This window comes from Prosthecobacter sp. (genome assembly GCF_014879935.1).
Lineage (GTDB): Bacteria > Verrucomicrobiota > Verrucomicrobiia > Verrucomicrobiales > Verrucomicrobiaceae > Prosthecobacter.
This window is the reverse complement of the sequence record NZ_JACSRD010000171.1, coordinates 1-112,912: the sequence shown is the minus strand read 5'-3', so window position 1 is coordinate 112,912 and position 112,912 is coordinate 1. Positions and strand designations below refer to the sequence as shown.

85 protein-coding genes and 1 pseudogene are annotated in these 112,912 nt (G+C 61.7%); 41 read left to right on the top strand and 45 right to left on the bottom strand.

Annotated features, from left to right (window positions below):
- The 6 genes from IAE77_RS18185 to IAE77_RS18160 all read right to left on the bottom strand — a co-directional run.
- Positions 1-926 (bottom strand): neutral/alkaline non-lysosomal ceramidase N-terminal domain-containing protein (locus tag IAE77_RS18185; protein ID WP_294229496.1); only part of this gene is annotated, 926 nt, incomplete at its 3' end.
- A gap of 75 nt (positions 927-1,001) precedes the next feature.
- Positions 1,002-1,802, bottom strand: a complete 801-nt coding sequence (gene tpiA, locus IAE77_RS18180) for a triose-phosphate isomerase (protein ID WP_294229494.1) — start codon at positions 1,800-1,802, stop codon at positions 1,002-1,004.
- Between the two features lie 39 nt (positions 1,803-1,841).
- Positions 1,842-3,056 (bottom strand): phosphoglycerate kinase, encoded by a 1,215-nt coding sequence (locus IAE77_RS18175; protein ID WP_294229492.1) that lies wholly within the window; start codon positions 3,054-3,056, stop codon positions 1,842-1,844.
- A gap of 116 nt (positions 3,057-3,172) precedes the next feature.
- Entirely contained in the window at positions 3,173-4,096 is a 924-nt protein-coding gene (locus tag IAE77_RS18170) for an anti-sigma factor (protein WP_294229489.1), read from the bottom strand.
- Positions 4,096-4,638 carry a sigma-70 family RNA polymerase sigma factor gene (locus tag IAE77_RS18165; RefSeq protein ID WP_294229487.1) on the bottom strand — a complete coding sequence of 181 codons (543 nt, stop codon included), beginning with the start codon at positions 4,636-4,638 and terminating at the stop codon, positions 4,096-4,098. The genes IAE77_RS18170 and IAE77_RS18165 overlap by 1 nt, the downstream gene beginning before the upstream one ends.
- 127 nt (positions 4,639-4,765) lie before the next feature.
- A complete protein-coding gene (locus tag IAE77_RS18160; RefSeq protein ID WP_294229482.1) occupies positions 4,766-5,647 on the bottom strand; it encodes a DMT family transporter in 882 nt (293 codons plus the stop codon).
- A gap of 254 nt (positions 5,648-5,901) precedes the next feature.
- Here IAE77_RS18160 and bamA point away from each other — a divergent pair, with 254 nt between their 5' ends.
- The 4 genes from bamA (at position 5,902) to trpB (ending at position 11,369) form a co-directional block, all read left to right on the top strand.
- On the top strand, positions 5,902-8,247 hold the full coding sequence (bamA, locus tag IAE77_RS18155) for an outer membrane protein assembly factor BamA (protein WP_294229480.1): 2,346 nt from the start codon (positions 5,902-5,904) through the stop codon (positions 8,245-8,247).
- A 60-nt stretch (positions 8,248-8,307) separates the two neighbouring features.
- Entirely contained in the window at positions 8,308-8,931 is a 624-nt protein-coding gene (locus IAE77_RS18150; protein WP_294229478.1) for an OmpH family outer membrane protein, read from the top strand.
- Between the two features lie 76 nt (positions 8,932-9,007).
- Entirely contained in the window at positions 9,008-10,069 is a 1,062-nt protein-coding gene (lpxD, locus tag IAE77_RS18145) for a UDP-3-O-(3-hydroxymyristoyl)glucosamine N-acyltransferase (RefSeq protein WP_294229475.1), read from the top strand.
- A gap of 73 nt (positions 10,070-10,142) precedes the next feature.
- Positions 10,143-11,369 (top strand): tryptophan synthase subunit beta, encoded by a 1,227-nt coding sequence (trpB, locus tag IAE77_RS18140; RefSeq protein WP_294229472.1) that lies wholly within the window; start codon positions 10,143-10,145, stop codon positions 11,367-11,369.
- Positions 11,370-11,892: 523 nt separating this feature from the next.
- Here trpB and IAE77_RS18135 read toward each other — a convergent pair.
- Positions 11,893-15,066 (bottom strand): hypothetical protein, encoded by a 3,174-nt coding sequence (locus IAE77_RS18135; protein ID WP_294229469.1) that lies wholly within the window; start codon positions 15,064-15,066, stop codon positions 11,893-11,895.
- Positions 15,067-15,377: 311 nt separating this feature from the next.
- Here IAE77_RS18135 and IAE77_RS18130 point away from each other — a divergent pair, with 311 nt between their 5' ends.
- The gene (locus IAE77_RS18130) at positions 15,378-15,968 is read left to right on the top strand and encodes a methyltransferase domain-containing protein (RefSeq protein WP_294229466.1); all 591 of its coding nucleotides are present in this window, start codon (positions 15,378-15,380) and stop codon (positions 15,966-15,968) included.
- A 69-nt stretch (positions 15,969-16,037) separates the two neighbouring features.
- Positions 16,038-18,173, top strand: a complete 2,136-nt coding sequence (locus IAE77_RS18125; protein WP_294229463.1) for a tetratricopeptide repeat protein — start codon at positions 16,038-16,040, stop codon at positions 18,171-18,173.
- Positions 18,174-18,227: 54 nt separating this feature from the next.
- Here the strand turns inward: IAE77_RS18125 and IAE77_RS18120 are convergent, their stop codons facing one another.
- From IAE77_RS18120 to recF, 6 genes are all read right to left on the bottom strand, one after another.
- Positions 18,228-19,814, bottom strand: coding sequence for an Rne/Rng family ribonuclease (locus IAE77_RS18120; protein WP_294229458.1), 1,587 nt, complete (start codon positions 19,812-19,814; stop codon positions 18,228-18,230).
- 32 nt (positions 19,815-19,846) lie between these two features.
- Positions 19,847-22,126 (bottom strand): penicillin-binding protein 2, encoded by a 2,280-nt coding sequence (gene mrdA / locus IAE77_RS18115; RefSeq protein WP_294229455.1) that lies wholly within the window; start codon positions 22,124-22,126, stop codon positions 19,847-19,849.
- Positions 22,116-22,730, bottom strand: coding sequence for a hypothetical protein (locus tag IAE77_RS18110; protein ID WP_294229453.1), 615 nt, complete (start codon positions 22,728-22,730; stop codon positions 22,116-22,118). Before IAE77_RS18110 ends, mrdA begins: the two co-directional genes overlap by 11 nt.
- Positions 22,731-22,736: 6 nt before the next feature.
- Positions 22,737-23,585 (bottom strand): rod shape-determining protein MreC, encoded by an 849-nt coding sequence (gene mreC / locus IAE77_RS18105; RefSeq protein WP_294229451.1) that lies wholly within the window; start codon positions 23,583-23,585, stop codon positions 22,737-22,739.
- A gap of 68 nt (positions 23,586-23,653) precedes the next feature.
- Positions 23,654-24,685, bottom strand: a complete 1,032-nt coding sequence (locus tag IAE77_RS18100) for a rod shape-determining protein (protein ID WP_294229448.1) — start codon at positions 24,683-24,685, stop codon at positions 23,654-23,656.
- A 194-nt stretch (positions 24,686-24,879) separates the two neighbouring features.
- On the bottom strand, positions 24,880-25,956 hold the full coding sequence (recF, locus tag IAE77_RS18095; RefSeq protein ID WP_294229445.1) for a DNA replication and repair protein RecF: 1,077 nt from the start codon (positions 25,954-25,956) through the stop codon (positions 24,880-24,882).
- Positions 25,957-26,082: 126 nt separating this feature from the next.
- Here recF and hisS point away from each other — a divergent pair, with 126 nt between their 5' ends.
- From hisS to IAE77_RS18080, 3 genes are all read left to right on the top strand, one after another.
- Complete coding sequence (gene hisS / locus IAE77_RS18090) at positions 26,083-27,372, top strand: histidine--tRNA ligase (protein ID WP_294229443.1); 1,290 nt, start codon at positions 26,083-26,085, stop codon at positions 27,370-27,372.
- A 175-nt stretch (positions 27,373-27,547) separates the two neighbouring features.
- Positions 27,548-28,129, top strand: coding sequence for a GNAT family N-acetyltransferase (locus tag IAE77_RS18085; protein WP_294229441.1), 582 nt, complete (start codon positions 27,548-27,550; stop codon positions 28,127-28,129).
- Positions 28,130-28,167: 38 nt separating this feature from the next.
- On the top strand, positions 28,168-33,903 hold the full coding sequence (locus IAE77_RS18080) for a PVC-type heme-binding CxxCH protein (protein ID WP_294229439.1): 5,736 nt from the start codon (positions 28,168-28,170) through the stop codon (positions 33,901-33,903).
- Between the two features lie 25 nt (positions 33,904-33,928).
- Here the strand turns inward: IAE77_RS18080 and IAE77_RS18075 are convergent, their stop codons facing one another.
- Together IAE77_RS18075 and IAE77_RS18070 are read right to left on the bottom strand one after the other, a co-directional pair.
- The gene (locus IAE77_RS18075; RefSeq protein ID WP_294229437.1) at positions 33,929-34,213 is read right to left on the bottom strand and encodes a hypothetical protein; all 285 of its coding nucleotides are present in this window, start codon (positions 34,211-34,213) and stop codon (positions 33,929-33,931) included.
- 294 nt (positions 34,214-34,507) lie between these two features.
- Positions 34,508-35,350, bottom strand: coding sequence for a TIM barrel protein (locus IAE77_RS18070; RefSeq protein WP_294229435.1), 843 nt, complete (start codon positions 35,348-35,350; stop codon positions 34,508-34,510).
- Between the two features lie 100 nt (positions 35,351-35,450).
- Here IAE77_RS18070 and IAE77_RS18065 point away from each other — a divergent pair, with 100 nt between their 5' ends.
- Together IAE77_RS18065 and IAE77_RS18060 are read left to right on the top strand one after the other, a co-directional pair.
- A complete protein-coding gene (locus tag IAE77_RS18065) occupies positions 35,451-36,431 on the top strand; it encodes a PmoA family protein (protein WP_294229433.1) in 981 nt (326 codons plus the stop codon).
- A 2-nt stretch (positions 36,432-36,433) separates the two neighbouring features.
- Positions 36,434-36,880 carry a SufE family protein gene (locus IAE77_RS18060; RefSeq protein ID WP_294229431.1) on the top strand — a complete coding sequence of 149 codons (447 nt, stop codon included), beginning with the start codon at positions 36,434-36,436 and terminating at the stop codon, positions 36,878-36,880.
- Position 36,881: 1 nt separating this feature from the next.
- Here the strand turns inward: IAE77_RS18060 and IAE77_RS18055 are convergent, their stop codons facing one another.
- From IAE77_RS18055 to IAE77_RS18040, 4 genes are all read right to left on the bottom strand, one after another.
- Entirely contained in the window at positions 36,882-37,142 is a 261-nt protein-coding gene (locus IAE77_RS18055) for a hypothetical protein (RefSeq protein WP_294229429.1), read from the bottom strand.
- Positions 37,143-37,205: 63 nt separating this feature from the next.
- Entirely contained in the window at positions 37,206-37,889 is a 684-nt protein-coding gene (locus tag IAE77_RS18050; protein WP_294229427.1) for a rhamnogalacturonan acetylesterase, read from the bottom strand.
- A 7-nt stretch (positions 37,890-37,896) separates the two neighbouring features.
- Positions 37,897-38,496 (bottom strand): tRNA (guanosine(46)-N7)-methyltransferase TrmB, encoded by a 600-nt coding sequence (gene trmB / locus IAE77_RS18045; RefSeq protein WP_294229425.1) that lies wholly within the window; start codon positions 38,494-38,496, stop codon positions 37,897-37,899.
- A gap of 122 nt (positions 38,497-38,618) precedes the next feature.
- Positions 38,619-39,857, bottom strand: coding sequence for an IS110 family transposase (locus IAE77_RS18040; protein ID WP_294229421.1), 1,239 nt, complete (start codon positions 39,855-39,857; stop codon positions 38,619-38,621).
- 347 nt (positions 39,858-40,204) lie between these two features.
- On the opposite strand from IAE77_RS18040, the gene hemW reads away from it, so the two are divergent.
- A complete protein-coding gene (gene hemW, locus IAE77_RS18035; RefSeq protein WP_294229418.1) occupies positions 40,205-41,293 on the top strand; it encodes a radical SAM family heme chaperone HemW in 1,089 nt (362 codons plus the stop codon).
- Here hemW and IAE77_RS18030 read toward each other — a convergent pair whose 3' ends face one another.
- On the bottom strand, positions 41,294-41,812 hold the full coding sequence (locus IAE77_RS18030) for a DUF5362 family protein (RefSeq protein WP_294229415.1): 519 nt from the start codon (positions 41,810-41,812) through the stop codon (positions 41,294-41,296).
- A gap of 139 nt (positions 41,813-41,951) precedes the next feature.
- Between IAE77_RS18030 and IAE77_RS18025 the strand changes: the two genes are divergently transcribed.
- The 13 genes from IAE77_RS18025 to IAE77_RS17965 all read left to right on the top strand — a co-directional run bounded on the left by IAE77_RS18025 (position 41,952) and on the right by IAE77_RS17965 (position 56,219).
- Positions 41,952-42,695 (top strand): RDD family protein, encoded by a 744-nt coding sequence (locus tag IAE77_RS18025; protein ID WP_294229412.1) that lies wholly within the window; start codon positions 41,952-41,954, stop codon positions 42,693-42,695.
- The gene (locus IAE77_RS18020) at positions 42,692-43,663 is read left to right on the top strand and encodes a stage II sporulation protein M (RefSeq protein WP_294229409.1); all 972 of its coding nucleotides are present in this window, start codon (positions 42,692-42,694) and stop codon (positions 43,661-43,663) included. Before IAE77_RS18025 ends, IAE77_RS18020 begins: the two co-directional genes overlap by 4 nt.
- Before the next feature lie 4 nt (positions 43,664-43,667).
- The gene (locus tag IAE77_RS18015) at positions 43,668-45,089 is read left to right on the top strand and encodes a hypothetical protein (RefSeq protein WP_294229407.1); all 1,422 of its coding nucleotides are present in this window, start codon (positions 43,668-43,670) and stop codon (positions 45,087-45,089) included.
- Positions 45,086-46,453: a DUF4350 domain-containing protein gene (locus IAE77_RS18010; protein ID WP_294229402.1), complete on the top strand. Its 1,368-nt coding sequence runs from the start codon at positions 45,086-45,088 to the stop codon at positions 46,451-46,453. Before IAE77_RS18015 ends, IAE77_RS18010 begins: the two co-directional genes overlap by 4 nt.
- Before the next feature lie 17 nt (positions 46,454-46,470).
- Positions 46,471-47,490 carry a MoxR family ATPase gene (locus tag IAE77_RS18005; RefSeq protein WP_294229397.1) on the top strand — a complete coding sequence of 340 codons (1,020 nt, stop codon included), beginning with the start codon at positions 46,471-46,473 and terminating at the stop codon, positions 47,488-47,490.
- A 167-nt stretch (positions 47,491-47,657) separates the two neighbouring features.
- Positions 47,658-48,962: a DUF58 domain-containing protein gene (locus IAE77_RS18000; protein WP_294229393.1), complete on the top strand. Its 1,305-nt coding sequence runs from the start codon at positions 47,658-47,660 to the stop codon at positions 48,960-48,962.
- Positions 48,963-49,100: 138 nt separating this feature from the next.
- Positions 49,101-50,228, top strand: a complete 1,128-nt coding sequence (locus tag IAE77_RS17995; RefSeq protein WP_294229391.1) for a DegT/DnrJ/EryC1/StrS family aminotransferase — start codon at positions 49,101-49,103, stop codon at positions 50,226-50,228.
- Complete coding sequence (locus tag IAE77_RS17990; RefSeq protein WP_294229388.1) at positions 50,215-50,991, top strand: class I SAM-dependent methyltransferase; 777 nt, start codon at positions 50,215-50,217, stop codon at positions 50,989-50,991. The genes IAE77_RS17995 and IAE77_RS17990 overlap by 14 nt, the downstream gene beginning before the upstream one ends.
- Positions 50,978-51,928, top strand: coding sequence for a glycosyltransferase (locus IAE77_RS17985; RefSeq protein WP_294229386.1), 951 nt, complete (start codon positions 50,978-50,980; stop codon positions 51,926-51,928). Before IAE77_RS17990 ends, IAE77_RS17985 begins: the two co-directional genes overlap by 14 nt.
- The gene (locus IAE77_RS17980; RefSeq protein ID WP_294229383.1) at positions 51,925-52,377 is read left to right on the top strand and encodes an FdtA/QdtA family cupin domain-containing protein; all 453 of its coding nucleotides are present in this window, start codon (positions 51,925-51,927) and stop codon (positions 52,375-52,377) included. The genes IAE77_RS17985 and IAE77_RS17980 overlap by 4 nt, the downstream gene beginning before the upstream one ends.
- On the top strand, positions 52,374-53,453 hold the full coding sequence (locus IAE77_RS17975) for a sensor histidine kinase (RefSeq protein ID WP_294229381.1): 1,080 nt from the start codon (positions 52,374-52,376) through the stop codon (positions 53,451-53,453). The genes IAE77_RS17980 and IAE77_RS17975 overlap by 4 nt, the downstream gene beginning before the upstream one ends.
- Positions 53,454-53,472: 19 nt before the next feature.
- Positions 53,473-54,150 (top strand): response regulator transcription factor, encoded by a 678-nt coding sequence (locus tag IAE77_RS17970; protein WP_294229378.1) that lies wholly within the window; start codon positions 53,473-53,475, stop codon positions 54,148-54,150.
- A 104-nt stretch (positions 54,151-54,254) separates the two neighbouring features.
- On the top strand, positions 54,255-56,219 hold the full coding sequence (locus IAE77_RS17965) for a tetratricopeptide repeat protein (RefSeq protein ID WP_294229375.1): 1,965 nt from the start codon (positions 54,255-54,257) through the stop codon (positions 56,217-56,219).
- A 96-nt stretch (positions 56,220-56,315) separates the two neighbouring features.
- On the opposite strand, the gene IAE77_RS17960 is transcribed toward IAE77_RS17965, so the two are convergent.
- The 6 genes from IAE77_RS17960 to IAE77_RS17935 all read right to left on the bottom strand — a co-directional run bounded on the left by IAE77_RS17960 (position 56,316) and on the right by IAE77_RS17935 (position 68,852).
- Positions 56,316-59,921 carry a c-type cytochrome domain-containing protein gene (locus IAE77_RS17960; protein ID WP_294229373.1) on the bottom strand — a complete coding sequence of 1,202 codons (3,606 nt, stop codon included), beginning with the start codon at positions 59,919-59,921 and terminating at the stop codon, positions 56,316-56,318.
- 133 nt (positions 59,922-60,054) lie between these two features.
- Complete coding sequence (locus tag IAE77_RS17955; protein WP_294229368.1) at positions 60,055-61,080, bottom strand: SUMF1/EgtB/PvdO family nonheme iron enzyme; 1,026 nt, start codon at positions 61,078-61,080, stop codon at positions 60,055-60,057.
- 48 nt (positions 61,081-61,128) lie between these two features.
- Complete coding sequence (locus tag IAE77_RS17950; protein WP_294229366.1) at positions 61,129-62,307, bottom strand: hypothetical protein; 1,179 nt, start codon at positions 62,305-62,307, stop codon at positions 61,129-61,131.
- A gap of 42 nt (positions 62,308-62,349) precedes the next feature.
- A complete protein-coding gene (locus IAE77_RS17945) occupies positions 62,350-66,723 on the bottom strand; it encodes a bifunctional serine/threonine-protein kinase/formylglycine-generating enzyme family protein (RefSeq protein ID WP_294229363.1) in 4,374 nt (1,457 codons plus the stop codon).
- A 150-nt stretch (positions 66,724-66,873) separates the two neighbouring features.
- Positions 66,874-67,608 carry a sigma-70 family RNA polymerase sigma factor gene (locus IAE77_RS17940; RefSeq protein ID WP_294229360.1) on the bottom strand — a complete coding sequence of 245 codons (735 nt, stop codon included), beginning with the start codon at positions 67,606-67,608 and terminating at the stop codon, positions 66,874-66,876.
- Positions 67,609-67,679: 71 nt separating this feature from the next.
- A complete protein-coding gene (locus IAE77_RS17935) occupies positions 67,680-68,852 on the bottom strand; it encodes a PQQ-dependent sugar dehydrogenase (protein ID WP_294229359.1) in 1,173 nt (390 codons plus the stop codon).
- 115 nt (positions 68,853-68,967) lie between these two features.
- Between IAE77_RS17935 and IAE77_RS17930 the strand changes: the two genes are divergently transcribed.
- From IAE77_RS17930 to proS, 3 genes are read left to right on the top strand one after another with little or no spacing between them, the layout of a single operon-like run.
- Positions 68,968-69,171 carry a hypothetical protein gene (locus IAE77_RS17930; protein WP_294229356.1) on the top strand — a complete coding sequence of 68 codons (204 nt, stop codon included), beginning with the start codon at positions 68,968-68,970 and terminating at the stop codon, positions 69,169-69,171.
- A complete protein-coding gene (locus tag IAE77_RS17925) occupies positions 69,168-69,425 on the top strand; it encodes a hypothetical protein (protein WP_294229354.1) in 258 nt (85 codons plus the stop codon). The genes IAE77_RS17930 and IAE77_RS17925 overlap by 4 nt, the downstream gene beginning before the upstream one ends.
- A 39-nt stretch (positions 69,426-69,464) precedes the next feature.
- A complete protein-coding gene (gene proS / locus IAE77_RS17920; RefSeq protein ID WP_294229351.1) occupies positions 69,465-70,979 on the top strand; it encodes a proline--tRNA ligase in 1,515 nt (504 codons plus the stop codon).
- A gap of 157 nt (positions 70,980-71,136) precedes the next feature.
- Here proS and IAE77_RS17915 read toward each other — a convergent pair whose 3' ends face one another.
- The 7 genes from IAE77_RS17915 to IAE77_RS17885 form a co-directional block, all read right to left on the bottom strand.
- Positions 71,137-72,024 (bottom strand): PQQ-binding-like beta-propeller repeat protein, encoded by an 888-nt coding sequence (locus IAE77_RS17915; RefSeq protein ID WP_294229349.1) that lies wholly within the window; start codon positions 72,022-72,024, stop codon positions 71,137-71,139.
- A gap of 69 nt (positions 72,025-72,093) precedes the next feature.
- Positions 72,094-72,711: a redox-sensing transcriptional repressor Rex gene (locus IAE77_RS17910; RefSeq protein WP_294229346.1), complete on the bottom strand. Its 618-nt coding sequence runs from the start codon at positions 72,709-72,711 to the stop codon at positions 72,094-72,096.
- A gap of 57 nt (positions 72,712-72,768) precedes the next feature.
- On the bottom strand, positions 72,769-73,560 hold the full coding sequence (locus IAE77_RS17905) for a hypothetical protein (RefSeq protein ID WP_294229342.1): 792 nt from the start codon (positions 73,558-73,560) through the stop codon (positions 72,769-72,771).
- Positions 73,557-74,480 (bottom strand): ABC transporter permease subunit, encoded by a 924-nt coding sequence (locus IAE77_RS17900; RefSeq protein WP_294229339.1) that lies wholly within the window; start codon positions 74,478-74,480, stop codon positions 73,557-73,559. The genes IAE77_RS17905 and IAE77_RS17900 overlap by 4 nt, the downstream gene beginning before the upstream one ends.
- Positions 74,477-75,340: an ABC transporter ATP-binding protein gene (locus IAE77_RS17895; protein ID WP_294229337.1), complete on the bottom strand. Its 864-nt coding sequence runs from the start codon at positions 75,338-75,340 to the stop codon at positions 74,477-74,479. Before IAE77_RS17895 ends, IAE77_RS17900 begins: the two co-directional genes overlap by 4 nt.
- A 4-nt stretch (positions 75,341-75,344) precedes the next feature.
- Positions 75,345-75,623 (bottom strand): acylphosphatase, encoded by a 279-nt coding sequence (locus IAE77_RS17890; RefSeq protein WP_294229335.1) that lies wholly within the window; start codon positions 75,621-75,623, stop codon positions 75,345-75,347.
- Positions 75,623-77,071, bottom strand: coding sequence for a hypothetical protein (locus IAE77_RS17885; RefSeq protein ID WP_294229332.1), 1,449 nt, complete (start codon positions 77,069-77,071; stop codon positions 75,623-75,625). Before IAE77_RS17885 ends, IAE77_RS17890 begins: the two co-directional genes overlap by 1 nt.
- A 77-nt stretch (positions 77,072-77,148) precedes the next feature.
- Here IAE77_RS17885 and folP point away from each other — a divergent pair, with 77 nt between their 5' ends.
- The gene (folP, locus tag IAE77_RS17880) at positions 77,149-77,988 is read left to right on the top strand and encodes a dihydropteroate synthase (RefSeq protein ID WP_294229327.1); all 840 of its coding nucleotides are present in this window, start codon (positions 77,149-77,151) and stop codon (positions 77,986-77,988) included.
- 19 nt (positions 77,989-78,007) lie between these two features.
- Here folP and IAE77_RS17875 read toward each other — a convergent pair whose 3' ends face one another.
- The 4 genes from IAE77_RS17875 to IAE77_RS17860 all read right to left on the bottom strand — a co-directional run bounded on the left by IAE77_RS17875 (position 78,008) and on the right by IAE77_RS17860 (position 81,026).
- Entirely contained in the window at positions 78,008-78,304 is a 297-nt protein-coding gene (locus tag IAE77_RS17875) for a DUF4276 family protein (protein WP_294229499.1), read from the bottom strand.
- 16 nt (positions 78,305-78,320) lie between these two features.
- Complete coding sequence (locus IAE77_RS17870; RefSeq protein ID WP_294229325.1) at positions 78,321-78,728, bottom strand: DUF4276 family protein; 408 nt, start codon at positions 78,726-78,728, stop codon at positions 78,321-78,323.
- Positions 78,725-79,825 carry an AAA family ATPase gene (locus tag IAE77_RS17865; protein WP_294229322.1) on the bottom strand — a complete coding sequence of 367 codons (1,101 nt, stop codon included), beginning with the start codon at positions 79,823-79,825 and terminating at the stop codon, positions 78,725-78,727. Before IAE77_RS17865 ends, IAE77_RS17870 begins: the two co-directional genes overlap by 4 nt.
- A 64-nt stretch (positions 79,826-79,889) precedes the next feature.
- A complete protein-coding gene (locus IAE77_RS17860) occupies positions 79,890-81,026 on the bottom strand; it encodes a hypothetical protein (protein ID WP_294229320.1) in 1,137 nt (378 codons plus the stop codon).
- A 142-nt stretch (positions 81,027-81,168) separates the two neighbouring features.
- Between IAE77_RS17860 and IAE77_RS17855 the strand changes: the two genes are divergently transcribed.
- Both IAE77_RS17855 and IAE77_RS17850 read left to right on the top strand, forming a co-directional pair.
- On the top strand, positions 81,169-82,548 hold the full coding sequence (locus tag IAE77_RS17855) for a DUF1501 domain-containing protein (RefSeq protein ID WP_294229318.1): 1,380 nt from the start codon (positions 81,169-81,171) through the stop codon (positions 82,546-82,548).
- 55 nt (positions 82,549-82,603) lie between these two features.
- Complete coding sequence (locus tag IAE77_RS17850) at positions 82,604-84,043, top strand: amidohydrolase family protein (RefSeq protein WP_294229316.1); 1,440 nt, start codon at positions 82,604-82,606, stop codon at positions 84,041-84,043.
- Here IAE77_RS17850 and IAE77_RS17845 read toward each other — a convergent pair whose 3' ends face one another.
- Both IAE77_RS17845 and IAE77_RS17840 read right to left on the bottom strand, forming a co-directional pair.
- A complete protein-coding gene (locus IAE77_RS17845) occupies positions 84,044-84,505 on the bottom strand; it encodes a c-type cytochrome domain-containing protein (protein ID WP_294229312.1) in 462 nt (153 codons plus the stop codon). It abuts the gene before it with no gap.
- Between the two features lie 48 nt (positions 84,506-84,553).
- Positions 84,554-92,725, bottom strand: a complete 8,172-nt coding sequence (locus IAE77_RS17840; RefSeq protein ID WP_294229308.1) for an MG2 domain-containing protein — start codon at positions 92,723-92,725, stop codon at positions 84,554-84,556.
- 110 nt (positions 92,726-92,835) lie between these two features.
- On the opposite strand from IAE77_RS17840, the gene IAE77_RS17835 reads away from it, so the two are divergent.
- From IAE77_RS17835 to IAE77_RS17815, 5 genes are all read left to right on the top strand, one after another.
- Entirely contained in the window at positions 92,836-94,089 is a 1,254-nt protein-coding gene (locus tag IAE77_RS17835; protein ID WP_294229305.1) for a polysaccharide pyruvyl transferase family protein, read from the top strand.
- 96 nt (positions 94,090-94,185) lie between these two features.
- Positions 94,186-94,692, top strand: coding sequence for a sigma-70 family RNA polymerase sigma factor (locus IAE77_RS17830; RefSeq protein WP_294229302.1), 507 nt, complete (start codon positions 94,186-94,188; stop codon positions 94,690-94,692).
- Positions 94,693-94,704: 12 nt separating this feature from the next.
- On the top strand, positions 94,705-95,187 hold the full coding sequence (locus IAE77_RS17825) for a hypothetical protein (RefSeq protein ID WP_294229299.1): 483 nt from the start codon (positions 94,705-94,707) through the stop codon (positions 95,185-95,187).
- Entirely contained in the window at positions 95,184-96,587 is a 1,404-nt protein-coding gene (locus IAE77_RS17820; RefSeq protein ID WP_294229297.1) for a hypothetical protein, read from the top strand. The genes IAE77_RS17825 and IAE77_RS17820 overlap by 4 nt, the downstream gene beginning before the upstream one ends.
- Positions 96,584-99,025, top strand: coding sequence for a PSD1 and planctomycete cytochrome C domain-containing protein (locus IAE77_RS17815; protein WP_294229294.1), 2,442 nt, complete (start codon positions 96,584-96,586; stop codon positions 99,023-99,025). The genes IAE77_RS17820 and IAE77_RS17815 overlap by 4 nt, the downstream gene beginning before the upstream one ends.
- Positions 99,026-99,039: 14 nt before the next feature.
- On the opposite strand, the gene IAE77_RS17810 is transcribed toward IAE77_RS17815, so the two are convergent.
- A complete protein-coding gene (locus IAE77_RS17810) occupies positions 99,040-99,459 on the bottom strand; it encodes a type II toxin-antitoxin system VapC family toxin (protein ID WP_294229291.1) in 420 nt (139 codons plus the stop codon).
- A 7-nt stretch (positions 99,460-99,466) separates the two neighbouring features.
- Positions 99,467-99,670 (bottom strand): hypothetical protein, encoded by a 204-nt coding sequence (locus tag IAE77_RS17805; protein WP_294229288.1) that lies wholly within the window; start codon positions 99,668-99,670, stop codon positions 99,467-99,469.
- A 58-nt stretch (positions 99,671-99,728) separates the two neighbouring features.
- On the opposite strand from IAE77_RS17805, the gene IAE77_RS17800 reads away from it, so the two are divergent.
- From IAE77_RS17800 to IAE77_RS17785, 4 genes are all read left to right on the top strand, one after another.
- A complete protein-coding gene (locus tag IAE77_RS17800; RefSeq protein ID WP_294229284.1) occupies positions 99,729-101,108 on the top strand; it encodes a hypothetical protein in 1,380 nt (459 codons plus the stop codon).
- Positions 101,105-102,499 (top strand): DUF1501 domain-containing protein, encoded by a 1,395-nt coding sequence (locus tag IAE77_RS17795; protein WP_294229281.1) that lies wholly within the window; start codon positions 101,105-101,107, stop codon positions 102,497-102,499. The genes IAE77_RS17800 and IAE77_RS17795 overlap by 4 nt, the downstream gene beginning before the upstream one ends.
- A gap of 100 nt (positions 102,500-102,599) precedes the next feature.
- On the top strand, positions 102,600-105,341 hold the full coding sequence (locus IAE77_RS17790) for a hypothetical protein (protein ID WP_294229278.1): 2,742 nt from the start codon (positions 102,600-102,602) through the stop codon (positions 105,339-105,341).
- A complete protein-coding gene (locus IAE77_RS17785; protein WP_294229275.1) occupies positions 105,338-108,085 on the top strand; it encodes a carboxypeptidase regulatory-like domain-containing protein in 2,748 nt (915 codons plus the stop codon). The genes IAE77_RS17790 and IAE77_RS17785 overlap by 4 nt, the downstream gene beginning before the upstream one ends.
- Here IAE77_RS17785 and IAE77_RS17780 read toward each other — a convergent pair whose 3' ends face one another.
- From IAE77_RS17780 to IAE77_RS17765, 4 genes are all read right to left on the bottom strand, one after another.
- Positions 108,086-109,621: a M64 family metallopeptidase gene (locus tag IAE77_RS17780; RefSeq protein ID WP_294229271.1), complete on the bottom strand. Its 1,536-nt coding sequence runs from the start codon at positions 109,619-109,621 to the stop codon at positions 108,086-108,088. It lies immediately after the preceding gene.
- Entirely contained in the window at positions 109,618-110,259 is a 642-nt protein-coding gene (locus IAE77_RS17775) for a hypothetical protein (RefSeq protein WP_294229270.1), read from the bottom strand. Before IAE77_RS17775 ends, IAE77_RS17780 begins: the two co-directional genes overlap by 4 nt.
- 61 nt (positions 110,260-110,320) lie before the next feature.
- On the bottom strand, positions 110,321-111,205 hold the full coding sequence (locus IAE77_RS17770; protein WP_294229266.1) for an NAD(P)-dependent oxidoreductase: 885 nt from the start codon (positions 111,203-111,205) through the stop codon (positions 110,321-110,323).
- A gap of 21 nt (positions 111,206-111,226) precedes the next feature.
- On the bottom strand, positions 111,227-112,051 hold the full coding sequence (locus IAE77_RS17765; protein ID WP_294229264.1) for an MBL fold metallo-hydrolase: 825 nt from the start codon (positions 112,049-112,051) through the stop codon (positions 111,227-111,229).
- A gap of 98 nt (positions 112,052-112,149) precedes the next feature.
- Here IAE77_RS17765 and IAE77_RS17760 point away from each other — a divergent pair.
- Positions 112,150-112,912 (top strand): annotated as a pseudogene (locus IAE77_RS17760) (cyanophycin synthetase); the annotation flags it as partial.

Here is a 112,912-nt window from a genome sequence, read left to right as displayed (position 1 = left end):
TCGTCCTCGATGGTCGCGCAGTGGAGCGGGCCGGAGAGCGGCTTCATGGGTTGATTGATCAGGCGCACGACCTCCTTGGCCAGGCTGACGGCGTGATTGATGGCGAAGCGATTCTCACGACGTGGATAGGGGTTCTGATCGGCACCGCAGCCGATGGCGACGAGGCAGACGGACCCGGGGAAGCGCATCTCCATCTCCTTGTGGGCGAGTCCCGCCCAGTCGCCGTGGATCTCGTTGATGCCGAGCGTGGTGCAGTGGCAGGCATAGCTGACATGGGTGGCGATGAGTTTTTTGCCATCAGCGCTTCGGACCCGCAGGACAGGCAAGGCACGGTCGGTCGGTCCTTTGAAGTTTTGGGCGTTTTGCAGCCCTGTCTCCGTCTTCAGACGACGATTGAAGGCGAAATAGACTTTCCCGCTGCTCCAATCGAGCTTCGCAGGCTCCAGTTTCGCCAGCGCACTGCTGACGGACTTCACGATCCAGGCGGTGAGATCCTCCGTGTAGCGCTCGACCCGTTGCATTTGGTCCGCAGGCAGATCGGTGCCGAACAAGAACGGCAGCACGCCTTTCACCATCGGCGCACAGTGCGTGTGGGAGGAATGGAGGGCAAATCGCTCACCCGCGACCGGTTTCCCGGCGGCGGAGAGGCGTTTGAGCACCTCCGCGCGCACGGTGGCGGGCACGCCGCAATTGTCCACGGTGACGATGCAGGCGGGTGCTTCATCGGCCCATTGCATGACGAGGGCGTTCGCATGGATGCGCTGGGCGATTTTTTCAAACTCGGTCGTGCGGCTGCCATAGCCGCTGAGGCGCACGGGGTAGTCGGGCGTGATGTCCATGTCAGCCGCGCCGGCCCGCCAGCCGGGTTCGGCGGCGGTGAGCGTGACTGCCATGCACCAGAGAAACGGGAGGAGATTCCTGAGCATGAATCGGATCATGCTCAGAATTGAATGCGTTTGTGAAGCAATATTTAGCTCACAAGCGCACTTTGACCGTGGGCATTACGCGTTTGCGTTCGTCCAGTCGATGGCGGCGCGGCAGATTTCCCAGAAGGAACCGTGCTCGAGCGACGCACCGCCGACGAGGGCGCCGTCCACATCCGGCTGGGCGATGAGTTCGGCCATGTTGTTCGGTTTCACGCTGCCGCCGTATTGGATGCGGATTTTCACGGCCACATCGGCTCCAAACATGTCGCCTAGCACCTTGCGGCAGAAGGCGTGTGCGTCCTGCGCCTGCTGGGAGGTGGCGGTGCGGCCGGTGCCGATGGCCCAGACGGGTTCGTAGGCGATCACGACATCGGTGATGCGGCGTGGGCCGACTTCAGCGAGGGATTCGCGGAGCTGGCTTTCGAGCACCTGCTCGATCTTGCCGCTGTCGCGTTCTTCGAGCGTCTCGCCGATGCAGAGGATCGGGTGAAGGCGGGCTTCGAGGGCGGCGAGGACCTTGGCGTTCACGATGGCGTTCGTTTCGCCGTAAAGGCTGCGGCGCTCGCTGTGGCCGAGGATGACATGCTTGCAGCCGCATTCTTTGACCATGCGGGCGCTGATCTCGCCGGTGAAGGCACCGGCAGGCTGGGCGCTCATGTTTTGCGCGGCCAATTCGACGCTCTGCTCGCGGGCGTTTTGCAGCGCGTTCATGGAGCGCTCGAGGCTGACGAACGGCGGCGCGACAACGATCTGGATCGGGCACTTGTCCGGCACGAGGCGGGCGAAGGAGCGGAGAAAGTCATCCGACTCCTGCGGAGTCATGTGCATTTTCCAATTGGCGGCGATGATGGGCTTGCGGAAGTGAGCGATGGGCATGGCGGGGGAAATGACGAATTAAGAATGACGAAGGACGAATTATTTGTCTTTGAGGCAGGCAACGCCGGGGAGGATTTTGCCTTCGAGGAGTTCGAGGGATGCGCCACCGCCGGTGGAGATGAAGGTCATCTTGTCGCCGAGCTTGGCCTTCTTGACGGCCTTCACGCTGTCGCCGCCGCCGATGATGTTTTTCGCGGTGGAATTAGCCGCCATGGCCTCGGCGATGTCGAAGGTGCCTTTGGATGCCTCTTTGATCTCGAAAACGCCCATCGGGCCGTTCCAGATGACGGTCTTCGCCTTGGAAATTTCTTCCGCGAAGAGCTTCACGGACTCAGGGCCGATATCGACGCCTTCCCAGCCATCTGGAATGCTTTCGCCAGCTGCGGTGAACTTGATGTTGCCGAACTTCTTCGCGTCGAAATCGAAGGCGTCGGTGATCATCGCATCCACAGGGATGAGGATCTTAACGCCGCGCTCCTTGGCCTTGTCGAGAGCGGCCTGGGCGATGGGTTCCCACTCAGGTTTGTAGAGGCTTTTGCCGATGCTGATGCCCTGCACGAGCTTGCGGAAGGTGTAGGCCATGCCGCCGCCGATGATGATGGTGTTCGCCTTTTCGAGCAGGCGATTGATGACGCCGATTTTGTCGCTGACCTTCGCGCCGCCGAGGATCACGACGAACGGACGATCCGGATTTTCGAGCTCGTCATTCAGCCAGGTGAGCTCTTTTTCCATCAGCAGGCCCGAAACGGCCGGCAGATAGTCCGCGATGCCCGCCGTGGAGCTGTGCGCACGATGCGCGGAACCAAACGCGTCATTCACGAAGACCTCCGCGAGGTCCGCCATGCCCTTCGCGAGCGTGGCGTCATTCTTTTCCTCACCGGCGTGGAAACGGGTGTTTTCGAGCAAAAGCACGTCGCCATTGCCGAGCGCGAGCGCCTTGGCCTTCGCCTCGTCGCCGACGCAATCGCTCGCAAAAGCCACCGGCTTGCCGATCAGGGCGCTGAGCGCCGGAGCGACCGGGGCGAGGCTCTGCTTTGGATCACGCTGACCCTTCGGACGACCGAGATGGCTCGCCAGAATGATGCGGGCACCCGTTTCGATGAGGGCCTTGATCGTCGGCAGCGTCTCCTGGATGCGCGTGGCGTCCGTGATGACCATCTGGCCGTCTTTTTCCTCCAGCGGCACATTGAAATCGACGCGCACAAAGACGCGTTTTCCGGCGAGGTCGAGGTCACGAATGGTCTGCTTAGGCATGGGCTTTTTGGGGGTGAGGGGCGCTATCCATCGCGGATTTCGCGGGATTGGCAAGGGCGCAATCTTCGTGCCTGCGCGGCCCGAGAGTGCGTCTCAAAACGGTTGCTGCGGCAGGGTCAAGGCTCCTTCAAGACGACTTCGCCTTCCTTCTTCGGCACTCCGCCTTTTTTCTCCACGCTAACTATGAATTTCACCGCGTCGCCCACATCCTCGGTCGATTTGAAGGTGGTCTTGGCCGTGCCTTTGTCATCCACTGCCAAAACGCCGCCACTCACCGGGTCCGGCTTCTGCGGATCGATGATCCAGAGCTGATAATCCCTTCCAGATTCCACACGAGGCATCTTGTCCAGCATCAGCGCCCCCTGGTCCTTCGAGGCGTCCCAGACGATCGTCATCACACTGCGGCGGTATTCCCAGATCTCGCTCTGCAAGGTGGCCACATGCAGCTTCATGGCGGCGTCACGCTCCTTCTGGGCCTGCGCCTCCTGGACGAGCTGGGCGACCTTGGCGTTCGCGTCGGCCTCGCGTTTGCGCAGGGCTTCGATTTCGGTGTTCAGCGCTGTTTTTTGGGACTCGAAATCTCCCCGCAATTTCTTCAGCTCCTCCTCCAGGTTTCGGGCCGGCGGCTTCTCTTTCTCTTCTTTTTCGGCCGTCGGCTGTGTCACGGGCGCAATGGCTTCCCGCAGCGAATTGAACTGCTGGTTGAGGCTGGCCCGCTCACGCCACAGCCAGATGGACGCCAGCGCCAGAGCCACGGCGGCAGCCCAGCCCACGCCGGCGATCAAGGCGAGAGGCGAGATGGAGCGCAGCTTTGAGCCGCCGCGCGAGCGGATCTTCGCACGGATACGACGTTTCATGTCCGCAGGCGGCTCCACAGGCACGACCAGACGGCCCAGCTCAGCCGCCACGAGCTCCAACTCGGCGTTCAGATCACGCAATTCACGATCCACGAGGCTGGAGCCGTCCAGCACGCGTTTTTCATCGCTTTCCAGCATGCCCAGCGCATTCAGCGCGGCCAGTTCTTCGCTTCTCGGGTCCATCACAGGCCTCCTTTCTTCAAAGAATCACGCAGATGCATCATGCCACGGCGGACGCCCGCCTTCGTGGCTTCCGGCGTCTGCCCGAGCGCCTCCGACATCACATGATGGGTGAGGCCTTTCAAAAACGCGCACTCGATCAGGCGTCGATCCTCCTTGGGCACGGTGGCCAGCGCGGCGCTCACCGTCTCGCTGTCGGGCGATGCTGCGTCGGCGGGAAAAGTCACCTGTTCCAGGGATTGCGCGTCCACCCGGCGGTTTCTGCGTCCCAGCGCCCGCATGCGTTCGATGGCCTTCTGCCGGAAGACGGTCACCGCCCACACGAAGGCCTTGCAGCGCGACTCGTCGTAGCTGGAGGCCTGCTCCCACACGTGAACGAAGCCCTCTGTCAGCACCTCCTCCGCCACACGGTCATCGTTCAACATCTGGCGCATCATGCCGAAAAGGCGTGGTGCCAGCGCCTCATACAGGTGGTCAAAGGCACGCGAGTCCTTGCGTGCCACACGCTGGAGCAATTCTTCTTCGCTGAGTTCTGTCTGGGCCATGGGCGTTTTGGGCGTCGTGCTCACGCACGAATGGGAGGCTGATTCCATGCCAGAGCTTCGGCGATACACAAGTTTTTGCATCGCCCGCCCGCGCTTCCTCCGTCGGAAAAATCACTTTCCTGCGGCGTCATTTTTCCACCCAGCGCCGGAGCCACGGCAGGCCGAGCACCACGGCGATGATGATGCCCGCGCCGAGGTAGAAGCCGCCGCTCATGAATTCCGCCCGGCCAAACACGAGGGCGGCCAGCAGGATGCCGTAAACCGGCTCCATGTTATAAACGACGTTCACCGTGAAGACGCTGACACGGCGCAGCACGTCCATGAAGCCCGCGTAGGCCGCGACGGTGCAGACGAGCGCCAGCACCCCGAGCCAGAGTGCCGACCAGGCGTCCGGCAGGGCGGGAAGGGGGGCTTTTTCAAGGAATGGCCGTGCGATGAGTGCCGCAAGGCAGGCACCCGTCATTTGGTGAAAGCCGATGACCGACCAGTGGGTGTCTCCGGCGACCTGTTGTTTGCTGAAAACCGCAAAAAACGCCGCCAGCACGGCCGCGCCGATCGCCACGGAAAACCCCAGCCAGTAGCGGAATTCAAACTCATAGATCAGCCACACAGCGCCAACCATGACGACGCCGACCACCAGTTCCGAAACACGCCAGCGACGTGACCCATCGATGACCGGCTCGATCAGCGAGCACCACAGCATGGCCGTGGGCATGGCGGCGAGGCAGACGGACGCTGTGGCAAGCCTGGCCGACCAGAAGAACAGAACCCAATGCAGGCCAAGCACGACACCGACGCCCAGCATCCCAAGCATGCGCCTGCGGGATATGAGCGGCCTTTCGCCCATCAGTCGTGCCAGAGCGCCGAAGCCCAGCGCGGCGAGCAGCGTGCGGCCGATCACGACATCGACAGGAGCCAGCACGATCAGCTTTCCCAAGATCGCCGTCAGCCCCCATGCCAGCACCACGAGATGGAGCTGGATGTAGTCTCGGGTTTCAGAGCGGGGCACGGGTGATGACGCGGGTTTTGGCTTTCGTGGCGCAGGACTTGCTGTGCCAGCCTTGGTGAGCCTATCCTTGTTTGCCAAGAAAAAAGCACCGATCAGTCCCCACGGCCGGTTTGAGGTGGTTCTGCACTCCGAAATCGGCTCCGCGCCGGCTGAGAACTTACACCTTGACGACGGGCGCTCAGGCAGCAGTAATGCGGCCTCCTGTGCCCTAGGACTGGCGCAGTCAATGCTCTGACGCCTCCCCACTCATGCCCATGAATTCCCGATTCCTCCCACAGTCTTGCCTGGCCGTACTTGCCACGACAGCCCTCACCTTGCTGTCAGCCGTTCCGCTGCAAGTCCAGGCCCAGACGACCGGTCTGCCGGTGGTGCCCGCCACCAAAAAGATCGTGAAGGAAGTCGATGTCGTTCTTAAAGGGGCGGTGAAGCTGGACGAAAACCGCATCCGCAGCCAGATGTCCACCCGTGTGGGGCAGCCATTCACGGACGAGGCGGTGGAACGCGACATCCGCGCTCTCTACAGCACAGGCGTGGTGGAAAACCTCGACATTCGCGCGGTGGATGTGGCAGGCGGCGTGAAAGTGATCGTCGAAATCATCGGTCGCGGCGGCATTGGAGACATTTCCTTCATCGGGAACACCGCCCTGAACGCCAATGACCTGCGCAAGAAGATCGAGGTGAATGTCGGCGACCCGGTGGACGACACCAAGCTCGCCGCGGCGCAGCAGAAAATCGTCGAGGCTTACGAAAAGAAGGGCTACTCCGACGTGCTCGTCAGCTACGACATCACGCAATCCTCCCGCGAAGGCTTCTCCAGCGTGGTTTTCAAGATCGACGAAGGTGCCCGCGGCATCATCCACGACATCCGGTTTGAAGGGAACACCGCCATCAGCGCCCGCAATCTGCGCGGCAAGCTCAAATCCAAGGAACACCACGTCTGGAATCTCTGGGGCAAAAAAGGCAAGGTGAGCAACCAGGACCTCCAGGACGACATCAAGACCATCGAGCGTGCGTTCCAGGACGAAGGCTACGTGTATGCGAAGGTGACGGAAGTGCGCCGCGAGCCTGTCTCGGCGAAGGCGATGGACATCGTTTTCGTGATCCATGAAGGAGCGAAGTATGACGTCTCCGGTGTGACGCTTTCCGGCAACACGCTCTTCACGCAGGAGGAACTCATGAAAGGCATCCGCCAGGAGGCCGGATTCCCCTACAAGGGCAGCTTTGTCGAAGCGGACGAGAAAATGATCCAGGATTACTATGGCTCCCGTGGCTATGCCGACGCTCGTGTCGAAACCAGCATCCTGGAGTCGGCTCCCGGACAGGTGAACGTGCTGTACAACGTCACCGAAGGCAGCAAGTCCTACATCGCGAAGGTCAACATCTCCGGCAACACGGTGACCGAGGACGAGGTCATCCGCCGTGAGCTGCCGTTCGCCCCCGGCGAGGAACTGAACACCGTCAAGATCGCCGCCGGCAAGGCGCGTCTGGAAAACCTGAACTACTTCAGCGCGGTGGATGTGCGCAACACGCCCTCCGTGACCGAGGGCTACAAGGACGTGGACGTCAATGTGGCCGAGCAGTCCACCGGAACGGTGAACTTCGGCGCGGGCTTCAGCTCCATCGACAGCCTCACCGGCTTCATCCAGGTCACTCAGACGAACTTTGACATCCGTGACTGGAAGGACTTCCGCGGCGCCGGCCAGCGCTTCAACGCCAACCTGCGTGCCGGTTCCCTCCGCCGCGATTTGACCGTGAGCTGGACCGAACCTTGGTTCATGGGACGTGAACTGGCTCTGACGGTGGAGCTTTTCTATCACAACCTGTTCTACCTCTCCAACCGCTACGACCAGACCAACGCTGGCGCGTCAGTCGGTCTCCGCCGCCGCCTCGGGGAGCACTCCTACATCGAGGGAACCTACACGCTGCAGCAGGTGGAGATCAGCGACATCGACCCGACCGCCTCTCCGATCATCGCCCAGGAGGCTGGGAATTACCTTCAGAGCAAGATCGATTTGAACTGGGTGCACGACACCCGCGACAGCGTCTTCATCACCCGCAGCGGCCACAAGCTCGAAAGCGGAGCGCTGCTTTCCGGTCTCGGCGGCGATGTCGAGGTGTGGGGCGTCAGCTTTGGCGGCCAGCAGTATTTCAATCTGTGGGGGGACACCATCCTCAGCTTCGAAGGCATGTTCCGCACGGTGGACAACTGGGGCGGCGGCCGCGTGCCGATCTTCGAGCGCCTTTTCCTCGGCGGTGCGAACAACCTGCGTGGTTTCAACTACCGTCAGGCAGGCCCGAAAGACACCACTGGCGAGCCTGTCGGCGGCCTGACGTCGATCTATGCCACCAGCGAGTTCTCCATCCCGGTGCACATCACCTCCAATTCCGACCGCTCCCCCCGCGTGGTGTTCTTTGGCGACATCGGCTCGGTGGGTGCCAGTTCCTTTGACGTCGGCGGCGACGTGTTCTCCGATGTCGGCATCGGCCTGCGTCTATTCCTGCCGATCGGCCCGATTCGCGTGGACTACGCCGTGCCGGTGGATGGCGACCAATACTCCGGTTCCGGCCGATTCCAGTTCAACATGGGCTACAAGTTCTAAGCCTTTGTCACGGACATTTCGATTGTCCGGTCCTTCAACTCAATCCAGATTCCCATTCCTATGATTCGTAGCGCGCTTATCGCCCTTTTTGCCTCCTCCGCCCTCCTCCAGGCTGCCGATCTCAAGATCGGCGTCGTTGACATGTCCAAAGTGTTCCAGGAGTTCCACAAGACCAAGACCGCCGCCGACAAGTACAAGGGCAACTATGAGAAGGCCGCCCAGGAAATGCAGGAGCGCCAGACCGTTTACAAGAACCTGGCCGCCGAGGCGCAGAAGCTGCAGAAGACTGCCCAGGATCCCATCATCACGCCCGAACAGCGGAACAAGTACGCGGCCGAGCTCGGCGAGAAGGTGAAAGAAATCCGCTCCATGGAGATGGAGATGCAGGAGTTCGCGGAACGTCGTCAGACCCAGCTCAAGCAGGAGGACATGCAGATCCGCAAAGGCCTTTACGAGGAGATCCTCGTCGTCGTGCGTGACAAATCCAAGGCCGAGGCCTTCGACATCGTTTTCGACAAGACCGGTGTGAGTCTTTCCACCGTCCCGATCATCCTCCATGTCAAGGAAGGGGCCGCCACTGACATGACGGACCAGCTCATCGTTGAGCTCAACAAGAACGCCCCGCCTCCTGGAGCCGAGCCGAAGAAGGAAGAGGCCCCCAAGGCCGAGGAACCGAAGAAGTAACGGCGACAAATCCACGACAGGCACGCCGTGCGTGATTGCGGCGTGCCTTTTTGTTTTTCAACGTTTATCTCCCGTCATGAGCCACTCGATCAACCTGAAACAACTGGCCGAACTCGTCGGTGGCGAGCTCGCCGTTGGTGCGGCTGAGAAGGTCGTCACCGGGTTGAATTCGATCATGGATGCCAAGCCGGGCGAGGTGACCTTTCTGGGAAATGTCCGTTACGTCCCCGCGCTCAAGACGACACGGGCGTCTGCCGCCTTGGTGCCGGAAGATCTTGAAGTTTTGGATGCGCCTGCGGAACTGGCGCTCATTCGCGTCAAGAATCCCACGCTGGCATTTTCCAGCGTCATTCGCTTTTTTGGACCGCCGTCGTCCGAATTCGTGCCGGGCGTGCATTCGACTGCGATTGTCGCCAGGAACGTCGTGTTTGACTCGCAACAGGTCAGCATCGGGCCGCATGCGGTCATCGAAAGCGATGTGACCATCGGTGCGGGCACCACCATTCATGCAGGCGCCTACATTGGACGCGGGGTGAAGCTCGGCACTGACTGCGTGATTCACGCCAACGCGGTGGTCAAAGATCGCTGCGTGCTCGGTAATCGCGTCATTCTGCACAGCGGATCGGTGGTCGGAACCGACGGCTTCGGCTACGAACTCGTCAAAGGCCGCCACCAGAAGATCGACCAGGTCGGCATCGTGCAAATTGATGACGATGTCGAGATCGGTTCCTGCACCACGATCGACCGCGCACGGTTTGGCCGCACGTGGATCGGTGAAGGCACGAAAATCGACAACCTCGTGCAGATCGCTCACAATTGCGTGGTCGGAAAGCACTGCATCATCGTTTCACAAACCGGTGTGTCGGGCAGCACGCGGCTGGGCAATTATGTCACGCTGGCGGGACAGGTCGGAGTGGTGGGGCATCTGGAGGTTGCTGACCAGGTCATCGTCCTGGCCAAGTCCGGAGTGACGAAGAACCTCACGGAGGCCGGTGCCTACACGGGTTTTCCGGCGCGACCGATCGCCGAAGGCCGCAAGATGATGGCCCTGCCCGCCAAGATCCCCGATCTGATCGAAAGAGTGCGCGAACTGGAGAAAAAACTCGCCGCCCTGGAAGGCCGGATCACCAGCGAGTGATCCGAAGGCGCTCTGCGGCGCGATCGCAGCGTGACGTTGCCAAAAACGGCAACTGTTCTACCTTCGCCGCCCCATGAATGCCGCTTCGATCCTTCCGCTTCCTGTGATGCCCGACACCCACGGCCATTTCGGCCCCTATGGTGGCATGTTTGTCCCTGAGACGCTCATGGCGGCCCTCACAGAGCTTTCAGACCACTACGAAAAGGCGAAGGCTGATCCCGCTTTCCAAAAAGAGCTCGATCTCCTGCTCGGTGAATACGTCGGCCGCCCCACGCCGCTCTACTTCGCCGAGCGCTGGACCGAAAAGCTCGGCGGGGCCAAGATTTACCTTAAACGCGAGGATTTGCTCCACACAGGTGCCCACAAGATCAACAACGCCCTCGGTCAGATCCTGCTGGCGCAACGTCTTGGCAAGAAACGCATCATCGCCGAGACCGGTGCCGGTCAGCACGGCGTGGCCACGGCCACCGTGTGCGCCCGCTTTGGCTTCGATTGCACGATTTACATGGGCAAGGTGGACATGGAGCGGCAGGCGCTGAATGTCGCCCGCATGCGCTTCCTCGGCGCGAAAGTGGTCGCCGTCACTGCAGGCCAAGCCACGCTGAAAGAGGCCGTGAACGAGGCCATGCGTGACTGGGTCACGAACGTGCGCACCACGCACTACATCCTCGGCTCCGCCCTCGGCTCGCACCCGTTTCCGATGATGGTTCGCGATTTTCATCGCGTCATTGGCGTCGAGGCCCGTCGTCAGATCCTGGAGCGTGAAAGCCGCCTGCCCGACCTCCTCGTCGCCTGCGTCGGCGGCGGCAGCAACAGCATCGGTCTCTTCCATCCCTTCCTGAATGACAAGGATGTGCGCATGACCGGCGTCGAAGCTGGTGGCGAAGGCATCATGCCAGAAAAACACGCCGCACGCTTCCAAGGCGGCCGTCTTGGCGTGCTGCAAGGCACCAAAACATGGCTCCTCGCCAATCCCGATGGTCAAATCGAGCTCACGCACAGCGTCAGTGCCGGTCTCGACTATGCCGCCATCGGCCCCGAGCACGCCTGGCTGCACGATCAGGGCCGCGTCACCTACAACTACGCCACCGACGCCGAGGCGCTCGCTGCCTTCCAGGAACTCAGCGCCGTCGAAGGCATCATTCCCGCCCTCGAAAGCTCCCACGCCATCGCCGAGGTCAAAAAAGTGGCCCCCACGATGCGGAAAGATCAAATCATCCTCGTGAACCTCAGTGGCCGCGGCGACAAAGACGTCGCCCAGGCCGCGCGCATGATCTTCGGCGAGGAATTGAAGTTCTGATCACCTGCCGGCACGTTTGTCGCGGTAGCGTTGTGGAGTGCGGTGGCAAGCCTCGGCGCGACAACGCTGTCGCATGCCGGACGGAGTTGTTTGGCCTTTGAGCCTGCTTCCCGCGCTCGACAGCGGTGTCGCCGATGCAAGGCTGGCCTTGCATCTCTGCCACCGCACTCCACGACGCTGCCGCGCCTTCGAACGCTCCAGGGATTCCGGGCACGCTTGTGAGTCGAACGGACGGCGGTAATCATCAGCCATGACTCAAGATCAAACGGTTCGCGTGTTGATTGCACTCTGTTGCCTGGCCGTCACCGTCGTTGCCGAGTCGAAACGCGTCCACGTCTTCGTCGCCCTTGCGGACAACGAGCATCAAGGCATCGCCAAAGTGCCGCCGAAGATCGGGAAAAGAATGCTCAAAGGCCAAAGTACACTGTCCGGCATGGCGACAGCGGTGTCGCGCCGAGGCTTGCCACACGCACTCCACGACGCTGCCGCGCGACAAGATTGCTTAACGGCAAAGCTCTCAACTTCACATTCCGCCTACGGGTCGGCGGAGACGGACAAAGAACTGCCCGGTGGGGGCCGCCGGGAGGTCGGCGTAGTAGTATTCGGCGTCTTCGGTGCGTCCGCTGGTGATCTCCATCCAGCCGTTGGGAGCCAGCGTGGTGTTGAATTCGGGAATGAAACCGGGTCCCAGGCGTTTGGGCCAGCGGATCTTGGGATTGACTGCCGCGGGTGGATCGAACGTCACCAAATTGGGCTCGACACCCATCACAAAATCCAGGGCGTTCAGCGGGGTGGAGACCAGTGGCAGGATGCCGGTGGTGAAATCGGGCACATAATGCACACCGAATGTCGGTCTCGGCACGACGAAGCCCTGTGGCTCGTCCAATCCAACGATGTGGGCGCGTGCCACGCCGCCGGTTTCCGCTGGATTCAGCAGAAAGCCCGGCGTGTCAGGCGGCAGCGTGAAGAGGTAGCGCCCGTCCGCATCGGTCGTGGTCGTCTGCCCGGTGGCTGAGGACATGCCTAGGTAGGTGGTCAGGCCCGGAAACGGCACGTCCGTGCCCGGCGTGTAAACCGCGTCGCCATCCCGGTCCACATAGGCGCGCCCGCTGAGTTCCAGCGGCCCCACCACGACATCCAGGTCCACATCCGCCCCGGGCAGGGGCACAAAGCCGAAGCCTGCGCCCGGGACTCCGCCCCCGCCAGCTCCCGGACTTGCCTGTCCTGGACCGCTGCCCGCGGCCACAAACACGCCCCAGTTCCCGGCCCCATCCGCCTGGAGATGGAATACACGACCCGCTCCATCCACGACCTTCACAGGCCACTGCGGCAGGAGGCGTTCGCCGCCATCGACCATGCCATTTGAATTCGCATCGTAGAACACCTGCCCGCTGACGAGCACGGTGGGCGTCGCATCCCCGGTCACGGCGACGGTGGCGCTGCTTTCATCAATGCCCGGCCCTGTGGAAAGCACACGGATGGTGTAATTCGCCGCGCCATTCGATGGAACCACCCCGACGACTGAAATCGGATACTGCGAGCCAGCCGCTCCCACGGGCATCACAAAGTCCCACAGGGTTCCGTTTTGTAGGTTCACGGGGGCGGCCGCGGCACCGGGCACATGAATCGACAAAATCTTGCCCACCGTCGATTCGACCCGCACCGTGGCCGTTCCGGAACCTCCGTTGCTCGTCAGCTGCCCATTCAACTGGACCGCTGATCCCGCTGCCACGGGGCCGCCCTGCGGTGTCCACTCGCAGTCAAAGGGCGGGCTGTCGAGCAGGGTCAAAAAGGTGTCATCCACGTTGTTGTGTCTGTTTGCGTCGGACCAATGGATCCCCGCGCGCAGGGTGATTTTGTGCCCGAAAAAGGCGGTCGGACCCCGGTGGAGCGGGACATTGACCACGAGGGGCGAGTTGGGGGCGAGGGATGCAACCGTGAAGGAGGTTGAAAAGGCGGTTCTTGCCCCCGTCACGGGGTTTTCGAGTTCCGCAAAATCCAGGAAGTCTTCATCATAATAGACGGTCACAGGAACATTGAAGGCCGTGACGTCGGATTCGTTGGTGATCGTCACGGTGGCCGCAGGGATCGCCTCGCCCGCGTGGACGATCAGCGAGACGCCGTCCACTCCGCCGAGGCTGATTTGCACGTTCAAATCTGGCAGGATGCCAGTGACAGCGAAGTCTTCGTCGAAGTCCGAAGCGGGTACGGTAAAGGGAATCGAAACGAGAGTGCCAGGTATGGTCAGGGTCGCGGGGCCTGGCGGCAGGTAGGCGCGGACAAAACCTGCGAGGTCACTCGTCAAGATCAGCGTTTGGTCAGCGGTGGTGATGTGGACCGTGCAACCCAGGCACGCCGGTTCTTCCAGGTCTCGCGTGCCGTTTTCGTCCAGGTCCTCGAAGATCAATCCGCCCAGCTCATAGGCTTCGCCACCCGTTCCAAAATCAAGTTCGTGTGTGGTCGTGAATGCATTCGGAGTATTGGGTGCTCTGGTGGCCGTGAGGTCTCCGCCTGCACCGCTGAAACCGTGGAAGTAAAGTTTGAAGTTCAGAAGGCTTCCAGCCGGTGCCGGGGGAATGAACGCGGCCCAAACACCACCCGCATTACCATGGATCAGCCGGAGACCAGGCGGCGGAACCCCTTGAAGTTCGATGTGGTCGATGAACACACCCTCCGGCGGCGTGAACTGAAACACCGTGCTCTCGTCTCCACCCGTGCTGGCAAGATCGATGTTCAAAGTATGCTGCACTCCCGGAGGTATGAGCGTGGGAATCTCAGGAGGGCGGGTGACGATCGCGTTCCAGTAGGTGCCTTCCCCATCGGTGGCGACTTCGATTTCATTGATTGGCACCGTGGCGGAGTTGTTGAGCTCGTTGCTGTCCGCGAAAGACGAAGAGGCCTGCATCTGGTAGGGCGGAGAACTTCCTTCCGGACGGACAAACCTCAATGAATAGGCGAAGTCGTGCGACTCACCGGCTTTCAAAAACGGTATTGTGCCGGTGAAATTCGTCGTGGGCGAGCCTGAATAGTCAAGGGTTCCCGGGAAGCTCACGGAGTAGGGGACGTTTTCTGCAAAACCGCTCCCTACGTTGGTGATACGCACCGTCGGGGAGACGGTTCCCTGTGCATAACCGGTGGTGATGGAATTGCCTCCGCCTTCCGGGATGATCTGCACCTGGATTTCCGCCGGGGGAGCCTCCATGATTTCAAGGATCGGTCCGGAGCCAAGCGGTGCCCGTTGGGTGCCCGTGGTGAATGCCCCCCCGCCGAAGATCGCGCCGAAGGTCTGGCTTTGCAGGAGTTGGAACCTGGCCGATCCTGACAGGGTGAACGAGTGATTCTCCCCGCCGGTCACGCTGGTGTTGAGCCCCATCGTGAACCGGTCGCCGCTTGCGTTGTCGAAGGTGAGGCTGGTGAGGTTCCGTGATTCATTCCGATTGTTATTTTTCACAGTGATCCCCCCCGATACCGGGAAGGTCTGGCTGGCCGCGCTCTTCCAAAAATCGCCGTAGCCGTTCCAGCCGGTGGACTGGGTCACATTGGAGTCGTCCGTCACTGTCACCATGCCGCTCGCCTCGACGAGGACCGTCTTCGTGTTTGCGCGGCCGCTGAGCTTGAACTTGAGCTGAGCCTCAGCTTCAACAGGAATGACGGCGAGCAGGCATGGAATCACCGAAAGAACGCGTCGGAGTCTCATGAACGTGGATTTTACCGGACGATTCCCGTAGGCATAATTGTTTCCAACCACCCGCTCCGCTCTGGGCCGCGTTGGGTGTTTGTTTGCTGGGAGAAGGCAACTCGAGCGCGAGTCTCAGACATGGACAAGAAAGGTTGTCACGACTGGATTGACTCATATTTCCGCCACAGAAATAAATGTAAAACGACTAAGATTGTGGTCGCAGAGGGCAAGTCCGGACAGCTTGAAGTGAGGCGAGTTCTCGTGCCCACAACGGAGCAATCTTGGTGGCGAGGTTGTCATCCGGGCTCATTGGCGTTAAACAAAAGCCCATGCAGCCACCCAATCCCATCGCCGAGGACATGGTGAAGCTGAAAACGCTTCTTCATGATTCGTTGTCTCCGCATCTGTCGGCGGAGCAGAAAGACATGCGCATCCTGAATCTGGCCTGCGGGCGCTGTGATGAGGCGGAGACGTTGATCCAGGTCGGTTCGGATCTCACGAAGGGTGGTTCGGTCGAAATGGTCGGCGCGGACATCCGCATTCGCGAGATCCGCCAGGCACGTGAAACGCATTCCCATCTCCCGGCGGAGTTTTTGATCGAGGACGCCACGAAGATGGATCAGCACACGCAGCTCGGCGACGACTTCAACATGGTCTTCCTCCGCCATCAGAATTTCTGGCATGGGCAGGAGCTGTGGAAGAAGATTTTCGACCAGGGCATCGCCAAACTGCGGCCGGATGGCATGCTGGTGATCACGAGCTATTTCGACGTCGAGCACAAGCTCGCGCTGCGTGCGTTGGAGGCGCTTGGCATGGAAGTGGTGAGCAACAAGCGCAACAAGGCCAGCCGTTCACTCAAAGACGCTCCAGGCAAGTCCGTGGACCGCTGGGTGGCCGTCCTTCGTCGGCGAGTGGTTTGAGGGCCTGCCAAGAGCATTGCCAAGGAAGGCCGGAGGCGGTAATATCACGGCCCCTTCATCCAAAACTCCATGAATCGCTTCTTTCAAGCCCTCACGCTGGCCGTGGTCCTCTGCCTTCCGGCTGTGACGACGCGTGCCCAGTCCATCGACGCCAGCAGCGAGGTGGCGGACCAGTATTTCCGCGGGTTTGTGCTGAACAACGAGGCTGCGAAGCTGGAGGCGGGGGGCGATCTGTCGCTGGCGCAGACGAAATTCAAGCAGGCGGGCGAGATCATGGACAGCATCGCGCGCAATTACCCGTCCTGGCAGCCGGAGATGCGTGCCTCCCGGCAGCAGAAGATTCAAGATTCACTCGTGCGCATCCAGTCCCGGCTCGCCCAGCAGGCCACGGCGGCGCAGCAGGCGGCCGTGCCAGTCATGCCAGCGCCGCAGGTTGTGGCTCCCGCGCCTGCCGCCCCGGCGGCCGCCCAAACTCCCGCCCCTGCGGTGGTTCCCACGGCTCCAGGGAGCCTGCCGAGCCTCAGCGACATGCTGGAGCAGTGGGAGTCGATGTACAAGAAGCGGGTGCAGGAACTGGAGACGCAGAACAGCCAGTACCAGCTCGATCTCGGCAAGTGGCAGCAGTGGTATCAGTGGGCCTCGGGGGAGATCACCACCGCCCGTTCGCAGAATGAAATGCTGGTGAAAAAGAGCGCCGCCCTGGAGCAGAGCGCGGCGCAGGCTGCGAGGGATGTGGAAGCGGGCCGCGCCGCCCAGGGCCAGCTCGACAAGATCATGGAGGAAAAGATGGCGGTGGACCTGGAGGTGCGCAAAACGGCCCAAAGGCTGACGGCTGCCGAAGCGGCGGCCAAGGACGCCGCGGAGAAGCTGGCCGCGGCATCGACCAAGATGACGGCGATCGAGCAGGAACGTGACAAGATCCTGAAGGAACGTGACGATGCGATCAAACAACGCGATGCGGCGGTCAAAGACAAGGATATGGCCGTGAAGGAACGCGACGCGGCGAGTGCGAAGAGTCTCGGACTGCAGGCCGACCTGGATGAGGCGAGGAAAAAGACCGGCGGCGCAGAGATGAAGCGGCTGATCGCGGAGAACGAGCGGTTGAAGAAGGAACTGACCGAGGCGGAGAAGCAGGTGGCCGTCTTGAAGGCGGACGCTTCCCGCAAGGACCTGGAGATCGCGGAGTTGCGTGGCCAGTTGACCGGCCTGCAGGGACAGCTCGCCGAGATGCGGAAGGAAAGCGGCGCCTACCAGACCCAGGTGGCGGAGCTGACGAAGCAATTGAAGGAACTGCAGGGCGGGATGGATGCGAAGATCGCAGCCACGCCTGAACTGACGCAGGAGAACGAGATGCTGCGGGCCATCATCATGCGCCAGCTCCGCGCCCAGCACCGCCAGCAGGCGGCGAAGGACCTGGTGATCGCCGAGCTGCAGAAGATGGAGAACGCCTCCAGCGAGCTGGTGAAGCAGGTGGAGGAGATGCGGAGCGCGCGCATGATCCTGACGCCGGATGAGGAGAAACTCTTCTCCGATCCGGTCGTTCGCGAACTCCTCGGGCCGAAGGGCGTGCAGGCGACCCTGATCGCCAACGCCTCGGCGGACAGCGACAAAAAGGCGGCGATGCCCGCTCCCACGGATGTCGAGAAGATCATCACCCAGGCCAATGAGGCCTACATGAACAAGAGCTTCGAGGATTCGGCGCGGCTCTATCAAGATGCCCTGCGTGCGGAGCCGAAGAATGTCACGGCATTGATCGGCCTCGGCATCACCCGCCAGCGGGAGAACAAGCTCGCGGATGCGGAGGTGGCGCTGCAGAAGGCGCTGGCCTACGATCCGGCCAATGAACCGGCGGCTTTCGCCCTGGGGGTGACTTATTTCAAACAGGAGCGCTGGAAGGATGCGATGACCTACTTTGAAAAAAGCCTGGCCAAACGGCCTGACAATGCGAGCGGCCGTCACTATCTGGGCATCATCGCCACCAAGATGAGCCTGATGGAACGTGCGGAGCGTGAGTTCAAGACCGCCCTGGCCATCGATCCGGCCTACGGAGAGGCGCACTTCAATCTGGCCGTGCTTTACGTCACCTGGGACCCGCCCCAGTGGGAGAAAGCCCGCGCTGAATACAGCGAGGCGCTGAAGAAAGGTGTGAAGCCGGACTCCAACCTCGAAAAACTGCTCGAAGGCGGGAAGATCTCCCAGCGCTGAGCCTCTGCAGCGGCGAACAGATGTCCGCCGCTGCAGATCAGGCCAGCTTCGCGGTCAGAAGCGGATTTCTTCGCCAGTGGCGGCGTTTGCGAGCGTGATCTGCTCGCGGTGGAAGTTCGGATCGCTGCGGAAAGTGAGGCGGGCATGGTATTTGCGCTCGAGATCGACGAGCAGCTCGCCGTCTTCCGTCTTGAGGCGGTTCATGACGTCTGGATGAACGATGACGAGCAACTGACGCTGGTCGTCCTTCGCCCGGCCCAGGACGCTGACGAGGCGGCGCTGGAGCTCCACGCTCATGGTGAGCGGGGTCTTCACCTGGCCGTGGCCTTTGCAATACGGGCAGGGCTCGTAAAGCGTGGTGCCCAGGCTTTCGTTCAGGCGCTGACGGGTCATCTCCATGAGACCGAACTGGGAGATGGGCAGCACCTGGGTCTTGGCCTTGTCGCGCTTGAGATGCTCGTTCATGGCCTTGGACACCGCCTGCTGGTCCTTGCGGTGCTTCATGTCGATGAAGTCCACGACGATCAGACCGCCCATGTTGCGCAGACGGAGCTGGCGTGCGACTTCGGCGGCGGCTTCGAGGTTTGTTTCGAGCAGAAGTTTATCGACGTCCTTGTGCCCCTTGTTGCGGCCGGTGTTGACGTCGATGGAGACGAGGGCCTCCGTCTGGTCGATCACAATGTAACCGCCGCAGGGCAGCCAGACCTGACGGTAGAATGCATTGTCGATCTGCTTCTGGATGCCGTAGTGCTCGAAGATGGCGCTCTGGCCCTGGTAGTGGTTGATGCGGCGCTTCGCACGGCCGGAGATGTGCGCGGCCATGCGCTGCATGCGTTCCACCGTGGCGGCGTCGTCACAGGCCACTTCGTCGATGTCTTCGGTGAGGAAGTCGCGAACGGTGCGCTCGACCAGATCCGGCTCCTGGAAGCAGCAGACGGGGGCGTTTTGACCGTCGCGCTTGGCCACGATCTGGTCCCACTCGTCGAGCAGGATGTTCAGGTCACGCACGATGTGGCGTGCGCGTTTGCCGGAAGCCTCGGTGCGCAAAATGATGCCCATGCCCTCAGGAAGGGTGATCTTTTCGATGATGCGGCGGAGACGTGCGCGCTCCTTGGGGTCCTCGATCTTGCGTGAGATGCCGCAGGTGTCGTTCAGCGGCATCAAAACGAGCAGACGCCCGGCCAGCGAGATGTTCGTGGTGACACGGGGGCCCTTGTTGCCCACCGGTCCTTTGGTGACCTGCACCATGATCTCCGAGCCGACAGGATAAAGGCTGGGGATGTCCTTCGCCTCGATGCGCTTCTTCTTTTTGGTGCCGCCGCGGTTGATCTCCTCCATGCCGGCGTCGAGGGCCGCGGGGATGGCGTCCCAGAAATGCAGAAACGCGTTCTTGTCGAAGCCGATGTCGATGAACATGGCCTTGAGGCCCTGCTCGATGTTGCGGATGCGGCCCTTGAAGACGCTGCCGATGAGGCTGTTGGTGCCGACGCGCTCGATGTTGTATTCCTCGACGACGCCTTTGTCGAGCAAGGCCACGCGGTTCTCCAGTTTCTCGCAGTTGATGACGAGGCGCACGCCGCTTTTGATGTCGCGTTTGCCGGTGAGCAGTTCTTTGATTCTTTGAACGAAGGTCAATGCCATGGTGGTTGGTCTCCCTGAAATGTTGCGGCGCCTCAGCGGTTGAAGAGCCTGCGGAACAGCCCGCCTTTGGAGGGCTCGGATGAGTTGTTATCCTGGGAGCTTCCCCGGTTGAAGATACCGACCCTGCGCACTGGCACGGCTTGTGGCACGTTCTGTCCGGAGCTGCTTCCCGCCGATCCCGCTGAATCGGCCCTGCGGCGGATGTTCGGCGTCGCGTTCACACGCGGCGCCGTGTCATCCACCGGTTCTGCGACGGGCGCACCCACGCCCGTGTCGCCGTCCTCATCCGCTCCGAGTGCCTCAGGCACACCGGCGTCAGCATATTGGACCATTGGAATGTGATCGAAGTGCCCTTCAGCCGGCGGCAGCGCCTCAATCGCCACCTGATAGCCGTTTTCGAGGGCCAGACACTGTTCAAGCACCCTGCGTGCGACCGGAGCGGCGCAGCCACCGCCGGACTTGCCATTCTGTACCAGCACGCAGACGGCAAGTTTCGGATTCTGATAAGGCGCGAAACTGATGAACCACGTGTGGTTGTCATCGACCTTGTTGCCTCGCGCGTCGCGCCGCCAGTTCTGCGCGGTGCCGGTCTTTCCAGCCACTTCGACGCCCGTGATCTTGGCTCCCTTGCCGGTGCCGCCCGGGTCGTTGACGACCTTCCACATGCCTTTGCGGATGATCTCGATCTCATCCGGCTTCACGCTCGCGGAAAGATCGCCACGCAGGCTTGGCGGATTGTCCAGAACGACCTGATCACGATCCATGACGCGCTTGAGCAGATGCGGGTTCCACGATTTGCCGCCGTTGGCGACCGTGGCCGTGACCGAGGCCATCTGCAGCGGCGAGGCGAGCACCATGCCCTGGCCGATCGAGGTGTTTGCGGTGTAGCCATCGCTCCATCGTTCATTGGGACGATGCGCACGCAGCCACTCCGGGTTCGGCAGGATGCCGCTGTCCTCATCCTCAAGCTCGATGCCGGTCTTTTCACCCACTCCAAGGATTTTGCCCACCTTGGTGATGTTGTTGATGCCGGCCGCGTTCCCATAACGGTAGAAGAAGCAGTTGCAGGACTGCTTGATGGCATCACTCAGGTTGAGGGAGCCATGGGCGCCGCCGCTCTGGCGCTGGATCCAGCATTGCATCGCGGTGTTGCCATAGGTGACGCTCCCGCCGCAGTTGAAGTGGCTTTTCTGGATGCCGGCGAGGCATCCGGCGAATGAAATCGGAATCTTGAAGGTGGAACCGGGTGCGTGGCCTTTCACGGCGCGGTTGAGCAGCGGCACGGTTTTGTTGTTCAGCAGCGCATCCCAGTCCGCCTGCTGGATGCTGGGAATGAACTGGTTGGGATCGTATGAAGGCACGGAGACCAGGGCCAGCACCTCGCCCGTGGCCGGATCGATCACCACGACGGCACCCCGTCCGACCTTCGCATCACGCAAAGCCTTGTCGGCGATCAATTGCATCCGTGCGTCGAGCGTGAGGTAAACATCGTTGCCTTTCCGTGGCTCCTGATATTCATCGTAAACCTCACCCACTGGCCTGCCACGCTGGTCACGCTGCATGACTCGCACACCAGGTTTGCCGCGCAGGTAGTTGTCGAAGCTCTTCTCCACTCCCGCTCCGCCGAAGTCATCGGGCACATAGTAATCCCAGCCCTTGCGATCCTCGGCGGACACGCGCTGGTCGTCCGGCAGCCGCACGTAGCCCATGATGTGACATGCGACGGACTTCAGCGGGTAAACACGCGAGGCACGCTCGGCTACGGTGACGCCCGGGAGGCCGAGATTGTGCTCGGCGATGCGGCTGAACTCGGTGAACGTGAGATCATCGCGATACACCCACGGCACGGCACCGCCGAAGCTGCGATAATGCACCCGCAGGGAATCGACGGGGTACCCCTTGTGCACCCCCATCTCACGCATGCGGGAGCTGATCGTCTCCTCGAACATCTTGTAGATGTCGAGTTCCGGCTTCTGCCGCCGGATGCCTCTTTCGACGATCTCGAAGGTGATTTCGGGAAGGGGGGTCTTGGTGATCTTGGCGGTTCGTTTGTACTCGGCGACGACCTCGGCAAGGTTCACACGCACTTCAAAGCTGGCCTTGTTCGTGGCGAGCACGACTCCATTGCGGTCCTTGATCTCGCCGCGCGGGCCAGGAATGCGGGCGCGCTCTTTCTTGGCGCCAGGGATCATCTTCGCGAACTCCTCATGGCGGTCGATCTGCAGCGACCAGAGCCTGAACACGAGCAGCCCGAATCCGCACAGCATGGCGAATGTGAACAGATAAAGACGGAAATGGTATTTAACGACCATCGAAACGATACCTCAGACCTTCGTATTTGATTTCGTAGCTCGACAGGCGGGCCAGGGAATAGAGCAGAAGAAAGATGAGCGGTGCGGCCAGCATCGCAAGCAATGTGTCAGTGATCATTTTCGACCACACACCGGCTGGGAACTGCAGGGAGCCACGCAGGAACGTGATGATCAGATACTGCGACAGCAGCCACAGGAAGGTGGCCACGCCGACCATCAGCACAGGAAGCTCCAGGCGGCCACGTTTGAACAGAGGGCGGATGCCCTGCATCAGCACCCCGAGCATGCCGAACAGCAGGATCGATAGCCCGAAGGGCAGTGGATGGCTGCCGGCCCCCAGTTCGAGGTCCGCACCCGTGCCAAACAGATCTCCGACCTCGCTGGCACCTTCGATCGCTCCGGGCAGGTAGCGGGCGTCCCAGAAGAAGCCGGTGATGAAGGCCAGCACCAGCATCATCGCGAAAGGCGATGCCACCGAGGCGCTGAAGAAGAACACCACCGGCAGGAACAGTGTGGCGAACTGCGCGATCTCAAGGCCTGGAATGAACTCCTGCACCGTGAAGGTGAGCAGCAGCAGCAGGATGGTGATGGGATGAAACAGCATGGCGGCTCAGGGCTTGTCTTTCGGCGCCTGCCCGGGTTCGGGCGCGGCCTCCACCGCCTGCATTTCGATCACAAACACATGATCCAGTGTCGAGAAATCCACGGCCGGTTCGATGATCGCTTCGCCGGAGATCTCGCGGTTTTCAAAACGCTTCACCCGCCCCAGCAGCAAGTCTCCGGGAAACACGCCGCCTTCGCCGGATGAATACACGCCCGCGCCAGCATTGATGTTCGCGTTGCGGCTCAGGAAACGCAGATGCAGCTCCGGCCGCACCTCCAGGGCCGCACGTTCACCGGCGAGAATGCCTTGTTCCAGCGTTCCCTCCACCTTGGCGGACACCCGGCACATTTCGTCGGTCAGCAGGATCACCTTCGTCATGTGTGGTGCCAGCGTGGAAGTCTTGCCCACGAGGCCGACCGATGTGATCACCGGACTGTCGGTGCCGATGCCGTCGAGCGAGCCCTTGTCGATGATCAGGCTGTTCCACCAGGTGCTTGAACTGCGGCGGATCACCTTGGCCGCGGTCATTTTGAATGGAGCCGCCTGTTTGAACTCGATGAGCTGACGTAGCTTCGCATTCTCCTCGATTGTCTGGTTGTACTTCTGCTGGATGATCCGCAGTCGCTCCAGTTGCACCCGCTGCTCCTCGTTTTCACGCTTGAGCTCGTTCACGTTGAGCTGCGGCGCCACGGCAGACTCAGCCGCCTGCTCCATCGCGGCGCTGGAATGGATGAATGGCGACAGCAGGCTCATGACACGGGCCTGGATCTGCCGTGTCGTGGACGTGTCCAGCGTGAACACGGCGACAAGCCCTGCCACGAAGACGAGAAGCGCGAGGATGTTGAGCTTTTTCATGTCTGGCCTTTTCACAAGGCCGCGCGCGACGCTCTCTGGCGGCTGCCATCAAGCGGAAGCGGTTGGCATCAAACTTCAGTCGTGCTCACCTTGCGTAGGAACTCCAGTTCGCTCAGCACACGTCCGGTGCCTTCGCCCACGGCGCTCAGAGGATCTTCCGCCACATGAACAGGGAGCGCAGTTTCTTCCTGCAGCAGCTTGTCGAGTCCCCGCAGCAAGGCACCACCACCGGCCAGCATGATCCCGCGATCCACGAGGTCGGCGGAAAGTTCTGGGGGGCAGCGTTCCAAGGTGGTGCGCACCGCGTCAATGATCGCGTTCAATGGCTCCAGCATCGCCTCGCGCACTTCCTGGCTCGTGATCGTGATCGTCTTCGGCAGGCCGGCCACCATGTCACGTCCTTTGACTTCCATGGTGGTTTCCTTGCCCAGCGGGAAGGCGCTGCCGATGCGCAGCTTGATCTCTTCCGCCGTGCGCTCGCCAATCATGAGATTGTAAGCGCGCTTCATGTAATTGATGATCGATTCGTCGAGCTCATCACCTGCGACACGCACGCTGCGGCTATAGACGATGCCGGAAAGCGAGATGATGGCCACCTCCGTCGTTCCGCCTCCGATATCGACGATCATGTTGCCTGCGGCCTCCTGCACCGGCAGGCCCACTCCGATCGCCGCCGCCATTGGTTCTTCGATCAGGTAAACTTCACGCGCACCAGCCTGCTCCGCGCTTTCCTTCACCGCACGTTTTTCCACCTCGGTGATGCCGGAGGGCACCGCGATCACGACCCGCGGACCACGCATCCGTTTGCCTCCGCCCTGAACCTTCTTGATGAAGTGGCGCAGCATCGCTTCAGTCACCCGGAAGTCCGCGATCACCCCGTCCTTCAGCGGACGGATCGCCGTGATTCCACCCGGAGTTCGTCCGAGCATGCGTTTTGCATCATCGCCCACCGCCACCACCTCATTCGAGCCGGTTTTCACCGCCACTACTGAGGGTTCGCGAAGAACGATGCCATGGTCTTTAACATAAACGAGAGTGTTTGCCGTGCCGAGATCGATGCCGATGTCGTTGGCGACGAATCCAAAAAGTTTGCCAAGCATTGAGAATAAAAGGGATAGACGTTAAAAAAACTCGAAGTCAGAACTCAAATGCGCCGTGGAGAATTCTAGCTTTCTTGAGAATCACGAAAAGCAACGCGGCGGGCGACATTCTAACCCATATAAAGCTAAAACCGCCTGAAAATGCGTCAAGGGAAGTTTCTAAGGAGGTCAGGAATCGGCCATTTCGGCTCAATTCAGCCCAATCGGCGGGTTTCACCCCCGAACCCGGCCGCATCCACCTGATGCACGATCCCGCTGAGCGCATCCTTCTCCGCCCAGTCGAGATTCGTCGTGGTGATGATCTTTTGCGTGCCGTTCGGCAGCAAACTCAGCAGCGCACGGCGTCGGAAGGCATCCAGCTCGCCGAAGACGTCGTCGATGAGCATCAGCGGAGCCTCGCCGCGGGCTTTTTCGAGCACATGGGCCTGCGCGAGCTTCATCGACAGCGCAAACGACCGCTGCTGGCCTTCACTCGCGAAACTCGTCGCATCGCGCTCATTCAAAAACATCGCGATGTCGTCGCGGTGCGGCCCGAAGGCCGTGGAGCGCGTTTTGGACTCTTCCTCGCGCATGCCTGCCAGCGCCTCAAACAGGCTCCCGGCCTCCCAGGTGCTCGTGAAGGCGATTCGCGTGTTTTCCGCGCCTTCGCTCAAATGCGCATGCGCGGCGGAAACCTGCGGATTCAGCGCTTCGCAGAGTTCTGCACGTCTTTGCCACAAAACCGCCGCGAAGCCGTCCATCACCCGCGCAAAGGCATCCGCTTGTTTCCATGCGATCACGGCATCGCGCTTCAAAACGTAGTTCCGACCTCGCAAAGCCCGCTCGTAGCCGCGCAGCGCGTGCAGGTAGTCCGGAAACATCTGACTCGCCGCGAAATCCAAAAAGCGCCGCCGATGCTCCGCGCCTCCGCGCAGCAAATTCATGTCCCGATGATCCATCCACACCACCAAACCGGCCGCCGCGAGGTAATCCGCCGATTTGCCGCACGTCACGCCATCCAGCGCGAGACGTCGCGACGTGGCGTTTTGCGCATAGCGCAGCCGTTTGCAGCCCCACACCGCCTCCACGAGGCAGGTCGAGGCCTCAAAGCGCACCAACTCGCTCCGGTTTGTCGTCCGCGGCGACTGCAGCCGCATCAGCACACACGCCGCCTCGATGAGCGAGGTCTTCCCCTGCGCATTCCGCCCCACCAGCAGCGTCACATCCGGATGCAGCTCCACCTTCGCCTCGGCGAAGCAGCGGAAATCACGCACAAACAGGTCGGACAGCATGGAGCAAAGAGCTAAGGGCAGAGAGCGGAGAGCCGCAACCCTGCGCAGGCATTTTCTGGACTCTTTGCCCTCCGCCCTTCGCTCTTCGCTTGATTTGGAGGCCTGCGCACGGATGAATCGCGCCCCATGTCCACCTTCCGCACCGTCAAAGGCTTCCGCGACTTCTTCCCTGAGGAATGCGCGACGCGCAATTACATCGCCGACACCTGGCGCACCGTCGCGCGTCGTTATGGCTTCGTCGAGTATGAGGCCCCCATCGTGGAGAGCACCGACCTGTTTCGCAAGAAAAGCGGCAACGAGATCACCGCGCAGCTCTTCTGCTTCCGCGACAAGGCCGACCGCGAGATCACGCTGCGCCCGGAGGTGACGCCATCGCTCGCCCGCATGGCCACCGCACGTCAGCGCGACTTCAAGAAGCCCATCAAGTGGTTCCAAATCGGCCCCTGCTTCCGCTACGAGGAGCCGCAGGAGGGCCGCGGGCGCGAGTTCATCCAGTTCAATGCCGATATCCTCGGCGACAGCGGCCCCGCCACCGCTGCGGAGCTCATCTCGCTGGCCATCGACACCATGCGCGAGTTTGGCGTGAGCGCCGACGACTTCATCATCCGCCTCAGCAACCGCGAGATCTGGAACGGCTTCCTCGCCGAGAAAAACATCGCCGCCGAGCACGCGACCGCCTTCCTCAGCATCATCGACAAGATCGAGCGTGCGAAGCCGGACGAGACCGAGAAAAAACTCGGCGAGATCGGCCTCACCACCGCCGAGGTGCGCGCCTTCATGGCCTCCACGGATGAAAATCACCCCGCCTTCGCCGAATTGAAGGCCAACCTCACCGCCCGCGGCCTCTGGCAGCACATCAAGATCGACGCCACCATCGTGCGCGGCCTCGCCTACTACACCGGCGTCGTCTTTGAGGTCTTCGATTTGAAGCACGGCCTCCGCGCCCTCGCCGGCGGCGGCACTTACGACAAACTGTGCGCCCTCATCAGCGATGGAAACGTGGACATGCCCGCCGCAGGCTTCGCCATGGGCGATGTCGTGCTCGGCATCCTGCTCAAGCGCACGCCCGGTGCGCAAATGAAGCTCACCAGCGCCCTCCTCGCCGCCAGCAGCATCGACGCCTTCGTCGTCATCGCCGATGAAGCCCAGCGCCCGCACGCCCTCGCCGCCATCCAGCAGCTCCGCGCCGCCGGTGTGCGCATCGACTACCCCTTCGGCTCGCAAAAAGTCGGCAAGCAATTCCAAGCCGCCGAAGACCGCAAAGCCCGCTTCGCCCTCGTCTTCGGTGCTGAGTATCCCGAAGTCATCGTGAAGAATCTCGTCGCGAGATCGCAGAGTTCCGTGCCTGCTGCGAACCTCGTCGAAGAAGTGCTCAAAATGCTCGCCGAACCTGCGATTGGGCCGTTGATCGCCTGATTTGGCCGAAAATCGCTCTCGACGATTTTCTTCCTATAACCGGTTTTTTGGGCCTCATAGGAAGAAAATCGTTTCGAGCATCAAGAGCCAAAATTGGCGTTCAAAGCGGCTATCCTGCGCATGGCTTCTTCTGGCACATCCGATGCTGGAGGGCGGGTGAACCCCGTTCACCTCCATGATTGACTTTGCTCTCGAAAAATACCCGGTTCGTTATCCGCTGGAAACCAGCGTGCAGTGCATGATCCGGCCGTTGGAACCTTCGGATGACGCAAGCTTCATGAAGTTCCTGCATGAGGTGCCGGAGTTTGAGCGGCTGTTCATCAAGCAGCGGCTCGACAACCCGGCGCTGGTCAAAGAGTGGTGTGCGGATGTCGATTACGATGCGCGGCTGCCGCTGCTGGCGTTTGCGGACGGTCAGGTGATCGGACTCGCCACGCTGGAGCAGCGTCACGGCGGCTGGAAGCGCCACATCGGCATGACGCATCTGCTCACACATCCGGGTTATCGCGGCGTGGGGCTCGCGGGCATGCTCATTCGCGAGATCATCGACGTGGCGCGGCATTGCGGCCTCTCGCATCTTCAGGCGGAGTTCAATGCGGAGCGTGAGCTCGCCATCCGTGCCTTTCGCGAATCCGGATTCGATGAACTGATGCGCCTGCCCGGCTATGTCATGGACATGCAGGCCAGGACGCACGCGTATGTACTCATGGGCATGAAATTGACCACCGACATCGAAAACACCGGCGCGGGAGATTGAGCAATCTTCGCGCAGCAGAGCGTATGGTCTCGCACGCCATGAAGCTCGTTCTCACCTGCCTCGCTTTTCTCACCACCCTCGCCTCCGCGGCCACCTTTCGTGCCGGAGTGGCCACGGTGGACATTTCGCCCACGGAGTTCCCGCGGATCATCGCGGGCGGATTTCTCGAAGGACGGGGCGAAAAGCTCGCGGACAAGCTCTTCGTGCGCAGTTTTGTGCTCGATGACGGGAAGTTGAAGATCGCCTTCGCCATCGTGGACACGTGCATGATGGAGCAGCCGCTCATTGATGAGGCCAAAGGCATCGCGGCGAAGCAGTGCGGCATCCCGGTGGACCGCATGATGGTCAGCGCCACGCACACGCACTCCGCCCCGGCCGCGATGGGCTGCCTCGGCACGCGGAAGGACACCGTGTATGCGAAATTCCTCACGCCAAAGATCGCCGAGGCCATCGTGGCGGCGGACAAGGCACTGCAACCGGCGCGCATCGGCTGGGGCTCGTTCGATGACTGGGAGCACACGCACAACCGCCGCTGGATTCGCCTGCCGGGCAAGGAGGTCGTCGATCCCTTCGGCCAGCCCACGGGCCGCGCAAACATGCACCCCGGCTACCTCAGCAAGGACGTCGTCGGCCCCAGCGGCCCGGTGGACCCGCAGCTCAGCGTCATCGCGCTGCAAACACCCGATGGCAAACCGCTCGGCGTGCTCGCGAACTACTCGCAGCACTACTTTGGCACCTCGCCAGTCTCCGCCGACTACTTCGGCCTCTTCTGCAAACACCTCGCCGCGAAAATGGGCCAGCAAGGCGATGGCAACGGTCCCTTCGTCTGCGCCATGAGCCAGGGCACCAGCGGCGACCAGATGTGGATGGACTACGGCGCGGAGAAAAAGACGATCACCATCGACACCTACGCCTCCGAGGTCGCCGACAGCGCCATCAAAGCCCTGCAAACCGTGACGTATGCCGACCACGCCCCGCTCGGTATGGTCGAGAAGACGCTCGAGCTCAACTACCGCGTCCCCGACGAAAAACGCCTCGCCTGGGCCCGCCCCATCGCCGCGAAGATCGAGAACGACCTGCCGAAGACCAAAGAGGAAGTCTATGCGAGAGAGGCGCTGATTCTGCATGAGCGGCAAAAGACCAGCGTGAAACTGCAAGCGATACGGATTGGCGATCTGAGCATCGCGACGCTGCCGAACGAGGTTTATGCGATCACGGGGTTGAAGTTACGCGAGTGGTCTCCTTTCAAGACGCACTTCAACATTGAGCTGGCGAACGGCGCAGAAGGCTACATTCCGCCGATGGAGCAACATGAGTTGGGTGGCTACACGACCTGGCCGGCCAGAACAGCGGGTTTGCATGAGTTTGCTGAGTCGCGAATGGTCACACAACTCTTAAATATCATCGGTGAATTGGCTGGGAAAAGAGATCTCTACCGAGTTGCGAAGAATGGATTGTTCTTTGACCTCGTTCGTGAATCGAATCCAATCGTTTACTTCCGCTGCGAGGACGTTGGCAAGTCATTGAAAAATGAAGTGCGACCCTATTACAAAGGGCTCTCGGTCGGATATGAGAAGCTAGCATTGTATCTTCCGGGACCAGGTAGCGGTCTGGGATATGGGAATGAATCTGCACTCTCCGACTCCCCGTTTTGCATTCCCGGACAAATCAATCGCTGTTTGCAGATTGTCGAAGGAGCGATTGAGCATAACTGGCGGGATATATACTTCGAGACGATCAAAGCCTATACTGGCGAGTCTGTGGCTCCTCGACATGCCTCCATCGCCCTCTGGTTCTGGCTCGGCCACGAAAGCGGCGCGAGTGATCGCACAGGCGAGTTGATCAATGCGCTGGGTGTCAGCTTGAAGGCGCATCAGTTCCCGGATCACACGGTGCAACTGGAGCTGGCGAGCGGCGACAGCAATGTAGTCCAGAGCTTTAGCTCGACGGACGCAACGAACACGGCAAACGCAAACGCTACCAGCCAAGGCAACGGTCACGGGCTGAAGCCCATGACTACTTTCTTCGCCGATGACTGGCATTTCGCCGTGCTCATCCGCGATGGCGAAAACGTGCGTGTGCATCTCGATGGCTCCGAGAAGCCCGTTTTGACCGGAAAGGCCGGGAAAGCGGCGGATGAGGTGCTTTTCGGCCAAGAACTCGAAGGCCGGCTCGATGAGATCACGATCTGGGATCACGTGATCGAGCCTTCACTCATCGCGAAGCTTTGGAACATCTCGAAAGTGGGCGAGGAGAATGCGAAGCGGGCCGTTTCGCGGGCGGAGCGGAAGAAGCGTGGTGCAGCCGTCTCGGCTGCTCAGAAGGACGCAGTCCAGAGGACTGCACCACATTCCGAAAACTGGTCCGCGTCGATGCGCTTCAGGAACACGAAGGCCAACAACGTCAGCGCCGTGACCGCCTACCTCATCTCACGCGGGCCGAAGGGCGATCATCAAGCGCCGGGCGATCACCTTGGCATCGGCGGGAGCTACAAGGACTCGTCGCCGGGCCGGTTGTTCGTCTTCAATGGCAATGCGGCCTCGCAAATCGTGCGCGGCACGACGGTCATCGAACCGGGCACATGGAATGACGTGAAGCTGGAGCGACTCGGCTCGCGTGTGAAGGTCACGCTCAATGGCAAGGTGGAGATCGACGCCGAACTGCCCGTCACCGCGCCCGGCGCGAAGGAATTGTTCTTTGGCAAACGCTGCGATGACTTCGCGCCGCTGGAAGGCACGTTTGAAAAGGTGGAGGTCGCCGGTTTGCCCGCTGTAGGCCGGGTCTCTGACCCGGCTCAGGCTGTTCGAGCGCAAAATGCCGGGTCACAGACCCGGCCTACAGATACCCAACCCCTCTCCCCCGAAGAATCCGCGAAGAAGTGGCATGTGCGCGAGGGTTACCGCATCGAACTCGTCGCGGCGGAGCCGGTGGTGCTCGATCCGGTCGCGTTTGATTGGGATGAGCAGGGCCGCCTTTGGGTCATCGAGATGGCGGACTACCCGCTCGGTATGGACGGCAATGGCAAGGCCGGCGGACGCGTCGTGCGGCTGGAGGACAGCGACCACGACGGCCGCTACGACAAGCGCCACGTCATCGTCAGTGATTTGAGCTATCCCACCGGCATCTTGACCTGGCGTGAAGGCGTCATCGTCACCGCCGCGCCGGACATCTTTTTCATTTCGCCCGATGGCACAAAGAAAGTGCTCTACACCGGCTTCAGCACCGGCAATCAGCAGCTCCGCGTGAACGGCCTGCGCTGGGGCATGGATGGCTGGGTGTATTGCGCCGCCGGTGCGCATCACGGCGGCTACAACAAAGGCACGCAAATCGAGTGCAAGCTCACCGGCGAGAAGATCGACCTCGGCAGCCGCGACTTCCGCTTCAAGCCGGACACCGGCGAGTTTGATCCGCAGACCGGCCCTTCGCAGTTCGGTCGCGCCCGCGATGACTGGGGCCACTGGTTCGGCGTGCAGAACAGTTTCCCGCTCTGGCACTACGTCCTGCAGGATCACTACCTGCGCCGCAATCCACACGTCATCCCGCCGGACCCGATTCATCAGCTCTTCCCGCGAAATCCGCCCGTGTATCCCGCCAGCAGCATGGAGAAGCGCTTCCACAGCTTCGACCAGGCCGGACGCTTCACCAGCGCCTGCGGCATCGAGGTGTATCGCGATGTGAAGCTCTTCAACGACGGCAAAACGCACGCCTTCACCTGCGAGCCGTTTCATAACGTCGTGCAGCACATCGTTTTGGAAGATGACGGCGTGACGTTCAAAGCGACGGTGGATGTAGGCGCGCTTGCCAAAGCGCGGGAAGGCGACTCCGCCAACACGTCAAACTCCCGCAGTCTGGCGACTGCGCCTACCGACTTCCTCGCCAGCGAAGACCGCTGGTGCCGTCCCGTCATGGTCCGCACCGGCCCCGATGGCGCGCTGTGGGTCGCCGACATGTATCGCTACATGATCGAGCATCCGCAGTGGCTGCCGCAAAGCGGCAAAGAGGAGCTTCTGCCGCATTACCGCGAAGGGGATGATAAGGGGAGGATTTGGCGGGTGGTGAAAAGTAGCCATCTCGCTCCGCGAGATGAGCAAACGGCGTCCAAAAGCGGCAAAGCGTCCGGCAAAGGAAGCGTCCCGTTCATCTCGACGGAGCGAGATTACTACTTTGCTTCGCCGAATGGGTGGCTGAGGGACAAAGCGCAGATGATGGCAGTTTATGGAGGTGAGTTGCCTGATGATTTATCAATCTATCCTCCGAGTGGTATCATACAGGCCCAACTGGCGTGGACATATTTTCTTACTCAAGGCCAGGCACCTCATCGAGACAATTGTCTTTCTCTGCTTCGATATACTCAGCCAACGGATACACTTACTGCACGCGTCCACGAACAAGCACTTCAAATGGCTGAGAAGATCGAATGGAAGGGCGACGATTCGTCGCCACTCCAAAAGGCGCTGGCGAAGCTGGTGAACGACAAGGATGCCAAAGTGCGGCTCCAACTGGCCTGCACGCTCGGCGAGCTGAAGTTCGAATGGGCGGGAGATTTGCTCGCGGAGGTGCTGAACAGCGCGGAGGCGGGTTCACCGCTGCAAGGCGCGGCGTTGAGCTCGGTGCTGCCGCATTTGGAGCGAGTTTGTGCTCGTGCGGATGCCAAATCATTCGCGATGCTCCTGCGCTGCGCTTTGGCGACGAAGAACGAAAAAGCCATCGCGGTGCTCGTGACGCGGATGGATGCACAAAAGGGCTTGGAGGAGCTTCTGGCCGTTTTGGATGAGAAGAACCTCTCGCTGGCGGCTTTCGCGAAACAGGTCACGGATGCCAAGGCGCGTAAAGCAGTCGAAAAAATGGCGGCGAGGCTGCAACAGGCCGCCGACTCGATCCAAACGGCTCCGACGATGGAATCGCTGGCCTTGCTGGCCTCGGATCGCGAGCATCGGGATCGCGTGAAAGCGCTGCTGCCGGAGCTTTGGGCGAAGAGCGTCGATGTAGGCGCACTTGCCAAAGTGCGGCCGGACGGCTCCACGAACGCGCCGGACTCCCGCAGTCTGGCGACTGCGCCTACGGAGGTGCTGCGGCTCGTCTCGAAGCTGCAACCGCAGGGTGGCGAGCAGTTTTTGCTCGAAGGCTGGGACCAGCGCACACCGGCGCTGCGCGTGCAGATCCTCGAAACGCTGCTCTCGAATGACGCGTGGACACTCGCATTGCTGAAACGGCCCGAGGCGAAATCCGCCGACGCGGCGACGCGGGCGCGATTGATGAAGCATCCGAAGAAAAACATCGCCAGCCTCGCGGAGAAGGTCTTCGCGGACTCCACGAGCGCCACGCGGGCCGCGGTGGTGGAGAAGTTCAAACCGGCGCTGAAGCTCCAGGGCGACGCGGCACGCGGGAAGAACGTTTTCGCGAGCGTGTGCATCAGTTGCCACAAACTCGACGGCGTGGGCATCGAACTCGGCCCGGACCTGCGCAGCGTGGCGCAGCACGACGCCGAAAAGCTCCTCAACTCCATTCTCGACCCCAGCGCCATCATCGAGCCCGGCTTCATGGCCTACCACTGCACCCTGAAGAGCGGCGAGCAGCTCTACGGCGTCATCGCCACCGAAACGAGCGCGAGCCTGACGCTGAAAATGGCCGGAAACATCACCAAATCCGTCCTACGCAGCGATGTGGCCTCCTTGAAGAGCGCCGGCATCTCGTTGATGCCCGAAGGCCTCGAAGCCGCGATGACACCGCAGTCGCTGGCCGATTTGATCGCGTATTTGAAGCAGCCGCGATGATTTTTGCAGCAGTGCCACCCAGTGCTCAAGGCTGCTTTGGCTGGGAGATGCCGTAGTAGAGACGGTTGTCTCGACTGAAGGTGAAGTGGGCCAGAAACAGCCCGATGACGATGGTGGCGAGCCACTGGCCGTTGCGAGCGGCCTCCTGCGGCGTTTCGGTGAACGAGCCGAGCCGGACACTGAAGGAATCCGTGGTCCATGCGAGACCGATCCAGCCTGCGAGGGAGAGCAGGGTGAGCCAATAGACCCATGCCTGACGTTTTCCTGCGCGAATCGCCTGCCAGGCGAAGAACGAGAGGAGGAACCACACGAGTTTCGCCCACTCGCGAGGTGCATTTTGAATGGGGAACAGCGGAAGGGGCTGACCAGTCGCGATCGACCAGATCAATGCCAGGGCATGAGCAACAATCGAGAGTGCCAGGATCACAGCGACGACTCCACCGAGGCAACCGGGAAGAAAAAGGCACCCAGCGGCCCGGCGACTGGCGGCAGGCAGTGATCCTTGGTTTGTTTCAGCAACCGGCATGAGGCTTTTCGTGAGGTCGTGTGATGAGACCACAAAAAAGCGGGGCTTGGCAAGCCCCGCTCCTTGGATGCGTCGTGATTACTTCGCCGGCTTCCAGTTCTTCACGAACTCGAGGCACTGGGTGATCTCAGGCACGCTGGTCTCCCAGTTGTGCTCGTATTCGCAGTGCAGCGGGCCGGGGTAGCCCTGGGCGGCGTATTCGGCGAGGATGCCGGCGATGTTGCTCTTGCCCTGGCCGAAGGGAAGGTCGTGGGCTTTGACATTGCCGAACTCGGTGAGGTCCTTCATGTGGCTGTCAAAGATGCGGCCTTTGAGAATCTTGATGCACTCGACGGGATCGAGGCCACTGCGGACCCAGTGACCGACATCGGCGCAGGCACCCATGCGGGGATCGCGATCTTTGACGAGGCCGAGGACATAGTTCGGGTCCCAAAACATGTAGGCACGGTCGAGCGGACGCTTGGGATGGTTGTGGATGGCCATCTTGATGTCGAATTCCTTCACGAGGGCCTCGATGCCGTCGAGTCCGGCCACATCGGGCTCGGTCACGACGATGCTGATGCCGACTTTTTTGCAGAACTCGAACACCTTGCGGTCCTGGGCGGCATCCTTGCCGAGTTTCACGACGCCGTAACCGACGGCGGTGAGGCCTTTGGCTTCGAGGTGCTTCATCACCTTGTCGATCATCTCCGGCGTGGCGTTGTGGTCCCACTTGGCGGTGTCGTCGAACTTCTGGCCGGGATAAAACTCGATGGTCTTGCCGCCAGCCTGGGCGGTCTTGTCGATGGCCTCAAAGACGGTGTAGAGTCGGAAGCTGTAGGCCTGGCAGCCGGCGTAGAACTGGCCGACTTTGGCGTGTTCGCCGATTTCAGCGGCGAAAGTCGGAACGATGAGCAGAAGGGAGAGAAGAAGCGTCTTCATGGGTTGAGGGCAATGAGCGTAGCGGGAGCGAAGAAGAATGGAAGAACTGAAAATGGAAAATTGAGAATGGAAAAGGGTCTGAGCCGGGCGTTTGGAGGTGATGATGAAAGCTTTTTGCCTCCTTCTTGCCTCAGCGACGGCTGTTTCAGCGCAGTTGCCATCGGCAAAGCCGATTCCGCATGTGCAGGCTGTGCCGATGCCGCATCACATCACGTCGTTCCAGCTCGATGGGCGTGAGCTGACGGCGATGCATTTCGATCCGCTGGACATGCGGCCGTTTTGCCATCCGATTCGTGCATCGCGGGACGTGAGCCTGACGCGCATGGGGCATCCGCATGATCCGCTGACGCATTCGCACCACAACAGCGTGTGGGTGACGCACAACCTGGTGAACGGCCTCGATTTCTGGGGCGATTACGCGAAGAAGCAGGGACGCATCGTGAATGTGGAGGTGTCGCGCGAAGGCTACGAGGACACGGACGACTATGCGTCGATGCGGATGGTGAACCATTGGATCAGCGAGGCGGACAAAGCGATTCAACTCATCGAAGTGCGGCGCACAGAAGTGCGGCCTGAGGATGGAGCGAAGAGCTGGTTCATGATCGTGGATATGGAATTCACGCCGCCGAAGGGCAAGACGACCACATTTGGCGCCACGGGCTTCGGTTTGATCGCGGTGCGCATGGCGAAGAGCATCGGCGTGCATGACGGCGGCGGGCGCATCTTGAATTCCGAGGGCCAGCTCAATGAGGAGCAGGTGTTCCGCAAGCCGGCACGCTGGTGCGATTACAGCGGGCGCATCACGAATGACGCCGATGGCTTTGGCGGCATCACCTTGATGAATCACCCGATGAATCCGCACAACCCGACGGCCTTCCACGTGCGCAACGACGGCTGGATGGGCTGCTGCCTGAGCCTGGACACGCCGGTGGAGGTAACGGAGGAGAAGAAACTGCGCGTGCGCTACGCACTGTGGGTTCACGACGGCGTGGCGACGCAGGAGCAGAGCGAGGCGCACTGGAAAAAGTTCGTGGAAATGCCGGTGGTCGATTTGAATCCGCCGAAACCGGTGAACAAGTAAGCATGCAGGCCTATCCCGCCGCTTTGGATGAACTGATCGTCTTTTTCGAATCGCTGCCGGAAGGCGAGCGGCGGGAGAATCTGATCGATCTGGCAGCACAGGCGGCGAAACATGCGCCGAAGGAGGGGGAGTCTTTCGATCTCGAAGACGTGCGGAAGGACGCGGAATGCACGGACACGGTGGGCGTGCACGTGCGGCGTGGCGAGGACGGAAGCCTGCGTTTTGCGATCAGCCTGGGGCCGAAGGTGCAGACGCTGACACGGGCGCTGACGACGATCCTTTGTCGCGGCCTGGATCGGTGCACTGCACAGCAGGTGATCGATGTGCCGCAGGACTTTGTGCCGCGCATCATCGGCGCGGAACTGGTGCGGCTGCGCAGCCAGACGGTGTATTACGTGCTGGGCCGCATGAAGCAGGCAGCCAGGGCGCTGCTGGCAGGCCAAAGCTGACTCAGGACAGTTTTGATGTCTGTCCGCTGCGCAGTTCTTCTGGGATCTGGCCGACAAAGCGGGCCTGGAGATCGATGGCGTCGAAGATTTGATCGATTTCCTGCTGGTTGATGTCGCCGGGACGATCAATCTCGAAGTAAACGAGGTCGTGGCGGGCATCGACCTTGTAGCGGACGCGGGGAAAGTGGTCCATCTGATTGCGGAGCTGCATCATTGCGGCTTCTGACCGCACGCCGGGGGCATAGATTTCGACTTCGATCATGGTTTGTGTCTGCGGTTCTACCGGATTTGACCTTTGGAGCCAAGCAAAACCTGCCGGGGTGGGTCAATTCAACAGCCTGGCGTAGTCAGTGCCCAGTTTGCGCATCTCGTCAGCGATGATGTTGGCGATGACGGCCGCGCCATGCTCGTTCAAATGGGAGCCGTCCGTCCTGCCTGGTTTGGAGGCCGGATTGAAGGCCGCCGATGCGGAAGGACCGAGCCTGTTGTGCAGCTCGACACTGCGGGCGAAAAGATCGACGAGCGGCACCTCCCGCTGGGCGGCCACCTTCGCGGCGGCGTCTGCCCAGGGCTTCAGCTCGCCGCGTATCTTGTCCCCGCTGAAGACCCGGCGTGCGAGCGAGGTGACGAGGACAGGCCGCGCACCGATGGCGCGTGCCTCGGCGATGTAGCGGATCAAGTTCTCCTGGTAGGTGGTGGCCGGGTCGGTTTCGCGGTCCGGCCCTTTGCCGGGCATGTCGTTGTGACCGAACTGGATCAAAATGAAGGCTGGTTTCGCATCGAGCACTTTTTTCCAATGGCCTTCATCGCGAAAGCTCTTCGAACTGCGGCCTCCCTGGGCGAAATTAAGGCATTCGACACCGGGTGACAGCAGCTTGGCGAAGGCCGCGCCCCAGCCGGCCTTGTCGGTCACGGTTGAATCACCGGCGAGGGCGATCCGTGTCCGGGTTTCATCGGCGGGTGCTGAGACGAGGGTGCAGGCGAGGACGAGGAGTGAACGACGAAACATGCGGCGATCAACGCGTGATCAGACGCCATCTCGCACGATGAATCACGCGGCCGATGTGCAGCCAGCTCTGTTCGAAGTCGGTCCGGGGATAAAAAAAGGCGTCGGCAGGCCAGTCGAGGCGTTCGAACTGATGCGCGCGGGATTCGAGGCTGAGCAGCGCTTCTTCAAAGTAGGGCTGATCGTCTGTTTTGAGCAGGAACTCGCCCCCGGGTTTGAGGATGCGCGTGAGGCCGTCGAGAAATTCCGCCTGGTTCACGAGGCGGCGTGCGGCGTGCTTCTTCTTCGGCCATGGATCGGGACAGAGCAGATGCAAACGCGACACACTGCCGCGCGGCAGCAGCCAGGCGACGCTGTAGGCGCTTTCGAGGCGCATGATGCGGGCGTTCGGCAGTTTCTGCGTATCGATCTTCTTCGCTGTTTTACTGACGCGGCCCAGCATGCGCTCGACGCCGAGGAAATCGCGCTCCGGATGATGTGCGGCCATGCCGGTGAGAAAGGTGCCGTCCCCGCAGCCGAGGTCGATTTCCAGCGGACGCGTGGGATCGGGGAAGATCTCGGTGGGCGTGAGTTCGCGGAAGTGGTCGGAAGGGACGAAGAGGGACTGCATGCAGAGTACGTTGTTCACGCTTTAGCGTGTCATCCGCACAAATCACGCTAAAGAAGTTCTATCTGTTGCAAGTGGAGATTTGGAGAGTGTTGTTCGCATAGTCGTGAGATGTTGAAGATGGGTTATGAGGGGGTGTGCTGGAGCACCCAGGAGCCGTGCTGGAGTTGATTGCGCGTGTGAAGCTCCGGGTCGTAGCGGGTGTGATTCTGCCACATGCGGAAGATGATGTTGAGCCAGCGCTGCCCCAGACTGCGCAGCGCCTGCGCATGGGTTTTGCCACGGCTTTTGAGCCCGTCGTAATACACTTTGGCCCAGGCGCACTGGGCGCGGCTCAGGTCGCTGAAGAGGTGCATGGTGTGTCGCAGGTGCCGGTTGCATGCGCGGCGCATCTGCACCTTGTGCAGTTTTCCCGTCTGGTAGCTCACCGGCGCGGTGCCGCTGACGCTTTGCAGGCTGTGCGCGTCGGCATACAGGGCGCGGTCGCTGCCGATTTCTCCGAGCAGGCGCGGGGCGAGCTTGGCTCCGGCTCCGGGCAGCGAGCCGAACATGCCGCTGTCAGGATGACTGGCAAAGACGGCCTCGATGCGGCGGCGATACTCTTCGAGCTGGATGTGCAAAGCGCGCAACTGCCGCGTCTTGGTCAGCAGGTAGAGCCGCTTGGCTTTGACCATGGGCTCGGCGATGCGCCATTGCCCGGCGGCCTCCAGCGTGGCGATGCGTCGCTGGACTGCCTCGGCCCGGTGGAGCTTGTGGGTGTGGAAGAACTTCTGCCAGGCTCGCCTGCCTGCCTTGAGCAGGGCTTGTGTGTCGGGGAAGCTCTCGATGAAGGCCCAGGTGCTCGGGAGCGTCCAGTCCTCGAAGGCCTCGAGCACGACGGGGTAGTACTCGCGCGCGGCCTGACGCGCCTGGTTGACCAAGGCGGTGCGCTCCTCGATGAGCGCGATCTCGTCACGGCAAAGCATGCGCAATTCCTCAATGATGGGGTCTTTGGCGCTGAGCGCACGCCAGGCATGGCCGTCGGTGCGCAGCGCGCCGGCCAGCGCCCACGCATCGTGGCGGTCGGTCTTGGTGCCGCCGGGATACTTGCGCTGGCGGTAGCCTTTGGCGCTGCTGGGTGCCACCGGATACACGGTGACGCCGGAGTCGATGAGCTGCTCGACGACGGCTCCGAAGCTCGTTTCGATGGCGACGCCGAGATGAGGCCAGGCGGCGATTTGATCGCGCCATTGCTGCCAGCCGGCGGCGCTGTGATCGAAGCGGAAGTCCGCCACGAGCACGCCGGCCGAGTCCACGATGATGACGTCGTGGTGGTCGCCGGCCCAGTCAAAGCCGGCGAAGTGGGTGTGTTGTGGATGGGTCATGGGTGGTGCGGGTTGCGTGGGCCGGGAGGCTGCCGCAGCCCCCGCGCGGGGTCGTGCTGTTACAGGAGCTTCATGAGCTGGAGTTCTATCAGACCTTGGGCGGGAGCCTGCGCGCGGACCGGTGTTCTTCAGCGAGCCTTCGCGAGGCGAGCGTGAACGGACCGTGTCGCGCGGCAGGCGCTCTCGGATCCTCCGGGCGGAGGACTTCGGGAGCTTATCCACCACCGCGGTTTTCGCCGCGGCGAAGTTGTTCACAACCGGCGGCGGCTGGCGTTTTGAACGTGACGCCTTTCCCGCCGCTTGATGAACAACTTCGGAACGGGTAACAGCGTGAACAACGTACCGCCTTGCATCACCTCTACATCCACATCCCCTTCTGCCACCGCATCTGCCCGTATTGCAGCTTTCACAAGCACACGCCGGGCGGGACGGACATGACGGCGTTTGTGGATGCGGTGCTGATGGAGATGGAAAAGCAGCCGCTGAAGCCGAGGACGATCTTTTTTGGCGGCGGGACGCCGACGATGCTGAGCGAGACGCACCTGGAGCGGCTGCTGCGCGGGCTGCGCGAGCGTGTGGATGTTTCGGAGGTGGTGGAGTTCACGATGGAGGCGAATCCGCGGAACATCACGGCGTCGAAGGCGGCGATGATGCGCGATCTGGGCGTGACGCGGGTTTCGCTGGGCATCCAGGCCTGGGATGAGAAGACGCTGAAGACTTTGGGGCGTGATCATTCACCAGCGCAGGCCGAGGAGACGTGGGGCGTGCTGTGCGAGACGCGTTTTCCGAGTTTGAACATTGATCTGATGTTTTCGGTGCCGGGACAGAGCCTGGAGGAGTGGAAAAACACGCTGCAATACACTCTGGCGTCGAGGCCGGACCATATCTCGGCCTACAACCTCAATTATGAGGAGGACACGGACTTTTTCCGCCGCCTGAAGAGCGGTGAGTTTCACTCGGATGAGGGCAAGGACGTGGAGTTCTTCCATCTGGCGATCGACATGCTCGCGGCGGACGGTTACGAGCAGTACGAGATCTCGAATTATGCGAAACCGGGCTTTCGCAGCGTTCACAATGAGGCCTACTGGCTCGGTGAGGACTATATCGGCATCGGTCCCGGGGCGTTTTCGACGGTGAATGGCAGACGCTGGAAAAGTGTGCCTGACACCGGCCGCTACATTGCGATGACGCTGGCTGGTGAGCCGACGATGACGGATGTGGAGGAGATCACCCCGGAAAACCGGCGCACGGAGCGCTTTGGGCTGGAGCTGCGCATGGCACGCGGGTTGCCGCTGGATTTGATCAACGCGGAGTCGCGCCAAATGTTGGGGACTTTGCGTGATCAAGGCTTGCTGGAGTTCGACGAGCAGTTCGTGCGGCTGACGCGCGCGGGCAAACCACTCGTCGATCCGATTGCGGTGGCCTTGATGGGATGATTATTTCGGGAAGGCACCGGCTTTCATCGCCGCCGTGGCTCCAAAGCCGACCATGCCGATGATGAAGACGATGTAGAGGCAGATCATGATGATCGCCAGGATGGCGATGAACTTCCAGAAACGGCGCTGCTCGGTCAGGGCGGCATCGAGATCGGCGACGGACCGTGTGGAACTGAGGCTGGCGATGCGGTTGGCGTAAGCCCAGAGTTTCACCGCCGGGTAGATGTAGAGGAAGGCGAAAATGCCGTACATCACGACGATCACGATCATCTCCGCTCCGCCGAAGGGGCTGTTTTTGGCCTGGGAAAAGCCGAAAGCCATCATCGAGCCGAGACCGATGGCACCGAGGATCATGAAGGCGATGCCGATCCAGAGTATGACCGAAATGAAGCGCACCCAGGGCTTGGTCCCTGCGAGCTGGGCGATGGTGCCGGGGGAGACGGCGTCCGCACCATTGCCGGTGGCGGTTCCGTAAAGGTTGGCGACGGGCGTGGAGTAGGGGTTGGCAGGGTTTTCCATGGTGTGGAGAGGTTTGGAGGTGAGACGCCGACCGGCCATCGGCCAGTCGTGAGCGGAGGCTACGAAAAAAATTCGGTGGTTGTCAAAATCAAACGCACCCGCTTGATTATGGCTGATGGCAGCGGCACGCGCGGACACCTTGCAACCAGTCGAACTCGCGGATGGCGTGGAGATTCAACTGCGCGTGGCGGGTCCGGCGGTGCGGAGCATGGCCTACACGATCGACCTGCTGGTGCGGCTGGGGATCTACCTGGTGGTGTGGATCGCGGCGATTTTTCTGGTGCTGCCGGGCCTGGGCATGGAGCTGACGGCCGGTTTGATGCTGCTGTTCATGTTCTTCATGGAGTGGTTTTACAATGTGATCTTCGAGGCCGGTGCGAGAGGCGCCACTCCAGGTCAGCGCTCGATGAAACTGCGGGTGATGAGCATGACCGGCGGCCCGGTGACGCTGGCTCAGGCGGTGATGCGGAATTTTCTGCGCGTGGTGGATTTCATGCCGGCGCTCTACCTGACCGGAATCATCTGCATGCTGTTCACGAAGCGTTTCCAGCGTCTGGGCGACCTGGTGGCGAACACGGTGGTGACCTACGCCGATCCGCCGCCAGCGCCGGTCGCTGTCACGGAGATCCGTGCGGAGCGTCGTGCGCCGGCGCAGGTGCTGACGCGTGAGGAGCAGGCGGCGCTGCTGCAATTCATCGAACGTGCGCCGCTGTGGGCCGATGAACGCCGCATCGAGCTGGCCGCTGTGGCGGAGCCTCTGACCCAGGCGCCGGGTGTGGAGGGGCTGCGCCGCCTGTGCGGCATGGCGCTTTGGCTGCAGGAGCCGGAGGAGAAACGCGGTACGCCGCCGCCACTGAAGGGAGCCCCGCTGTTCCGATCATGACACCTGCCCAGTTTGAGAAACACATCGAACCGCGCTGGCAGAAGCTGGAAAAGCTGCTGACGGATGTGGAATACGGCAAGCCGCGCGAGGATGTGGAGGAGCTGCCCGCCACCTTCCGGCAGGTCTGCCATGATTTGAGCGTGGCACAGCACCGCATGAGCCCGCAGCGGCTGACACAGCAGCTCAATGCGCTGGCGATCCGCGGCTACCGCGTGCTGGAGCGGCACAGCTCCGGCGGATGGGAGGGATTCGTGCGGTTGTTCATCGTGGAGTTTCCACAAGCGGTGCGGAAGGAGTGGCGGCTGTTCTGGTGGTTCACGGCCTTGTTTTATCTGCCGGCGGTTTTGATCGCCCTGATCACGCCATCGCATCCGGAATGGGCCATGGCACTGCTGGGGCCGGACGGCATGGCGCAGGTCGAGAGCATGTATGGGGAGAGCAGCAAGCCGTCCGACTACGTGCGCGAGAGCTTCGGCAGCGGATTCGCCGCGTTCTGCTTCTACATCTGGAACAATGTCGATATCGACTTCAAAACCTTCGCCGGTGGCATCGTCGGTGGTGTCGGTTCGCTGTTTGCGCTGCTGTTCAATGCGCTCTTCCTCGGCGCGGTGTTCGGTTACGTGCACTACTCGGGCAATCCGATGACGCTTTACACCTGGGTGATCGCCCACGGCGCACCGGAGCTCACCGGGCTGGTGATCTCGGCGATGGCGGGGATGCGGGTGGGCTGGTCGGTGCTGCGGCCGGGCCGTCTGGAGCGACGCGCGGCCCTGGTGCTGGCGGGGCGGAAGGCGCTGCCGCTGCTGGTCGGCGCGGCCGTGCTGACGAGCATCGCCGCGGTGCTGGAAGCCTTCTGGTCGCCGCTGAACCTGCCGCCGGTGATGAAGTTCACGGCGGGCGGATTGTGCTGGGTGGTGCTGGCGGTGTTTTTGATTTTCAGCGGAAGGGGGCAGGCGGATGCGGCTTGAGGACATGACTGTCGTGCTGCGGCCGCGTCAGCCGTGGGAGGCCGTGGATCTCGGCTGTGCCATGGTGCGGCGTGACTTCGGCCGCCTGCTGCTGTTGTGGGCCAGCACGGTGTTCCCGCTGTGGGCGGCGGTGTGCGTGCTGCTGCGGTCAGCGCCGGAGTGGATTCCGCTGGTCGTGTGGTGGCTGAAACCGCTCTACGGCCGCGTGCCGCTGTATTTTCTGAGCCGGGCGGCATTCGGAGTGCGTCCGGGCTTTGTCGAGACGTGGAAGGCCTGGCCTCGCCTGTGGCTGTCAAATTTCCTGCCCGCGCTGCTGTGGCGGCGGTTCTCATTCATCCGCAGCTTTGCCATGCCGGCGCAGATGCTGGAGGGCTTGCGCGGCTCGGCGGCGAATCGTCGTGTCAAAACGCTGGCGATGGACGGCGGCGGCTCCGGCTCCTCGCTCAGCTATGCGTTTTCGAAGATCGAACTCGTCGCCTGGCTCGGACTGATGTGGGGCACCTACGAGCTGCTGCCGGAATCGGCCCAGCCGGACTGGAACGGGCTGTATCAGGCATTCGACATCGAGAACACGATCCCGGATGCCTTCCTGTGGTGGGGCGCTGCCTGTCACATGATTGTCGTGAGTCTGGTGGAGCCGTTTTACGTCGGTGCGGGCTTCGCCTTGTATCTGAACTGCCGCACCCGCATCGAGGGGTGGGACGTGGAGCTGGCCTTCCGCCGCATGGCCACGCGATTGAGTGGTGCCGCGGCGGTTTTGATCGCTTGTTTCGCGTTCAGCGGCGGTCAGGCCATCGCACAGGAGGCAGAAGGCAAGGATGCTGCGAAGGTCGTGAAGGAGGTGCTCAAAGATCCCGCCTTTGAGGTGCACAAGATCAAGACCAAGGAGTGGGTGCCCGAATTCGATGCCCCGGACCTTCCCACTGTTCCCAAACTGGATTTCCTCGGCGTGATCGGCGAGGTGCTGTTCTGGCTGGTGATCGTCGGTCTGGTGGTATGGCTGGTGATTTATCTCGTGAACAACCGGCAGATGTTCGTCACGCGCGGCGTCAGCAAGGCGCCGGTGCGTGCGCCGAAGGTGATCATGGGCCTGAACATCACGCGCGAGAGCCTGCCGGACGACATCGTGGCCGCCGCTCGCGCGGCGTGGGCCGCCGGCGATTTCAAAGAGGCGCTCAGCCTGCTCTATCGCGGATCGCTTTCGTGGCTGGTCACACGACGTCACGTGCCGATCTCTGACAGCGACACGGAGGAGGACTGCCTCGTGCATGTGCTGAAGGCCGGCGAGAAGACCGAGGCGAGCTATTTCAAGCAGCTCACCGGAGCCTGGGTGCAGATCGCCTACGCGGTGCTACCCGTGTCCGACGAGGAAATGAAGAGCCTGTGCGATCAGTGGCCGTTTGTGGAGAAAGGAGGCGAGGCGTGAAACGCGAAGAGCCAAGGGCGAAGAGCGAAGAGAAGCGGCTGCATGGCCGCGGTGCGGTGCGCTTCGCCTTGTTCTTTGCCCTTTGCCCTCTGCTTCTCTGCGGCTGCAAAGGGCATTGGAAGGACGTGGAGAAGACCACGGGCTACAAGGGCAAGGCGCGGGTGAATCCGTTCCTGGCCGCCGAGCGGCTGCTGGATGAGCTGGGTCACGACGCACGCAGTGCGAAGTCGCTCACGAAGCTGCCCGACCACGACGCGGTGATCCTCATTTCCGGTGAAGGCGGCCTGCCGGAGGGGCGGGCGAAACAGTTGCTGCAATGGACCTTCAATGGCGGCCACTTGATCTACTGCCTCAGCGGCACACGGGCTTACAACGACTTCCAGACGCAGTTCGGGTCGTTCATCGCCGCCATGCTGCTGGAGGAGGAGAAAGATCCCATTCTGGAACGGCTCGGAGTCGGCGTGATCAAGCGCGTCGAAGAGGATGAGCTCAAAAAACTGGCCGAAGAGGCGATTGGGGGTCTGATGGAGGGCAAAAAGGCCGAGAAGCCGGCCAAGAAGAAAGAAGACGGCAAGCAGAAGGAAAAGAAGTCGAGCAAGGACGAGGACAAAGACGCCGACGACGAGGATGAAGATGACGAGAAGTGGATCCCATCCGTCCGTGAGGTGGAATGGAACGGTCAGAAATTCCAGCTCAGCCTCGGCGGCTACCAGCATCTCGTCTTGAAACGCAAGCTGCGGCCAGGGGAGTTCTCCGCCGGATCGAAGAACGAATCGCTGGCGCTGCACCTGAAGAACGGCATGGGCAGCATCACGCTGCTTTCCCACGCGAGCGCTTTCCGCAACCGCTGGATCGGCGAACGTGATCATGCGCTCTGGCTGGCGGCGCTCGTGGAAGAGAATGGCGCGCGTGAGGTGTTGTTCGTGGCCGCCACGTCCGGCAGTTTCCTGACGTTGCTCTGGGAACACGGCTGGATGGCGATGATCGCCCTGGGTGCCTGCCTGATTTTCTGGCTGTGGCAGCAGATGCCACGTTTCGGGCCGCTTGCCGAGGTCGAACTCGACTCCACGCGTCACTTTGCGAGCCACGTCGGCTCCTTGGGCGAATTTTTCTGGCGCATGCGCCGTGGCGGCCTGCTGGTGAATGCCGCACGTGACGCGGTGTGGGAGCGGGTGCGTGAACTGCACGGTTCCCTCCACGACGGCAGCCGCAAAATGGGAGGTGCCCTGGCTGATGAGATCGCCCGCCGCACCGGACTGCCGGGGAAACGTGTCGTTGCCGCCTTTGAAGTGCCGCCGCCCGACAGCTCCCACAACTTCGTCAATCTCATGCGCGACCTGCAGGCCATCCGTCGTGCGCTTTGAATCCCATCCACACACCCATGAACCCGATCCCCACTGAAACGCCCGGCTCGTATGCGCCTCCCGCAGCCTACACGCCGCCTTCGTTGCCCAGGAGCACGACTGTCTTCCAGAACATCCGTGCCGCGGTCGGGCAGGTGTTCGTGGGCCAGGATGACGTGCTGTATCAAGTCCTCGCGGCGCTGCTGGCCGGTGGTCACGTGCTGTTGGAAGGCAAACCGGGCCTGGGGAAGACGCATCTGGTGCTGGCCATCGCACGCACGTTTGGCGGCAGCTTCCGGCGCATCCAGTTCACGCCTGATCTCATGCCGTCCGATGTGTGCGGGCACACGTTGTTTGACATGAGCAGCAGCACCTTCCGCGTGCGGCGCGGGCCGGTGTTCGCGAACCTGCTGCTGGCGGATGAAATCAACCGCGCTCCGGCCAAGACGCAGTCCGCGCTGCTGGAGGTGATGCAGGAGGCGCAGGTGACCATCGATGGGGAGAGCCACACGCTGGCGCCGCCGTTCATGACCTTCGCCACGCAGAATCCCATCGAGCAGGAGGGAACTTACCCGCTGCCGGAGGCGCAACTCGACCGTTTCCTGCTCAAGGTGCTGATCGATTACCCGGACACGCTCAATGAGACCTGGGTGGTGAAGGCGGTTTCCTCCCGTGCCTCAGGTGGAGGACTGTCGCCTGCTGACGTGCAGCAGGTTTGCACGCCGCAGGACATCATTGCCGCGCAAGAAGAGGCTGCGGCCGTGCAGGCGGTGGATCAGGTGGTCGATTACGCCGTGAGCATCGTGCGTGCGACACGCCAGCACAGCGCCATCTCGCTCGGTGCCGGAACACGTGGCGCGATCAGTCTCGTGCGCGTGGCCAAATCCTATGCGCTGTTGGAAGGACGCAGCTACATCACTCCCTCGGATGTGAAACGGGCCGTGCTGCCCGTGCTGCGGCACCGCGTGCAGCTCGCGCCGGAGATCGCCATCAGCGGCCAGACGGTGGATGACATGCTGGCGTCGTTGTTGAAGACCATTGAAGCGCCGAGGGTTTGAGAATGACGAATGACGAATGACGAATGACGAATGACGAATGACGAATGACGAATGAAGCCCGGATCCCCAAGCTCATGACACGCGACTTGTTCCACATTCGTCATTCGACATTCGGATTTCGTCATTCCGGCAGCGTCAGATCCCTGATCTTCTTTTCATAACCTCTCATGCGTCCGACTTCGCTGCTGCTGAAGCTTCTCATCGCCTGGCTCGTCCTGGCGGTGGCGGCGTCGGTGTGGGAAAAATTTGCCATCCTGTGGCAGATCGCGGGCGGTGCCTTGCTGCTGCTGTTGATCGTGGACGCGCTCACTTTGCCGCGTCGGGGCCGGATCACAGGAACGCGGTCGCTGCCCGGCCGTTTTGCGCTCGGCGTCGGTTCGCAGGTGACGCTGACCGTCGCGCATTCGCTGCGGCGGACGGTCGATCTGGAGGTGTTTGACGGCATTCCGACCGCTGCGGAGGCCGAAGGGCTGCCGTATCGTGTCAAAGTGCCTCCGGGCGAGTTCGCGGCGGTCTCCTATGAGGCGCGTTTCATCCGTCGCGGCCAATATCACTTCAGCGCGGCGCATGTCCTGGCCGGTTCGCTGTTCGGATTGTGGCGCGGGATTCATTTCGTGGCCGGGGAAAGCCAGACGCGGGCTTATCCGAACTATGAGCCGGTGGTGCGCTTTGCCATGCTGGCGATGGCGAACCGCGTGGGGACGATGGGCATCGTGAAACGCCGCCGCATGGGCGCGTCGCTGGATTTTCATCAGTTGCGTGACTACCAGGACGGCGATGTGCTTTCCCGCATCGACTGGAAGGCCACGTCGCGTCGTTCCTCGCTCGTCAGCCGTGATTTCGAGGAGACACGCAATCAAACCATCCTTCTGGTGCCGGATTGCGGCCGGCGCATGCGTGCGCTGGATGGCGGCTTGAGCCAGTTTGACCACTGCTTGAACGCGATGCTGCTGATCGCGTTCATCGCGTTGCGGCAGGGAGATGAGGTTGGTGTCGTCGGCTTCGGGGGCGTGCAGCGCTGGCTGCCGCCGGTCAAAGGAGCGCACAGCATGCCGAAACTGCTCAATCATCTCTACAACTACGAGACCAGCGGCGAGCCGAGTGATTTCATCGAGGCGGCGGAACGTGTGATGACGCTGCAACGCCGTCGTGCGCTGGTCATTCTGCTCACGAACCTGCGCAGCGAGGATGGAGCCACGCTTGCAGCATCTGTGAGCGCCATGCAACGTCGTCATCTGGTGCTGACGGCCACTTTGCGCGAGCAGGAGCTGGAAAACCGTGCCGCCGCGCCGATCGACCATCTGCATGGCGCGTTGGAATACGGGGCGCTGACGCATTACTTCGGCGAGCGGCGGCAGTTGCTCGAATCGCTGCGTGCGCGGCGGGTGCTCACGGTCGATGAGTCCGCGCAGATGCTGCCTGTGGCACTCGCGAACAAGTATCTCGATGTGAAGGCGGGTGGGTTGCTTTGAGCGGGCTTGTTCTCGGTTCTCGGTTCTCAGTGCGTGGTGAGCGGAGGGTTTGATTCGTTGCCACAAAGTTGTGGCGTGGGACGCCACGCGTGGCGTCATTTGCGGCGGTAGTGGCCGCTTGGGAGGATGGCGGGCCGCATGACCGCTCCCGCCGACCCTTTGTTCCCACCCTTTCCACTGGAGGACTGGCGGCGACACGAACCGGCGGTCTCCGGGGCGGTGCAGCGGGTCTTTGCCAGCGGCAGCTACATTTTAGGAGGCGAAGTGAGCGCCTTCGAGGCCGAATTCGCCGCGTTTCTGAACGTGCGGCACGTGGTGGGGCTGGCGAGCGGCACGGACGCGATCGAGATCATGCTGCGGGCTCTGGACATCGGCCCGGGCAGCCAGGTGGTGGTGCCGTCCTTCGCCCCGTCCGCTGTGGCGGCGGGAGTGATGCGCAGTGGTGCCGCCCTGGTGCTCGCGGACGTGACGCCGGGCACTTTCACGCTGTGTCCAGAGTCGCTGGAGGCGGTGCTGCGGGCGCAGGCGGGCAGGGGAGTGAAGGCGGTGCTCGCCGTGCATCTCTTCGGCCATCCGGTGGACTGGCAGAGCCTGCAGATCGTGGCCGACCGGCACGGGGTGCTGCTGCTGGAGGATTGTGCGCAGTCGCACGGTGCCCTGTGGCAGGGCCGGATGACCGGAAGCCTGGGCCGGGCGGCTGCCTTCAGCTTTTACCCCACGAAAAACCTCGGCGCGATCGGCGATGCGGGAGCCGTGGCCACGAATGACGACGAATTCGCCGCCCGCCTGCGCTCCATCCGCCAGTATGGATGGCGCAGCCGCCATTGCAGCGACGCGGCCGGAGTGAACAGCCGTCTGGATGAGATCCAGGCCGCGATCCTGCGGGTGAAACTGCGCACGCTGGCGCAAAATGTCGCGGAGCGGCGGAAGGTGGCGGCGACTTACGACGAGCGACTGTCTGCCTCCAGCGGTGTGAGGCCACCCTGCGTCAGGCCGGGGTGCGGGCATGCCTATCATCAATACGTGGTGCGTTGTGCCGCGCGGGAGCGCGTGCTGGGGCGGTTGCAGGCCGCCGGTGTGCCTGCGGCGGTGCATTACCCGGTGCCGCTGCACCTGCAGCCGGCTTTTAGCGGCGGCGAGACACTGCCGGAGAGCGAGAAGGCGGCGGGGGAGGTACTTTCCCTGCCGCTGCATCCCTGGCTCGGCGAAGAGGCGGTCCACACCGCCTGCCAGATCATCATCGGAGACGATCATGCGGCCCGCTGAATATGACACGCTGAGGGCGCTGGAGGACCGCCACTGGTGGTATGCCGTGCTGCGAAATCTCGTCTCGATGACATTGCCATCGAGGCTGCCGCCACTGGCGCGTGTCCTGGACGCCGGCTGCGGCACCGGCGGCATGCTGCGGTTTTTGACGAACGAAATCCCGCTGCTCGAGGCCTCCGGCATCGATGTGTCCGAGATTGCCGTGCGGCATTGCCATGATCGCGGCCTGCCGATGGTCAGCATGGGCTCGGTCAACGCGCTGCCGTTTGCCGACGGCGAGTTTGACGCAGTGTTGAGCCTCGACGTGCTCTACCACGAGGCGGTGGATGAGGAACAGGCGCTGCGCGAGATGCGGCGCGTCCTGAGGCCGGGAGGCCTGCTGGTGCTGAACCTGCCGGCCTTTGAGGCCTTGCGCGGCTCCCACGATGCCGCGGTGGGTGGCGTGAGGCGCTACAGGATGTGTCATGTGCAACGGCTGCTGAAGGTTCATAGCTTCGACGCCGTGATCACCCACCACTGGAACGCCTGGCTCTTCCTGCCCCTCCTTGCCCGCCGGCAATGGAGCCGCTGGCAGTCGGAGGAAGCCCGCGCGGCCGTCGCGTCGGACCTGCACCTGCCTTCACCAGCGTGGAACCGCCTGCTGACCGTCGCCGGCCGGATCGACGCGCTCCTTTGCCGCCTGCTGCGCCTTCCGTTCGGGTCGTCCATCTACGTCGTCGCCCGCCGCACCGCCACCCCCCTGCCTGATCATGGAGCCCGATGATCCGCTGCTGAGCTTTGTGGTGCCCCTGCACAACACCGGCCCCGCGTTGCGGGCGCTGCTGGACGCGTTCCGCCAGTTGGAGATCGTCGATTCGTGGGAGCTGGTGCTCGTGGATGATGGCAGCAGCGACGGCACCTCCCGTCTGGCGGCGGAGCTGATCGAGGTCTTCCCCGCGCCGGTGACGCTGGTGGAGCTGGCACGCAACTTCGGCGAACATGCGGCCGTGCTGGAGGGCTACCGGCGTTCGCGCGGGCAGTTCGTGGTCAATCTGGATGACGATCTGCAAAATCCGGTGGCTGAGGCCCTGCGCCTGCTGGATCACCTGCGGGAGTCCGGGATGGATGTGATCTACTCGTGCTACGAGGACAAAAAGCACTCCCGCTGGCGGAATGCCGGGAGCTGGTTCATCAACCGTGCCGCCACGTTTCTGCTGGGGAAGCCGCGGGACCTGTATCTGTCGAGTTTCCGGGCTTTGCGGCGGGATCTGATCGAGCGGATCGCCGGTCATCGCGGCCCGTATCCCTACATTGATGGCTTGATCCTCGGGGCGACGGATCGCATCGGCAAACTGACGGTGGAACACGCCGAACGTGCGAGCGGCCGCAGCGGCTACACGCCGCGCAAGCTGGTGCGTCTCGCGCTGAGCCTGCTGTTTGACTTCAGCGTCATGCCTTTGCGGCTGGCGAGCATCCTGGGCTTCGTCTTGTGCGCGTTCGGCGTCGTGATCCTGGCCGAGGTGGTCATCGAGACGCTTTTCGTCGGCCAGCGGCAGGTGGGCTGGGGCTCGATCATGGGGGCGCTGGCACTGTTCAGCGGCGCCCAGCTCCTGATGCTGGGCATCATCGGCGAATACGTCGGCCGTGCGTTCATGACCGTGTCCGGGAAGCCGCAGTCGCTGGTCCGCAGCGTGATCAATCATCGACTCAAATCCGCATGATCCACGAAACCGCCATCGAACCCTGTTCCGTGCGTGGAGTGCGGCTGTACGAGCTGCGCCACGTGGTGGATCGTGTGCGCGGAAACCTGGCGGTGTGCGATTTTCAGCAGGAGCTGCCTTTCGCGCCGAAACGGTGCTTCATGACCTACGCGATCCCGGACCAGCAGACGCGTGGCGAGCATGCGCACCGGGAGTGCTGGCAGTTTCTCGTCTGCGTGAGCGGGGAGTGTCATGTGTGCGTCGATGACGGCGGGAACCGCGAGGAGTTCTGCCTCAACCGGCCGACGATGGGAGTGCTGGTGCCGCCGATGGTCTGGGCCACGCAGCATCTGCATTCCGCCGATTCGGTGCTCATGGTGCTGGCGTCCCACGCCTACGCCCCGGAGGATTACATTCGCGATTACCAGGAATTTTCGGCTATGGTGGCCGGACAGCGTTTCTTTGCATGAAGACGGGCGTTCTCGAAAGCATCAGCTCCAGCTTCCGGCCGGCCGTTCCGGCTTCAAGGCGGCGTGCGGGCATCACGCAGCGCATGCGGGCGGCTCCGTTGTGGATGGCGCTGATCGTGCCGGTGGTGGTGACGATGGTCATGGGCTGGCTGGACAAGCTCACTGGCTGGGAGATCAGCCTTTTCATTTTCTACGCCGTTCCCATCGCCTGCTCGGTCTGGTGGTCCGGTCCGGCCGCCGGCATCCTGGTCTCGGTGCTGTCAGGGGCCGTGTGGTATCTGGCGAACATCGAATCACACCCCTACGAGACGCAGCTCGGCTTCGTGTGGGCGATGATCAACCGCGAGTTCTACTTCGGCGTCGTCGTGTTTGCCACGGCCGCCGTCAGGAACAAGCAGGATGCCGATGCCGAGCACATCCGCATGCTGGAGGAGCGGCGGCAGCTCGAGCAGGACATCGTGCGCGTCAGCGAGCACGAGCAGCAGCGCATCGGGCAGGATCTTCACGATGGCGTGTGCCAGCATCTGGCCGCCATCGGCTGCGCCGCCCGTGTGCTGGCGGACGAATTGCAGGCGCAGAACGTCGCCGCGGCACGTGACGCGGTCATGATCGAGGAATCCATCCAGCAGGCGGTGATGGAGGCCCGCAACCTCGCGCACGGCATCTTCCCGGTGCATGTGGACCGCAACGGCCTCTCGGCGGCATTGACCGATCTCGCCTCGATGACCAGCCGGCTCACCGGTGTCAGCATCGAGGTCAAGGAGGCGGCCGAGGTTTACATCGACGGTCCGGAGACCGCCATGCACCTCTATCGCATCGCCCAGGAGGCCGTGGCGAACGCCATCCGGCACAGCGGTGCGACGCAACTGACGATCAGCCTCTCCCAGGTGGAGGAAGTGCTCGAGCTCAGGATCGAGGACAACGGCTCCGGGCTTGCCTTTGCCACCGGAAAGACCGACGCCGGCATGGGCCTGCGCACCATGCAGTACCGCGCCCAGTCCCTCGGCGCGGAGTTTAAAATCGAATCCAAACAAGGCGCCGGCACGACGGTTTTGTGCCGGGCTCCCGTCCATTGAACCCCAACACCACAACGCCATGTCCTCCCTCGAACCCAAACCCGTCAAAGGCTGCAAAGTGCTCCTCGTCGAAGACCATCCCATGTTCCGCGAGCATCTCGGGCAGTTGATCAATCGTGAGCTCGGCATGGCGGTGTGCGGCGAGGCGGACAACATCAAGGACGCCATGCGCCTGATTCAGAAAAACCAGCCTGACATCGCCATCGTGGACATCACCCTGCGCGGTTCCAGCGGCCTGGAGCTGCTCAAGGACATCAAGGCCCAGGGCCTGAACATCAACGTGCTGGTCCTTTCCATGCACGACGAGGAGCTCTACGCCGAACGTGCGTTGCGGGCCGGAGCCAAGGGATACATCACCAAGAACGAGGCCTCCACCGAGGTGGTGAAGGCCATCCGCTGCGTGATGCAGGGGGAAGTTTATGCCAGCAAGCAGATGACCGCCCGGCTGCTGGAGCGCATGACGCATCGCCGGTCCGGCTCGGACATCACCGGCATGGAAACGCTGGCAGATCGTGAGCTGGAGGTGTTCCAGATGCTCGGCCGTGGCAAAAGCACACGCGAGATCGCCCAGACGCTCAGCCTGGGCGAATCCACCGTGGAAACCTACCGCGCACGCATCAAGGAGAAGCTGCAACTGCGCAGCGCGGCCGAGCTTTACCTGCGTGCGGGCCAGTGGGTGCGCGAGCACGGCGCATGAGTGGCATTTCCGGCCACGGTCGTGTGGCGTGAGACGCGACGGCTCTTGTCATTTGTGATCGAGCACCGTTTTACGGCAAAATTCCGGAATAACCGCCGTGAATCATGTCTAAACGCCGCCACCCGAAACAATCCCGCACGAAAGTTGAAACGCGCCGTGAAACAGCCGTCATCGCGCTGGAGCCGCAGCCTGCGGCTGAAGTGGAACAGCCGTCTCCCGCCGTCTCCCGAAGCACCATCGGCCGCTGGTTTCATGCGCTGGCAGCCAGCTTGATTGTGGCGCTTTGTGCCGGTCTTTACACCTGGACGGTCGATTTCCCCATGGTGTTCGACGACCACACCTACATGTCCCAAAACCCCTTCTTCAAGGACGCCGGGACCCTGGCGTATTTGAAAGGATTTGGCGACTTCGCCCGGCGCCCGGCCGAGATCGGCTCCGATCCGGACTACGCCTGCAACGCCATCATGCGCCCGGTGGCCTACATGACCTTTTACTGGAACCACCTCGCAGACGATTTCAATCCACGCTGGTTCCGGGCGGTGAACATCCTCATCCACGGGCTCAATGCATTGCTCGTCTATGCGTTCGCCAGCACCTTGCTCGGACGTTTTGTCAAAACGGGCGGCCTGCGCCGCGAATCCGTGCGCTTCATCTCCCTGACCGCAGCGTTGTTTTTCGTCGCCCATCCACTGGCGATTGAGTCCGTGACTTACATCGTGCAGCGCTTCACCTCGCTCGTGACGCTGTTCTCGCTGCTGGCCCTGTGGCTGTATTTCAAATCCATCGAGGCCACGTCGCGTCGCGGGCTCTGGGCGCTCCGGACCGGTTCCGTCGTGTCGATGATCCTGGCGATGCAGACGAAGGAATGCTCTGTCTTTGTGCCGTTGGTGGCCGTGATGATCGACTGGATGGTGTTCGGCACGGGTCTGCGCCACGCGGTCAAACGGGGGCTGCCTCTGCTGCTCTGCATGCCGCTCATTCCGATCCTCATCATCGCCATCGCCTCCGCGCAGCACGGCGGTCTCGACCTGCATGCGGCCACGAACATCGTGAACAGCCGCGACGTGCCGCTCAATCACTGGCACTACATCGTCACCGAGTTCACTGTCGTCGTGCACTACCTGCGGAAGTTCTTCTGGCCCACCTCGCTGAATCTCGATCCCGAGTGGCCGAAATACGAATCGCTCTTCGAGGGGCCCGTGCTGGGAGCCGTGGCCGTGCTGGCGGGCTTCGTGGCATTGTCCTGGTGGCTCTTCCGCCGCCATCGGGGCGATGTACGCTTTGCGCTCGGCTTTGCGTCCGTGATCTGGTTCTTCCTGACCCTCTCGGTTTCCTCCGGGCTGGTGCCGCTGCCGGATTTTGTCGCCGAACATCGCACTTATCCAGGTTCAGTTGGCCTCTTCATCTTCGTGGCCTGTGTTCTGGACCGGCTCCGTGGCAGCACCCGCCAAGTGATGCGCCTTGTGGTGCCTGCGGTGGTGGTCTGCGCCCTCGTCGGCCTTTCCTGGCGGACCTGCAGGCGTAACCTCGTGTGGAGCGATCGTGAAAGCCTCTGGGAGGATACTGTGGCCAAAAGTCCGAACAAATACCGCACGTGGGGGAACCTCGGCGCGGCTTATTCGGACTCCGGGAAGGATGAAAAGGCGGTGGAATGCTACCGTGAGGCGCTGAAGATCGAGCCGCGCTTCCAGAACGGCCTGCTGAACCTCTCCAACTCGCTGCTCCGGCTCAACCGCCCCAAGGAGTCCCTGGACAGCACGATGGAACTCATCAAGCAGGACCAGACCGCCACCTCGAAGCCGCCCGTCGCTTTCACACTGGGCCTAGGGCTGGCCGGTGTCGGCCGGTTTGACGAGGCGGTTTCGGTATTCCGGGAAATCTTGAAGGTCCTGCCTCACGACGTCCAGACGCGCAAGGCCATCGGTCTCGTCTATCTCCAAACCGGCCTCCCTCATCGTGCGCTGGATCATTTTCATCAGGCGAGCGCCGTGGTGCCGGATGATCCGCAGCTTCAGCAACTCGTCCAGGCGGCCGAGACCGCGATGGCCCGCAAAGGCCTGCCGCGTTGAGAGAGAAGTGTCCTTCAAACCGGCCGCCGCGGGTGGAAATGAAAAGGCGATGAAGGCTCGCGCCTTCATCGCCTCGGAGAATGGATCAGCCGGAGATCACTTCGGCAGCATCGTCAGATACTGGTCGGTCATTTGCTTCACCTTCGTGCGCATGGGCTCGAGCTGGGGCTGGAGTTTGGCGAGTTCGGCGGTGGCTTCGGCGATGATCTTGTCCTTTTCGGGGATTTCCTTCGTCGCGGCGGCGATGGTGGCTTCAGCGTCCGCTTTCTTCTTCTTCGCCCCTTCGAAATCGGAGTTCGCTTTGGCAACTTCGGCCTTCTTGGCGTCGAGCACCTTCTGCTCGGCATCCAATTTGCCGTGGGCGGCCGCGTAGGCCTGTTCCAGCGGTGGGAGGGCAGCTTTCGCGGCGGCGATGGCGGCATTCAGCGGGGCGACTTTGGCTGTCGTGTCCTTTTCGAGGTTCGCAGGCGCGGCTTGTTTCTCAGCGAGGGCCTTGGACTGCGCCTCGATCTCTTTGGTGATGCTGTCACGCTGTCCGCGCACCGGCGCGGCGGCTTTTTCCGCCGTGGCGAGTTCGGCCTTCGCCTGGGCGACCTGCTTCTCGGTCTGGGCGATGGCGGCGTTGGCGTTGTTCAGCTCGTTTTTGGTCTTGCCGGCGACTTTGCGGGTTTCAGCCAGGGCTTTTTCCGTGTTCGCACGTGCGGTACGGCGCGCATCGAGCTCCTGCTGGGCCGGAGCCACTTTTCCAGCGGCTGCGGCCGCATTTTTCTCCGCCTCCGCCACCTTCGCGGTCAAAGCGGCATCGCCTGCTTTCGCCGCGAGTTCCTTTTTGGAGGCGGCGACGGCATTGGTGGCCTCGGCAGCGGCCTTTTTGGCCTCGGCGAGCGCCTTGTCGGCGGCCTGGATGTCCGCGGTGAGCTTGGGAAGAGCGGCCTCAGAGTCCTTCACGGCTTTTTCCTGCGCCGGAAGTGCTGCGCCGAAGTCAGCGGCCGATTTCTTCACGTTGGCCAGATTGCCTTCGTATTTGGCGAGATTCGCCTTCTTGTTCGTGACCTGATCCTCGGGGCCTTTGAGCTTGGAGGCCACTTCAGCGAGGGCTTTCTTCTTTGCCTCGATCACCTTGGCGATTTCCTCGGCGGATTTCTTCGCTGCGGCGATGGCTTCGTCCTTGGCCTTGGTGGCGGCGGCGATTTCAGCCTCCTTGGTGGCGATGATCTTCTTCTGCTCGTCCACTTTGGCCCTGGTGGCGGCATCCGCGTCGCGAGCGGGCTTGATCGCGGTTTCGAGTGCGCCCTGCTCGCCTTGAAGCCTCTTCAAAGCGGCCTCCAGGGCGGGTTGGGCGCCCGTGGATTCGGCGATGGCCTTCTTCGAGGCCTCGATCCGGCCCTGGGCGGCCACTTTGGCGGCTTCGGCATCTTTTTTGCCTTCGGTGAAGTCGTTGAAGTCAGCTTCTAGCTTCGCCAGCTTCTCCTTCTCGACGAGGACACCGGTGTTGAACTGGGCCGCTTTGAGCGCGGTCGGCACTTTTTGCAGCACGCCGATCTCGTCGCTGGCGGATTTGGCGGCGAATTGCGCGGAGGCGAGATTGGTCTTGCCGGTGGCGACGTTGCTTTCGGCGTTCTTGATGCGATCCGGGCCCGCTTTGACGAGCGCGGGCAGTTTTGGCAGCTCGGCCTTCTTCGCGGCGATGCTGTCGGCGGCGGTTTTGATCTTGGCGTCGGTTTCGGCGATCAGCTTGTCCAGATCGGCCACCGGAGCCGGTGCGGCACCGAGTTCGGCCTTGGCTTTGGCCAGAGCGGCGGCGAGTTGGTCGGCCTTGGCCTTCTGCGGGGCGATTTTCTGCTGTTCGGCCTTCGCGGCGTTCAGTTTGCCTTCGAGTTCAGCCACTTTGGCCTGCTGGGCCGGATCTTTCTTCGCGGCTTCCAGCGCTGCGGTGGCGTCGGCCACGGCTTTGTCGGCCGCAGGCAGTTTGGCGGCCTCGGCGGCGAGTTCTTTTTCCTGGGCGGCGATCTTGGCGGACTTGTCGGCGAAGGCCTTGATGGCGGCGTTGCGGGCTTCCTTGTCCTTCACGGCTTTTTCGCGGGCCGCCTTGAGAGCGGCGAGGGCTTTCTCTTCGTTCGCGATCTCACCCGGGTAGGCTTTGCTGCGGCGGTCGTTTTCGGCGACTTCAGCACGCACTTTGGCGAGCGCCTCGTCGCGGGCTTTGGCATCAGCCTCGGCCTTTTTGATAGCTTCCTGGAGCGAAGGCAGTTTGGCGGTCAGTTCGGCCATGCGCTGCTCGGCCTGGACGATGCGCTGGGCGATCTGCGATGGATTGCTGCTGAGCTGGCCGATCTCGGTGAGCTGGGCACCCATGGCCATGTTCCACATCTTGATCTCGCCACGCCAGTTCGAGGAGATGGCGTATTTGGAGTCAAATCCAGCGACGACCTTGGTGACGAGGTCGCCCTGGTTCGGCGCCTCGGCGAGCTTGTTGCCGTTGATGTCCCAGACGCGGACGAGCCCGTCATTGCCTGCGGAGACGATCTTGCCATCCGGCGTGAAGGCCACGGACTGCACGCCACCGCCGTGGGCGGCCCAGTTTTTGACCTGCTTGCCCTCGTTCATTTCCCAGACGCTGATGGTGCCGTCCATGGAGCAGGAGGCCAGGATGTTCGAATCGGCCCGCCAGGAAAGATCCACGCAGGAGGCCTTGTGCTGGCCGAGGATGTAGAATTCGCCGCCGTTTTCGGCCTCCCAGACCATGACGTTGCCGTTGCGGTCGCTGGTGGCGAGCAGAACGCCATCCGGGCTGAAGGCGGTGCCCATGACCCATTCGGTGTGCTTGCTGATGACGTATTGCTCCTCGCCCGTGGCGGTGTCGTAGCACTTCACCTTCTTCGAGGGGCTGCCGATGACGATGCGCTTGTGATCGGGGCTGATGTCGGCGGACATGACCTGGTCGAACTCCTTGCCGACCTCGGTGATGCGTTTGCCCGTCTTCACGTCCCAGACGATGGCGTGGCCGTTCTTTCCGGCACGGCCGCCACCCATGACGAGCAAGGAACCATTCCGGCTGAAGCGCAGGCTGCGGGCGTAACCTTCCGTGTAGGGGAAGATGCCGGCGAGCTGCTTCGTGTCGGTGTCGTAGAGGAGGATCTGCTTCGGAGCGGCGAGCGCCATGAGGGAGGTCCAGGGGCTGGAGGCCATCGCGGTGATCGCGGTGGTGCGAGGCGTGACGACGACGGGCTCAAGCAGGACGTGCTCCGGCTTGGCGATGGGGCCTTCCGGTTTGCCGCTGGTGACGGCCACGGCCATGTCCACCTTCGGCTTGGCGGATTTTTTGGCGAGACTGGACTTGGTTTCGAGGATGCCGCCTTTGATCCACGCGGCGAGGAGATCGAGGTCCTTGGTGCTCAGGGGAGCGCCTTCCGGCGGCATGAAGGGCTCTTCCTTCTTCGCGCAGGTGGTCCAGAGGCGACTGCTGTCCGCATTGCCAGGATCGACGACGGCACCGCCGCCACCGCCCACCATCAGGGCACCGAAGCTGGTGAGGTCGAGATCGCCCTTTTTCTTGTCAGGGTTGTGGCAGGAGAAGCATTTGTTCTCGAGTAGGGGGCGGACGTGATCCTGATAGGTGATTTTTTCGCCGCCTTCCTGGGCATGGAGGGACACTGCGGCGAAAGCCGCGCAAGTCAGCGAGAGGGTGGTTTTGGGCATCATAGGGGGATGATGCCGAGAACTACGCCGGGGGAGGGTGGTTACTTTCGCCGGAGAAGAGGCGGTCAAGAAATGGTCAAGAACGTCAAGCGGTGGTCAAGGCGGGCCACTTTCAGCACGCTGTTTTTGCCGTGCCTCAAGGCTTCGGCAGTTCCAGCACGACGCGGAAACCAGCGTGTGGCAGACGTTCCGTTCTAGGTTGATGAACACGGGCGGAAGAAAGCATGTTTGTCATCCCGTCGAAACCGTAGGAGCTGCCGCGATAGGTGATGTCCGTTTCCGCTGGGCTGTACAAGTCTTCGCAAAGTTCCCAAACGTTCCCTCCGAGGTCATAGATGCCGAGGTTGTTGGGCTGAAAGCTCATGACCGGTGCCGTGAGCGGGTATCCATCATCATAGCCAAAGCCGTCCAAATAACCCGGCATGTTCGCCGCTCCGTCCGTCTTCTTCGGGCGCAGGATGGGAACGCTGGTTTTGTCGTAGTAGTTGCCAGCCCCTGGCTGGAGCGGCCAGGAGCCCCAAGGGTAAGCATCCGCAATTTTGGCGTGCAGACTGCCCGGCGAGGCTCCCGCCTGTTCGCGCTCGCCGATGCCAACAGCAAAGCTCCACTCCCGATCCGTGGGCAGCCGAGCCGTGTGGCTGTCTTTTTTGGTCAGCCAGGCACAGAAGGCTTTGGCATCCTCCCAGCTCACGCCGACGACCGGATCGTTGTCCTTCTCGCTGACATTCTTGCCAAGCATCTTTTGATTCTTCCAGGCTGTGTCCACGCCGCTGCTGGCGCTAGCGTAAGCCGCGTAGTCCTTGCGGCGAGTCTCATGGATGCAAAACAGCACATTCGTTCCCGGCACTGGCACGAACTTCATGCCGAGGCTGTTCACAAAGGGCGCTTCCTTCGTGGCCTTGGATGGATCGGTGGCGCTTGCCGCAGCAGGCGCAGCTTTGGCCTGCGTTTGCAGCCAGGCCTGATCCACGCGGCTGAAGGCGGACAGCTTGAGCGTGAGCGGCGTGCCGTCCTCTTTTTTGAGAGTGACGGTGTCGCCGACGACCGAGACGAGTTCGCCTTTCAGCGTGGTTCCGGCGCTGCTGGTGAAGGTGCGGAATTCGGCGTAGGCGGGAACAAGGATGGATAAAGTGGTGATGAGAGTAAGTGCAAGCGGCTTCATGATTTGGTTCTAATTCTGGCGCGTGGCCGGGGTTCGTGGGAGGGCGCTTTATTTTTCAGTTTCCAAACTGATCTCCACGAGCGTGTAGCTCAGCTTGTGGTAGCGGACGACTCGTTTGCCGTCCCATGATAATGCCATGGGGCCGACTTCATTCCCCGGCAGCAGCCAGCAGGCTTTCTGCTCAAAATCGACAAGCAGGGTGTGAAACACCTGAATGTCACGCGAGTTTGCGGGAACGTCCGGCCGGCGAATACTGACGCAAACAAGCATTCGTGAGGGTGTTAGCAGCAGTGCGTCTGTGAGGCGAATATCGGCGCCCTTAACTCGGAACCACTCTTCCACGCCGTTTTTCCAGTTATCCGCTTTTTCCAGCATTACGCGGTCCACATGATCCCCGATTCGGACATATAGATGACCATCATCAAAAAACGGAATTTGCAGTGATGCGGCAACGTTGACTGGCCTCCACTTCTCCATAGCAACGGGATCTGCTGTTAAGACACGATGAATCGCGCTTCTTGACCCACTGGATGGCGATAAATAACAACCACCTTCTTTGTCAAAGGCCACGCTGCCTGTGAAAACCCCAAAAAGCCCTTTTGCCTGATCAGCTTCCCGCTTGGCTTGATCCCCTGATTCCGAGGCATGTGTGAGTGTCACAAACCGGCTGATCTTGCCTGGGGCATCCCAAAACCTCAGCCCCATCATCGCGCCAGAACCCGTGCCGTGCGCGAAGCAGATCCTTCCATCCGGGTGAAAGGCGAGTGCTCGCACGTCTAGTTGGTAGTTTGTCTTCTCCTCTTTGAAGATTTTGTCGAGCGGCATGATTTTTGCAGGGAGAGACCCACGATGCTCCAATTTTACAGGCTCTCCTTTCCAGCGGATCTCTTGAACCATGTCCGCGTATGGCAGCGGTGGTGCGGCTTTCGATATGATAGCGGATTCTGATAAGGCAGATGTTGCAGCCGCACTTGTGGATGCAGGGGCAGGGGCCGTCTGGGACTGAAGCCATGCTTGATCCACGCGGCTGAATGCAGCGAGTTTGAGCATGAGTGGAGTGCCATCTTCCTTTTTGATCGTGACGGAATCGCCCACGACGGAGACGAGTTCACCTTTCAGCGTGGTGCCTGCGCTGCTGGTGAAGGTGCGCAGCTCGGCATGGCAGCTAATGACTGCAAAGCATAGCCAGGTGACAATGGCGGTGAGGTGGTGGAATGTGGGTTTCATGGGTTTGGACGGGTTGGTTGGGTATGCTCATGGATGCTGTTTTCAAGGAGAGGCGGTTTCGTCGAGCACACAGCGGAAGCCGACTGTGTCGTAAAAGGCGGTGGGGCTGCGCCCGATGCGGTTGGAGGAAAGCAGGCTGATTTCATCCCAGGCAAACCAAGCGGCTCCGCGCATCGTCCGCTCTGTCCGACCGGGGAAATAAATGTCTTCACACCAGTTCCAGACGTTGCCACCCATGTCGTAGAGTCCAAAGGTGTTCGCGGGGAAGGAGCCTACTGGTGAAGTTTGCACATATCCGTCCTCAAGGCTGGTGATGAAGTCTTTGAAGAGGCTGCCCTTGTTCTGCTGCTGCCACTTTTCAGCGGTGCGGTCGGTGTAGTTTCCGGCGTTGTCAGGCGGCGGCCACCGTTTTCCCCAGGGAAACTCCCGGCTGATTTTGCCGCTCTTTTCCATGGGCGGTTTGCTGGCATCTTCCTTGTCGCCAATGCCAACGCCGCAACTCCACTCGTGGTCAGTGGGCAGGCGATAGACCTGGCCTGCCTTTAGGATGCCTGATTTGCGCTCACGCGCTGTCAGCCAGTCGCAGAACGCACGGGCATCCTCCCAACTGACGAGGACGGCAGGATGCTCTGGCGTTTGCTGGAAGTTGGGCGCAGCCCAGTTGCGCCGAGTATCAGTAATGAACGCCTGATAGTCTTTTGAGCGGGTGGGCCAGATGCTGAACAGCAACGGGTTCTTGTCCGTCGGCCCTCCGGTGATCGGCACAGAAACGAATTTCATGCCGAGGCTGTTGATAAAAGGAGCGCTCTTCGTGGCGGGCTGACGCTGCACACTGGAAGGAACAGGTGCAGCAGGCGATGGGGTGCTGGCAGATGATGAAGGCACCAGCGAACTGGCTGGGTGGATGACAGCTCCCTCCAGCACGACGCGGAAGCCCACAAAAGGGCTGCGGGCGGTGGGATCAATGGGATCGCGGCAGGAGGAAAGCAGGGCGGCGGGGTCGGAGTCCATCCAGGAGGCTCCGCGGAGCACGCGGGTGGCGGCGGCGGGGCTGAAGAGATCGGCACAGTATTCCCACACGTTGCCGCCGAGATCGAAGAGGCCGAGTTCATTGGCCGGGAAGCTCATCACGGGCGCGGTTTGCTCATACACATCACCCGCACCGGCATAGTTGCCCGCTTTGACGGTGGCGATCTTCGCCTTGCTCCAGGGGTACACACCCGCGACGGCTCCATTGAGTTTGAAGGGAGGCGCGGAGGCAGATTCCTGCGCGGCGATGCCCACCGCGATGCTCCACTCCCGGTCCGTAGGCAGGCGGTAGCGGCGGTTTTCTTTCTTGCTGAGCCAGGCACAGAAGGCAGTGGCCTCCTCCCAGCTCACATTCGTGACGGGGTGGTTGTCGGCAGCGGCCATGCTTTTCCAAGCCGGGCTGGCTGAAGGAACTGCGGATGCAAAGGCGGCGTAGTCTGCCCGGCATGTCTCGTGGATGCACATGGAGACTTTCGTGCCTGGCAGCGGGGCGAATTTCATGCCGAGGGTGTTGGTGGAGGGATCAGTGGCGGGGGCGGGCGAAGTCAGGACCCTGGGCTTCGGTGTAGCAGCGGCAGGGGCGGCATCTCGCCGGGCTGTCGTGAGCACCACACGGAAGCCTTTGTCTTTGGCGCGAGTGTCTTTGTCGAGGGTGGTTGTGGGAGGTGCTCCACGCATCGACGACAGGAGTTCGTTTGCAGGACTGTTCAAGAAACACGCGCCGCGAATGATGCGCCCGGCATCCTTGCCATTCTCCTCATCACAAAGCTCCCATGCGTTTCCTCCCAGATCATAGAGTCCAAATTTATTGGCAGTGAACGTGCCTACCGGGGCCATGCCAGGGTAATCATCGTGGTAGCCTTTCAAAGGTCTGAAGGATGTTGAGAATGTCCGGCGCGCAGCCTCCTCACCATTGTAATTGCCAGCACTAAGCGGAGGAGGATAGCCAGTCCCCCAAGGGTAGATGTCAGAAATTTTGAGATGTTTGTCTGCTGCTGGCTTGAACGCATCCTCTAGCTCTCCTATACCGACCGCGCAGCTCCATTCGTGATCGCTTGGCAGGCGGTAGCTTTCGTCGCTTCTCAGCCAGCCCGCTTTACGTTCGCGCTCTGTCAGCCACACGCAATACGCCCGGGCTTCATCCCAAGACATGTTGACCGCAGGAAAGGTTGGTTCGAGCGGGTATGGTGGTTCCGGCCAGTCACATCGGGTCTCACGGGCAAACACCTCGTAGTCCTTCACCCGTGTTTCCCAGATGCTAAATAGCACCCGCTGCCCATCCGTCGGCCCGCCCGTGATGGGCACTGGGACGAATTTCATGCCGAGGGAGTTCTCAAAGGGTTTTTCCTTGGTGGCAGTGGAGGCGCCGATCATTGAAGCCGGCTTTGGGGTCGGGAGCACAGGTTGGCTGACAGCAGGATCGTCCTCCGCCAACACCACGCGAAAGCCCATGGTGGTCCATGCGCCTGGATTGAGGGAAGCCCTGGCAGATAGAAATAGGTTATCCGATTTGTCGTAATCCCAGGCGGCACCACGCAGCACACGGAGGCCTTTACCAGCAGTGAACAAGTCAGCGCACCACTGGCTGACATTGCCAGACATGTCGTGCAGGCCAAATTTTCCGGGAGCAAAGGCATCTACTGGCGAGGTCCACGGATAGTTGTCCCGGTAATCGGTGAGAAAGGTGGTGTCTCCCAGCTTTTCAGAAGTCTCAATGCCAGCGAAATTGCCCGAGCCGGGCGGAGGCGGCCATGCGGTTCCCCAAGAAAAGATATCTGCCACTTTCTTGTGTTTGGCAGCAGGCTCTGCCACTGGATTCTCCAATTCGCCGATGCCTGCAGCGCAGCTCCATTCGTGGTCACTCGGCAGGCGGTAGCGGTGGTTGGCTGGGAGGGTTTTCTCACCCCGCTCTTTTTGCGTAAGCCAATCGCAAAAAGCATTCGCCTCCTCCCAACTGACCGTCACCACCGGGTGATCTGGCGTCTGTGGAAACCCCGGGCTCTGCCAATAGCGGCCTCGCACATCCCAACTGAGCTTCCCGTCAGGCCCGGCTTCCAAGGATTTACGATTCACCGGGACAGGCAATGACACGGCCTTGGCGAACGCCTCGAAATCACGCACACGAGTGACCCACACACTAAACAAAACACGCCGCCCATTCGTCGGCCCTCCAGTAATTGGCACGGGGACGAATTTCATGCCGAGGGAGTTCACGAAGGGCGCGTCCTTGGGAGCAACTTGAGGGCTTGCCGCAGGAGCAACTGGCGCGGGCGATGTCTCCGCTTTGGCAGTTGCTGGAGCACTCGGTGTCTCGGATGACTTCACCGTCGCTACTGTTTGCGGCTTCGTTTGTCCCAAGAAATACCACGCCGCCAATCCACCCACGATGACCACAGCCGCCCACACTCCAAATCCGCTCCGACGAGGCGACGGAGTCTGCGGCATCTGCCGGGGCGGTGGGCGGTGCATGACACGCTGCACCGCAGGTGGCAAAGCGGCGGCAGGAGCGGCGGGCGGTGCCGCCTCCGCCTTCACCACGGGCTGGGTGAGGATGGCGTCGAGGTCGTGGCGCATCGCGTTCGCATCCGGGTAGCGCAGATCGCGATCCTCACGCAGGGCTTTGGCGACGATCTGGTCGTAGCGGGGGTCGAGGCCCTTCACCTGGAGGGAAGGCATCTCAAAGAGGCCCTGCGGCAGCTTCCCGGTGAGCATCTGGTAAAGCATGACGCCCACCGCATAGATGTCCGCCCGCTGATCGACCTCCGACCCGAGCATCAGCGCCTCCGGGGCCATGAAGTGCAGGGTGCCCATGACCATGCCGCTCTGCGTGAGGCCGCTGCTGGCTGCCTGGCTCATCTTTGCCAGGCCGAAGTCCGCCACCTTCACCACGCCATCGTTGCCGATCATGATGTTGGAGGGCTTGATGTCGCGGTGGATGATGCCTTTGCCGTGCGCATAGGCCAGCGCATCACAGACGTGGGCGGTGATCGCCATGGCATGCGCGCTGGGCAGGCGGCCCTGGCGTGTGACCATCAGCGCCACATCCGTGCCGTCGATGTATTCCATCACGATGAAAAGCAGGCCGCTCGTCGTCTGGCCGAAGTCATACACCGCCACGATACCCGGATGGCTGAGCTGCGCCATGGCCTGCGCCTCGTTTTTGAAGCGCTGAGTAAAATTGTTTTCCCCGTCATCCAGCTCCGCAGGCAGGATTTTGATGGCGACGAGGCGGTTCAGCGAGGTCTGCCGGGCCAGATAGACCGCTCCCATGCCACCCCGGCCCAGGATGCGCAGGATTTCGTAATTCGGGAAATGCGGACCCAAGTCCTCCGGCAGCGGCACGGCGGCCTTTTTCGATTTCGCAGGCTCTTCTGGCGGCGGGCGCATGGCCTGGGACATCAAGCAGCGCGGACAAAGCCCCGCCGTCGCTTCGGCGGGCAAGGCAGCTCCGCATTGCGGGCATGAAAGCGGCGGGCCGGAAGAATCGCTCATGCCCCTATCCTGACGAGGAATCTCAGAACGGTCACAAACTTTTTGTCAGGCAGCCAGCGCGGCGATTAGCGACCTCATCTCCTCCTGGGCCATGGACGGGTCATCCAGCGTGCCGCTGATCTCCTCCAGCAAATGCTCGCGGAACCGTTGCCGAAGTCGCTGGATGGTCATTTTCAAAGCGGAAACTCCCATTCCGCATTCCTCCGCCAAAGCGGCCTGATCCCCATGCCCGGCATCACCCGTGAGCCAGGGTTTGATCTGGTCAAACAGCGCCGTCTTTTTCTGAGCCGCGCATTCATCGCGCAGTCGGTCCATGGCATGGGCCAGCACCGTGAGCGCCCACTGGCGGTCATACGCCGCATCCGCCGCATCCGCCGAAAGCTGCGTCGCGTCGGGAATCGCATGGGCTGCGGAGGCCGTCTCATCCATGGAGAAAATCTCCGCATCGCCTCCTCGTTTCACGCTCTGGCCTCTCTCCCGCTGGTGTGAAAGGAAGTGCTTCACCGCACCGAGCAAGTAGGAGCGAAACCGCCCTCGCTCCTGATCTGCCGTATCGAAGGCACCTCCAGAAAGCACGTTGGCGAAAAAGGAGTGCGCGAATTCCCGCGCCTTGTCGGCGTCCTGAAACTCAAAACGGAGGAAGGTCACCACTGGCTCATAGTAGGCATCGCAAAGGTCTGCTAGCGCCTTGCGGCCTTCGTCCGAGTCGGACTTGGCCGCGTGCACATGCGTCCATCGCGTGGTGAGGAAGGAGGTGTGAGGACGGGTGATGACAGGCATGGCAGGCGGTCCGGCTATGCCATAGAGGCGGGATGATTTGAAAAGGGAAACCTGGGGCGCGTGAAGCGCGGCTACTTGCCCAGTTTGTAAATGGCCCCGTTCCAGTCGAGCACGAGGAGTTCGCCGGCGGCATTGGCGCAGAAGGCGGTGGGCTTGACGAGCACCGTGGGCTTCTTTTTGGGATTGTCGGCTGGCGTCTGAGGACTGGTGTAGAGGAGGTCGTTGGAGAGGACCTTGCCGGCGTCGTCGGTCTTCAGCGCCCAGATCTTGCCGAGCACGAAGTCGCCATAGACGTAGGCGTCCTTCAGTTCCGGCAAGGTCTTGCCGGTGTGAACGATGCCGCCGGTGATGCTGAGCCCGTCGGCGTGGGTGTAGGAGTGGATGGGTTCGATGAGCTTGAGGCCCTCGGGCGGTGTTTCCGTGTTGAGGGGGAAGGGGTTCGGGCCTTCGCGATACTGCCAGCCGTAGTTGCCGCCATTGGTGATCCAGTTGATCTCCTCATAGATGTCCTGGCCCACATCGGCGCACCAGAGGCGGCCTTTGGCGTCAAAGCTCAGGCCCCAGGGGTTGCGGATGCCGTTGGCGTAGATTTGGGGGAGGGCGTTCACGCCGCTGGCATACGGATTGTCGGCGGGGATGCCGTAGGCGTTGCTGTACTCGCGGCTGTTGACGTCGATGCGCAGGATCTTGCCGTAGAGCGTGGCGTTGAGTTGGGACATCTTGAGTTCGCCGTTGCGCTTCGAGTTGTCGCCGACGCCGATGTAGAGGAAGCCGTCGGGACCGAAGACGATGTTGCCGCCGTGGTGGTTCCAGTTCACCAGCGGGACTTCGATGAGCACGCGCTCGGATTTCTCGTCGGCTTTGTCGCCGTCCGCCTTCATCTCAGTGACCACGAGGCGCTTCGGCTTCTGCATCGTGTAGCAGAGGTAGAAAAGGCCGTTGTCCTTGAACTTCGGGTGGAAGGCGAGGCCGTTGAGTCCTTCTTCAAAGAGGCCGTCCTTCGCTTCCATGCCACGAGGGGAGAGATCGAGGAAGGTCTTCGCCTCCGTGCCTTGTTCGTCCTTCGGCAGGATGAGAATCTGCCCGCGCTGGAGAGCCAGGAACTCGCGGCCACTGCCATCATCCGGGATCACCACGGCGATGGGCCGCTCGGTGGTGATCTTTTCGTAAACGCGGGTCAATTTGTGGGTGTCGGCCGCGAACGCGGCGGAGGCGAAGAAGGCGAGGCAGAGGAGCGGGCGCATAGGAGTGAGTTAGAAAGCGTAAGCCGGACGCGTCTTGCAGGGCAATGCTCATTTTTCGAGCTCCGAAGGCGGAGGAAGAGTTTGCGATGGACGATGGAGACTCTAAAATCCCGCCATGAGCCTGGAAAACCTCATGGACGAAGCCCGCAAGCTCGACGGGCGGGAACGCCGCCGTCTGGCGGCCTTCCTGACGACCCTGCGCGACGAATCGGAACCGAGTTTCGCCGAGGAGATGGCACGCGTCCTGGACAACAACACTCCCGGGCACTGGTTCACGCTGGATGACCTCAAAAAGCGCTACGCCAACGATGACGCATGAGCGACTACCGTCTGCTCGTGGCGCAGGAGGTGATCGTCTTTCTCGACTCGTTGAAAAAAGTCGAGAGGCTGCGGCTGATGCGGAGGTTTGAGGAGATCGCCGCCTTCCCTGGCAACTACGCGGATTACGAGGAGCGCGATCCCACGGGACGCCGGATTGATGTGAATGTGTTTGGCAAGTTCGCCATCGCCTTCTGGGATGACTTTGCCGACCGGGACCTGAAGATCATCAGCGTCAAGATCGCTGACCGTTGACCATGTCCTGTTTGCCTCTACTCTGCGCCCCCGAAAACCATGAGCAACGCCACCGCCATCACTCCCACGCGCGAGAAAGACTTTCCTGAATGGTATCAGCAGGTCGTCCGCGCCGCTGATCTCGCTGAAAACTCCGAAGTCCGCGGCTGCATGGTGATCAAGCCGTGGGGCTATGGCCTCTGGGAAAACATCCAGCGCCAGCTCGACGCGAAGTTCAAGGCCACCGGCCATGTGAACGCCTATTTCCCGCTGCTGATCCCGCTGAGCTACCTCGAAAAAGAAGCGCAGCATGCCGAAGGCTTTGCCACCGAGTGCGCCGTGGTCACGCATCACCGCCTCGAAGCGCAGAAACAGCCGGATGGCACGACGAAGATGATTCCGACCGGCGAACTGGCCGAGCCTTTCGTCATTCGCCCGACCTCCGAGACGATCATCGGTGCCGCCTTCGCCCGCTGGGTGGAAAGCTACCGCGATCTGCCGCTGCTGATCAACCAATGGGCCAATGTGATGCGCTGGGAGATGCGCCCGCGTCTGTTCCTGCGCACGGCGGAGTTCCTCTGGCAGGAAGGCCATACCGCGCACGAAACGGCCGAGGAGGCGATTGCCGAGACGGAACTGATGCACCGCGTGTATGAGGAGTTCATGCGTGATCACCTGGCCCTGCCGGTGATTCCTGGCGAGAAGACCGAGCGCGAGCGCTTTCCCGGTGCCGTGCGCACTTTGACCGTCGAGGCGATGGTGCAGGATCGCAAAGCCATCCAGGCCGGCACGTCGCACTACCTCGGCCAAAACTTCGCCAAAGCCGCGAACATCCAGTTCCTGGGCCGCGACAACACCAAGCAGCTCGTCCATACGACGAGCTGGGGCGTCAGCACCCGCATGATCGGCACGCTGATCATGGCGCACGGCGATGACGACGGTGTGATTCTGCCTCCTCGCGTCGCTCCGAACCAGATCGTCATTCTGCCGGTCACGCCGAAACCTGAGACGCGCAAAGAGATCATCGACGCCTGCGAGGCGCTGGCCGCGACCCTGCGCACGCAGAACTTTGCCGGCGAGCCGATTCGTGTGCATGTGGACAAGCGCGACCTGCCCGGCGGCCAGAAGAACTGGGAGTGGATCAAGAAGGGGGTGCCGCTCCGCCTCGAGATGGGGCCGCGCGACATCGCCAGCCGCAGCGTGGCCGTGGTGCGCCGCGACAAGACGCCGAAGGACAAGGAATTCATCCCGAAGGAGGACTTCATCCAGACCGTCACCGAACGCCTGCAGGAGGTCCAGGATTCGCTGCTCGCCCGGGCGACCGCGCTGCGTGACTCGAACATGAAGAAGCTCGACACGCTGGAGGAGTTCAAAGCTTTCTTCGCCGACGATGGCCCTGGTGGGTTCGCCCTCATGCACTGGGCCGGCAGCACGGAGGAAGAAGAAGCCATCGCGAAGGAGAACAAGATCACCATCCGCTGCATCCCGCTGGGCGACCAGTATGCCGAAGTGGGGAAATGCTTCCTCACCGGCAAGCCGAGCTCGCGCCGCGTGGTGTTTGCGCGGAGTTATTGAGGCGGCTCATAAGCTGAAGAAAGTCGCGCCAGCGTCCTGGAGTGCGCCGGTCCTCCGGCGCTTTGGTGCGTCCACGGCTCCTCGGAAAGCTCCAGAGGACTGGAGCACTCCAAAACGCAAGCGCACACGGATGCCTTGAACTGGCTCTGAGCGTATCCTACCTGAGAATCTCGCCCTTCGTCACGTCGCCGGGCACGTCCAGGAGCATGATCTGATTGATCGTCTTGAACTGGGTGTGGTCGGCGACCTGCCAGACGACTTTCTTGTCACGCGTGACCTCGATGACCTGTGGCTGCTCACCGAGGTGGCCGTGGCCGAGATAGACGCAGAAGACAGTATTGCCGTTCGGCAGGCGCTGGCAGCCGGCCATGAGGCGCAGCGTGTTGCCCGGCAGGTCGTTTTCCTTCAGCTCCCACACGATCTTCTCCTGCGCATCGAATTCGAGCACCTGATGGCCGTCGCCGCAGGTGACGAGCAGATGGCCATCTGGCAGGGGCACGACTTCATGCGGATCGCCCGGCACTTTGATTTCGCGCAGCACTTTGCCAGCGCCATCGAGCTCCACGATTCTGCCATCGCCCTTGAAGCAGACGAGGTAGTGACCGTTGGCGAGCTTTCGCGTGCCGCGGAACTGGTTGTGCAGCTTCACGGTTGGCGAGGCGGTCAATTTGACCTCCTTGGCGATCTTCCCCGCGCGATCGACTTCAATGATCCGGCTCGTGCCGCATTCCACGATCATCACGTTGCCGTCTGGCAGCGGTTGGCAGGCATGCACCTCGACCTTCACGTCAGTCGGTGCCTTGTATTCCCAGACGACCTTCTTGTCCGGCGTCACCTCCAGCGCACCGCTGACAAAGCAGAAGAGGTAGTTCCCATTCGGCAGCTTCCAACAGTCCTGCGGACTTTTGCAGTCCCACTGCCACTCGATTTTGCCTTCATCGGAGACCACGCACACCTTTCCGCCGCCATAGTCGCAGCAGAGGAACGGATGAGCGGCATGCAGGGACGACGCGAGAACGGCAAGGAAGGCGAAAAGACGGATCATGATGGAGACAGGCTGCCTTCAACGCCCGCCACGTCCCGTTTGCATCATCGCTGTGCCGAATTCGGCGGATCAGCGGATGAAGTAGCTCAGGTTTTCCAGCTCCACGGCCAGATCGACGCTGTTCACGACCACGTGCTCCGGCACGTCCAGCACCGTGGGCGAGAAGTTCAGGATGGCCTGGATGCCGTCCCGCACCATTTCGTTCACCACGGACTGCGCGTTGCTGGCCGGTACGGTCAGAATGGCCATCTTCACGTTGTTTCGACGGATGAAGGCCTCCATCTCAGTGATCGGCAGGATCGGGACCGTCACCTGTGGCAGCTTGCGTGGCTGAAGGTCGAACGCGGCGGCGACTTCAAAGCCCTCTTTGCGGAATCCGCCGTAGCGCAGCAAGGCGGAGCCCAGGTTGCCGACTCCCACAAGGATCACTGGCTGCAGTTTGTTCTGGCCCAGCACGTCACCGATGGTGCTGCTGAGCGCGTCCACATTGTAGCCGAGGCCCCGCGTGCCGAGCTGCCCAAAGTAGGCCAGATCCTTCCGCAACTGGGTGGATTTAACCCCGGCGGCCTTCGCCAGGGCGGCGGAGGACACGGTGTCCACCCGGTTTTCCCGCAGGCGTTGCAAGCAACGCTGGTAGATGGAAAGCCGGTAGATGGACTTGCGGGGAATGTCGATTTTGGCGGGCACATGTGAAAATTCACCCGATGATGACGGAAGTCAATCAGTCCGGCCGTGACGGCCCCGTCACTTCAGCGGGCCGGTCTGGCGTTCCTGCCCTCTCAAAACCGCGGCAGCAGCGCGAATCCGCTGCGACGCTGGCAGGTTCAGGTTCTGCTCCAGCATCTTCAAATGCTCGACCAGGCCCGGCGTCGGTCCGCTTTTGTCGTAGAGGCGCTTCAGGATGGCGTAGCCTTTCTTCCACGACTCGAGATCATTGCTCTGAGCCCAGGCGTAGGCGGCGAAGCGCTCGGTGAAGCCCAGACCACCGTGTTGAAACGAGTTCCAGAAGGCGTCGCCGGACTTTTTGAAGTCCTTGCTGCGGTGCCAGTGCAGTTCCCCCAGCTTCTGCCACAGACGCGGGTCATCAGGCAGGAACTTCAGGCCTTCATGCAGGATGGCGATGCCGCGTTTGATGTGGTCGTGGTAAAGCTGCCCCCGCAGAGCCGGCTTCAGCTCCTGATTGTAAAGGTAATACGAGGCCGCGTTGTAGGCCATGTGCCACGACGCCTCGTCCCAGTAGCGGGCCTGCCGTGGCTGGAGGCGTGTCACCAGCTTGTAGAGGCTGTCCACCTTGGCCCAGTTCACGTTCGTGAATTCCACATGCGCCCTCAGATGGAACATGCACGCCGCAAGGCCGCGCAAACCACCCAGCGATGCCGCAAGGCCCGCCTGGCCGAGATCCTCGCCCACGCCGAGGTGAATTGGCTCCTCCAGCATCTTCTGCTGGCGCAGATCGCGGGTGATCTTCTGCTCCAGCGGCAGTTTCACCGCGCCAAAGGCCAGCAGCACCGCGATTGCCTGGAGTTTCCGCTTCATAGCTCCTTCTCCACAAACAGCAGATGCGTGACGAAGAGGTAAACCGTCACGTAAAGCGCCGCGATGCCGGTCATGTCGTAAACAGCGCCCCACGGCACAATCTCGCCGCTCACCACGCTGTCCACGATGTCGAACTGCGCCAGATCAGGGCAGATCACCGCCAGAACGAGCGTGGCGGCACGACTCGCCATGCCGGAGAGATTGGGTTGGAAAAAGAACTCGCGGATCAAAGCCTCGCCGTGGCCGATGATCGTGATGCAAAACGTGATCACGATGGTGAACAACGTCGAGCTCGCGATGCTGGAGAGCAGCAGCGCGACCGTGGTGACCACCGTCGCCTTCAAAAAGATCGCCCACACCGCCCAGTGGAGATTCCACGTCAATCCTTGCCGTGCCACGATCTCACGCACCTGCGCCACGGCCTCGGGCGAGTCGAGTTTCTCCATCTGCATCCGTGCCACGGCGTCCTCGAACAGCATCGACTGCCGCAGCCACAGGATCAGGCTCAAGACGGCATCCATCACGATCAAGCCGCCACCGATGAGCAGCAGCACGCCGATCAGCTTGCCCAGCAGGTAATCAAAGCGCGGCACCGGTTTGGACAGGATCGTGTAGAGCGTGCGATCCTCCATGTCCTTCGGCAGCAGCAGCGCCGTGGAAACGACGCCGATCACGATGCTGAAAATCTGCAGCGAGCCCAGCGTCACGCTCTTCAGCAGGTTGAGCTGCTGCTCCGGATTGATCACGGAGAAGGCAAAGCCTGCTCCCACGGCCAGCAGGCAGAACACCACCAGGAAGGCCAGGATCTTCATCCGCACGAGCTGGGTCACCGTCGCCATGGCCAGCGTCCACACACGTCGTGGCGAAAAACGCACCCGCGTTTGTGCTTCGGTGTTGGGACTTGTTGGAGCGTCGCTCATGGCTTCTTCGATTCGTTCGTCGCTTCGATGAACAGGCGCTCCAGCGTCGTGCGTGGCCGTCCGCTGCGCACCAGCTTCGTGTCGCCGCCTTCCGCCTGGATCAGCGCATTGATCTTCGTCAGCAGGGCAGGGGAGGCGTTTTCCAGAACCATCTCCGTCTGGTTCTCCACCGCGATCAGGTCCTCCAGCCGTCCTTCACGCACCATGCGCCCGTGCGCCATGATGCCCACGCGGTCACACACCTCCTGCATCTGTTCGAGAAGATGCGAGGTCACGAGCACCGTGATCCCACGGGCACGGAATTCGATGATCAGGTCACGGATTTTCCGCGAACCTGCGGGATCGACACCCGCCGTTGGTTCATCGAGCACCAGCAGGCGCGGCTCGTGAATCAGCGCCTGCGCCAGGCCGAGACGTTGCAGCATTCCTTTCGAATAACCGCCGACACGCCGCGTCGCCGCGTCTTCCAGGCCGGTGATCGCCAGCATTTCATCCGTGCGGGCTTTCAATCGCTCGCCGCGCATGCCACACAGGCTGCCATAGAAGTGCAGCGTCTCCCGTCCGGTCAGATGTTTGTAGAAATACGGGTTCTCAGGCAGGAAACCCACGCTGTGACGGCTGGCGACTTCCGTGCTCGGCACGCCAAAGATGCTCGTGCTGCCCTGCGTCGGCTTCAGCAGTCCCAGGATGACCTTCATCGTGGTCGATTTGCCGGAGCCATTCGGTCCGATCAGGCCATAGACCTCGCCAGCCTTCACTTCGAGCGACAGATCCTGCACCGCACGAAACGCCCCCTTCACCAAGGTGCCTTTGAAGACCTTGGTCAGATGATTCACGGATACGGCGGGCGTGTCGGCCATGGGCTCAATCACGCACGATGTTAAAGCCGCGCAAGCTCGTGTCTGCGGCCGCCACCTGCACCTCGATCTCCTTGATGTGGGATCCCAGGCTGCTGCGCTGGATGTCCTCCAGAAACGCCTCCACCTCATCGGCATCGAACGCCTGCGAAAAGAGCTCCACCCGGCCGTCCGGCAGGTTCTTCACCCATCCGGTCACGTCGAAGCCGGAGGCGATTCGTTTGGTGCTGTAGCGAAAGCCCACGCCCTGGACGCGGCCGGTATAAAAAACATGTCTGGCAGTCATCACTTCATCAAAAGCTTCAGCGCGGTCCGTGCTTCTTCACTCGCCGCATCGATCAAAACCACGCCCGCCTCGCCGCGATTGCGCAGCAGCGCCACGAAACGGCCTTCTGCGGCGAACTCGGCCTCGCCCTTCGTGTTGTAACGTTGCTTCAGCGAGTTCAGCATCGCTTTGACGAACGCGTCGGCGGTCGATTTGTCTTGGAAAAGGGTCTGCCATGCCGCGTGGTCCCGTTTTGCCCCGCCATCCGCCGGCCAGGCCAGCAAACGGTCCGCCACGAGGCCGACTGTGCCTTCGCCTGCCGCTTCGTCGTCGTTGTGCATTCGCAGCGCCGTGGCGCAGGAGAATTTGCCCAGACGGTCATCGAGAAAGGGCATCGTTCCGTTAAGCTTCACATCGTCGAGCTTCAGGTCCACCTGCGCCGGGCGCTCGGGATTCAGATAAAGCTCCGGTTCGATCACTTCAGTCGTGCTGACCGGCGGACGGCTGTAGGCCGCGTTGAGCTGGGCGAAGTTTCCCGCGCTGTGCAGCGATTGCGCGAACTCAAAACCACGCGTGAATGGAAACAGCGCCATCTCGCGCAGAAAGGCAGGCATTGGCACCTGGTTCAGCGGATGATCCGGGTCTTCCGGCGGCAGATCGTCCTTCGGCATGGCTGCCGGGTTCTGCATCGAGTGCAAAAAACGCGTGAGCGACGCATCGCCCACGATGAGCGACTCGCGGGCGATCCGCATGTCCGTCGTCAGCGGTCCGTGCTGCGGCTGAAACAAGACGCTGCCGTATTCACGCAGCAACTGGCCGAAGGCGATGCCCAGCGGCTCGTTGGCTGTCACAGACGGGCCGCTCGCTGTCTGCGGATCGACGGTGTACATCGTTTCCGATTCCTCATCATACCAGCCGCCGAGCTGTCGGGCCAGCATGGCGGCACGCAGCGGCAGCGGATCGACCGCTTCGGGAATCCAGCCCAGTGCCGCGAGGCCACGGGTGAGCTTTTTCGCCTCGTCCTCCGGTTGCTGGCGTTTCAGCCAGCCGAGGATCAGCGTCTCGACCTCCTCCTGGCTCACCGGAGTCGTCACCATCGGCAGCGCGTGCAGCTTGCGCATCTTCATCATCTCCAGCCCCATGCCGACGAAGTCCGGTGCCACATCGTCATCCTTCATCACCACCGCAGGCGTGTTCTTCATCCCCAGCGTGCCCAGTTTCTGCAGGAGTTGGGCGTTCTCGTCCTTCAGCACATCATTCTGACCTTGGAGATACTCGATCTGGCCTTGCAGCAGCACGATCTGCTTTTGCAAATCCTCCACGCTGCCCGTCGGCATCGGAGGCGGGGCCGTCCCAGGCGATGGAGCCGCCACCACCGGCGCTGGGGCCTTCGATCCCGACAGCAGCAGGCCCGCCACGCCTCCGAGGGCGAGAAGAACGAGCAGCAGCACGGCGGGGTTGGGCTTCATGAGTGCTTCATAGAGCAACCCTGGTGGCATCTCCAGTTTTCTCGTTGGCCGGACGCAAATTCACGCCACCGTGCGGCATGCTCCGCTGGCGATTCGGCAACCACGATCTCGATCTCACCGATCGCGGGCTCATCATGGGCATCGTCAACGTCACGCCCGACAGCTTTTCTGACGGCGGCCGCTTCAATGACACCGGTCGTGCGGTCGAACACGCCTTCACCTTGATTGCCGAAGGCGCTGACATCCTCGACATCGGCGGCGAATCCACCCGTCCCGGGGCCGAACCGGTCGAAGAGGCCGAGGAACTGCGTCGTGTGCTGCCTGTGATTCGTGCGGTGCGTTCGCAAACCAAGGCGCTCATCTCCATCGACACCATGAAGGCCGCCGTCGCCCGTGCCGCGCTCGACGCCGGGGCCGACATCATCAACGACGTCACCGGATTGCGTGCCGACGCCGCCATGCCGCGTCTTGCCGCCGAAACCAACGCAGGTCTCGTCGTCATGCACATGACCGGCACGCCGCAGACCATGCAGGCGAACCCGCACTACGACGATGTCGTCACCGAGGTGCGTTCCTACTTTGAAAGCCGCCTGCGCCTGCTTGAACACGAAGGCATCGACCTCGACCGCGTCGTGCTCGATCCAGGTTTCGGCTTTGGCAAGACCCTGGAGCACAATCTGACCCTCATGCGCGAGCTTCCTCGCCTCGCGGCGCTGCGTCCGCTGCTCATTGGTGTCTCGCGCAAATCCATGATCGGCAAAGTGCTCCACTCCGACGCCATGGATGACCGCCACTGGCCCACCATCGCCCTCACCGCCCACGCCCGCGAACACGGCGCCCGCATCGTCCGCGTGCATGATGTGAAGCCCAATGTCCAGGCGCTGCGGATCATGGAGGCGATTCTGAACGGCGTGTGAAACAGGCTGCCAGCCTTGACTACTCCCTTGCTGACGATAGCGACTCCAACCGAGTCACCCACTCACCAAAATGCAGGCAACGCTTTCTCAAGGTATCCAGGCCAACAAGCTCCAGCACGTTGATGGCACCGCTTTGATCGTTGGCTTTGTAGCGGTCATAAACGGAGATTCGTCGCGCGATCCGGTTGGAAGGAGCGCCTTCCGGGGTGTGGTTGATCTCTTCGACATCGTCAAAATCAGCAATGTCTTCCGCGAGCTGTTGGATCTCACGTTCTTGCTCCAAGAAGAGACTGCCCAGCGCCGAGACCTCTGCCAATAGCAGCGTCTCAAACTCATGCAAAGCGAGGTGTGGAATGAACCGGGGGGGCTCTCAGCTCGTTGGCGACGGCATTCAACTTATCCTCAAGAAAAGCCGCCTTGGCACGATGGTCGTTGATTGCGTAACCTTGATCTCGTCCCGGAAAATCGGCAGGCAACCCATACACGTCCAAAAGCGTGGTGATCCATACATGTGGCTTGTTGCTCCACTGCCTGATCAAGCGGTCAAGATCGTTGCGATAGGGCAGGAAACTCGATCCTCCGCCTTTGTGAACCTTGCCAGCCTTCCGATCTCGGCGCGTGGTTACCATGGGCGCATAAACATCCACGCCATGATGGCTCAGGTGAGGTGCGAGCAGTCGGTTGACGAGGTTGGCTTCTGAAAAGCCTTCAACCAGGCAATACACGCTGACACGGCTCATGGCTGGGGCATGCCTCCGATGAGGTTTTTGTCCCAAAGCTCACCCACGGAGTACTCCTCCATCCAGACTTTCAAAGACTCCGCGTCAGGTCGTGAAAGCGTGGTTTCGCCATTCACGCGATCCACCACTATCAGATCCTGCAACTGTAGATGGTCCACCAGCGGACTCGATTGCGTCGAGACAATGAGCTGGCACTTTTCTTCCGCCAACCGAAACATCCCTGCCAGCACCGTGATGGCGTAGGGGTGCAGGCCCAGTTCTGGCTCATCAATGATGATTGTGGATGGCGGCTCCGGCTGTAGCAGCAATGCTGCGAGACAGATGAAGCGAATCGAGCCATCCGACAGCTGATGAGGATAGTAAAGCTTCTGCGAGTAGCGCTCCGTCCAGAGCAATTGCACCTGACCGTTGTTGTCAGGCTTCAGATGAAAGTCCCCGAAGAACGGTGCTGCCTGCTGAATGTGCAAGATGATCCGCTTGTAATGATCTTCGTGTTCCTTGCGCAGCCGTAGCAAGAAAGCGGCAATGTTGCCCGCATCGGCCCAAAGGCGTTCGTTATCCACGGCGTTTTGTGAACGCATGAGAGCAGCCGTGCGGCTGGTGTTGTGAAAGTGGTAAACCCGCCAGTCACTCAAAGCTTCTTTTGTAAACTGTTCGCCAGCAGGAAAAGCACCGACTTTGGGAAGCCAGCTCTCGAAGTGTCCCTTGCCGTGTTCATAGTTTGACACTTTGCCCGAGATGCCATCCAGGCTTGCTTTTTCCCTGCCGAAAAACAGACGTCCATCGTCTGCAGGCTGTAGAACCAATTCATATGTATTGCGGTTAAACTTAAAACGGGCGCGAATCTCCGAAGTGGTTTCCACACCTCTGAACAAAAGTGCGTCAGCACCACCCTTTTCAGCAATGTAATGCTGCAATCCGACATTGGGATCCATCATAGCTCCCAACATCTGAAAGAAGCTGATGAAGTTGGACTTGCCCGCCCCATTGCCCCCGATAAGCACATTGAGCCCGGAGTTCAGCGCCAACTCGGGGAGCTTTCGAATCGAACGAAAGCCTTCTAGTTGAATCGCTGTGAGAGGTTTTGGCTTGGACATCTGGTTTTCAAAAATATGCAGCAATGCGCAACATCATACCAGAAACTAACATCAGGCAACCAGCTCACTCCCCGAACAGCGGAATCCCCAGCTTCTTCGCCACCCGCTTTGGCCTTCGCATGGCTTCTTCCATGCGTTGCGCTTCATCAGCACCACGCAGGTCTTTGCAGTCGGGATGTGACTCCGGCGCGTCGATGAGGCCGAGGTGATGGAGCACGTGCGCGGTGCTGTGCTTGTAAGGCGAGGCGCTCATGCGGTCGTCGAGGCGGAAGACGAGGTCTTCGAAGGACTGGAAGGCTTCGAAGAGCTTGTAAACGCGCGTGTCGAAGCGTCCGGTGCCGGTTTTGAATTTCTTGTCGGTCACGCTGTCGAGCAGCCACATGTCCTTGGCCGCGCAAATCAGCGGGCAGGCGCTCACGCCCGCGCCGATGAGCAGCGGCAGGCCGAGCTTGATGGCGGTGGCGATGCCGTAGTCATCTCCACTGTGTGGGGAAAAGGGCAGATTCAGTCCTTTGCACATCGCGGCCCAGTAATGAAAGTGCGGTTCGTCGAGCGTGCTGACCTTTCCACCTACATAGGCCGGATGCATGGCGATCTGATGGAACAGCCACGGATCAAACGGCGTGGCCCACGGCACGAAGGAGGGCTCCAGCGCATGCGCGATGCCCGGACGGATCAAATGCTCGGCGATTTGGAAGTAAGCATCGCGACGCGGCTCATTCTCCAGTGTGTTGAGCAGCTTGCTGGTCATGATCATCATCTCGCAGTTGTCATGCTCCTGAGCGATGTCGAGCAGCGGCCAGTAACGCTCTGCTTTGAAGGCTGTGTCGTTCTCCGCGCCGCGTGCGGTGACACCGGCGATGAAACGTTGCTCTGGAAACTCCGCGCGGAAACGCTGCAGCACCTCGGCGTAGAGTTCGTTGCTCAAATCGAAGATGTAGCCGGTGTCCGCGTTCAGCACGAACACGACCTCGACGCCGTAATGTGCCGCGCACTGCTGCATCCAGCGCACGCTCTTGTTGAAGCCATCCCAGTCGGGCTTTTTGTCCTTGAACGGCAGCAGCGTGGCCACGCACAGACGTGCCTTCGTGGTGTGATCGACGAGTTCCTCCTCGCTCGTGTAGGCCCAGACCGTCTCGTTCCAGGCGGTAGAGGGCTTCAGGTCGGCGGGATTCGAAATGAGGGCGCGGTGGTCAGGCATGCGGCATGTAGAGCATGCCTGAACCCTGCGGCCAAGATGAAAACCGAATGCCGGCGATTGGAAATGGTGATGCATGCGGCGCCCATGGCGCAAGGGTGTCGTTCTCGCGGCGTAATGGAAAGCTGCCATCCATGCCGCGCTTATGAACCCGAATGCTTTCCATCCGCCAAGCATCACCTCGGCCTTCAGTCCCGCTGGTGGCGATTTGCTTCGAGTGGGCTCGACGCGGCGCGGCTTTTTGCAGACCGGGCTCGCGGGTCTCGCGGGCATTTCCATGCCGGCGTTGCTGCAACAGCAGGCGAGGGCCGCGGCGGCAGGTCAGGCGAAGAGCAAGACGAACGTGATCCTCTTCTGGCTGTCCGGTGGTCCGAGCCACATCGACATGTGGGATCCGAAACCCGGGGCGCCGAGCGAGATCCGGGGGCCGTTCGGCCACATCGCGACGAAAGTGCCCGGCATTCACGTTTGCGAGCATCTGCCGCTCACGGCAAAGATCATGGACAGGCTCACGCTGATCCGTTCCGTTGATTGCAGCGCGAGCGATCACACGCCGATCACCATGCAGGCCTGCAATCCGCTCGCCCGTCGCACCAATGACGGCCGCGACGGAGCTGGATGGCCATCGATGGGCTCCATCGCGGCCAAATTTCGGGGGGCGAACGCGCCGGGCATTCCCGGCTACATTGCGCTGGCGGACTCGCTCGTGTCCGACATCTGGGGCGCTGGACATATGGGCAACGCGTTCAATCCCGTGAGCGGCAAGGATTTGTCCGGCCGTCTCAAGCTGGTGGAAGGTCTCAGCGTGGAGCGCCTGGGCAGCCGCCGTGCGCTGGCCGAGCAGATGGATGCGTGGAAGCGTGGTGTCGGATCGAATGAGGCCATCGCCTCGGCGGATCAGTTCACGCAGCAGGCCTATGAGGTGCTCATGGCAGGTGCTGCGCAGCGGGCTCTCAATCTCGATGAGGAAACTCCCGCGATGCGTGACCGCTACGGTCGCGATAGCCTCGGTGAGAAGGCGCTTCTGGCGCGACGTCTGGTCGAGGCCGGCTCCACCTTTGTCACCGTCAGCGGTGCGTGGGGTTACTTTGATCATCACGGCGACGAGGTGAAGTGGGGCGGGATCAAAAAAGGCCTCACGCCGCTGCTGCCGAGCGTGGACCGCACCCTGCACGCCATCGTCACCGATCTCGAGGACCGGGGGCTGCTAGACAGCACGCTGATTCTGATGATGGGCGAGTTCGGCCGCAGCCCGGTCATCAACAAGAATGCCGGACGCGATCATTGGAACCGCGTCATGTCGATGGTCGTCGCTGGCGGCGGTCTGCGCCACGGACAGGTCATCGGCAGCACCGACAAGCATGGCGGAGACATCGAGAGCCGTCGCGTCGCGCCGGGCGATCTCGCAGCGACGGTTTACCATCACCTCGGCATCGGGCAGAACACGAACTGGATCGACCCGCAGGGACGCCCGCGCCCCATCGTGGCCGACGGAGGCCAGGTGATCAGCGAACTGGTGGGCTGATCCGATTCTCAGCATTCTGTTTGTCAGGAGGATCATCCGCCGTCACTTCATCCCCATGCGCACGCTGCTGCTTCTCACTGTGTTTTGGACCGTCCGCTGTCTGGCGGCTGACTTCGATCTCGTGCTCGCCAATGGCCGTGTGATGGACCCGGCGACGAATCTCGACGCGGTTCGCCACATCGGCATCAAAGACGGCAAAATCGCCGCGATGTCTGAAACGGCGCTCACAGGTGGCAAAGTCGTCGATGTGGCCGGACTCGTCGTTTCGCCGGGATTCATCGATTTGCATGCGCATGGGCAGACGACGAGCGATTTGCAGATCAAGGCGCAGGATGGCGTGACGATGGCGCTGGAACTCGAAGGCGGCGTGTATCCCGTCGCCGAGTGGTATGCTTCGATGGAAGGCACCGCGCCGACTCATTATGGCGCGACGGTCGGTCACATTTCCGCGCGCTTCGCCGCGTTTCATCCGCAGCTCAAAACCGGCCAGTGGGCCAGCGGCAAGGCCAAGCTGGCGCTGCTCGGCCCGAATCCTGCCGGCGCGAATCAGGTCGCGGGTGAGGCGGAGATGAACAGCATGAGTGCCGCGATCCGTGCGGGGCTAGATGAAGGCGCGCTGGGCGTCGGTTTCGGCATCAACTACACGCCCGCGGCCACGACGGAGGAGATCGAGGCGCTGTTTCGCATCGCGGCGGAGCGAAAGGTGCCCGCGTTCGTCCACACGCGTGCGTTCGGCATCGCACCCATCCGCGAGGCCATCGATGCGGCAAAAAAGACCAGCGCGGCACTTCACATCGTGCACATCGGCAGCAGCGCCATCGGCGACATGCCGGAGGTGCTGAAGTTGATCGACGCAAACCGCGCCGCGGGCCTGGATTTGACCACCGAGGTCTATCCCTACACAGCCGCATCGACCCTGCTTGAGTCCGCGATGTTCAATCCGGGCTGGCAGGACAATCTGCGCATCAACTACGGCGACATCATGTGGACCGCGACGGGCGAGCGGCTCACGCAGGAGAGTTTTGAGCGCTACCGCAAGCAAGGCGGCTGGGTGATCATGTACATGATGAAGGACGCGAACGTCGAGAAGGCCATCGCGCATCCCGGTGTGATGATCGCCAGCGATGGTGTGCCGTTTGTCGATGGCAAAGGCCATCCACGTGGCGCAGGCACCTTCGCTCGCGTGCTGGGTCTTTACAGTCGCGAGAAGAAACTGCTGCCACTCATGGACGCGCTGGCCAAGATGACCATCCTGCCCGCCAAACGCCTCGAAGCGCACGTCCCGATGATGCAACACAAAGGCCGCCTCGCCGTCGGTGCCGACGCGGACATCACGGTCTTTGATCCTGCGAAGATCATCGACCGCGCCACGTTTGAAGCGCCCACGACGCCTTCGGCGGGCATTTCACAGGTGATCGTTGGCGGGGTCTTTGTCGTTCGCGACGGCGAACTGCTGAAGGAGGCATGGCCCGGAAGACCCGTGCGGGCCAAATGATCAACGGATGATCTTCAGGGTGCCTGCCTTTCCGGTTGGCCAGTTCGCGCCCTCCTTCACCCACTTGTTGAGGATCCTGTATTCGTCTTTCGTCAAACGCTCGCCCACGGCGGGCATCACACTGACGTTTTGATGCGTGGAGGCCGTGTTGGCGACCAGCAGGCTCGTTTCCGGATGACCAGGAACAATGTAAGTGCCAAGCGTCTTCGTGCGCACGGCTTCGCGGCGGCTTTCGAGGCTCATGTGACCCGGCAGCGCCTGGCGGTTGTGGCACATGGCACACTTCGCCTCCAGCACCGGCTTCACATGCGCGACGAAGTCAACAGGACCGCTCTTTGCGGCTTTGATCTCCTCCTTGCTCAACACATTCTCCCCCATCGGCTTCGTTTCCGGGTCAGGCGGCGTGGAGCAGGATGAGACGAGGATGGCGCAGAGCAGGCTGGAGAGGCGGCGGATGTTCATAGGACTATGAGAATATGAAATACTGGCGCATGCAATGCGGCTGTCTGCTCATTTCTTGAACGCCTTCTCGGCTTTCACGCCCTTGCCTTCGTTTTGCAGCTTTTTGGACCATGCGGCCTTGTTGTCGTCGTTGAGGTCGGTGAATCTGCTCTTCACATTGAAAAGGTAGTCGTCTTTGCTCAACGGTTTGCCAACGGCGGGTGCTGCGGGTTGCAACCGGGAAGACCCGTTGGTCGGTTGCGGAGCGGGTGTCTGCGCCATCTGCGGCGGCATCAAGGGAGTGGCGCTGCGATGGATCGCATAACGGGCGTCGCCGAGTTTCACGACGACGGTGGCCTGACCGTGGATGCCGCTGGCGCTGAAGGCCCCGCGTGGATCCGTGCGGCCCTTCTGCGGCTGGGCGGCACCGCTGCTGTCATAGGCGGCGATGTCGGCGTCAGCGACGTAGGCGTTGCGCACCGTGTCGCGCAATTGCACGCGGATGCTGCCGTTCGTGGCGTCCTCATGAGTCTCAAGCTCCAGCGTGGTGAGCAGCACGAGGCCGCTGGTCATCTGCGAATCGCCACGGCAGATCACGAGATACGCGCCCTCGTCTTTGAGCGGCAGATCGATGCTGCGTTTCTTCCACGCGTAGTCCAGTCCGTCGCCCAGCGGCACCTTCATCTCTGCCTGCGGCGTGATGCCGGAGAGATTCACACCGCTGACACTGCTCAGGTCCTTTTGACGCTCATGCAGCTTCATCAAATCGACACGGTAAATGAGCAGCGCGGCTTCCTTCACGTTGCGATGATCGAGATCGATCTTTACCGGCTGGCCCGGCTTCACCCGCGTGGCATGCGGCAGCTTGACACCTTTCTCCTGGAGCACGCTGATGGACTCGCGGGCATCGTCGAACTCGTCCTTCACTTTTTCATACCAGCGGATGGCCTCGGCAGGCTTGCCCTGTGCATGATGAATCTGTGCCGTGATGTAGCGCGCATTCGGTGCATCCTCGCTGCTGCCAGCGGCCACGGGAGCGGCGGCGGCGAGCGCTTCTGGAAATTGATACTGCCAGAAGCGGCCCAGAGCGGTCATGTAATGGAAGTTGTTCAGGAAACTGCTCTTCTTGAACGTCGCCGTCGCATTGCCTGCGGTGGTGACGACGCTGGCGTAGTCCTTGAGATCGAAGAACACGTTTGCCAGACTGAAAGCGGCATCATCTGCAAGCTCATCCCGGGCATGCAGGGTGACAAACTCGCGCAACAGGTCGCGGCTGCGCTCCAGAAGCTGGTTCTTCGTCCACTTCGCCGCTCCAGGCCGCAAGGGAACGCTAGCCGGATTGGCCGCAAATTCCTGAAAGCGCTGCCCGAGGCTGAAAAAGGCCAGCAAACCGTCCGCACCATCGGGATACTCCTTCCAGAGGCTGGTTTGGTGCTCAGCGCTGCCGGGGAAGTCGCCGGCAGTTTCCAGCGCGGCGCTCACGCTGGCATCACTGACGAAGCTGCTGTCCATCGTGGCGCGATAGACCAGCCAGGCACGCTCAAACTCACCGATCTGGCGATACGCTGCCGCGACCTTCAAGATCTTGTCGAAGGGAATGACGATGTCGGGATGCCGCTCACTCAGCGCCTCGAACAATTCAACGACCTGCTTCGCGTCCATGGCTTCACGCGAGGTGTGGATCCAAAGCAGCATGCGCGCGATGTCGCGTTCGTGGGATTTCATCGCCTCGGCATCGTTGCGTAGGATTTCGAGATGCGTGCGTGCCTCGTCGAGCGCGTTCTCATTGAACAGCAACTCCGCCAGTTCGAGGCGTTCGAAGCCGTTCATCACATACGGATCAGTGGAAAGCTTTCCCGGCGCAAGAATCGTCAGCTTGCCCTCGGGGCCGGCATTGAAATGCTCAGGTCGGCAGCCATCGCGCACGCGTGTGTGGGGAATGCGATAGGTGCCGGGATGCAGCGCCATCAGTTCATAGCTGATGACATCGTCTCCCGTGAACGTTCCGGGAATGAACCACAGCCGCAGCATGCCTGGCAGTTCCTCCACCCGTGCCTCGGATGCCGAAAGGGAGCCCGCAACCAGCATGCAGCCGCCGGGCAGCGGTTCATCAATGATGACATAACCGCTCTGCGGCTGCTTCGGTGCCTTCAGTTCAAGCTGCACCCGCAAACGCTGCCCATGAGCCGCCACCTGCACGGGCGAGGTGCTCGCCGCTTGCAACGGCACATCATGATGACGCAGACCTTCATGCAGCCATTGCCGTTTCGCCACGGTGGGAAGGGAATCGATGGTAAGCACCTTCAAATCGACCGGCTTCTCATTGACGAAGGTCGTCAGCACGATGGGCGTGCCTTGGCCATTCTCCCATTTTACTCGCAGTTGGATTTTTCCGTTGGGCAATGCCTTCGGAGCTTTCACATGATGTTCATCCCATCCTGTGAATGGGAGCGAAGGGCCGTTGTTGAAGCTGGCGATGAAATCTTCGTCCGCGCTTGGAGTCTGATGCGCGCCGGTGCTGACCCAGTGTTCAGCCAAAGCCGCTGTCCACAGGCCTTGCAAAGCTGATTGCGAGCCGAGATCGACACCCAGCCGTTGAAGCAACAACTCCGCTGCTTTTTTCGCCAACGCGGAGCCGGGTTGTGCTTTCGCAGCCGCATAAAGCACGCTGGCGGTGGTGTCATCGTCGCTGCTGAGCCGTGCGGTGGTTTTGCTGCCGGTCCATGCGGGCTTGGCTTCGAGCGCCTTGAGCAGTTCCTTCGCCTCATCGCCACGATTCATGCGCTGGAACGCAGCCGCCAGCCACGCGAGCGCCGGATCGTTCAGTTTGGCACGATCACGATACAGGCGGTTCGCCACGGAGAAGTCCGCCTCGTTCACACAAGCCAGCGCATGCAGAATGACCGCCGCCTTGTCCGGCTCATCTGGTGGAATGATCGCCAGTGCTTTCTTCAAATAGCCTGTCGCTGTTTTGATCGTGGCATCCTCAACATCAAAGCCCAGCGCACGTGCCTCGATCAACGCCCACAGGCCGAGGCTGGTCACGATGCTGTCATGCTGCCATTTCACATTCTCCCACGGCCACCCGCCGTCACGTTGCAAGATCTGCAGCTCCGAAATTAGCAGGCGTGTGGCGTTTGCGTGGGATTCGCGATTTTTCTCATTGAGACCCGTGCGGGCGGCGGAAATACGGTTCAGCAGGCTGCTGGCAGGCGTTTGCGAAGAACCGAGTGCGGAAATGCCACGCAGGAGGCTGGCGGGTGAGGGGAAAATCCGCCAGACCACGCGCTGCAGGGCGGTTGCGGGCCATTCAATCTCTCCCGGCCTTTTGAGAAAGTGCGCGGATGTGGACTTATGTGATTCGCCGGCAGCCAAAGCATGGGTGATCTCCGACAATCCATTCGACCACTTCATTGTCTTTGCCGTTCCGTCGAGGCGGAAGATACCACGAGCGTCTGGTGTGGTGATGGCATCCAGCGGCACCGGGACAGAACCATCGGACTTGAGTGTGACCTGTTTCTCCTGGGTGATTTCGATGGGAGTGTCAAAGGAGTGTTGACTCGTGTCCGACAGTGTGACGATGGCCTTCGCATCTGTCTCGCCTTCAAGCGCGCCATGGAACAGCACTTGAGGGACAAATGTGTCTCCGGGCCGCAACGCCACTGGCAGGCGAATTTCGGGAATGAAGCCGGACTTTGTGATCATTTCCTTTTCCGCCTGTCCCACGCTCGTTGCGACGGTGCAGCCTCGGCTTGACAGGCGCCATGCGCCCGCGATTCCGGGCGCCGTCACAGACACTTTCACTTTGCCGGAAGCATCCGTGACGAGCGGGCAATGCCACTGCGCGTCGGGCGCGAAAGGCTGGCTGCCGGTGCGGCCGTCGGCAGTTTGAAACAGGGCTCCGACGATGGGTTGATTCCCAGCGCGCAGTCCTGAGACAACCTGGGCAAGCTGCGGATTGGAGGCGACACCAGCAAACGAGAAAGCTTGCGGCGACGAGGAATGTCCATTCTGCACGTGGGTTCCTCTTCTGACGCCCAGGGCACCTATCGTGTTGTTCCCGGTGACCGCCCCGCTTCCACTCAGCACCAAGTTTCCGCCTGAAGCGATGGCGCTGCCGAAGTTGACCGAAAAGCCTTCGATGGTTGATGAAGAGCTGCCGTCCGATGTCAGCGTTTGGACTGCCTGCGACGAGTCAAACCGGTTGAAGGCGATTGACTCTCTTTGGACGAGCAGGTTGTCGATGCTGTTGGTTCCGTTTTGTCGTCCTCGGTTCGTCTGCTGGTGCCAGACACTTCGCTCTCGCCCCTCCATCTCGCGCAGGCGATCGACATGGGACTGCATTTGCCCGGCGATCTTGATGACGTTCCCGGAATCGTCACGAGTCAGGAGTTTGGCCGCGGCACGATGCTCGAAACCGGCGTTGCTGCCGGTGCGCAGGCTGCCGCCACGGCGCACTCCGCCATGGAAGAATTCGTCGATGTCCTCGGTGTGATCCGGATTCTGGGCAAAGAGCGCGGAACTGGCGATCGCGAGGCTGAGCTCGGCGGCCACCGGTTCTCCGTTCGCATCCGTGGTGGTCAAGGTGATCTCGGCGTCTTCGCCAGGCTTCACCGGCTTTTCTGGTGCCTGGATGGTGATGTGGAGCGGTCGCTTCACCCGGAACCCACGCCGGGCACTGTGCAGTTTGTCGTCGTCAAGACACGCGACGCTGACATCAAACTGCGGCCAGTGCGCGGCGGCGATGACCACGGGCAGTTCATTGTGACCTGACTCAAGCTTGAGGATGCGATGCTCGATCATTTCCTCGCCCGCGAGCGTGACGAGCGCGAGCGGCGCGGCGATGCGGCTGTGCGCATCGACCTTGAGCATGGTTCCTTCATTGACCTCGTCATCGTCGCTGAAGAGACGCAGCTTTGTCGTGTCCTCGGGACCGGAAGCTTGCACGCTGGTGATGATCTCGACGGCGTTGCCGCGTGCGTCGGCGGCCTGCGCGTGAAGCTGATGCTGAACGGCGGATTGCAGCACGACGGTGGAAGTGCCGAGGCCGGTGGTGGCGTCGGTTTCGACTGCAAACTCCGCGATGCGCGCGGGTGCACTGGCATTTGGAATGTAAACGAGGCCGGGGAGCCCCGAGAGCACGGGATTCGTCGGTTGAGCATCGAGACGCGAGAGCGTGACCTTCACCGATGCCGCTGCCGGTTTGCCGCGATGATCGAGCGCCTTCACGCGAACGAGCGCGGGTTCGCCCGTGAGCGCAGGCGCGGGCAGACGATCCCACACGAGGCGCAATCCAGCGCTCAAAATGGCGACGGTGTGCGTCACATGGCGGCTGCGTGCGGGCAGGTCGGCATTGAAGGACACAAAGCCGCCCGGCTGAAACGCGCTGGTCTCCTGCGTGAAGGCGAAGACGCCCTTCGCATCCGTTTTACCTTCAAGCAGGCGTCCATCCGGCATGCGCAGACGCACGGGCTCGTCTGCAAGCGGCGAGCCCCAGGAGTAACTCACGCGCAGCGTGCCCTCGATGCGGTCGCCACGAAAAACGGCCTCTGGTTTCGTTTCGATGACAGCGCTGATCTCCTCGATCTCGAATTCCTTCACCTCAAACCATGCGCTGTGCGATTCATCGCCTTCCAACGCCTTCGCGGTGATGCGGTAGCTGCCGACCGGCGTGCTGGCAGGCAGGGGGACACTGTGCGTGAAGCTGCCGAAGTCGCCGAGCTTTGATTTCAGGCGGCGCAGCACGCGTCCATGGTCGTCGGTGATGCTGATTTGGTATTCACGACCGACGGGCACGCTGTAAGCGCCATCCTGCACATCGCGGATGATGCCGCGGAAGTGAATCGCATCGCCAGCCCGGTAGGCGGACTTGTCCGTGTAAAGGTAGCCGCGTCGTGACAGCGCCACGCTTTCACGATCCGTGCTGCCGCCGGTGATCTCCTGCGTCATGCCACGCAGATTGAGCCGCTGGATCGCCACGCCGGCATCGGTGCGCACATGCACACATAGATCGGCCGCCTCGCGGATCATTTCGCCACGCAGACGGAACACGCCGTCCTTCGCCGTTTTGCCCTGACCGATGATTTCCTTGCCGTTGCTGATCAAAACCTCCGCATCGGCCACGGCGATGCCTTTGACGCGATCCTGCACAAACACGAGCGCCTCCTTCCACGCCGACTGCACGATGAGGTCGATGTCACTGCGAATGACGATCGTGCTGGCCTGCCAGTCCTCGCCTTCGACGCGGACGAGGCACACGCCGGGCTTCGCATCGTCAAACGGCACGTCGATGGCCTGCTCGATCGGTTTGAGCCGTGTGAAACCCTCCACCGGCACCTCCCACGTTTTGTCCGGCTGGATCAAGTCGATGTCGAGCGAGCCGATGCCAGCCGAGCCATCGAGGCGATGACGGCTGCGGAAGAAGTCCTCGAGATTCAGGGTGTAGCGCGAGACCTTGAGCTTTTCGATGTTGCGCACGTTCACACGCACTTGCGCGGGTTCATTCGTGCGGAAGGTGCGCGGTGTGCGCAGCGCTAGCGAGCGCTCCGGCATCATCGCGGCACGTTCAGCGGCCAGTTGCTTCCAACCGCCCCAGTTCAGGCGCTGGAAGGTGTTCAGCGCGTCCTCATGGCGATCGAGATGCTCCGCCTGAATGACTCCGGTGCGGTAAAGCGCGAGTGAGGCCTCCTCGCTCTGCGGATGCTTGATGATGAGACGCGCCCACTCGGCGATGGCCTTTTCAAACAACGGTTTGGCCTTAGCGGCGTCCTTTTCCTTTAATGCCGCTGCGTAAGGCCACTGGCCGTTCAAGAACAACAACTGAGCGCAGCGGGCATCCAGCGGGTGCGCGGCGATGAAGGCGTCGAAGCGCTTCGTGGCCTCGTCGCGGTTGTCTGCGGCCACGGCTTCGAGACAGAGCTGGAACTCCGCCTCAACGATCCTTGCCTGCGCCTGCTGCCAGAGACCACCGTCGGGATGTTTGGCGATGTAGGCCCGCCATTGCTCGATGGCCTGAGGATAACGCCGCGCCGCGAAGTGCAGCGCACCGATCTGGAAGAACGCCATCTGCCGCCATGACTCCAGACGGTCCGTCGGTGTGCGTTTGTCGCTCTCATCCGCAGCGGGCGCGGGCCAGTCGGCGCGGTCGTAGAGCGTCTTGCAGGCTTCGATGGCCTCATCCGGCTTGTTTTGACCGATCAAGGCCTGCACGAGCGTCATCGCCGCCTCGGCGGATCGCGCATGCGCGGGGTAGGCCGTCAAAAAGGCACGCAACGCCGCGACATGCTTCGCAGGATCGCCTGCGTTGACGGCATAGGCCTGAATCGTGCCTTGTTGCATGTCGTTCTGGCCCTGCGCCATCTGCGGCGGGTCAAACTTTCGGTATGAAGACGGGCCATGACTGCGGCAGAGCAGCCATTCCAGCTCGCCCATGTCCGGCGTCGTGGCTGCGGCGGGTGGCCTGGCCTTCCAGAGCTTCAGCATGTCCTCGGCATAGACGCGTGAGGCATCACCCGCGCCGGTGACGAGCAGGTTCTCGATCAGCATCGCCCGCACCTCCCAGCGGCGGGCACTTGTTTCCTTCGCGGGAGTCTTTGGTGCCTCGCTGCCAGTGAGACCGCGCCAGTCCGGATCAAACTCACGCAGGTAGGCGTCGCAGGCTGCGGGGAATTCCTGATGCCTTTGGATGCGGCGGATGATCGACGCCGACTGAAACAGCAGGTTCTCGCGCACCGCAGGGCCGGTTTCGAGTTCCAAGGCCTTGCGGTAAAGCGCAAGAGCCTTGTTGTAAGCATCGCTGCTCACGCTTTGGCCTGGCACAGCGGGCTTTGTGAGCTCCTGAGCGAGCGTGACGAGAGATTCCGCCAGCTTTTCCTTCCGCGCCGTCGCAAACAGGCGCGTCGCCTCCGCACTGTAGATCGCCTCGGCTTCCTGATGCCGTTTCAATTCAGCCAGGCACTGCGCTTTGAGGAAAAGCGCCTTGCGCTGCCATGCGTGACCCGCAGGCACCGCATCGCAGTCGGTGATGGCTTTGGCATGCTGTTTGGATTCCGCCAAAGCCACGGCGCGCAGGTAGTGTGCGTAACCAGAATCCTTCTCAGCGTTGATGGCCGCGTCGGTGAGTTTCGTGGCGGCGTCCTGGTAACGCTGCTGTTGCAGCAGCAGGCTGGCGTCTTCGACCGGATCGGCGCGGAGTGTCTGGGCGAGTGCAAACGCGAGGATGAGGGTGGTGTGGTTGTTCATGATGCCTCCAATGAATGAGGCATTATGCGCATCCGGGGTTGCACAAGGCAAGACGCATGCCGTAGATGCGGTCAATTTACGATCTGTTTACAGACAACCGTCCCCCAACCATGAACCGCCGTCACTTCATCCAATCCGCCGCTGCCTTGCCCTTCATTTCCACCATCGCGGCGGAAAAGCCGAAACGTCTCGTTCTGCGTTCGTCATGGCAGACGGTGAACATCGGTGACATCGCGCACACTCCGGGGGTGCTGGCGCTGCTGGAGAAGCATCTGCCGGAGGTCGAGGTACGGCTGTGGCCGAGCAAGGTGGACAACGGCGTCGAGGAGATTCTGAACGCTCGTTTCCCGAAGGTGAAGATCATTCGCGGCGAGGAAGTGAAGAAGGCGTTCGAGGAGTGCGATTTCCTGCTGCACGGCTCGGGCCCATCGCTGGTCGCGCAGGCGGACGTGGTGAAGTGGTCGAAGGCCACCGGCAAACCTTACGGGGTGTATGGCATCACGTTTGCCTCGCAAGGATCGACCTCGACGAAGCCGTCATCGGACAAGTCGGTCTTGTCCACGATTGAGGTGTTCAATGGCGCGAAGTTTGTGTATTTCCGCGACTCGGTGTCGCTCGAACTCGCGAAGAGCAAGGGGTGCACCTGCCCGCTGATGGCCTATGGGCCTGATGGTGCCTTCGCGGTCGATTTGAAGGACGATGCGAAGGCCGAGGCGTTCCTGAAGGCCCACGATCTGGAGGAGGGCAAATTCCTTTGCTGCATTCCCCGCCTGCGTTACACGCCCTATTGGACCTTGCCTGAAAAGAAGGTGGCAAAGGATGAGACGAAGTTCGCCCGCAACGAGGCGATGAAGGAACACGATTGCAAACCACTGCGCGATGCGATCGAGAAAGTCATCAATCAGACCGATTTGAAGATCCTGCTCTGTCCGGAAGACAAGACGCAGATGGCGGTGAACAAGGAGATGATCTACGACAAGCTGCCGGACGCGGCGAAAGCACGCGTGGTATGGCGCGAGAACTACTGGCTCACCGACGAGGCGATCAGCACCTACCGCCGCAGCGCCGGCCTCTTTGGCCATGAGATGCACAGTCCGATCATGTGCATCGGCAACGGCATCCCCGCCATTGTTTGCCGCTGGGCGGAACAGACGAGCAAGGGCTTCATGTGGCGCGACATCGGCCTGAATGACTGGCTCTTCGACCTCGACAAGGAGGACGAACTCGCCCGCGTGGCCGACACGGTGCTGGCGATGGCAAAAGATCCTGCCGGATCGAAGGCGAAGGCCGCGAAGGCACGCGACTTCGTCATGGGCAAATTCGTCGCCAGCATGCAGGTGGTGAAAACCCATCTGCCGGCTTGATTCGACGGCCAAAACGCGGGCGCAGCAGATTTCCGCGAACTTTTTGGGATGGTTCCGCCACTTCAACCTGTGGCAGGCTGTTCTCGGCCTGCGCCCATGAATCTTGCCGTGGATACTAACCCTGTTCCTTCCTTGCTGGAACGCCTCTTTGCCGAAAGCGCTGAGGAGTTGAAGCGCTTCTTTGCCCGACGGCACGGCGGCGAGGAGGCGGCGCGCGATCTGGTGCAGGAGACGTTCTTGCAGATGGCACGGGGTCTGCGCGACGGGAAGTCGCCGAAATGCGCGCGGGGCTACTTGTTTGGCATCGCGCGGCATGTGAGTCATGCCGTGTGGCGGGAGAAGGACGCGGACAAGGTGCTGCCATTCGACCCTGATACCAACGAAACGCCTGCCCCCGAGCGAGATGAGCGCGTGGAGGCAGCGCGGGAGACGATTTCGGCGCTGGAGCCGGTGCAGCGTGAAATCCTCGACCTGCGTTTCGCCCAAGGGCTGTCGTATGCCGAGATTGCCGAGGCTTTGAGCATCCCCATCGGCACCGTGCGCTCGCGTTTGCATCACGCGGTCGCGGAGGTGCGGCAGCGTCTGGAATCTGAAAACCACTGAACCCCTCACGTCATGAAAACATCGTCCCTTCACGCACTCGTCATCGACCGGCATCTTGGCGAACTGACCCCGGAGGCTGCGGAACTGCTGGACCTGCACCTCGCGAGCAACGCCGAAGCCCGTGCCGAGGTGGAACGCATTCTCGCTTCGCTTTCCGCCATGCATGATGCGGTTCTGCGGCATCCGGAACTGGCGCATGTGCCGCCTGCGCTTGTGGAAAAGGGCGTCGCTTCTTCACCTCGCCGCTTCTTCGTCACGCCATGGCTCGTGCGTGCGGCGGCGGTCGCATTGCTCGCCCTGGTCACGGGCGTCATGGGCTATCACGTCGGCCAATCTGAGTCGCGAACGAGTGCGGGAACTGTCGAAACGCCTGTTTCATCGCCGCGAAAGGCGAGTCCCTGGGCACGCTATCGCATGAGCTTCGATCCTGCGGGCGAGGGCATGCAGGTGGTGCGCGTGGACACGCAGGATCTCAAAACGAACTCCATTCCATGAAACGAATCCTGCATCGTATGCTGACCGGTGCGCTGGCGCTGTGTCTTGCGGCCTGCCTGCCGGAAGAGCGCTTCTGGTGGTCGCCGAAGGGTGACCGTGCGGTCGTTTCCATCGAGGACAGACTGCATGTCGTCACGGCGGCGGGGGAAATCAGCGCGTTGCCGGAAGAACTGTCGATGAAGGATGCGCTGGTGAAGTCTGTGAGCTGGCTGCCGGATGGCAGCGGGTTTGTCTGCCAGCGCATCCGCCGTGTGGCCACCTGGGATGAGATCACAACCTTGATCCCAGAGGAGGAGGTCAAAACGGTGGACGCGTTCATGCCCGCCGTGCTGCCCTTGCTGGAGGTGGCAGGCAGACTGGCGGGTGAGAAGGCGACGCTGGAGACTGTCGTCAAAGCGCTGCCAGTGACTGCGATGCAGCGCTTTGGCGTGGCCATGTACCGTGCGTTTCAAAACGATCCCGCCGCCTTGCAGCGATTCGTGCAAACGCTGCCAGACGGCGACAAGCTCCTGGCTGAACTCAGGAAGGACGCGGCGGGCTTTGAGCTTCAGGAAGTCGTTCTTTTTCACCTGAATGCTCCTGCTGCGCCGGTGTCTCTGGCGCGCAGTCTTTTTCAGCCGTCGCTGCTGCCAAAGGTGTCGCCGCGGCAGCCTTTCGTGGCTTGCTTGAAGCTGGATGAAGAAGAAAAAAGCGCCGAACTGCACGTGCTGCCGCTCGATGGCGGCCGCAGCCAGTTGATCGCCCGCAATGTGTCCGGTGCGTTTGACTGGACGCCAGACGGTCGTTCACTGGTCTTCATGGCACCTCTCGGCGGTGACGGTGAGAAGCTGCAGAGCATCCATCGCGTGCAGGTGCTGGATGAAGCAGGAAAACGGGTGAAGTCCGGTGAGCCGCACACCCTCGCGACTGCCGTCACGCTCAATCGTCCCGCCTTGCAGGTGCTGCCAGACGGTCGTGTGCTCTTCGCCAGCCAGCCGGTCACCTTGCCTGTGGCAGGCACCGGAGCCGAGCTGGAGCCCAGGCTTTACCTCGCTGCCGAGGATGGCGGGTCAATCCAGGCGGTGCCGACCAGCCCCGGGGACCTGCCGACGAATCTCGGCTATTTCGTCGCGTCGCCCGATGGCAGGCACATTGCCGTGGTGGAGAGCGAGACGGACGCTGTGGCCGTCGTGGAAACCGAGACGGGCAAAACCCAGATCATTTCACCGCCGCAGCCGAAGTGGCAGAACCGCACGATGCCCGCCTGGAAGTCCGCCACAGAGCTCACCTTCGCCGCGCTGCATGAAGGACGGCCCGCGTGGATGCTGTGGAGCGAATCCAGCGGCCTGCGCTGCCTCAGCAGCTCCTGGCCGGCCGAAAGCACGGAGAAATGGCTGCACGAAGACAAGGAACGAAAATGAAAACCAGCCTCATCATTTCAGTTCTGCTGCTCACCAGCCTCGCCGCCAATGGCGCGGAGGATTTTGTCCTCTTCGAAGCGAAAGTGCGGCCCGTGCTGGCGAAGCACTGCTACGAGTGCCACTCCGTGGAATCAGGGAAGTCGAAAGGCGGACTGATGTTGGACACGAAACACGGTACGTTGACCGGTGGTGACACTGGACCCGCCGTGGTGCCCGGAGATCCGTCCAAAAGCCTGCTGCTGACCGCGATCAAGCACAGCGATCCCGATCTCGAAATGCCGCCGAAGGAGCCTCAACTGCCGGCGTCCGTGATCGCGGACATCGAAACGTGGATCAAGGCGGGTGCGGCTGATCCGCGTGTGGCGGCCGTGAAGGCTGCGGAACGCCCGCCGGTGGATTTGGAGGCTGGAAGGACGTTCTGGAGCTATCAGCGACCTCAAATGCCAAAATCGGCCGAGACGGGCATCGACGGGTTCATTCGAGCGAAGCTGAAGGAAGACGGTCTGCGACCAGCGGGCGAGGCGGAACCCGTGGTGTTGCTGCGGCGGCTGTATTTCGATCTCATCGGCCTGCCGCCGACGCCGAAGCAGGTGCAGGCGTTTTCGATGGCGAAACTGGAAGCGACCGTGGACGAGCTGCTCGCATCGCAGGAGTTCGGCGTGCGTTGGGGGCGTCACTGGCTGGATGTGGGGCGCTACGCGGAGTCGAACGGCCGTGAGTCGAACCTGACTTTTCCGCATGCCTGGCGTTATCGCGATTACGTGATCGACGCGGTGAATGCGGACGTGCCTTTCGATCGCTTCATCACGGAGCAGGTCGCCGGTGACCTGCTGCCGGCGAAAGACGATGCGGAACGTGCGCGGTTGCTCATCGCGACCGGATTTCTCGCCATGGGGCCGAAGGGCCTCAATGAGCAGAACAAGGCGCAGTTCGCCGCGGATGTGGCGGATGAGCAGCTCGATGCGGTGACACGGGCGGTGCTCGCCAGCAGCATCGCATGCGCCCGTTGTCACGATCACAAGACCGATCCGTTCAGCATGGAGGACTACTACGGGCTGGCGGGCATCTTCAAGAGCACCCAGACCTTTTACGGGAACTGGATTGACTCCGAGAACAACAATCACGGCCGTCTCATCCGCCTGCCGGAGCTGCCAGGACAGATCATCGTCGGCAGATCCATCCCGCAGGCGCGGGTGAAGCAGCTGCAGGCCGATCTGGCGAAGCTGAATGCGGACGAGAAGGCGCAGAACGAGTACATCCTCAAAGCGAAGCTCGAAGGACGCGACATCAGCGGTGAATTCAACAGGCTGCTGGGCAACTCCCTGCGCATCCTGTGGACGCGTGGCGGTGTGGAGGGTGCGCTCGATGCCGTGGACGAGAATGGTCGCGCCCGGCCGTTGTGCATGGGCGTGAAGGACGGCCGGATTCATGATTCGCCCCTCTATGAGCGTGGCGAGATCAGCCATCCAGGCAAAACCGTGCCACGTGGTTTTCCGCGCGTGGTGGATTTGAAGATCGGCATGCCGAAGGACCAAAGCGGTCGCCTCGAACTGGCGAAATGGCTCACCCGCCGCGACAATCCTCTCACCGCCCGCGTGATGGCAAACCGGGTCTGGCGGCATCTGTTCGGCGCCGGATTGGTGCGCACGGTGGACAATTTTGGCTTCAGTGGCGAGCGGCCGAGTCATCCCGAGTTGCTCGACTACCTCGCGATTCGTTTCATGGAAGGCGGCTGGTCAGTGAAGAGGCTGATCAAGGAGATTGTGATGTCGAAGACGTATCGGCAGACTTCTGCGAATGCGGAATTCGGAGTTCGGAATGCGGAGTCCAGTCCGCATTCCACAATCCGCAATCCGCATTTGATCGATCCCGACAACCGTCTGCTGTCGCATGCGAACAAACGCCGTCTCGACGCCGAGGTGATTCGCGATTCGATGCTCGCCGTGTCCGGGCTGCTGGACACGTCACGGCGGCCGGGCTCGCTCGTGGCGGAGCTGGACGGCCAGTCGGTGTCGCTGATCGGCTTCAATTCCAAGCTGCCGGCTGACCTTGATGGCTCGCATCGGCGTTCGGTTTATCTGCCGGTCATCCGGGATCACCTCCCAGATGTGCTGGAGCAGTTCGACGTGGCGAATCCAAACCTCGTCACGGGGGATCGTGATGTGACCAATGTGCCGCTTCAGGTGCTTTACCTTCTCAACGGCCCGTTTGTGCAGGAACAGGCCGCGGCGCTTGCGAAACGATTGATGAAGGAGAAACAAACGCTCCCGGAACGGGTTCGGTGCGCATTCTCACTGTGCTTCAGCCGGCTTCCGGACGCGAGAGAGCAGCATCTGGCCGAGAAGTTCTTTGGAAGCGGATCCCCTGACGAACCACAACTGATGGCGGTCTTCTGCCAGTCATTGCTTTCAAGCGCGGAGTTCCGATTTGCTGATTGAATCCCGACATGAGCTCAATCCAGCCAGTTTTCGATTTTCAAACCGGGGACCTTGTTGAAGTCCTTGATGTTCCGCGTCAGCACGACTGCGTCGTGTTCCAAGGCAATGCAGGCGATTTTGAGGTCTTTGCTGCCGATTTGCATGCCTGCCTTTCGAAAGGCGGCGAATCTGGCAGCGGACTCCATATCGTAGGGGAGTCGGATCAAGTCGCTCAAGATGTCGATGGTTTCGTTGAGCCGGGCGTAGGCTTCGGCCTCGCGTTGCGGAGAGTCTGCCTTGGCGATGTAGGCGAGCCAGCCCCGGAGGGTTTCATCAACGCTGATGATCGAGGTCACGACACCGGACTGCGATGCGACGATACGGCGGCGAAGGTTTTCACCGAGGGTGGTGCCGTCCGCCAGCTCACGGAGGTGATTGGTGTCCAGGATGAACATGAAGCTGTCATGGGGCTTCGGACTTGCGCCATGCCTCGCCAAGCGCCCACGCTTCACGGGTCATCTCATCGTCAGGAAGCCTGCCGAAAACACGACTGCCGTCCTTGCCACTCTTTCGGATCAGCTCACGCACAGCTGCCTGCTTCCGGCGGGCGCGGGCAGCGTCGTCTTCAACGACCAGTGCCGCTGGTTCGATTTCCATTGTCTTCATGGCGCAAGAATACCCGCGACCTCCGGTTTTCCAATCTCATTTTCTGCACGCAATCTGCATGACCAGAATCACCTCCACACTCTTCGCCTTTCTGCTGGGATCGCTTTTGCAAGCCGCCGCAGCACCTGCATGCCGCATCGAAGTCGTCGAAAAAGGCAGCGGCTGGCCGGTGCCGCTCGTGGAGCTGCGCACGACGCACAATCTCAGTTTCATCACCGACAACGCGGGCGTCATCGCCATGGACGCACCAGAGCTCATGGGACGGGAGACCTGGTTCACGGTCATCGGACACGGGTATGAGGTGCCGAAGGATGGTTTTGGCTTTCGTGGCGTCCGGCTGAAGCCGGAGCCTGGCAAAACATTGCGGGTGGAAGTGAATCGCGTGAACATCGCGAAGCGAGTCGGCAGGCTGACTGGCGCAGGCTTGTTCGCGGAAAGCCAGAAACTGGGCCGGGAGCTTGAGTGGAAGGACTCGGGCGTGTTCGGCTGTGACAGCGTTCAGAACGCGGTGCATCGCGGGCGTCTGTTCTGGGCCTGGGGCGACACGACGATGCCGAACTATCCTCTGGGCATCTTCGACATGAGCAGCGCGACAACCTCGGTGCAGCCTCTGGCTTCGCTGGAGCCGCCGCTGCGTTTGAAGTTCGATTACCTCACCGACGACCACGGCAGACAACGTGGTGTGGCGAAGATGCCCGGCAGCGGTCCGACCTGGGTGACAGGATACGTCAGTCTGCCCGACAAGAGCGGCGCGCAGAGGCTCGTGGGCAGTTATGTGAAGATCAAACCGCCGATGGACGCCTACGAGTCCGGCTTGTGCGTGTGGAATGATGAAACGAGCCGTTTCGACCTGTTGCGTGTGCTTTGGACGATGTCGGAGTCCGCGCCGACGCAGAAGCCCATGCCGGAAGGTCATCCTGCCTTTTGGAAGGACGAAAACGGGAACGAATGGGTGTTGTTCGGCAATCCTTTTCCGTCACTGCGCTGCCCTGCGACGTTTGAGGCGTGGCAGGATTCATCGACGTGGGAGGTATTGAAACCACAGTTTGTGCTCGCCGCTGCCGATGGAGCAGCGGTCAAACCGCACAGCGGCTCGATCGCTTGGAATGAGCATCGCAAACGCTGGGTTGCCGTTTTCATGCAGGCCCTCGGGAAACCATCGGCCTTTGGCGAGCTTTGGTATGCCGAAGCCGACGCGCCAACGGGACCGTGGGGGCCGGCGGTGAAGGTGATCACGCATGAGAACCACACCTTCTACAATCCACGCATCCATCCGGAGTTCACACCCGCTGGATCGCCCGTTCTGTTCTTCGAAGGCACCTATACCAAGGAGTTTGCCGATCATGCGCAGGCCACACCACGTTACGATTACAACCAGGTCCTCTACCGTCTCGACCTCGACGACCCAAAACTGAAACCTGCGGGAGAAAAACCATGAACACGATCTTTTCACGACGCGAGATGCTGACGACGATGTCGTCCGGGGTCGGCTGGCTGGCGTTTGCGGCGCTGGCTCAGGGAAAAAGCGGCCTGGCATCGAAAGCGGCGCATTTCGCGCCACGGGCGAAGCGGGTCATCTTTCTCACCATGCGTGGCGGGCCGTCGCATGTGGACCTTTTCGACTACAAGCCGGAGCTGGCGAAGCGCGATGGCAAGAGGGCGGCGCTCGGCCGAGACTCGGCAGGCGCGAAACTGTTCGGCGCGGTGCATCCCTTCGGTCGATACGGCCAGTCAGGCCAGTGGATGACGACGCTTTACCCCCATCTGGCCAGGCATGCCGACGACCTGTGCATCATCAACTCGATGCACACCGACCTGCCGAACCACGCGCAGGCCTTTGTGCAGATGCACACGGGCAGTTTTCAGTTTGTGCGGCCTTCGGTGGGAGCGTGGACGCTTTACGGCCTCGGCACCGAGAACGACAATCTGCCCGGCTTCATCACGCTGAACCCGCCCGCGGACAACGGGGGGGCGCAGAACTATGGCAGCGCGTTCTTGCCAGCGATCTGCCAGGGCACGCGCATCGGCGGATCGCAGCTGCCTGATCTGTATGCCGCGCTGTTGAAGAAGGATGTGGCCCCGGGACCGCCGATGAAGAACATCGAGAACAAAGTCGTGTCGCGTGACCTCCAACGGGCACAGATCGACCTCATTCGCGGGCTGAACGAGCGGAAGATGGAGCGGGACGGCGCTCATCCGGAGATCGAGGGAATGATCCAATCGTTTGAACTGGCGTTTCGCATGCAGAGCGAGGTGCCGGAGGTGCTCGACTTGCGCGGCGAGTCGGAGGCGACGCTGAAACTCTATGGCATCGGCCAGGGGAAGGATCAATTCGCGCGGCAGTGCCTGCTGGCCCGGCGTCTGGCCGAAGCGGGTGTGCGTTTCATCGAAATCGCCTCCGGCGTGCAGTGGGACCACCACAACCGCCTGCGCGAGCAACTGGCGACGAACTGCGCGGCCACGGATCAGCCCATCGCGGCGCTTTTGAGCGATCTGAAAGCACGAGGCATGCTGAACGACACGCTCGTGGTGTGGGCAGGCGAGTTCGGGCGCACGCCATATGCGCAGAGCGGTGATGGTCGTGATCACAATCACAAAGGCTATTCCATCTGGATGGCCGGTGGCGGTGTGAAGGGCGGCCTGCGTTACGGCAGCACGGACGAGATCGGCTACAAGGCGGCGCAGAACCCGATGCACATCCACGACTGGCACGCCACGATCCTCCACCTGCTCGGCCTCGATCACACCAAGCTCACCTACAACCACGGCGGCCGGAATTTCCGCCTCACCAACGTGGGTGGCGAGGTGGCGCCGGGGATTCTGGCTTGAGATAAGGATTGCGTCCGGGCAGGGCGGGAGACTATGATCGGCTCAGATTCAACGCGGAGATCCTGCGTGGATGCTGGTCGAGGTTTTACACGACACTGCCATGAGAGACGATTCCACTGATGCTTCAGAGCTGCCACGTAAAGTCTCATCGGGATGGGGCAAGTTGTTTCTGGGATTGCTGTTTGGCGGGGCTGCCGGTGCCGGCGCTCTTTATGTGACGAAGGTCGATCCTTCGCTGCTGGACAAACTGAAGCCGCAGGAGGCCGCCGCAGTGGCGGTCAGCGCTGCCGTCGGGCCGGAAGTGGTCGAGGAGACCGTGAAGCACGAAGGGCTGCCACGCACCCCATTTGAGATGGGGCAGCTCCCGCCGGGGGAGATGGTCGAGTCGATCAAGATCACACTCGGTGTGGGCACGGATGGCGATCCTTTGAAAGAGCCGGTGGATGTGCACCTCGGGCTCGGCTTTCCGCTGCGGCTGTATCCGCTGGGCGGGATGAAGCGTGAGCCTTCCTTTGCGGCGTTTCCGTTCAAATCGTCCCTCAACGAGATGCTGACCGAGATCGGGCCTGGAAAGATGGCCACGTTTGAGTTTTCGGCGAAGGAAGGTGACGTGGGATTCGACACGTTGGGGACTTCTCAGCAACTCCTGACCGGTGTGAAGTGCGGTGACTTGCAGAGCATCGGGTTTGCCTCCCAGGGGCGCACTGACTGGGTGCTGGCGGGCTATCGCATCGAGGTGAATGGCAAGCTTTTCGCCGCCAACGGCCTGGTGGACGTGCATGCGCAGAAGAAGCTGGCGTCCAGTCGCGAGAGCCTCATGAAACTGCTGCCGGAATACGAGGCGAAGACCAAACGCGCGGATCTGAGCGACTCGGAAAAGGCCGCTCTGAAGACGGAGCACGCTTTGGTGCGTGCCTTGAGCGGGCGTGTGGTGGGGGCGACTCCGTGGTATGAGGAGGCGGATGAAAAATTCCAGCCGGTGCCGATGGCTGGTGCGAAAGTCGAGAGTCTGCGCGTGACACTGACCGGCGGCAGCCAGCCGCAGCAGGGCACACGCAATCCCGTCTATCTCGTGGCAGGAGCGCGGAAGTTCCTGCTCTCCTCCGAGGCCGATCCGTTGTCCGATGACGAAAAGCCGCGCCTGTTTGACATCGCTGCCTTCGAAGTGGCGATGAATCCGCTGACGAAACAAGCGCTGGACGCGCCTGGCGTCGGTGTGATCGGCAGTGGAGCGCCTGCGGGCAAGATTCCAGATCGTGCGCAGCTCCAGCGCGTGCAGGTCGAGGCGGACGGACAGGTCATCTATGACAGTGACAAGCAGGCGGACGACAAGACGCTGCTGCCTTCGGTGCGTTTGACGCCGGTGGCGCATTTCGACGAGTCGGGCGGGCTGGTGCGCACCCCGGCCACAGGAACAGAGATCCCCGTGTGGATGTCGGGAGCGAAGCTAGCGGGCGCACCTGCGGCCACGCCACTGCCGCCGGAACCCCAGGTGCCGGTTTTGCCGCCGATTGTCGGCCCGCCCATTGGTTTGCCGCCGCCACCATTGCTGCCGCCGGTGCGCACGGTCCTGCCCGGCGGACTGCCGCCCCCGGGCGGAGGTTTGCTGCCGTTTCTGAATGCGCTGGCTCAACTGCTTTTCCCGCTGCCGCCGCCAGCGGCTCCCTTGATCAGTGGTGTGCGCATCACGCCGACGACTCCGATTGTGCGTGATGGAGACGCGGTGACGGTGACTTGGGCTGTTGGTGGCAACACGTCGAACATCGCCGCGTGGCGTGTCGATCTGTTCGCCGTTCTGCCGCACAAACCGGCGCCAGTGCTCATCACGCCGATGTCCACGTTGATCGGCGTGCCAGCCGGATCCACCGCGGCGGTGATGCCCCCGATCAACCGTGCCGCCGTGGCCGGTTTGCTCGCTCCCGGGTCGGCGGAGGCGCTTTATCTCTATGTGCAGCCGCGTGTGACGGCGCTCGGCCCGTTGGGAAATGTGATCACGGCGGCGAATGGCTCGCTGCTGCCGTTGTTCCCGGCTGGGACGCCCACGGCAGCCGTCAGTCTGCGTCGTGGCACCGTTTTGCGGCCGCCTCCGGTGCTGGCCAGTGCGGTGGCTCCGAGTTTCCAGGTGACTCCGGCCGTGACGCCACCGTTTTTGAATTTGTCCGCAATGCCGCTGGCTGATCCGCTCGCGATTCGCAATGCGTGGAGCCTCACCGCCGAGCACGGCAGTCACTTCGGGCTGTTGTTTGCCAGCCATGAGAACATTCCCGGAGCAGTGACCCTGCCTGCGTGGAGCACAGCCTCACGACCGACGGGCGACGGAGCGGAGACGATCACGATCCGCTTTGAAGGCTTTGTGCCTTGGCCGCCAGCGGGTGCGAACGGACTGCGCTCCATCGCCCATGTGGGTTTTGTCGGCGGATCATCGGCGGTGACGACGGGCCAGATCCTTGCACGGGCGGAGCTTAGCAGCGGCCCGCTGCGTCGGAATTTGTCGGGCTCGGCCGTTCTGGGCTTCACGCAGCCGTTTTTCATGATTCAAACGACCGCGCCGATCCCCGCGGCTCCTTTGACGAAGTCCCAGCCGCTGATGCTGGTTGACATGCCGCTGCGTTCGGATCGTCTGGGCGCGAACAACCTGGTGGGCTATCCGCTCGATCCGGTCAACGGTGCGGCTTACTCTCTCGCGGGGCCTCCTGCCTTCAATTTCGCCGCCTACACAGCCCAGGCGGGCACCGGCACGATGTATGTGACGGTGACTTACATGATCATGATGACCACGGGCGATCTCACCGACTCCGTCGGCGTCATTGGGGCACGTCTCGTTCCTGACAACACACCATGAAAACGCTCACGCTTCTTTTATTCGCCTTGGGTGTCGGCGTCTCTCCGGCGGCAGACGGCGGAGTGCATGGCCGCGTCTATGGTCAGGATGAAAAAGGGGCCAACCTGGGGCCGGTGGCGAATGCGCAGATCGAATTGAAGAGCGAGGCAGGCGGAGGGGTGGTGACGGCAAAAACGAACGAGTTCGGCTACTACCAGATCGCAACTCTGAAAGCTGGAGCTTATCGCTACAAGGTCACAGCGAGTGATTTTCGCATCGAGGACGAGCAACGCGGCTTCGCCATGCCGCAGGACACGCGTGAGTTTGTGCATGACTTCCTGCTCACAAAGGAAGTGAGGCCCGGCACGCCTCCCAGCGGCATCGCGCAGTCAAACATCGTCCAGCCTGCCGTGCATGGCCGCGTTTACGGACAGAATGAGAAGGGCGAGAACCTCGGCCCGCTTCCAGGAGCCAAGATCGAGCTGCTTTCCGGCCCGGGAGGCACGGTGGTGGCCACGGCGACGGCCAACTCGCCCGGCGGCTACTACGAGATCAAGAACCTGCCGCCCGCCGATTACGGGTATCGTGTCAGTGCCGTCGGATTTGAGACCGAGAACGCCGGACGCGGGTTCACCGTGCCGAAATCGACGCTGGAATACGTGCATGACTTCCTGCTGTCGAAGACGCCGCCGAAGCGAGATCGTTGCGACCTCGCCATCCTGGTGGTGAAAGTGATCCGCAGCGGCAAAGATCGCTCCACCGACGCACGTCTGCCGGTGGCGAATGCCAAACTGCTGCTGCAGCCGCAGGGAAGCCAGCAGGCGCCGGTGAACCAGCCCTTCGTGACGGATGCCAGGGGCGAATACATGGCGAAGCTGCTGGGCGAGGGCAGTTACACCGTCGCCATCGACGCTCCGGAGTGTGAACCCTTCACCGGACCGCTGGTGGTGAAATGCGACAAGGACGGCTCGGTTATTTTCGAACTCGAGCCCTGCAACGAACTGCAGCACGGCTACGTGCGGGTGATGCTCAACGATGGCTGGGGACCCTCGGCACAAGCGAAAGCCGCGAGCGAACGCGCCTGGCAGCGAGCAGGGAAGGCGGGGCCGGTGGATTGCGCGCTGAATTACGCGCAAGGCCTCACACGCCTCAGCTCAGGCGACTACGGCGGTGCGCAGCAGAGTTTCGCCGCAGCCATCGGCCAGAAGAGCGACGCGGCGGTTTGGGACCGTGCTTGTGAGGCTCGTTTGTGGATGCATCTGTGCCTGCATCAGCCCGGACAGGCGGTGAAGGAAATCCGCTCCCTGGTTCAGCGTCATTACGCCAACCGTGCTGCCACACCAGCTTCGAAGGACACGGCGCACGTGTGCGGCATCGCGCTGGGTTTGATCAAAGGGCCGTGGCGTGATCAAGTGGGCGCCGGGGATGCGGTTCTGCTCGAAAGCGAGCTGCTGGGCGCGCTGAAAGGCGAACTGCAGGCGGAGTGTGCCAAGGCTCGCGATCACGTGACGGCTGAGCACGACAAACTGAAAGCCGCCGAGGACGCCGCACGAAACAAACTCGTGGCCGAGGTCACGGAGAAGCGGAATGCCGAGATCTCCCGCCTGATGGAGCGGCAGAGCGTCCTCAGCCGCGATGTGGCCGCGCTCGATGCGGAGATCCAGACGCTGCAGACGACGGTGAACGGGTTTGACCAGAAATACCGCGTTCAGATCGTCGGCTTCATGCAGCAGCGGCAGCAGATTGCCGCGCAGATCGCGCCGCTGCAGGCTCGTTTTCAGCAGATATCCGCCTGCATGGCCCAGGATCAGGTGGAGCTGCGTGGAGCAGCCCAGCAGCAGCCGCCGATCACGGAAAAACAGACGTTCCAGCCCGGCATGCGCCAGGAAATGGGCAACTCGCAGGCCATCCTGGCCGAGATTCAACAGCATCAGGTCGAGATGCAGCAGATCCGCACCCAGATGGCCGCGATCCAGAACCAGGATGCGCAGATGGCCGCGCAGATCGCGAATCTGCAGAACCAGTTCCAACGCGAGGTCGGCAATGCGCAGGCCAGCCTCAACAGCAAGCTCCAGCAGCGCGAGCGGATGGCGAACGAGTTCGACACGCTCGACCGCCAGCGTGTCGCCCCCTTTGATCCTGCTGCCTTCACGACACCGGAGATCGATGATCTCGCCCGGCGGCGGAACTCGCTCAAAACGTATTCCGATCTGCCGTTGGAGCCGCGCCGGGAGGAGTTGCTGGCTCAATTCAATTGCGGAGCCGCCAAGGAGCCGAAACGGCCAGCCAATTCGGTTCCTGGCGTATCGATCAACGAGCCGGCCATCACCGTGAAGCGTCCCGCCGCTGTTTCCGCCGCCACTCCTGGCTCCAGTGTCATGCGGGCGCTGCCTGCCTCGCCGGTTTCAACCGTTCCGGCGATCAACCAGCCGCCAGTGACGCCCATGCCGGTGAATCCTGCCACGCCCCCTGCGAAACCACTGCCCGCAGCAGCCACCGCCGTCAGGCCGCCGCCGAATGCCGGCGATCCGGCGGAGGTGGTCGTCAGCAACAACCACACCGGCGCGGTGCGTGTGTTTGGCATCAGCATCGGTGCTGAGCGTGAGCAGTTCGTCCGTTCCCTGCAATCGGGCGAAGAGGCCATGATCCCCGCCAAAGTGGGCGAAACTCTCATCATCAAGGCCACCACCGGCGGCCAGGAGCTTCAACGCCGCACCATCGGCAAGAAGCTGGAGGTGCTGAAGGTGGGGGGACCACGAAACTGATCACGGTGCTGCCTGCACTGCCAGACGGATGAAGCGGCGGCCGCCGCTGCTCATGGGTTGTGCGTCACGGACGACCAGAGTCGTTTCGGTGTCCTCCACCACGATGGTGTGGCCAGCACCGGAGTGCCAGGTGGCCAGATCGTCGGAGACTTCGATCTGATAGCTCACATCGGTGCGTTTCATCCGCCGCGGCACTGTGAGGGTCAGGTACTGCTCTCCGCTGCTGGAGGTGAGGCTGCCAGCAGGCATTTGCAATGGGGTCGCGGGCATAGTGGCATTCAGGCCGAGCGCGTACTTGATCAAGTTGGCCAGTTGGTCCGTGGAATTGACGGCGGTGTCGGCACCGTAGGTCGTGCGCCAGGCGGCCAGGGTGGCGGGAATCTGCCCGTCGAGGGTGAGATTCCAGGTGATTTCGTCATTGAGCAGGCTGCTCGTGTCGAGGCGCACAAACGGTGTCGGGTCCTGAACCGTCGCGGTCACCGTGTGGCTGCCGTTGCCGATGAAGTCTGAAAGCGTGGTCAAGGAGGTGCCGGTCTGGCCAGCCTGCGTGACGCCATCGATCTTCCAACTCACTTGCAAGGCGAGGCCGCTGGAGGGTGACTTCGGGGTCACTTGGAAAGACAGCGTGGAAGGCGTGGTGACGGTGGCTGTGGTGGACTCCGGCGAAAAGTCATCGAGCGGACTGACGCGGCTGTAGTATTGCAGCACGAACTGCTCGCGATTCACCTGACCGCAGGGGCGATTGAGGTTTTTCATCAACGAATTGTTGTGAGGGCGATACCAGCCGGACGTCCGATACATGGAGCCTTCGAACAGGCCGGCCAGCGCATCGTAAGTCAGTGTTTCGGGAGTTGGAACGGGAGTGGTGGCTTCAATCCAGTGATTCCACCGGATCAGTTCACGCGTGGTCTGGGCGGTGTTGTTCGCACGTTCGTAGGGCGTGTAGATGAGGTACTCGGTGTCGTATTCGTCCGCCAGTTGAGCGAAGGAATGGCCGATCTCATGTTCAACGACGGCGGCACTGAGCGAATGAATCGACGCCACCGAGATGCTGCCGCCTGAGCCGCCGTATTTGGTGTCGTTCACCAGCACCACGGGCACATCGTACTCAGGCACATGCTGGTTGAGCAAGGTGTATGCCCTGGTCGAGCCGTTCCCGGCCAAAGTCAGCAGTTGGGACACCGTCGGCGTGTTGAAACCCGTGCTGAAGTAGGTGTCGCGAGTGCCGTTCACGCCACTGGTGTTGCCGTTGTCGCAGCCGCTTTGGTTCGAGGCGATCTCGATGCGGTAGATGTTGCAGTAGCTGCGATACTGCTGCCACGGCTCCTTGGAGAAGAGGAAGTTCACCGCAGTGTTCACGTGCGTGGCGAAGTTTGGCATGTCTGCCGTGGTGTAACCCTCCGACAGGAACACCACATTGATCCGCTGGGAACGTGGGCCGTTCTCTTCGACTGCGACCAAGGTCGCGGTCTGTGCCTGGAGCAGCGTTTGCATGCCCAGGAAAAGCAGAATGGCGATGGCAAGCCGGTGACTCATGGAATCGGCAGGGTGGCCAGCAACTGGCCGAGGGGTTCCACGTCCAGCGCGGCGGGTTGTGAACCGGCGAGGCGGTAAATCTTCACCCATTTCGCTCCTGGAGTCGCCGGCATGCGCACCTGGGTCATCACGTCATCGGTCAGTTTCAATCGGGCGGCCTGCGGCTGGCCGGACGATGTCGCCACGTTCGGATCGAGGACGACGCAAGGCTCATCCGGCGCCGCGCTCGTCTCCTGGGCCAGCGCCCGGTGGCTGGCGTCCAATACCCGCACGCACCACATGCCTGGCTGCCACGTCATCGGGCCACGGCGGCGATGAAAATCACCCTCCACACGGTCAGCCGCGTCCAGGGAGATGACGCCTCCACGCAGCGCCAGTCGATAGACCTGCATCACGGATTTCCCGCCATTCAACACGAGCGCGGGACGAGGCTGCACGGACGCCTCGGGAGGTGCGGCCGGCTGAGGAGCGGTTGGTAGAACAGGGCTGGCTTCCGCCTTGGTTTGGGCGGTTTGCGGGCGGTTCTGCCCTCCTGCATCGTGGGTGATTCCGGGTGCCGGCAGGAACCAGACCGTGAGCAACACCAGCGCCAGCAGAGCCAGCGCGGCAATCAATGCATTGGAAGACCTTTTAGGCATTCAGGGTGTCAGACTTGCAGAATAGCCGATCACAACGCCCGCTGCCATGCCAAACTTGATCTCAGGCGTGCCGGCCCTTGAAGGTCAGTTCGGCGACGCCGCTCTTGTCGAGTCCGCCAAGACCGAGAGTGACCATTTTGTCATACTGGGCCTTCGTGGCGTCGTTGAGCGGGAGGTTGAGGGCGACCGACTTTGCGATGTCGGCGGCGATGCCGCTGTCCTTCGCGGCATGCTCGGCAGAGAACCAGCAATCGTGCTCGCGGGCGACCATGTCGGCGCTGTCGGTCTCCAGAACCCGGGAATTGGCTCCGGTCTGGCTGAACACCTCGCGGATCATGCCCAAATCGTGGCCCAGGGCGGCTGCGAGGCCCAGACCTTCGGCAAGGCCGGCGGTATTGATGTTCATGACCATGTTCACCAGTGCCTTCACCTCCGCCGCACGGCCTGGACCGCCGATGAAGCGGCGGTTCACGCTCATCTGCTCGATCATCGGCTGCACCTGGTTGTAGATGGCTTCATCGCCAGCGAGCATGAGGTAGAGCTTGCCTTCGCGGGCATGGCTGATGGATGACGCCATGCAGGCTTCGAGGCTGTGCGCGCCCGCTTTTTCGGCGGCGGCATAGACCTCACGGTGGATCGTGGGCGAAAGCGTGGCGCAGTTGATGAAAATCTTGCCCTTGGCGTTCGTCAGCAGGCTGTCGCCGCTGGCGAGGAAAATGGCGCGCATGGCGGCGTCGTTCGTGACGACGGTGAAAATGACATCCGCGGCGGCGGTGACATCGGCCAGCTGCGTGCAGGCCTTGCAGCCGAGTTCCGCGGCCAGTTCAGCGGCGGCCTGGGTGTTCACATCGAGCACGGCGGTGACGCTGTAGCCACAATCTTTGAGGCGACGGGCCATGTTGGCCCCCATTTTGCCGACTCCGACGAAAGCAACGGTTTGAGACATGATTGGTTGGGTGTGGTTGGATTACTTGAACTCGGGATAGAATGGATTGTGCGCCTTTTCTTCTCCGACCGTGGTCAACGGCCCGTGTCCGGGGCAGATGACGGTGTTGTCAGGCAGGGAGAAAATCTCCTGGCGATTCGTGGCGAGAGCGTCGGCATACGAAACCATGCCGCCGCCCATGCTGGAGGCAAACAAGGCATCGCCGACGACGGCGACGGGGCGCTCAAGGCCGCTCACCACGTAGGTGATGCCGCCTTTCGAGTGCCCCCAGGTGCTGCGGGGCTCGATCTTGAGGCCGCCGGTCTCCCAGCATTCCGTTTCGCCGAGCTTGAACGACGTGGCGCCATCAAAGGCCTCGCGTTCATGCACGAAGGCGGTCACGGCCCCGTCAGCGGAGAGCTTTTTGAGGTCGAGGATGTGGTCCGGGTGCGTGTGCGTGATGAAGATGAGGCTGAGGTTCAGGCCATTCTTCTCGATGAAGTCGATCATCGGCGAGGCATCGGCCCCGGTGTCGAACGCGACGGCATTTTTCGTCTCCGGGTCCCACACGAGGTAGGCATTCACGGTCATGTCCTGCCAGGTTGTGTTGAACTGTGCCAGCCCCGGAAGCCGCACCTCGAGCGGACGCCAGGCGTTTTGCGACATCGTCACCAACGACGGGCCATGGAGATTGAGATGCGGGGCCAGCCGGAGCAACTGCGCGTAGTCCGCCTGGCCACCACGGGCGGCGACGATCTCATCGGCGGTGAGCCCGGAAAGGGCGGCGAGCTTTGAATCGCTCAAGGCGAGGCCGCGCTGGGCCTTGGCGAGCACATCATTGAACAGATCTTCGAGGGGAATTTGCATCGTGGCGATTCAAGACCTTCTACGGATGATGGCAAGGTTTTATGTTTCAGCCGGGCATCCCTTGCCTGTCAAAACTGCTCGCGTAACATCCGCGCCGCATGCCTGACCTCGACATTCGTGAAATCCACATCCTCCGCGGCCCGAACATCTGGGCGAACTATCCGGTGATGGAGGCGTGGGTCGATCTCGGCAGCTTGAAGGACACCGGCTCGGACGAAGTGCCCGGTTTCAACGAACGGCTGAAGGCCTGGCTGCCCGGCATGATCGAGCATCGGTGCAGCGTGGGCGAGCGTGGGGGCTTTTTTCAGCGTCTCGACCGAGGCACCTATCCGGCGCACATTCTCGAGCATGTCACGCTGGAGCTTCAGACCCTGGCGGGGCATCCGCTGGGCTTTGGCAAGGCCCGCGAGACTTGCGTGGAGGGTTTGTACAAAGTGATCGTCCGTTTCGATGACGAGGTCGTCGCGCAGGAGTGCCTGCGGGCGGCACGTGAGTTGCTTCTCGCGGCTTACACAGGTGGCAGCTTCGATGTCGCGGCGGAGGTGAAGCGCCTGCAAGACGTGGTGGACCGCAATGCGCTTGGTCCGAGCACGAAGGCGATTGTCGATGCGGCCAAAGAACGCGGCATCCCGTGGCGACGCTTGCAAGAGGGCCGCAGCCTCATCCAGCTCGGCCAAGGGGCGAAACAGCGCCGCATCTGGACGGCGGAGACGGATCGCACCGGTGCCATCGCGGAATACATCGCTCAGGACAAGGATCTCACGCGCACCTTTTTGAAGCAGGCCGGCGTGCCCGTGCCGGAAGGCCAGACCATCGGCAGCGCGGAGGAGGCCTGGGAGGCGGCGCTGGATATCGGCCTGC

Excerpts from the sequence above, each read along its gene's own strand:
- IAE77_RS17900 (WP_294229339.1), bottom strand. The coding sequence starts at position 74,480 with ATGAGCGACGCTCCAACAAGTCCCAACACCGAAGCACAAACGCGGGTG.
- IAE77_RS17860 (WP_294229320.1), bottom strand. The coding sequence starts at position 81,026 with ATGCCTGACCACCGCGCCCTCATTTCGAATCCCGCCGACCTGAAGCCC.
- IAE77_RS18080 (WP_294229439.1), top strand. The coding sequence starts at position 28,168 with ATGAAGCTCGTTCTCACCTGCCTCGCTTTTCTCACCACCCTCGCCTCC.
- IAE77_RS18005 (WP_294229397.1), top strand. The coding sequence starts at position 46,471 with ATGAACCCGATCCCCACTGAAACGCCCGGCTCGTATGCGCCTCCCGCA.
- IAE77_RS17785 (WP_294229275.1), top strand. The coding sequence starts at position 105,338 with ATGAAAACGCTCACGCTTCTTTTATTCGCCTTGGGTGTCGGCGTCTCT.
- IAE77_RS17980 (WP_294229383.1), top strand. The coding sequence starts at position 51,925 with ATGATCCACGAAACCGCCATCGAACCCTGTTCCGTGCGTGGAGTGCGG.
- IAE77_RS18120 (WP_294229458.1), bottom strand. The coding sequence starts at position 19,814 with ATGGCATTGACCTTCGTTCAAAGAATCAAAGAACTGCTCACCGGCAAA.
- IAE77_RS17830 (WP_294229302.1), top strand. The coding sequence starts at position 94,186 with ATGAATCTTGCCGTGGATACTAACCCTGTTCCTTCCTTGCTGGAACGC.
- IAE77_RS17825 (WP_294229299.1), top strand. The coding sequence starts at position 94,705 with ATGAAAACATCGTCCCTTCACGCACTCGTCATCGACCGGCATCTTGGC.
- IAE77_RS17835 (WP_294229305.1), top strand. The coding sequence starts at position 92,836 with ATGAACCGCCGTCACTTCATCCAATCCGCCGCTGCCTTGCCCTTCATT.
- IAE77_RS17995 (WP_294229391.1), top strand. The coding sequence starts at position 49,101 with ATGACCGCTCCCGCCGACCCTTTGTTCCCACCCTTTCCACTGGAGGAC.
- IAE77_RS17890 (WP_294229335.1), bottom strand. The coding sequence starts at position 75,623 with ATGACTGCCAGACATGTTTTTTATACCGGCCGCGTCCAGGGCGTGGGC.
- IAE77_RS17915 (WP_294229349.1), bottom strand. The coding sequence starts at position 72,024 with ATGATCCGTCTTTTCGCCTTCCTTGCCGTTCTCGCGTCGTCCCTGCAT.
- IAE77_RS17815 (WP_294229294.1), top strand. The coding sequence starts at position 96,584 with ATGAAAACCAGCCTCATCATTTCAGTTCTGCTGCTCACCAGCCTCGCC.
- IAE77_RS17870 (WP_294229325.1), bottom strand. The coding sequence starts at position 78,728 with ATGAGCCGTGTCAGCGTGTATTGCCTGGTTGAAGGCTTTTCAGAAGCC.
- IAE77_RS17895 (WP_294229337.1), bottom strand. The coding sequence starts at position 75,340 with ATGGCCGACACGCCCGCCGTATCCGTGAATCATCTGACCAAGGTCTTC.
- IAE77_RS17805 (WP_294229288.1), bottom strand. The coding sequence starts at position 99,670 with ATGAAGACAATGGAAATCGAACCAGCGGCACTGGTCGTTGAAGACGAC.
- IAE77_RS17985 (WP_294229386.1), top strand. The coding sequence starts at position 50,978 with ATGGAGCCCGATGATCCGCTGCTGAGCTTTGTGGTGCCCCTGCACAAC.
- IAE77_RS17810 (WP_294229291.1), bottom strand. The coding sequence starts at position 99,459 with ATGTTCATCCTGGACACCAATCACCTCCGTGAGCTGGCGGACGGCACC.
- IAE77_RS17905 (WP_294229342.1), bottom strand. The coding sequence starts at position 73,560 with ATGAAGCGGAAACTCCAGGCAATCGCGGTGCTGCTGGCCTTTGGCGCG.
- IAE77_RS18165 (WP_294229487.1), bottom strand. The coding sequence starts at position 4,638 with ATGGCCCAGACAGAACTCAGCGAAGAAGAATTGCTCCAGCGTGTGGCA.
- IAE77_RS17975 (WP_294229381.1), top strand. The coding sequence starts at position 52,374 with ATGAAGACGGGCGTTCTCGAAAGCATCAGCTCCAGCTTCCGGCCGGCC.
- IAE77_RS18065 (WP_294229433.1), top strand. The coding sequence starts at position 35,451 with ATGATGAAAGCTTTTTGCCTCCTTCTTGCCTCAGCGACGGCTGTTTCA.
- IAE77_RS17770 (WP_294229266.1), bottom strand. The coding sequence starts at position 111,205 with ATGTCTCAAACCGTTGCTTTCGTCGGAGTCGGCAAAATGGGGGCCAAC.
- IAE77_RS18110 (WP_294229453.1), bottom strand. The coding sequence starts at position 22,730 with ATGCTGTTTCATCCCATCACCATCCTGCTGCTGCTGCTCACCTTCACG.
- IAE77_RS18020 (WP_294229409.1), top strand. The coding sequence starts at position 42,692 with ATGACACCTGCCCAGTTTGAGAAACACATCGAACCGCGCTGGCAGAAG.
- IAE77_RS18000 (WP_294229393.1), top strand. The coding sequence starts at position 47,658 with ATGCGTCCGACTTCGCTGCTGCTGAAGCTTCTCATCGCCTGGCTCGTC.
- IAE77_RS17990 (WP_294229388.1), top strand. The coding sequence starts at position 50,215 with ATGCGGCCCGCTGAATATGACACGCTGAGGGCGCTGGAGGACCGCCAC.
- IAE77_RS17865 (WP_294229322.1), bottom strand. The coding sequence starts at position 79,825 with ATGTCCAAGCCAAAACCTCTCACAGCGATTCAACTAGAAGGCTTTCGT.
- IAE77_RS18085 (WP_294229441.1), top strand. The coding sequence starts at position 27,548 with ATGATTGACTTTGCTCTCGAAAAATACCCGGTTCGTTATCCGCTGGAA.
- folP (WP_294229327.1), top strand. The coding sequence starts at position 77,149 with ATGCTCCGCTGGCGATTCGGCAACCACGATCTCGATCTCACCGATCGC.
- IAE77_RS17970 (WP_294229378.1), top strand. The coding sequence starts at position 53,473 with ATGTCCTCCCTCGAACCCAAACCCGTCAAAGGCTGCAAAGTGCTCCTC.
- mrdA (WP_294229455.1), bottom strand. The coding sequence starts at position 22,126 with ATGGTCGTTAAATACCATTTCCGTCTTTATCTGTTCACATTCGCCATG.
- IAE77_RS18015 (WP_294229407.1), top strand. The coding sequence starts at position 43,668 with ATGACTGTCGTGCTGCGGCCGCGTCAGCCGTGGGAGGCCGTGGATCTC.
- IAE77_RS18060 (WP_294229431.1), top strand. The coding sequence starts at position 36,434 with ATGCAGGCCTATCCCGCCGCTTTGGATGAACTGATCGTCTTTTTCGAA.
- IAE77_RS17960 (WP_294229373.1), bottom strand. The coding sequence starts at position 59,921 with ATGATGCCCAAAACCACCCTCTCGCTGACTTGCGCGGCTTTCGCCGCA.
- IAE77_RS18050 (WP_294229427.1), bottom strand. The coding sequence starts at position 37,889 with ATGTTTCGTCGTTCACTCCTCGTCCTCGCCTGCACCCTCGTCTCAGCA.
- IAE77_RS17935 (WP_294229359.1), bottom strand. The coding sequence starts at position 68,852 with ATGCGCCCGCTCCTCTGCCTCGCCTTCTTCGCCTCCGCCGCGTTCGCG.
- IAE77_RS18125 (WP_294229463.1), top strand. The coding sequence starts at position 16,038 with ATGAATCGCTTCTTTCAAGCCCTCACGCTGGCCGTGGTCCTCTGCCTT.
- IAE77_RS17940 (WP_294229360.1), bottom strand. The coding sequence starts at position 67,608 with ATGCCTGTCATCACCCGTCCTCACACCTCCTTCCTCACCACGCGATGG.
- IAE77_RS17855 (WP_294229318.1), top strand. The coding sequence starts at position 81,169 with ATGAACCCGAATGCTTTCCATCCGCCAAGCATCACCTCGGCCTTCAGT.
- lpxD (WP_294229475.1), top strand. The coding sequence starts at position 9,008 with ATGAGCCACTCGATCAACCTGAAACAACTGGCCGAACTCGTCGGTGGC.
- mreC (WP_294229451.1), bottom strand. The coding sequence starts at position 23,585 with ATGAAAAAGCTCAACATCCTCGCGCTTCTCGTCTTCGTGGCAGGGCTT.
- IAE77_RS17840 (WP_294229308.1), bottom strand. The coding sequence starts at position 92,725 with ATGAACAACCACACCACCCTCATCCTCGCGTTTGCACTCGCCCAGACA.
- IAE77_RS18170 (WP_294229489.1), bottom strand. The coding sequence starts at position 4,096 with ATGGACCCGAGAAGCGAAGAACTGGCCGCGCTGAATGCGCTGGGCATG.
- IAE77_RS17775 (WP_294229270.1), bottom strand. The coding sequence starts at position 110,259 with ATGCCTAAAAGGTCTTCCAATGCATTGATTGCCGCGCTGGCTCTGCTG.
- IAE77_RS18130 (WP_294229466.1), top strand. The coding sequence starts at position 15,378 with ATGCAGCCACCCAATCCCATCGCCGAGGACATGGTGAAGCTGAAAACG.
- IAE77_RS17820 (WP_294229297.1), top strand. The coding sequence starts at position 95,184 with ATGAAACGAATCCTGCATCGTATGCTGACCGGTGCGCTGGCGCTGTGT.
- IAE77_RS17790 (WP_294229278.1), top strand. The coding sequence starts at position 102,600 with ATGAGAGACGATTCCACTGATGCTTCAGAGCTGCCACGTAAAGTCTCA.
- IAE77_RS17850 (WP_294229316.1), top strand. The coding sequence starts at position 82,604 with ATGCGCACGCTGCTGCTTCTCACTGTGTTTTGGACCGTCCGCTGTCTG.
- IAE77_RS17950 (WP_294229366.1), bottom strand. The coding sequence starts at position 62,307 with ATGAAACCCACATTCCACCACCTCACCGCCATTGTCACCTGGCTATGC.
- IAE77_RS17930 (WP_294229356.1), top strand. The coding sequence starts at position 68,968 with ATGAGCCTGGAAAACCTCATGGACGAAGCCCGCAAGCTCGACGGGCGG.
- IAE77_RS18040 (WP_294229421.1), bottom strand. The coding sequence starts at position 39,857 with ATGACCCATCCACAACACACCCACTTCGCCGGCTTTGACTGGGCCGGC.
- bamA (WP_294229480.1), top strand. The coding sequence starts at position 5,902 with ATGAATTCCCGATTCCTCCCACAGTCTTGCCTGGCCGTACTTGCCACG.
- IAE77_RS17765 (WP_294229264.1), bottom strand. The coding sequence starts at position 112,051 with ATGCAAATTCCCCTCGAAGATCTGTTCAATGATGTGCTCGCCAAGGCC.
- trpB (WP_294229472.1), top strand. The coding sequence starts at position 10,143 with ATGAATGCCGCTTCGATCCTTCCGCTTCCTGTGATGCCCGACACCCAC.
- IAE77_RS17800 (WP_294229284.1), top strand. The coding sequence starts at position 99,729 with ATGACCAGAATCACCTCCACACTCTTCGCCTTTCTGCTGGGATCGCTT.
- IAE77_RS18100 (WP_294229448.1), bottom strand. The coding sequence starts at position 24,685 with ATGCTTGGCAAACTTTTTGGATTCGTCGCCAACGACATCGGCATCGAT.
- IAE77_RS18055 (WP_294229429.1), bottom strand. The coding sequence starts at position 37,142 with ATGATCGAAGTCGAAATCTATGCCCCCGGCGTGCGGTCAGAAGCCGCA.
- IAE77_RS17780 (WP_294229271.1), bottom strand. The coding sequence starts at position 109,621 with ATGAGTCACCGGCTTGCCATCGCCATTCTGCTTTTCCTGGGCATGCAA.
- proS (WP_294229351.1), top strand. The coding sequence starts at position 69,465 with ATGAGCAACGCCACCGCCATCACTCCCACGCGCGAGAAAGACTTTCCT.
- IAE77_RS17955 (WP_294229368.1), bottom strand. The coding sequence starts at position 61,080 with ATGAAGCCGCTTGCACTTACTCTCATCACCACTTTATCCATCCTTGTT.
- IAE77_RS17885 (WP_294229332.1), bottom strand. The coding sequence starts at position 77,071 with ATGAAGCCCAACCCCGCCGTGCTGCTGCTCGTTCTTCTCGCCCTCGGA.
- IAE77_RS18175 (WP_294229492.1), bottom strand. The coding sequence starts at position 3,056 with ATGCCTAAGCAGACCATTCGTGACCTCGACCTCGCCGGAAAACGCGTC.
- IAE77_RS17965 (WP_294229375.1), top strand. The coding sequence starts at position 54,255 with ATGTCTAAACGCCGCCACCCGAAACAATCCCGCACGAAAGTTGAAACG.
- IAE77_RS18150 (WP_294229478.1), top strand. The coding sequence starts at position 8,308 with ATGATTCGTAGCGCGCTTATCGCCCTTTTTGCCTCCTCCGCCCTCCTC.
- IAE77_RS17925 (WP_294229354.1), top strand. The coding sequence starts at position 69,168 with ATGAGCGACTACCGTCTGCTCGTGGCGCAGGAGGTGATCGTCTTTCTC.
- IAE77_RS18135 (WP_294229469.1), bottom strand. The coding sequence starts at position 15,066 with ATGAGACTCCGACGCGTTCTTTCGGTGATTCCATGCCTGCTCGCCGTC.
- IAE77_RS17795 (WP_294229281.1), top strand. The coding sequence starts at position 101,105 with ATGAACACGATCTTTTCACGACGCGAGATGCTGACGACGATGTCGTCC.
- tpiA (WP_294229494.1), bottom strand. The coding sequence starts at position 1,802 with ATGCCCATCGCTCACTTCCGCAAGCCCATCATCGCCGCCAATTGGAAA.
- IAE77_RS18070 (WP_294229435.1), bottom strand. The coding sequence starts at position 35,350 with ATGAAGACGCTTCTTCTCTCCCTTCTGCTCATCGTTCCGACTTTCGCC.
- recF (WP_294229445.1), bottom strand. The coding sequence starts at position 25,956 with ATGCTGTCCGACCTGTTTGTGCGTGATTTCCGCTGCTTCGCCGAGGCG.
- hisS (WP_294229443.1), top strand. The coding sequence starts at position 26,083 with ATGTCCACCTTCCGCACCGTCAAAGGCTTCCGCGACTTCTTCCCTGAG.
- IAE77_RS17945 (WP_294229363.1), bottom strand. The coding sequence starts at position 66,723 with ATGCGCCCGCCGCCAGAAGAGCCTGCGAAATCGAAAAAGGCCGCCGTG.
- IAE77_RS18030 (WP_294229415.1), bottom strand. The coding sequence starts at position 41,812 with ATGGAAAACCCTGCCAACCCCTACTCCACGCCCGTCGCCAACCTTTAC.
- trmB (WP_294229425.1), bottom strand. The coding sequence starts at position 38,496 with ATGCAGTCCCTCTTCGTCCCTTCCGACCACTTCCGCGAACTCACGCCC.
- IAE77_RS17845 (WP_294229312.1), bottom strand. The coding sequence starts at position 84,505 with ATGAACATCCGCCGCCTCTCCAGCCTGCTCTGCGCCATCCTCGTCTCA.